Annotated in this window: 96 protein-coding genes, 1 tRNA gene and 3 riboswitches; of the genes, 42 read left to right on the forward strand and 55 right to left on the reverse strand. The window is 72.6% G+C overall.

Features of this window, described 5'->3' with window-relative positions:
- Positions 1–258: 258 nt before the first annotated feature.
- The 3 genes from ACIQOW_RS22990 to ACIQOW_RS23000 are packed head-to-tail and all read right to left on the reverse strand — an operon-like array spanning position 259 to position 3487.
- Complete coding sequence (locus ACIQOW_RS22990; RefSeq protein ID WP_401088165.1) at positions 259–1335, reverse strand: threonine aldolase family protein; 1077 nt, start codon at positions 1333–1335, stop codon at positions 259–261.
- Positions 1332–2090: an SDR family NAD(P)-dependent oxidoreductase gene (locus ACIQOW_RS22995; protein WP_401087774.1), complete on the reverse strand. Its 759-nt coding sequence runs from the start codon at positions 2088–2090 to the stop codon at positions 1332–1334. The genes ACIQOW_RS22990 and ACIQOW_RS22995 overlap by 4 nt, the downstream gene beginning before the upstream one ends.
- A complete protein-coding gene (locus tag ACIQOW_RS23000) occupies positions 2087–3487 on the reverse strand; it encodes a DUF6421 family protein (RefSeq protein ID WP_401087776.1) in 1401 nt (466 codons plus the stop codon). Before ACIQOW_RS23000 ends, ACIQOW_RS22995 begins: the two co-directional genes overlap by 4 nt.
- 523 nt (positions 3488–4010) lie before the next feature.
- Here ACIQOW_RS23000 and ACIQOW_RS23005 point away from each other — a divergent pair.
- The 5 genes from ACIQOW_RS23005 (at position 4011) to ACIQOW_RS23025 (ending at position 8731) form a co-directional block, all read left to right on the forward strand.
- Positions 4011–4898 carry an ABC transporter substrate-binding protein gene (locus ACIQOW_RS23005; RefSeq protein ID WP_401087777.1) on the forward strand — a complete coding sequence of 296 codons (888 nt, stop codon included), beginning with the start codon at positions 4011–4013 and terminating at the stop codon, positions 4896–4898.
- A gap of 170 nt (positions 4899–5068) precedes the next feature.
- Positions 5069–5890 (forward strand): amino acid ABC transporter permease, encoded by an 822-nt coding sequence (locus ACIQOW_RS23010; protein ID WP_401088167.1) that lies wholly within the window; start codon positions 5069–5071, stop codon positions 5888–5890.
- Positions 5887–6645: an amino acid ABC transporter ATP-binding protein gene (locus ACIQOW_RS23015; RefSeq protein ID WP_401087779.1), complete on the forward strand. Its 759-nt coding sequence runs from the start codon at positions 5887–5889 to the stop codon at positions 6643–6645. The genes ACIQOW_RS23010 and ACIQOW_RS23015 overlap by 4 nt, the downstream gene beginning before the upstream one ends.
- 374 nt (positions 6646–7019) lie before the next feature.
- Positions 7020–7577, forward strand: coding sequence for a DUF5134 domain-containing protein (locus tag ACIQOW_RS23020; RefSeq protein ID WP_401087781.1), 558 nt, complete (start codon positions 7020–7022; stop codon positions 7575–7577).
- Between the two features lie 206 nt (positions 7578–7783).
- The gene (locus tag ACIQOW_RS23025; protein ID WP_401087782.1) at positions 7784–8731 is read left to right on the forward strand and encodes a M56 family metallopeptidase; all 948 of its coding nucleotides are present in this window, start codon (positions 7784–7786) and stop codon (positions 8729–8731) included.
- Positions 8732–8789: 58 nt separating this feature from the next.
- Here ACIQOW_RS23025 and ACIQOW_RS23030 read toward each other — a convergent pair whose 3' ends face one another.
- The gene (locus ACIQOW_RS23030) at positions 8790–9224 is read right to left on the reverse strand and encodes a MarR family winged helix-turn-helix transcriptional regulator (RefSeq protein WP_401087784.1); all 435 of its coding nucleotides are present in this window, start codon (positions 9222–9224) and stop codon (positions 8790–8792) included.
- An 87-nt stretch (positions 9225–9311) separates the two neighbouring features.
- Between ACIQOW_RS23030 and ACIQOW_RS23035 the strand changes: the two genes are divergently transcribed.
- Together ACIQOW_RS23035 and ACIQOW_RS23040 are read left to right on the forward strand one after the other, a co-directional pair.
- Positions 9312–10826, forward strand: coding sequence for an MFS transporter (locus ACIQOW_RS23035; RefSeq protein ID WP_401087786.1), 1515 nt, complete (start codon positions 9312–9314; stop codon positions 10824–10826).
- Positions 10827–11055: 229 nt separating this feature from the next.
- Positions 11056–11661, forward strand: coding sequence for a TetR/AcrR family transcriptional regulator (locus tag ACIQOW_RS23040; RefSeq protein WP_401087788.1), 606 nt, complete (start codon positions 11056–11058; stop codon positions 11659–11661).
- A 79-nt stretch (positions 11662–11740) separates the two neighbouring features.
- Here the strand turns inward: ACIQOW_RS23040 and ACIQOW_RS23045 are convergent, their stop codons facing one another.
- Positions 11741–12607: a helix-turn-helix transcriptional regulator gene (locus ACIQOW_RS23045; protein ID WP_188297256.1), complete on the reverse strand. Its 867-nt coding sequence runs from the start codon at positions 12605–12607 to the stop codon at positions 11741–11743.
- Between the two features lie 418 nt (positions 12608–13025).
- On the opposite strand from ACIQOW_RS23045, the gene ACIQOW_RS23050 reads away from it, so the two are divergent.
- The gene (locus ACIQOW_RS23050; RefSeq protein WP_401087789.1) at positions 13026–13601 is read left to right on the forward strand and encodes an ATP-binding protein; all 576 of its coding nucleotides are present in this window, start codon (positions 13026–13028) and stop codon (positions 13599–13601) included.
- Positions 13602–14026: 425 nt separating this feature from the next.
- On the opposite strand, the gene ACIQOW_RS23055 is transcribed toward ACIQOW_RS23050, so the two are convergent.
- Positions 14027–14290, reverse strand: a complete 264-nt coding sequence (locus tag ACIQOW_RS23055) for a DUF397 domain-containing protein (protein ID WP_380699987.1) — start codon at positions 14288–14290, stop codon at positions 14027–14029.
- Positions 14291–14855: 565 nt separating this feature from the next.
- On the opposite strand from ACIQOW_RS23055, the gene ACIQOW_RS23060 reads away from it, so the two are divergent.
- The 3 genes from ACIQOW_RS23060 to ACIQOW_RS23070 all read left to right on the forward strand — a co-directional run bounded on the left by ACIQOW_RS23060 (position 14856) and on the right by ACIQOW_RS23070 (position 18310).
- Positions 14856–15821 carry a hypothetical protein gene (locus ACIQOW_RS23060; protein WP_401087791.1) on the forward strand — a complete coding sequence of 322 codons (966 nt, stop codon included), beginning with the start codon at positions 14856–14858 and terminating at the stop codon, positions 15819–15821.
- Positions 15822–16296: 475 nt separating this feature from the next.
- A riboswitch (cyclic di-AMP (ydaO/yuaA leader) is annotated at positions 16297–16457 on the forward strand.
- Positions 16444–17820: a transglycosylase family protein gene (locus ACIQOW_RS23065; RefSeq protein ID WP_401087792.1), complete on the forward strand. Its 1377-nt coding sequence runs from the start codon at positions 16444–16446 to the stop codon at positions 17818–17820. Its footprint overlaps the riboswitch before it by 14 nt.
- Before the next feature lie 289 nt (positions 17821–18109).
- The gene (locus ACIQOW_RS23070; protein WP_401087793.1) at positions 18110–18310 is read left to right on the forward strand and encodes a hypothetical protein; all 201 of its coding nucleotides are present in this window, start codon (positions 18110–18112) and stop codon (positions 18308–18310) included.
- A gap of 99 nt (positions 18311–18409) precedes the next feature.
- On the opposite strand, the gene ACIQOW_RS23075 is transcribed toward ACIQOW_RS23070, so the two are convergent.
- The 5 genes from ACIQOW_RS23075 to ACIQOW_RS23095 form a co-directional block, all read right to left on the reverse strand.
- Positions 18410–19429, reverse strand: a complete 1020-nt coding sequence (locus ACIQOW_RS23075) for a LacI family DNA-binding transcriptional regulator (RefSeq protein ID WP_188297252.1) — start codon at positions 19427–19429, stop codon at positions 18410–18412.
- A 25-nt stretch (positions 19430–19454) separates the two neighbouring features.
- Positions 19455–21152: a glycoside hydrolase family 13 protein gene (locus tag ACIQOW_RS23080; protein ID WP_188297251.1), complete on the reverse strand. Its 1698-nt coding sequence runs from the start codon at positions 21150–21152 to the stop codon at positions 19455–19457.
- A gap of 65 nt (positions 21153–21217) precedes the next feature.
- Positions 21218–22123, reverse strand: coding sequence for a sugar ABC transporter permease (locus tag ACIQOW_RS23085; protein ID WP_401087796.1), 906 nt, complete (start codon positions 22121–22123; stop codon positions 21218–21220).
- A 40-nt stretch (positions 22124–22163) separates the two neighbouring features.
- Positions 22164–23165: a carbohydrate ABC transporter permease gene (locus ACIQOW_RS23090; protein WP_401087798.1), complete on the reverse strand. Its 1002-nt coding sequence runs from the start codon at positions 23163–23165 to the stop codon at positions 22164–22166.
- Between the two features lie 197 nt (positions 23166–23362).
- Positions 23363–24640, reverse strand: coding sequence for an extracellular solute-binding protein (locus tag ACIQOW_RS23095; protein WP_401087800.1), 1278 nt, complete (start codon positions 24638–24640; stop codon positions 23363–23365).
- A gap of 308 nt (positions 24641–24948) precedes the next feature.
- Between ACIQOW_RS23095 and ACIQOW_RS23100 the strand changes: the two genes are divergently transcribed.
- Positions 24949–25470: a GNAT family N-acetyltransferase gene (locus tag ACIQOW_RS23100; RefSeq protein WP_401087802.1), complete on the forward strand. Its 522-nt coding sequence runs from the start codon at positions 24949–24951 to the stop codon at positions 25468–25470.
- A gap of 11 nt (positions 25471–25481) precedes the next feature.
- Here ACIQOW_RS23100 and ACIQOW_RS23105 read toward each other — a convergent pair whose 3' ends face one another.
- Together ACIQOW_RS23105 and ACIQOW_RS23110 are read right to left on the reverse strand one after the other, a co-directional pair.
- Positions 25482–26546 carry an aldose epimerase family protein gene (locus ACIQOW_RS23105; protein WP_401087804.1) on the reverse strand — a complete coding sequence of 355 codons (1065 nt, stop codon included), beginning with the start codon at positions 26544–26546 and terminating at the stop codon, positions 25482–25484.
- Positions 26547–26804: 258 nt separating this feature from the next.
- Positions 26805–29819 (reverse strand): ATP-binding protein, encoded by a 3015-nt coding sequence (locus tag ACIQOW_RS23110; protein ID WP_401087806.1) that lies wholly within the window; start codon positions 29817–29819, stop codon positions 26805–26807.
- A gap of 310 nt (positions 29820–30129) precedes the next feature.
- On the opposite strand from ACIQOW_RS23110, the gene ACIQOW_RS23115 reads away from it, so the two are divergent.
- The 3 genes from ACIQOW_RS23115 (at position 30130) to ACIQOW_RS23125 (ending at position 33685) form a co-directional block, all read left to right on the forward strand.
- Positions 30130–31077, forward strand: a complete 948-nt coding sequence (locus tag ACIQOW_RS23115) for a terpene cyclase (protein ID WP_401087808.1) — start codon at positions 30130–30132, stop codon at positions 31075–31077.
- Positions 31078–31584: 507 nt separating this feature from the next.
- Positions 31585–33108: an aldehyde dehydrogenase family protein gene (locus ACIQOW_RS23120; RefSeq protein ID WP_401087810.1), complete on the forward strand. Its 1524-nt coding sequence runs from the start codon at positions 31585–31587 to the stop codon at positions 33106–33108.
- Positions 33109–33361: 253 nt separating this feature from the next.
- Positions 33362–33685, forward strand: coding sequence for a nuclear transport factor 2 family protein (locus ACIQOW_RS23125; RefSeq protein ID WP_401087812.1), 324 nt, complete (start codon positions 33362–33364; stop codon positions 33683–33685).
- Positions 33686–33687: 2 nt separating this feature from the next.
- Here the strand turns inward: ACIQOW_RS23125 and ACIQOW_RS23130 are convergent, their stop codons facing one another.
- The gene (locus ACIQOW_RS23130; protein ID WP_401088169.1) at positions 33688–34911 is read right to left on the reverse strand and encodes a serine hydrolase domain-containing protein; all 1224 of its coding nucleotides are present in this window, start codon (positions 34909–34911) and stop codon (positions 33688–33690) included.
- 122 nt (positions 34912–35033) lie between these two features.
- On the opposite strand from ACIQOW_RS23130, the gene ACIQOW_RS23135 reads away from it, so the two are divergent.
- The 3 genes from ACIQOW_RS23135 to ACIQOW_RS23145 all read left to right on the forward strand — a co-directional run bounded on the left by ACIQOW_RS23135 (position 35034) and on the right by ACIQOW_RS23145 (position 38508).
- A complete protein-coding gene (locus ACIQOW_RS23135; RefSeq protein ID WP_401087814.1) occupies positions 35034–35543 on the forward strand; it encodes an NUDIX hydrolase in 510 nt (169 codons plus the stop codon).
- A gap of 109 nt (positions 35544–35652) precedes the next feature.
- Entirely contained in the window at positions 35653–36498 is an 846-nt protein-coding gene (locus ACIQOW_RS23140) for a TetR/AcrR family transcriptional regulator (RefSeq protein ID WP_401087816.1), read from the forward strand.
- Between the two features lie 162 nt (positions 36499–36660).
- Positions 36661–38508: a hypothetical protein gene (locus ACIQOW_RS23145; RefSeq protein WP_401087818.1), complete on the forward strand. Its 1848-nt coding sequence runs from the start codon at positions 36661–36663 to the stop codon at positions 38506–38508.
- Between the two features lie 144 nt (positions 38509–38652).
- Here the strand turns inward: ACIQOW_RS23145 and ACIQOW_RS23150 are convergent, their stop codons facing one another.
- From ACIQOW_RS23150 to ACIQOW_RS23205, 12 genes are all read right to left on the reverse strand, one after another.
- Positions 38653–39690, reverse strand: coding sequence for a TetR/AcrR family transcriptional regulator C-terminal domain-containing protein (locus ACIQOW_RS23150; RefSeq protein ID WP_401087820.1), 1038 nt, complete (start codon positions 39688–39690; stop codon positions 38653–38655).
- A 176-nt stretch (positions 39691–39866) separates the two neighbouring features.
- On the reverse strand, positions 39867–40589 hold the full coding sequence (locus ACIQOW_RS23155; RefSeq protein WP_401087822.1) for a spermidine synthase: 723 nt from the start codon (positions 40587–40589) through the stop codon (positions 39867–39869).
- Positions 40590–40734: 145 nt separating this feature from the next.
- On the reverse strand, positions 40735–41856 hold the full coding sequence (locus ACIQOW_RS23160; RefSeq protein WP_401088171.1) for a YeiH family protein: 1122 nt from the start codon (positions 41854–41856) through the stop codon (positions 40735–40737).
- 13 nt (positions 41857–41869) lie between these two features.
- Positions 41870–42451, reverse strand: a complete 582-nt coding sequence (locus ACIQOW_RS23165; protein ID WP_401087824.1) for a cysteine dioxygenase — start codon at positions 42449–42451, stop codon at positions 41870–41872.
- A 76-nt stretch (positions 42452–42527) separates the two neighbouring features.
- Entirely contained in the window at positions 42528–43433 is a 906-nt protein-coding gene (locus ACIQOW_RS23170) for a LysR family transcriptional regulator (RefSeq protein WP_401088173.1), read from the reverse strand.
- A 145-nt stretch (positions 43434–43578) separates the two neighbouring features.
- Complete coding sequence (locus ACIQOW_RS23175) at positions 43579–44448, reverse strand: amino acid ABC transporter permease (protein ID WP_401087825.1); 870 nt, start codon at positions 44446–44448, stop codon at positions 43579–43581.
- Positions 44445–45089 carry an amino acid ABC transporter permease gene (locus ACIQOW_RS23180; RefSeq protein ID WP_188297898.1) on the reverse strand — a complete coding sequence of 215 codons (645 nt, stop codon included), beginning with the start codon at positions 45087–45089 and terminating at the stop codon, positions 44445–44447. The genes ACIQOW_RS23175 and ACIQOW_RS23180 overlap by 4 nt, the downstream gene beginning before the upstream one ends.
- Before the next feature lie 12 nt (positions 45090–45101).
- Positions 45102–45983 carry a glutamate ABC transporter substrate-binding protein gene (locus ACIQOW_RS23185; protein WP_401088175.1) on the reverse strand — a complete coding sequence of 294 codons (882 nt, stop codon included), beginning with the start codon at positions 45981–45983 and terminating at the stop codon, positions 45102–45104.
- A gap of 81 nt (positions 45984–46064) precedes the next feature.
- Entirely contained in the window at positions 46065–46793 is a 729-nt protein-coding gene (locus ACIQOW_RS23190) for an amino acid ABC transporter ATP-binding protein (RefSeq protein ID WP_401088177.1), read from the reverse strand.
- Positions 46794–46840: 47 nt separating this feature from the next.
- Positions 46841–47086 (reverse strand): LapA family protein, encoded by a 246-nt coding sequence (locus tag ACIQOW_RS23195; protein WP_188297899.1) that lies wholly within the window; start codon positions 47084–47086, stop codon positions 46841–46843.
- A 162-nt stretch (positions 47087–47248) separates the two neighbouring features.
- The gene (locus tag ACIQOW_RS23200) at positions 47249–49021 is read right to left on the reverse strand and encodes an ABC transporter ATP-binding protein (RefSeq protein WP_401087827.1); all 1773 of its coding nucleotides are present in this window, start codon (positions 49019–49021) and stop codon (positions 47249–47251) included.
- Positions 49022–49067: 46 nt separating this feature from the next.
- The gene (locus ACIQOW_RS23205; protein WP_401087829.1) at positions 49068–50879 is read right to left on the reverse strand and encodes an ABC transporter transmembrane domain-containing protein; all 1812 of its coding nucleotides are present in this window, start codon (positions 50877–50879) and stop codon (positions 49068–49070) included.
- Positions 50880–51399: 520 nt separating this feature from the next.
- Between ACIQOW_RS23205 and ACIQOW_RS23210 the strand changes: the two genes are divergently transcribed.
- Positions 51400–52263 carry an aldo/keto reductase gene (locus ACIQOW_RS23210; protein ID WP_401087830.1) on the forward strand — a complete coding sequence of 288 codons (864 nt, stop codon included), beginning with the start codon at positions 51400–51402 and terminating at the stop codon, positions 52261–52263.
- A 181-nt stretch (positions 52264–52444) separates the two neighbouring features.
- Here the strand turns inward: ACIQOW_RS23210 and ACIQOW_RS23215 are convergent, their stop codons facing one another.
- The gene (locus tag ACIQOW_RS23215) at positions 52445–53269 is read right to left on the reverse strand and encodes a MarR family transcriptional regulator (RefSeq protein WP_317620182.1); all 825 of its coding nucleotides are present in this window, start codon (positions 53267–53269) and stop codon (positions 52445–52447) included.
- A gap of 445 nt (positions 53270–53714) precedes the next feature.
- Here ACIQOW_RS23215 and fabG point away from each other — a divergent pair, with 445 nt between their 5' ends.
- Together fabG and ACIQOW_RS23225 are read left to right on the forward strand one after the other, a co-directional pair.
- Positions 53715–54482, forward strand: coding sequence for a 3-oxoacyl-ACP reductase FabG (gene fabG, locus ACIQOW_RS23220; RefSeq protein ID WP_401087832.1), 768 nt, complete (start codon positions 53715–53717; stop codon positions 54480–54482).
- A 231-nt stretch (positions 54483–54713) separates the two neighbouring features.
- A complete protein-coding gene (locus tag ACIQOW_RS23225) occupies positions 54714–55616 on the forward strand; it encodes a phosphatase PAP2 family protein (RefSeq protein ID WP_401087834.1) in 903 nt (300 codons plus the stop codon).
- Here ACIQOW_RS23225 and ACIQOW_RS23230 read toward each other — a convergent pair.
- The gene (locus ACIQOW_RS23230) at positions 55567–55794 is read right to left on the reverse strand and encodes an I78 family peptidase inhibitor (RefSeq protein ID WP_188297904.1); all 228 of its coding nucleotides are present in this window, start codon (positions 55792–55794) and stop codon (positions 55567–55569) included. The genes ACIQOW_RS23225 and ACIQOW_RS23230 overlap by 50 nt on opposite strands.
- A 76-nt stretch (positions 55795–55870) precedes the next feature.
- Between ACIQOW_RS23230 and ACIQOW_RS23235 the strand changes: the two genes are divergently transcribed.
- Positions 55871–56143, forward strand: coding sequence for a DUF6343 family protein (locus ACIQOW_RS23235; RefSeq protein ID WP_401087836.1), 273 nt, complete (start codon positions 55871–55873; stop codon positions 56141–56143).
- 67 nt (positions 56144–56210) lie between these two features.
- Here the strand turns inward: ACIQOW_RS23235 and ACIQOW_RS23240 are convergent, their stop codons facing one another.
- The 15 genes from ACIQOW_RS23240 to ACIQOW_RS23310 all read right to left on the reverse strand — a co-directional run bounded on the left by ACIQOW_RS23240 (position 56211) and on the right by ACIQOW_RS23310 (position 73942).
- The gene (locus ACIQOW_RS23240) at positions 56211–57611 is read right to left on the reverse strand and encodes an aspartate aminotransferase family protein (protein ID WP_401087838.1); all 1401 of its coding nucleotides are present in this window, start codon (positions 57609–57611) and stop codon (positions 56211–56213) included.
- Entirely contained in the window at positions 57601–59511 is a 1911-nt protein-coding gene (dxs, locus tag ACIQOW_RS23245) for a 1-deoxy-D-xylulose-5-phosphate synthase (RefSeq protein ID WP_401087839.1), read from the reverse strand. Before dxs ends, ACIQOW_RS23240 begins: the two co-directional genes overlap by 11 nt.
- 151 nt (positions 59512–59662) lie before the next feature.
- Complete coding sequence (gene hpnH / locus ACIQOW_RS23250) at positions 59663–60691, reverse strand: adenosyl-hopene transferase HpnH (protein WP_401087841.1); 1029 nt, start codon at positions 60689–60691, stop codon at positions 59663–59665.
- A gap of 2 nt (positions 60692–60693) precedes the next feature.
- The gene (locus ACIQOW_RS23255) at positions 60694–61374 is read right to left on the reverse strand and encodes a 1-hydroxy-2-methyl-2-butenyl 4-diphosphate reductase (RefSeq protein WP_401087843.1); all 681 of its coding nucleotides are present in this window, start codon (positions 61372–61374) and stop codon (positions 60694–60696) included.
- On the reverse strand, positions 61371–63452 hold the full coding sequence (gene shc / locus ACIQOW_RS23260) for a squalene--hopene cyclase (RefSeq protein WP_401087845.1): 2082 nt from the start codon (positions 63450–63452) through the stop codon (positions 61371–61373). Before shc ends, ACIQOW_RS23255 begins: the two co-directional genes overlap by 4 nt.
- Positions 63453–63459: 7 nt before the next feature.
- Complete coding sequence (locus ACIQOW_RS23265) at positions 63460–64548, reverse strand: polyprenyl synthetase family protein (RefSeq protein ID WP_188297522.1); 1089 nt, start codon at positions 64546–64548, stop codon at positions 63460–63462.
- 194 nt (positions 64549–64742) lie between these two features.
- Positions 64743–66176: a hydroxysqualene dehydroxylase HpnE gene (hpnE, locus tag ACIQOW_RS23270; RefSeq protein ID WP_401087848.1), complete on the reverse strand. Its 1434-nt coding sequence runs from the start codon at positions 66174–66176 to the stop codon at positions 64743–64745.
- A 127-nt stretch (positions 66177–66303) separates the two neighbouring features.
- Positions 66304–67161, reverse strand: coding sequence for a presqualene diphosphate synthase HpnD (gene hpnD / locus ACIQOW_RS23275; protein WP_401088179.1), 858 nt, complete (start codon positions 67159–67161; stop codon positions 66304–66306).
- 41 nt (positions 67162–67202) lie between these two features.
- Positions 67203–68165, reverse strand: a complete 963-nt coding sequence (gene hpnC, locus ACIQOW_RS23280) for a squalene synthase HpnC (protein ID WP_401087849.1) — start codon at positions 68163–68165, stop codon at positions 67203–67205.
- 281 nt (positions 68166–68446) lie between these two features.
- Positions 68447–69256, reverse strand: coding sequence for an ABC transporter ATP-binding protein (locus ACIQOW_RS23285; RefSeq protein WP_401087851.1), 810 nt, complete (start codon positions 69254–69256; stop codon positions 68447–68449).
- A complete protein-coding gene (locus tag ACIQOW_RS23290) occupies positions 69249–70190 on the reverse strand; it encodes an ABC transporter permease (protein WP_401087852.1) in 942 nt (313 codons plus the stop codon). Before ACIQOW_RS23290 ends, ACIQOW_RS23285 begins: the two co-directional genes overlap by 8 nt.
- Positions 70191–70335: 145 nt before the next feature.
- Positions 70336–71235 carry a glycosyltransferase family 2 protein gene (locus tag ACIQOW_RS23295; protein ID WP_401087854.1) on the reverse strand — a complete coding sequence of 300 codons (900 nt, stop codon included), beginning with the start codon at positions 71233–71235 and terminating at the stop codon, positions 70336–70338.
- A 73-nt stretch (positions 71236–71308) separates the two neighbouring features.
- On the reverse strand, positions 71309–72046 hold the full coding sequence (locus tag ACIQOW_RS23300; RefSeq protein ID WP_401088180.1) for a CDP-alcohol phosphatidyltransferase family protein: 738 nt from the start codon (positions 72044–72046) through the stop codon (positions 71309–71311).
- Positions 72047–72137: 91 nt separating this feature from the next.
- Positions 72138–73199, reverse strand: a complete 1062-nt coding sequence (locus ACIQOW_RS23305) for an iron-containing alcohol dehydrogenase family protein (protein ID WP_401087856.1) — start codon at positions 73197–73199, stop codon at positions 72138–72140.
- The gene (locus ACIQOW_RS23310; protein ID WP_401087858.1) at positions 73187–73942 is read right to left on the reverse strand and encodes a sugar phosphate nucleotidyltransferase; all 756 of its coding nucleotides are present in this window, start codon (positions 73940–73942) and stop codon (positions 73187–73189) included. The genes ACIQOW_RS23305 and ACIQOW_RS23310 overlap by 13 nt, the downstream gene beginning before the upstream one ends.
- A 576-nt stretch (positions 73943–74518) precedes the next feature.
- Between ACIQOW_RS23310 and idi the strand changes: the two genes are divergently transcribed.
- Positions 74519–75172 carry an isopentenyl-diphosphate Delta-isomerase gene (idi, locus tag ACIQOW_RS23315; protein ID WP_401087860.1) on the forward strand — a complete coding sequence of 218 codons (654 nt, stop codon included), beginning with the start codon at positions 74519–74521 and terminating at the stop codon, positions 75170–75172.
- 50 nt (positions 75173–75222) lie between these two features.
- On the opposite strand, the gene ACIQOW_RS23320 is transcribed toward idi, so the two are convergent.
- The gene (locus ACIQOW_RS23320; protein ID WP_401088181.1) at positions 75223–75732 is read right to left on the reverse strand and encodes an ATP-binding protein; all 510 of its coding nucleotides are present in this window, start codon (positions 75730–75732) and stop codon (positions 75223–75225) included.
- A gap of 413 nt (positions 75733–76145) precedes the next feature.
- Here ACIQOW_RS23320 and ACIQOW_RS23325 point away from each other — a divergent pair.
- From ACIQOW_RS23325 to ACIQOW_RS23340, 4 genes are all read left to right on the forward strand, one after another.
- Positions 76146–76230 (forward strand) — tRNA-Leu (locus ACIQOW_RS23325).
- Between the two features lie 348 nt (positions 76231–76578).
- Positions 76579–78222, forward strand: a complete 1644-nt coding sequence (locus ACIQOW_RS23330) for an APC family permease (protein ID WP_401087862.1) — start codon at positions 76579–76581, stop codon at positions 78220–78222.
- A gap of 228 nt (positions 78223–78450) precedes the next feature.
- Complete coding sequence (locus ACIQOW_RS23335; RefSeq protein ID WP_401087864.1) at positions 78451–78981, forward strand: DUF6624 domain-containing protein; 531 nt, start codon at positions 78451–78453, stop codon at positions 78979–78981.
- Between the two features lie 99 nt (positions 78982–79080).
- Complete coding sequence (locus tag ACIQOW_RS23340; RefSeq protein ID WP_401087866.1) at positions 79081–80523, forward strand: aldehyde dehydrogenase family protein; 1443 nt, start codon at positions 79081–79083, stop codon at positions 80521–80523.
- Between the two features lie 184 nt (positions 80524–80707).
- On the opposite strand, the gene ACIQOW_RS23345 is transcribed toward ACIQOW_RS23340, so the two are convergent.
- Positions 80708–82168 carry a glycine hydroxymethyltransferase gene (locus ACIQOW_RS23345; RefSeq protein ID WP_401087868.1) on the reverse strand — a complete coding sequence of 487 codons (1461 nt, stop codon included), beginning with the start codon at positions 82166–82168 and terminating at the stop codon, positions 80708–80710.
- 20 nt (positions 82169–82188) lie between these two features.
- Positions 82189–82286: riboswitch (ZMP/ZTP riboswitch) on the reverse strand.
- Positions 82287–82590: 304 nt separating this feature from the next.
- On the opposite strand from ACIQOW_RS23345, the gene ACIQOW_RS23350 reads away from it, so the two are divergent.
- The 5 genes from ACIQOW_RS23350 (at position 82591) to ACIQOW_RS23370 (ending at position 89037) form a co-directional block, all read left to right on the forward strand.
- Complete coding sequence (locus ACIQOW_RS23350) at positions 82591–83565, forward strand: ABC transporter permease (protein ID WP_401087870.1); 975 nt, start codon at positions 82591–82593, stop codon at positions 83563–83565.
- Between the two features lie 155 nt (positions 83566–83720).
- A complete protein-coding gene (locus tag ACIQOW_RS23355; RefSeq protein ID WP_401087872.1) occupies positions 83721–85478 on the forward strand; it encodes an ABC transporter substrate-binding protein in 1758 nt (585 codons plus the stop codon).
- A 117-nt stretch (positions 85479–85595) separates the two neighbouring features.
- Complete coding sequence (locus ACIQOW_RS23360) at positions 85596–86588, forward strand: ABC transporter permease (RefSeq protein WP_401087873.1); 993 nt, start codon at positions 85596–85598, stop codon at positions 86586–86588.
- A gap of 14 nt (positions 86589–86602) precedes the next feature.
- Positions 86603–88312, forward strand: a complete 1710-nt coding sequence (locus ACIQOW_RS23365) for a dipeptide ABC transporter ATP-binding protein (RefSeq protein ID WP_401087874.1) — start codon at positions 86603–86605, stop codon at positions 88310–88312.
- A gap of 161 nt (positions 88313–88473) precedes the next feature.
- Positions 88474–89037, forward strand: a complete 564-nt coding sequence (locus ACIQOW_RS23370; RefSeq protein ID WP_401087876.1) for an EF-hand domain-containing protein — start codon at positions 88474–88476, stop codon at positions 89035–89037.
- A 302-nt stretch (positions 89038–89339) separates the two neighbouring features.
- Here the strand turns inward: ACIQOW_RS23370 and ACIQOW_RS23375 are convergent, their stop codons facing one another.
- Positions 89340–89915: a TetR/AcrR family transcriptional regulator gene (locus ACIQOW_RS23375; protein ID WP_401087877.1), complete on the reverse strand. Its 576-nt coding sequence runs from the start codon at positions 89913–89915 to the stop codon at positions 89340–89342.
- Between the two features lie 145 nt (positions 89916–90060).
- Here ACIQOW_RS23375 and ACIQOW_RS23380 point away from each other — a divergent pair, with 145 nt between their 5' ends.
- Positions 90061–90666 carry a dihydrofolate reductase family protein gene (locus ACIQOW_RS23380; RefSeq protein WP_401087879.1) on the forward strand — a complete coding sequence of 202 codons (606 nt, stop codon included), beginning with the start codon at positions 90061–90063 and terminating at the stop codon, positions 90664–90666.
- Here ACIQOW_RS23380 and ACIQOW_RS23385 read toward each other — a convergent pair.
- Entirely contained in the window at positions 90620–91765 is a 1146-nt protein-coding gene (locus ACIQOW_RS23385) for an EamA family transporter (protein WP_401087881.1), read from the reverse strand. The two genes, ACIQOW_RS23380 and ACIQOW_RS23385, sit on opposite strands and share 47 nt — an antisense overlap.
- A 132-nt stretch (positions 91766–91897) precedes the next feature.
- Here ACIQOW_RS23385 and ACIQOW_RS23390 point away from each other — a divergent pair, with 132 nt between their 5' ends.
- The 5 genes from ACIQOW_RS23390 to ACIQOW_RS23410 all read left to right on the forward strand — a co-directional run bounded on the left by ACIQOW_RS23390 (position 91898) and on the right by ACIQOW_RS23410 (position 95898).
- Positions 91898–92323 carry a gamma-glutamylcyclotransferase family protein gene (locus ACIQOW_RS23390; RefSeq protein WP_401087883.1) on the forward strand — a complete coding sequence of 142 codons (426 nt, stop codon included), beginning with the start codon at positions 91898–91900 and terminating at the stop codon, positions 92321–92323.
- A 213-nt stretch (positions 92324–92536) separates the two neighbouring features.
- Complete coding sequence (cbiE, locus tag ACIQOW_RS23395) at positions 92537–93820, forward strand: precorrin-6y C5,15-methyltransferase (decarboxylating) subunit CbiE (RefSeq protein ID WP_401087885.1); 1284 nt, start codon at positions 92537–92539, stop codon at positions 93818–93820.
- Positions 93817–94578, forward strand: coding sequence for a precorrin-4 C(11)-methyltransferase (gene cobM / locus ACIQOW_RS23400; RefSeq protein ID WP_380692874.1), 762 nt, complete (start codon positions 93817–93819; stop codon positions 94576–94578). The genes cbiE and cobM overlap by 4 nt, the downstream gene beginning before the upstream one ends.
- Positions 94578–95315: a cobalt-precorrin-6A reductase gene (locus ACIQOW_RS23405; RefSeq protein WP_401087888.1), complete on the forward strand. Its 738-nt coding sequence runs from the start codon at positions 94578–94580 to the stop codon at positions 95313–95315. Before cobM ends, ACIQOW_RS23405 begins: the two co-directional genes overlap by 1 nt.
- A gap of 79 nt (positions 95316–95394) precedes the next feature.
- Positions 95395–95898, forward strand: a complete 504-nt coding sequence (locus ACIQOW_RS23410) for a DinB family protein (protein WP_401087890.1) — start codon at positions 95395–95397, stop codon at positions 95896–95898.
- Between the two features lie 161 nt (positions 95899–96059).
- Here ACIQOW_RS23410 and ACIQOW_RS23415 read toward each other — a convergent pair whose 3' ends face one another.
- Both ACIQOW_RS23415 and ACIQOW_RS23420 read right to left on the reverse strand, forming a co-directional pair.
- Entirely contained in the window at positions 96060–97589 is a 1530-nt protein-coding gene (locus ACIQOW_RS23415) for a UDP-N-acetylglucosamine 1-carboxyvinyltransferase (protein WP_188297505.1), read from the reverse strand.
- Positions 97590–97735: 146 nt separating this feature from the next.
- A complete protein-coding gene (locus tag ACIQOW_RS23420; RefSeq protein ID WP_401087892.1) occupies positions 97736–98995 on the reverse strand; it encodes a cobalt-precorrin-5B (C(1))-methyltransferase in 1260 nt (419 codons plus the stop codon).
- A gap of 386 nt (positions 98996–99381) precedes the next feature.
- Here ACIQOW_RS23420 and ACIQOW_RS23425 point away from each other — a divergent pair, with 386 nt between their 5' ends.
- Positions 99382–101121 (forward strand): TIGR03767 family metallophosphoesterase, encoded by a 1740-nt coding sequence (locus ACIQOW_RS23425; protein WP_401087894.1) that lies wholly within the window; start codon positions 99382–99384, stop codon positions 101119–101121.
- 142 nt (positions 101122–101263) lie between these two features.
- On the opposite strand, the gene ACIQOW_RS23430 is transcribed toward ACIQOW_RS23425, so the two are convergent.
- The 3 genes from ACIQOW_RS23430 to ACIQOW_RS23440 are packed head-to-tail and all read right to left on the reverse strand — an operon-like array spanning position 101264 to position 104825.
- Positions 101264–102781 carry a precorrin-2 C(20)-methyltransferase gene (locus ACIQOW_RS23430; protein WP_401087896.1) on the reverse strand — a complete coding sequence of 506 codons (1518 nt, stop codon included), beginning with the start codon at positions 102779–102781 and terminating at the stop codon, positions 101264–101266.
- Positions 102778–103404, reverse strand: a complete 627-nt coding sequence (locus ACIQOW_RS23435; protein ID WP_401087898.1) for a precorrin-8X methylmutase — start codon at positions 103402–103404, stop codon at positions 102778–102780. Before ACIQOW_RS23435 ends, ACIQOW_RS23430 begins: the two co-directional genes overlap by 4 nt.
- The gene (locus tag ACIQOW_RS23440; RefSeq protein WP_401087900.1) at positions 103401–104825 is read right to left on the reverse strand and encodes a hypothetical protein; all 1425 of its coding nucleotides are present in this window, start codon (positions 104823–104825) and stop codon (positions 103401–103403) included. Before ACIQOW_RS23440 ends, ACIQOW_RS23435 begins: the two co-directional genes overlap by 4 nt.
- Before the next feature lie 179 nt (positions 104826–105004).
- A riboswitch (cobalamin riboswitch) is annotated at positions 105005–105091 on the forward strand.
- A 48-nt stretch (positions 105092–105139) separates the two neighbouring features.
- Between ACIQOW_RS23440 and ACIQOW_RS23445 the strand changes: the two genes are divergently transcribed.
- The 3 genes from ACIQOW_RS23445 (at position 105140) to lnt (ending at position 110781) form a co-directional block, all read left to right on the forward strand.
- Positions 105140–105316: a hypothetical protein gene (locus ACIQOW_RS23445; protein ID WP_401087902.1), complete on the forward strand. Its 177-nt coding sequence runs from the start codon at positions 105140–105142 to the stop codon at positions 105314–105316.
- Positions 105313–108945: a cobaltochelatase subunit CobN gene (gene cobN / locus ACIQOW_RS23450; RefSeq protein WP_401087904.1), complete on the forward strand. Its 3633-nt coding sequence runs from the start codon at positions 105313–105315 to the stop codon at positions 108943–108945. Before ACIQOW_RS23445 ends, cobN begins: the two co-directional genes overlap by 4 nt.
- A gap of 222 nt (positions 108946–109167) precedes the next feature.
- Positions 109168–110781 (forward strand): apolipoprotein N-acyltransferase, encoded by a 1614-nt coding sequence (lnt, locus tag ACIQOW_RS23455; RefSeq protein ID WP_401087906.1) that lies wholly within the window; start codon positions 109168–109170, stop codon positions 110779–110781.
- A gap of 17 nt (positions 110782–110798) precedes the next feature.
- Here lnt and ACIQOW_RS23460 read toward each other — a convergent pair whose 3' ends face one another.
- The 3 genes from ACIQOW_RS23460 to gdhA form a co-directional block, all read right to left on the reverse strand.
- A complete protein-coding gene (locus tag ACIQOW_RS23460) occupies positions 110799–111563 on the reverse strand; it encodes a VOC family protein (protein ID WP_401087908.1) in 765 nt (254 codons plus the stop codon).
- A gap of 297 nt (positions 111564–111860) precedes the next feature.
- Positions 111861–112736 carry a GyrI-like domain-containing protein gene (locus tag ACIQOW_RS23465; RefSeq protein WP_401087909.1) on the reverse strand — a complete coding sequence of 292 codons (876 nt, stop codon included), beginning with the start codon at positions 112734–112736 and terminating at the stop codon, positions 111861–111863.
- A gap of 117 nt (positions 112737–112853) precedes the next feature.
- Positions 112854–114245, reverse strand: coding sequence for an NADP-specific glutamate dehydrogenase (gene gdhA, locus ACIQOW_RS23470; RefSeq protein WP_401087911.1), 1392 nt, complete (start codon positions 114243–114245; stop codon positions 112854–112856).
- Between the last annotated feature and the right edge of the window lie 232 nt (positions 114246–114477).

Raw genomic sequence — 114477 nt, forward strand, 5'->3', positions numbered from 1 at the left:
CGCTGTTGAGTTCTCAAGGAACGGACGCTTCCTTCGGACTGCCTTCCAGCAGGCCCTCCGGGCTTCGTTCTTTCGTGTTTCCAGCTTATCAGATGGTTTCCGCCCCCGTTTTCCGGAGTTTCATTCATCGGATTCGCTTTCCGCTTTGCCGCCCCGGTCTCCCGCGGCGACTCCGGAACTGTACGGGGACCGGCCCGCCACATGCAAATCGTCCCGCCCTGCTGTCGCAGGACGGGACGATCCGTCGTCGGGGCACCGTCAGGCGCGGCCCATCTCCTCGGCGATGGCCTCCGCGAAGGCGTCGATGTCGGCCTCCGTGGTGTCGAAGGCGCACATCCAGCGGACCTCACCGGTGTGCTCGTTCCAGAAGTAGAAGCGGTAGCGCTTCTGGAGCCGCTCGCTCACCTCGCGCGGGAGGATCGCGAACACCGCGTTCGCCTGGACCGGGCGGACCACCTCAACGCCGTCGATCTTCCGGACCGCGGCCTCCAGGCGGCTGGCCATCGCGTTGGCGTGGCCGGCGTTGCGCAGGTAGAGGTCACCGGAGAGCAGCGCCTCGAACTGGACCGAGACGAAGCGCATCTTCGAGGCGAGCTGCATCGAGGTCTTGCGCAGGTACTTGATGTTGCGCACCCGCTCCGGGTTGAGCACCACCACGACCTCGCCGAACAGCAGGCCGTTCTTCGTGCCGCCGAAGGACAGCACGTCGACGCCCACGTCGGTGGTGAAGGCGCGCAGCGGCTGGCCGAGCGAGGCCGCGGCGTTGGCCAGGCGGGAGCCGTCCACGTGGACGAGCATCCCCAGCTGGTGGGCGTGCTCGGTGATCGCGCGGATCTCGTCGGCGGTGTAGAGGGTGCCGAGCTCGGTGCTCTGGGTGATGGAGACCGCGAGCGGCTGCGCGCGGTGCTCGTCACCGAAGCCCCAGGCCTGCTGGTCGAGCAGCTCGGGGGTGAGCTTGCCGTCCGGGGTGGGGACGGTGAGCAGCTTGATGCCGCCCATCTTCTCCGGGGCGCCGCCCTCGTCCACGTGGATGTGGGCCGACTCGGCGCAGACCACCGCGCCCCAGCGCGGGAGCAGCGACTGGAGGGCGACCACGTTGGCGCCGGTGCCGTTGAAGACGGGGTAGGCCTCGGCCTTCTCGCCGAAGTGGCGGCGGAAGACGTCCTGGAGGTGGGCCGTGTAGTCGTCCTCGCCGTAGGCGATCTGGTGACCGCCGTTGGCCAGGGCTATCGCGGCGAGTACCTCCGGGTGCACGCCGGCGTAGTTGTCGCTGGCGAAGCCGCGGACGGCGGGGTCGTGCCGCCGTACCGCGTCCGTACGGGTGAGGTCGGTCATCGGGCTGTCAGCCACAGGTGCTGTCCGTTCAGTTCTGCTGCGGGGCGGTCCCAGAGGCCCGCCAGGTGGTCGGCGAGGTCAGCGGTGTCGGTGAAGCCGGCGAACTTCGCCTCCGGCTTCTCGGCCCGCATCTCGGGGCTGACCAGCGCCTTGATGACCAGGATCGCAGCCGCCGCGGTGGGCTCGCCGTCGGGGGCCGTGGTCTCCTTCTTGAAGGAGTCGGCCATGGCGAGGGTCCACGCCTCGGTGGCGGCCTTGGCGGCCGCGTAGGCGGCGCCGCCGGCGGTGGGCTTGTGCGCGGCCGCGGCGGAGATCATCGCGTAGCGGCCGGCGGTGCTGCGCAGCAGCGCGGGTTGGAAGGCCAGCGAGGTGTGCTGGAGGGTGCGCACGACGGTGTCGTGCAGGAAGTCCCAGTCGTCCAGCCGGGTGTCGAAGAAGGACTTGCCGCCGCGCCAGCCGCCGACCAGGTGGAACAGGCCGTCCACGTGGCCGTGCTCGGACTCCAGGTGGTCGGCCCAGTCGTGGACCTCCTGCGGGTCGAGCAGGTCGATCACCTGGCCGCTGACCTTCGCTCCGCGGACGGCCACCCGCGTGGCGTCCAGGGCGGACTCCAGGCGCTGGGCGTCGATGTCGGCGCCGATCACGGTGGCGCCGCCGGCGGTGAGGCGGCGCAGCACGGCGCGGCCGGCCGGGCCGCTGGCTCCGGCGACGGCGATGACCTTGCCGGCCAGCGGGGCGTTGGTGGAGGTGGTCACGCGGCAGCTCCCTGGGTGCTGGTACCGGTGATACCGGCGGTGGAGGCGATGACGCCGCTCAGCTTCTTGTTGAGGGCCTCGTAGAACATGCTCAGCGGGAACTCGTCCGGGAGCACGGCGTCGCACAGGGCCTTGTTGAGGGCCTTGCCGTCGGTGATGTCGAGCGGGAGGGCCTCGGAACCCTTCGCCCAGGTGGAGGCGGGGTGCGGGGTGAGGTACCGGGAGACCAGCTCGTAGGCGGCGATCCAGTGGGCCGGCTTGGGCCGGTCGATGCCGTCGCGGTACAGCTTCTCGATGTCGCCGCAGAGCGCGTTGGTGACCTGCTGGGCGCGCTCCCAGTCGATGCTGAGGCGGTTGTCGCGCCAGCTCAGGGCCTCGTGCTTGTGCAGGTAGGCGAAGAGCAGCTGGCCGCCGAGGCCGTCGTAGTTGCGCACCCGGTCGCCGGAGACAGGGAAGCGGAACAGGCGGTCGAAGAGGACCGCGTACTGGACGTCGCGGGCGTGCGGGTTGCCCTCGGACTCCAGCTGCACCGCCTCCTTGAAGGTGGTGAGGTCGCAGCGGAGCTCCTCCAGGCCGTACATCCAGAACGGGCTGCGCTGCTTGATCATGAAGGGGTCGAACGGCAGGTCGCCGTGGCTGTGGGTACGGTCGTGGATCAGGTCCCACAGGACGAAGGTCTCCTGCGCGCGCTGCTGGTCCTGGAGCAGGCCCTCGGCGTCGGCCGGGATCTCCAGGCCCAGCTGCCGGACGGCGCTGGTGGAGACGGCGCGGAAGCGGGCGGCCTCGCGGTCACAGAAGATGCCACCCCAGGTGAAACGTTCCGGCGCCTTGCGCACGGCGACCGTCTCGGGGAAGAGCACGGCGGAGTTGGTGTCGTAGCCGGCGGTGAAGTCCGTGAAGGTGATCGGCACGAACATCGGGTTGTCGAAGCGGGTGCGCTCCAGCTCGGCCAGCCAGTCGGGCCACACGACGCTCAGCAGGACGGCTTCCAGGTTGCGGTCCGGGTTGCCGTTCTGGGTGTACATCGGGAAGACGACGAGGTGCTCCAGGCCGTCCTCGCGCTGGTCGGCGGGCTGGAAGGCGAGCAGCGAGTCCAGGAAGTCGGGCTCGCGGTAGCCGGTGTCGGCCCACTTGGCGAGGTCCGCGTCGACGGCGTCCAGGTAGGCGGCGTCGTGCGGGAAGTTCGGGGCGAGTTCCTTGACCGCGGTGCGGACGCTGGCGACCAGCGGGTCGACGGTGTGCCGCTGGACGGCGGCCAGGTCGATCGAGCCGTCCTTGGACTGCAGCGGGCGCAGCGTCTCGACGGCCTCCTTCAGGCGCAGCCAGGCCGGGTGGCCGGCGAGGGTCGAGACCGGGGCGTCGGCCGCCGCAGCGAGCCTTGGCGAAAGATTCTGCATCGTGGACTCACTTCGACAGGAGTTATTTCAACGAGGCCACCATAAGTACGAAAGGTTCTCCTGTTCAAGGGGGTCAGGACCGGCAAAGTTCCGGCGCGCCGCCGCTCCGGGGACGAAACCTCCGGCGGGAGGCGGGTCGTCCGACATGTGGACACTGATCTGGATGATCTGGACAGATGCGCCGCTCTGATGCGAACCTCCCCGCATGCTCCCGGCGGTGATCACGGTGGCCGAACGCCACGACAGCCCGTTCCGGGCGCCCTCCCGTCGGCACGTCCGCCGTCGCGCGCGCGGCCTCTGTTGCCGCTGTCGCCGCTGTTGTTGACCGGTTGCCGCCGACCCGGCTGCCGCCGGTCCGGCTCGGGGGGGCGCCGCGGACGCGGGCCCGTACGCCGACCATGCCGTGTGTGTTCCGGCGCCGCCACCGGGGGAAGTGACCCGCCGGGATCCGGCCCGCCTCGCCGCGCCCTCCCGTGCCGCCGCCCTTTCCCCGTCCCGCCCGGTCCTTCCCCTGGAGCCCGCCATGACCCTCCGCAAGCCGTCCGCCGTACTGCCCATCGCCGCGCTGGTCGCCGCCGCCGCGGTGCTGACCGCCTGCGCTCCGCAGGACTCCAAGTCCGACGCCGCCTCCGGTTCCTCGGGCGCGGCCGGGACGGCGGCGGGCTGCGCGCCGGGGGCGCTGGCGACGCGCACGGGCGGGACGCTGACCGTCGGCACCGACAAGCCCGCGTACGACCCGTGGTTCTCCGAGGACAAGCCGGAGAACGGCAAGGGCTTCGAGTCCGCCGTGGCCTACGCGGTCGCCGAGAAGCTGGGCTATCCCAAGGAGAAGGTCAGCTGGGTGGTGGCACCGTTCAACAAGGCGACCGCGCCGGGCGCCAAGGACTTCGACTTCGACATCAACCAGGTGTCCGTCAGCGACGAGCGCAAGCAGGCGGTCGACTTCTCCTCCGGCTACTACGACGTGCGCCAGACCGTCATCGCGCTGAAGAACTCCAAGGCGGCGGGCGCCAAGAGCATCGCCGACCTCAAGACCACCAAGCTCGGCGCGCAGGTCGGCACCACCAGCCTGGACACCATCACCGACACCATCAAGCCGAGCACCCAGCCCGCCGTCTTCGACTCCAACGACCTGGCCAAGGCCGCGCTGAAGAACGGCCAGATCGAGGCCCTGGTCGTCGACCTGCCGACCGCCTTCTACATCACCGGCGCCGAGGTTCCCGAGGCCCAGGTGGTCGGCCAGTTCGAGGCGGGCGCGCGGGCCGAGCAGTTCGGCCTGGTGCTGGACAAGGGCTCCAAGCTGACCGGCTGCGTCTCCCAGGCGGTGGACGCGCTGCGCGCCGACGGCACGCTGGCGAAGCTGGAGAAGCAGTGGCTCTCCGACGCCGTCTCGGCGCCGGTGCTGAAGTGAGCGCTGACCTGGGCCCCGAGCTGAGCGGGGAGACACCGGACACCGCGCCGGCGGAACTCACCAAGACCTCGGCGGCGCGGGCCGGGGCGCCCACTGCACGGACCGGGAAGCAGGCTGCACGGGCCGGGGCCCCGGAGGCGGAGGGCGGCTACCGCCCCTCCGAGCGGCGGCTGGCACACGAGGCGTACCGGCGGTCCCGGGCCCGCCGTTCGGCGCTGATCGCCACCGCGTCGACCCTGGCGACGGCCGTCGTGCTCTACCTACTGGTCGTCAACTCCCCCGGTTGGGAGGTGACTCGGCGCACCTTCTTCAACCTCGACTACGCCCGTCAGGCGCTGCCCGAGGTGTTGAAGGGGCTGCGGCTCAACCTGGAGCTGATGCTCGGCTGCGGGGCGCTGATCCTGGTGTTCGGGCTGCTGCTGGCGGTGTTGCGGACGCTGCGCGGGCCGGTCTTCCTGCCGGTGCGGCTGCTGGCCACCGCGTACGTGGACTTCTTCCTCGGACTGCCGATGATCATCTGCCTGCTGGTGATGATCACCGGGGTGCCGGCGCTGCGGCTGACCGGAGTCACCACCGATCCGCTGCTGCTGGGCGGGGCCGCGCTGGTGCTGACGTACTCGGCGTACGTGTCGGAGGTGTTCCGATCCGGCATCGAGTCGGTGCACCCGAGCCAGCGCGCCGCGGCCCGCTCGCTGGGGCTGACCAACGCGCAGGCGATGCGGTACGTGGTGCTGCCGCAGGCCGTCCGAAGGGTCGTACCGCCGCTGCTCAACAACCTGGTGAGCCTTCAGAAGGACACCGGGCTGGTCTCGATCGGCGGCGCGATCGACGCGGTGTACGCGGCGAAGATCATCGCGGCCCGGTCCTTCAACTTCACGCCGTACCTGATCGCTGGGCTGGTGTTCATCGTGCTGACCATTCCGCTCACCCGGTTCGCCGACTGGCTGACCGCCCGGACGAACCGCCGCCGGCTCCAGGGCGGTGCGGTGTGACGGCGAGCGAGGTGCTCCGGCTGGAGTCGGTGCGCAAGACCTTCGGCGGCCAGGTGGTGCTGCGCGGCGTGGACCTCGCCGTGGCCGAGCACTCGGTGACGGCACTGATCGGGGCGTCCGGCTCCGGCAAGTCCACCCTGATGCGGTGCGTCAACCTGCTGGAGGGGATCGACGACGGGGCGATCTTCCTGGACGGCGAGGAGATCACCGATCCGCGTGCCGACGAGGACGCCGTGCGGCGGCGGATCGGTGTGGTGTTCCAGTCGTACAACCTGTTCCCGCACCTGACGGTGCTGGAGAACATCACGCTCGCGCCGCGCCGGGTGCACCGGGTCGCCCGGGCCGAGGCGGAGGCACGGGCGCTGGAACTGCTCGACCGGCTCGGGCTGGCGGCCAAGGCGAAGGAGTACCCGGACCGGCTCTCCGGCGGGCAGCAGCAGCGGGTCGCCATCGTGCGCGCGCTGGCCACCGGGCCCCGGCTGCTGCTCCTGGACGAGATCACCGCGGCGCTCGACCCGGTGCTGGTCGGCGAGGTGCTGTCGGTGGTGCGGGACCTCAAGGAGCAGGGGATGACGATGGTCATCTCCACCCATGAGATGGGCTTCGCCCGCGAGGTGGCCGACCGGGTCTGCTTCCTGGACGACGGAGTGGTGCTCGAACAGGGGGCGCCGGAGCAGGTGTTCGGCGATCCGCAGGAGGAGCGGACCCGGCAGTTCCTCAGCCGGGTGGTCGCCTCGGGGCGGCTCCAGGGCTGAGGCCTCCGCGACGGTCGGGCGGGCGCGGACGGGGCCGGCCACGGGTGGGCCGGGGCGAGGTGGGCGCGGCGAGGTGGGCCCGGCGAAGTGGGCCGGGGCGGGCTGGGGTGCGGGCCGGTGCGCGGTCGGGGCTTTCGCAACGGTGGCACCACTGTGCGCCCCTGTGTGCGCCCTGGCAGCGCCCGGCCGGGTGCGGTGATCGTGGACCGGACGACCGTCGCCGCGCGCGGAGGATCGGCGGACGGATGGCAGTCGGCAATAACAGATGACAGATGACAGATGACAGATGACAGATTTCATCATCTGTCACCTGTCAGTTGTCTGCCGTCCGCTGTTCGCCGCCCTCCGTCGCCCATCGCCCCGGGAGGCCGCCGTTGCACGGACCCACCCTGGTCAACTGGCTCCTCGCCCTCCTCACCGCAGGCGCCGGCGCCTCCTGTCTGGTCAGGCTCGGCCACTCCCCCTGCGCCCCGGGCGGCGCGCACCGGCCGCTCGCCCGCGAGTCCGACGCCGCCGAGGCCCTGATGGGGCTCGGCATGGCCGCGATGGCCGTCACCGGCGCCATCGTCCCCGCCCCCGTCTGGGCCGCACTGTTCGGCCTCCCCGCCGCCGCCTTCCTGTTCGCCGCCGCACACGCCCCCACAGGCCGGGCCCACCGGCTGCACCACGCCGTCGGCGCGCTCGCCATGACGTACATGGCCCTCGCGATGGCGGCCACCTCCGGCCACACTCACCACCACCACGACGCCACCCTGGGCCTCCCGGCACTGACCGGCATCCTCCTCCTCTACTTCGGCGGCTACACCCTCTGGGCCGGCAGCCGACTGCTGCGCACCCCGGCGGGCACCCTCGCGATCGGCACCGCCGGGCTGCCCCAGGCCTGCCGACTCACCATGGGCATCGGCATGTTCGCCATGCTCCTGACCATGTGACGGCCCCACCGGCCCCACCGCCCCACCCGGCACCCCGCCGGTCCGGCCCCGCCCGCCCCCGGCCCGCCCCCGTCGGGCCCCAAAAACCCGGCTCGGGCGTGGCGTTGGTCACTGGCCGGTCGAAAGCCGTTCCACCGGGCGTCGCCAGCGCATAGGTTGACGGGGAGCGCGTTGTCGCGTTCCGTGCGTACTCGGGGAGCCCATCGATGCCCGCCCTGATCGGCCTGTTGCTGCTCGGACTGCTGCTCTCGACCCTCGCGCCCAGGCTGCTGGCCCGGGCCCGCTGGGCGGAGCGCGAACCGGTGCTGGCCCTGCTGGTGTGGCAGTGCCTGGTGGTGGCCGTGCTGCTCTGCTGCGCACTGGGCCTGGTGCTGGCCGCCTCCGCCGCCCTGCCGGAGCTGCGCTCACTGGTGTTCGCGGGCGCGCCGCGCGGCGTGGAGGCCGCGTACGGCCTCCAGGACGCCGAGGGCTGGGGTCGGCTGTGTGCCGCGGTACTGGCGGCGGGCGGGGTGCAGACGGTGCTGGCGCTCACCAGGGAGGTCCGTACGGCCAAGGCGCTGCGCACCCGCCGGCACGCCCAACTGGCGACCCGCGCGCCCGAGTTGCCCGACACGATCGAGACCGCCCGGAGTCGCGGGGAGCGGCTGGTGGTGCTGGAGAACGTCCGCCCCGAGGCCTGGTCGCTGCCCGGCCCCGACTCCCGCCTGGTGGTCACCACCGGCGCCCTCCAGCAGCTGACCGACCGGGAGCTGGCGGCCGTGCTGAGCCATGAGCGCGGCCACGTCAGGGCCCGGCACCACTGGCTCCAGCAGTTCGCCCAGGCACTCGCCTCCGGCTTCCCCGGGGTCCGGGTGTTCAGCGCCTTCCGCGGCCAGGTGGCGGAGCTGGTCGAGCTGGCCGCCGACGACCGGGCCGCACGTCGGCACGGCCGGCACACCACCGCCCTGGCGCTGGCCGAACTCAACCTGGACCGCGGTGTGTTCGGCTCCTGCCCACCCGGCCTGGCACAGTCCCCGAAGCGGGTGGACCGGCTGCTCGTGGGCCGCCCGCGGCTCACCGTGCCGAACCGGCTGCGGCTCACCGTCGCGGCCCTCGCGGCGCCCGTCGTGGTCGTCCTTCTGGCCGCCGCGCCCGGGCTGCACTCACTGCTCTGAGACCGCTCCCACGCCGACGCGTGACCCCCGACGATCCGCCGGGCGGCCGGCCTGCCCGTCAGTCCGTGGGCGATCCGCAGGCCTGGCCTGGCTCGTCGCCGAGGGTCCGCCCCAGCACCTCGCGGTGGAGCGGCCTGGCCTGCTCGTAGCGCTCCCGACCGGCGTCGGTCAGGGTGAGCAGGACGCCCCTGCGGTCGCTCTCGCACATCGCGCGAGCGACCAGCCCGGCCTTCTCCAGCCGGGCGATCAGCCGGGACAGCGCGCTCTGGCTCAGGTGGACGGTATGGGCCAGCTCGCTCACCCGCACCGCGCGCCCGCCACCGCCCCCGCACTCCTCGACGAGGCGCTCCAGCACCTCGAACTCGCTCATGCCCAGCTCGTACCGGTCGCCCAGCTCACGGTCGAGCGTGCAGGCCGCGGCGGCGTGCCGGGCCAGCAGCTCGCGCCACTGCGCGACGAGACCTGCCTCCGCCGGGGAGTCGAGTTCAGCCACGCCGCCACCCTAGCACGTGCATCGTCAATTATTGCGTTCACATCTAATTCATTTGCATTGAATGCATGTGCATGTACTGTCCTCTCCATGACCACCGCGACCGTCACGTCACCCGACGCCCCGTCAACCAGCGGGCCGCACTGGACTCCCCGCCTCTGGGGCACCCTGATCGTGCTCTGCGCCGCCATGTTCCTGGACGCCCTGGACGTCTCCATGGTGGGCGTCGCCCTCCCGTCCATCGGCTCCGACCTGCATCTCTCCACCTCCACCCTCCAGTGGGTGGTCTCCGGCTACGTGCTCGGGTACGGCGGCCTGCTGCTGCTCGGCGGGCGCGCCGCCGACCTGCTCGGCCGCCGCCGGGTGTTCCTGGTCGCCCTGGGCGTCTTCGCCGCCGCCTCGCTGCTCGGCGGCCTGGTCGACGACGGCGCACTGCTGATCGCCGCCCGCTTCCTCAAGGGCGTCAGCGCCGCCTTCACCGCGCCGGCCGGCCTGTCGATCATCACCACGACCTTCGCGGAGGGCCCGGCCCGCAACCGCGCGCTGTCGATCTACACCACCTGCGGCGCCAGCGGCTTCTCGCTCGGTCTGGTCCTCAGCGGCCTGCTGACCTCGGTCGGCTGGCGCTGGACCTTCCTGATGCCCGTCCCGGTCGCGCTGATCGCCCTGGTCTTCGCCGTCCGACTGCTCCCCCGCCCGACCGAGGAGCCCGCCAAGGGCGGCTACGACGTGCTGGGCGCGATCACCGGCACCACGACCGTCCTGCTGCTGGTCTTCACCGTCACCGAGGCCCAGGGCGCCGGCTGGCTGAGCCTGCGCACCCTCGGCTCGCTGCTCGTCGTCGCCGTCCTGGCCGCCGCCTTCCTGCTGGTGGAGAGCCGCACCGCGCACCCGCTGGTCCGGCTCGGCATCTTCCGCAACGGCTCGGTCGCCCGGGCCAACGTCGTCGCCTTCGCGATGACCGGCGCGTACGGCGGGTTCCAGTTCGTGGTCACCCTCTACCTCCAGCACCTGCTCGGCTGGTCGGCCCTGGAGATGGCCCTCGGACTGCTCCCCGCCGCGGCCCTCATCGCACTCTCGGCACCCTTCATGGGCCCGATCGTGGACCGCTTCGGCACCGGGCGGCTGCTGCCGATCGGCCTGCTCTCGCTGGTCGCCGCCTTCGCCCTGTTCCTGCGGCTGGACGAGCACAGCTCCTACCCGGGCCTGGTGCTGCCCTCGATGCTGCTGCTCGGCGTGGGCTTCGCGTTCGCCTTCCCCTCGGTGAACATCGCCGCCACCGACGGCGTGGCCAACGAGGAGCAGGGCCTGGCCTCGGGCCTGGTGAACACCGCGATCCAGGTCGGCACCGCAGTGGTGCTGGCCGGGTCGACCGCGATGATCACGGCCGGCAGCGCGGGCGGCGACAGCCCGCAGGCCCAGCTGGACGGCTACCGGCCGGCCCTGATGTTCGTCACGGCGATCGCGCTGGTCGGCCTGGCGGTCGCCGCGGCGGGCGCCCTGGTGGACCGGCGCGGGAACTCAACTCCCCTACCGGTACCGGATCATGACGCCCCGCCGGCCGGATCGCCTACGGCCCGGACCGAAGTCCTGGCCCAGCGCTGACCCGCGGGCCGGCCCACGGCCGGCCTCCGGACCGTCGGGCAATGGCGCCGGCTCCACCAAACCCCCGTGTTGGTGGAGCCGGCCGTCTTCGTGGCCGCCGCCCGGGCAGCGCCCTCCGGGGGCGCGGTTCCACGGTGCGGCTGTCGGCTCCGCAAGTATATTGGCTCGAAGCCAACGAACGTTCGGAGCAGACACGATGGCACCTCGCGGGGATTCGGTCAATGAGGAGATGCGGCAACGCTCCCGCCGACGCATCATGCGGGCCACCGTCGAGCTGGTTGACCAGCGCGGTTACGCGGGCACCACGCTGACGGACATCGCCGAACGGGCCGGACTCGCCCGTGGACTGCTCTCGTACTACTTCGACGGCAAACGGCTGCTGATGCAGTCCGCGACCCACCGGATGATGCACCAGTCCCTGGCCGACGCGCTGGCGGGACTGCCCTCCGGCTCCTCCCCCGACACCCGGCTGGCCCGGGCGATCGACACCGTCCTCGGGCTGGCGCTGGACCACCCCCGGGTGATGCGCTCGCACCTGGCGCTGATCCTCGACCCGGACACCGGCGCCTTCGTCCAGGACCCGGAGCAGCAGCAGCTCGGCGCCATCCTCCAGAGGCTCCTGCACGACTGGGGCGCACCCGATCCGATCGCCGAGCACGCGGTGCTGCGCAGCGCGCTGATGGGCGGCTGCATCGGGGTGCTGCTGCCGGGCGCCGAGATCTCGCTGGCGCCGATCCGGGCCGACCTCTTCCGCCGCTACGACCTGGCCTGGGAACTGGGCCGCCCGCCGCAGCCGTCCCCGCCGGAACGCGAACGGCCGCCGGCCCGCGACTGACGGCGGGTGGGCGGCCTGGTGACCGGCTGCCGGGGGGCCTCGCGAGCGAGGGAGCTCACAGGCCCCGGGCGGCAGCGGCTCAGCGTTCCTTCAGGATCGAGGCGAGCAGGTCGATGGTGCGCTCCGGCGTGAGACTGTCCACGCAGAGCCGCTCCATGACCTGGATGTAGGCGTCGACGTCGTCCCGCTTGTCCAGGTAGAGCGCGCTGGTGAGCTGCTCCAGGTAGACCACGTCGGCGAGGTCCTGCTCGGGGAACCGGAGGATCGTGAACGCCCCGGACTCGCCCGCGTGAGCTCCGAACCGGAACGGCATCACCTGGATCACCACGTTGGCCTGCTCGGCGACGTCGATCAGGTACTGCACCTGACCGCGCATCACCTTGGGCCCGCCGACCGGCCGGCGCAGCGCGGCCTCGTCGATGACCGCCCACAGGCGCGGACTCGCGCCCTCGGCCAGCAGCTTCTGCCGACGCAGACGGAGGCTGACCCGTCGCTCCACCTCCTCCTCGCTGATGACCGGCCGACTCTGGCCGAAGACCGCCCGTGCGTACTCCTCGGACTGGAGCAGCCCGGGGATGAACTGCACCTCGTAGGTGCGGATCAGCTGGGCCGCCTCCTCCAGCCCGACGTAGGTCTGGAACCAGCCCGGCAGCACGTCGTTGAAGCTGTGCCACCAGCCGGACTTGTTGGCCTCGCGCACCAGGCCGAGCAGGGCTTCCCGCTCGATGCCGTCGTCGACGCCGTACAGGCTGAGCAGGTCGGCGACGTCGCGTTCCTTGAAGCTGACGCGGCCGAGTTCCATCCGGCTGATCTTGGACTCGGAGGCCCGGATCGCGTAGCCCGCGTCCTCTCGGGTGATGCCGCGCGCCTCACGGAGGCGGCGCAGCTGCGAACCGAGGAGGATCCGGCGGACCATCGAGCCGCCGCCCGGCTGAACTGTGGTCATGCGGTCGAAACCTCCACCTAGGGCAAACAGCGCACAGTCTGCCATCAGTTGAGCGCTCACGGTGCCGATACTGACGGATGTTCCTATCAGTTCCACACTCCACGCACCAGGATGCACGTGCATTCGGCGCTTGCATATGCCAATAGTGCGACTGCACGTGAATCGACTCTTGCATCTGCAGTGAGCGCACACCACCATGGTGCACGTGCACCTGCACATCCCTGGCAATCCCGCGGGCTCCGCGTCGACCCCACGCGCGACTCCGCGCACCGACCCGACGGCGTCCCCCGCGCCATCGGGCGTTCGAGTGCGCGCGCGCCTGGTCGAAGGGGCGGCCGAGCGGCCGAGCGAGTCGGAGGTGACCGGCATGACCCCGGCGGGTCCAGCCGTGTCCGCCCCCTTATGGGAGGAGCTCTTCATGAGCACCGGTACGGCTTTGGCGGTTGACCCCCATGTGGTCACCTGTACGCTCGCTCCTCGCTTTGAAGCCGTCAGAACCGCGCGCGACTTCGCCCGGATCACGCTCAAGCGCTGGGGCCTGACGGAACTGTTCGACGATGTCGCGCTGGTGGCCTCGGAACTCGTGACCAACGCGCTCCGGCACGCGGTCGGCGCACGGCCCGACCATGCGGGCGGCGTCCAGGGCGAGTACGACTTTCCCGTACAGCCGACCGCGGACGGCCGGCTGCCGATCCGAATAAGCCTGGTGCACCGCGCACCCCAGGTGGTCTGCGCGGTGAGCGATCCGAGCAGCATCGGCCCGGTCGCCCGGGAGGCGGACTTCGTCGCCGAATCGGGCCGCGGGCTTCACCTGGTGGAGTCGTTCAGCCGCTCGTGGGGCTGGCACCCGCTGGGCAGCGGCAAGGTGGTCTGGGCGCTGTTCGAGGCGGAGGCGACCGGCGGTTCCCCGCTGGACGGACATCCGGAACTCGGCGGCCGCTCACCGCTCGACGGTCCCGTCGAGGTCGGCGGCCGGCATCGGCGCTCGGCCTAGCCCGGGTGTCGCGCCCGAACCGGCACCGCGACTGGGACCGGCAGTGCGACCGGTACTGCACCCGGGACGGGCACTGCGGCTGGAACCGGGGATCGCGACCGGGGCCGGGGATCGCGACCGGGGCCGGCACCGCGCCCCGAGCGGGCCCCGCACCCGGGACGGGTGCCACGCCCGAAGCGGGCCCTGCGCCCAGGCACGGACTCGCGCCGGACCTGCGCGTGGCCGGCCGGGGGAAGCCCCGGGAGGACCACACTCCGGCCCCTTTCCCCAGGTCCCGCCGAGGCGTTCCGGCTCCCCCGGTCCGCGAGCGGTCACGCCCGCCGGACGAATCCGGGAAGGACGCCAGGAAGGGTGCCGGAAAAGACAAAGGCCGTCGTGGTGTCGGCACCCACGACGGCCCTCCGATGACGGAGCACGACGGTCGGTCAGACCGCCAGGTGGTCGAACTCCCCGTCCTTCGCCCCCAGCAGCAGGGCGGCGATCTCGGCCCGGGTGTAGATGAGCGCCGGACCGTCCGGGAATCGCGAGTTGCGCATCGCCACATCGCCGCCCGGCAGGGCCGCGAACTCGACGCAGTTGCCCTGGGAATTGCTGTGCAGGCTCTTCTGCCAGACCACCCCCCGGAGATCGGCGGCGGCCATCCCGTTGTAGGTGTCGTACGAGCCGTGCGTGTCCTGCGAGTCGTGCATAGAAGTCTCCCGAAGAGCTCCGGAGTTGTCGTCCAGCGCGGCGCCCCGGCACCGCCGAACGAACGGACCGGCCCCGTACCGGTCCGGCACAACGCCTCACTTGACGCGATGATAGCCGCAGTGCACGTGCATCAGCACGGGACGGTGCAGGTGCACGAGGCCTTTCATCCGCGGCCCCGAACTCTTCACGGGCCCTTCTCCTGACGGTACGTAAACGGACATAGCCGATGGAATCACCGGGCGCGCGATAACCGGCCGTGAGCACCTCCCCGCTGAATGTTGATCTTCGAATGCCGGGAGTCGCATCTCCGTGACCCTCTGTCAAGCCACCCGCGCACTGTGAGACATCTCACGCGCCACGGGCGCAACGCCCGCCCCCTCGGATCGCGTCGAGCAATGGCGAGCAATGCTGACGCCCACTCGGGGATCGGGCGAGGAATGTCCGGATTGTAGGCAAAGCGTCAGGACCGGCGCCGGAGACTCACCGGCTCCGCACCGCGGCCGCGCGAAACCCGTACGGCAGCCGACTGCAAGCCGGACGGGCCGATGTCCTACGATCTCCGGCATGAGCACCGCAGCCATCCCGGGCGCGCCACTGCCCGTCCGTACTCCAGGCTCCCGTGCGCGGGGGCGCCATCGTCGTCCTGAGCGCCCCGAGATTCCGGCCGGCGCCCCGGCCCTGGTGCTCGCCGTACCCGCGACCGCCGGGCCCGAGTCCCGCTCGGTCGTCGAGGAGCTCCTCTCGATCGTCCGCACCGAGCAGAACGGCGTCCGGACCGCGGTCGGCTACCTGCCCGGCAACGGCAATGGCACCGAGGGCGTGGGCGGCGAGGACCGCACCGTGGCGGAGCTGCTGAGCCTGGCCGCCGAGGCCGGACAGCCGATGCCCGTCCTGGTGCCGCTGGTACCCGGCCCGCACACCTTCCTGACCGGGCTTCACGCGCTCGCCGCCGAGTACGGCGCACCCGTCACCGACCCGCTGGGCCCGCACCCGCTGCTGGCCGAGGGTGTGCACGTCCGGCTGTCCGAGGCCGGACTGGCCCGGGCCGACCGCGCCCGGCTGTTCGCCATCGCGACCGCCGCGGACGGCGTGGTCCTGACCACCGTCGGCGGCGAGGACGCGGCCGCCGCGGCCGGCATCACCGGTGTGCTGCTGGCCGCCCGACTGGCCGTTCCGGTCGTCGCCGCCGCGCTCGACGTTCCCGGTTCGGTGGCCGCGGCCGTCAACCACCTCCGTGACACCGGCTCACAGCGCCCCGCGCTGGCCCCGCTGGTGATCGGCCCCGAGGCGGACTCCGAGCTGCTCGCCACGGCCGCCGAGGAGTCCGGCTGCCCGTCGGCCGCGCCGCTGGGCGCGTACCCGTCGGTGGGCCAGCTGATCGCCTCCACCTACCTGGCCGCGCTGCCCACGCCGTCCCCGGAGGACCTGGCGCGGGCCGAGGCGGAGGCGGCGGCCGCCGCCGAGGCCGAGGGGGTCGTGGAGGGCGCTCGTGGCGCCCACGCGGCCGTCGAGGGACGCGCCGGACGGTAGTCGACGCCGCGCGCCGCTCCGCGCGCACCGAGGGGCCCAGAACGCTCGTGCGTTCCGGGCCCCTCGTGCTGTTTCCCCATCCTGTTCGGGAGGCGGTCGGGAGGAAGTCGGCAACGGGGTGTCAATGAAGTGGAATGTCCGATCTGGCGCTATTTGAAAGGAAATAGGCAGCGCGCGCGGGGGCGCTCGAATTCGCGGCCGCTCCGCCGCTTCCCAGGGGGCGCGATTCCTCGCCTCGACGCCCCGTCACACCCCTTCTGAAGCGGAGCCAGTTGTCGCCTTCCGCAACAGCATTGCCCGAAAACGATCATTTACGATCATGGCGGACGGCAATTTTGGCGGTTTCCACTAAACCGTGATGCGCGTCACAGGAGTTTGCGGTTTGAACTTCAGTCTGATTAACGTGCTCCCGTTCGTGACCACACGAACCCGGTTCATCCGCGACGCCGAGTCCTGCCGTCGGATGTCCTGGCAGCGCGAAAACGCACCACGGCAGGAGCGGGGGACCCACAGGTAAGTCGCCCCGGACCGATCCCAGGAACGGTCCAGGGCTAGGGGTGAAGCCGCGCCCATGGCGCGGCCGGGCAACTCCAGCCCGAATCCGACAGCTCACCTCGCAGGCGTGGGAGAGGAACGCGTCTTCATGCTGCCCACCAACGGCAACCGTCTGTCCAGCCGCACCCGTCGCGTGATCGCCGCCCTCGGCGTCGCGGGTGTCGGCCTCACCGTTCCCTGCCTCACCACCGGCACCGCCTCCGCCGCGTCCGTCTCCACCTGGGACGCCGTCGCCCAGTGCGAGAGCGGCGGCAACTGGGCCATCAACACCGGCAACGGTTTCTACGGCGGTCTCCAGTTCACCTCCAGCACCTGGGCCGCCTTCGGTGGCACCGCCTACGCCCAGCAGGCCAACCAGGCCACCAAGGCGCAACAGATCGCCGTCGCCGAGAAGGTCCTCGCCTCGCAGGGCCCGGGCGCCTGGCCCGTCTGCTCCGTCAAGGCCGGCCTGACCAAGGGCGGCACCCCGGCCGCCGTCGACACCTCGGCGGGCTCCACCACCGGTGCCGGCACCGGTTCGACCGCCGCCAAGCCCGCGCAGACCCCGAAGCCCGCCGCCCCGGCCGCGAAGCCGGCCGCCAAGCCCGTGCAGCCCCAGGCCCCCGCCGCGAAGCCCGCCGCACCCGCCCAGGACGGCGCGCAGGCCGCCACCGGCTCCGCCGACTCCGACAACCGGAGCGCGTGGGCCCAGAAGCGCCAGCAGCAGGCCCAGAGCGGCGACTACACCGTGGTCGAGGGCGACTGGCTGTCCTCGATCGCCGACGAGCACAGCGTGCAGGGCGGCTGGCAGCGGCTGTACGAGCTCAACCGCGGCACCCTGACCGAGGGTCCGGACGCCATCTACCCGGGCCAGCAGCTGTCCTTCGGCGGCAACGGGCGGGCCCAGGCCGGCCAGTCCTCCGCCACCAAGTCCGGCTCGGACTCCACCTGGTTCGACCGCTCGCAGAAGTCCGGCCAGTCCGCGAACGGCGGTGCCGTGAACGCCCAGCCGACCGCGCAGCCCCAGGCCCCGGCCGCCAAGCCGGCCGCCAAGCCCGCCCCGCAGACCCAGACCCAGACCCAGACCCAGGCTCCGGCCGCCACCGGCAGCATGGCCGCCGCGGTCTCCTTCGCCGAGTCGAAGGTCGGTCAGGCGTACGTCTACGGCGGCACCGGCAACGGCGGCTGGGACTGCTCCGGCCTGACCCAGGCCGCGCTGCGGGCCGCGGGCGTCTCCGTCCCGCGCGTCGCCGCCGACCAGGCCGCCGCCAGCACCCACGTCTCGCTGGACAGCCTCCAGCCGGGCGACCTGCTGTTCTGGTCCAACAACGGCAAGGACTCCGGCGTCTACCACGTCGCGATCTACGTCGGCAACGGCAAGTACGTCGAGGCCGCCAACCCGAGCTCGGGCGTCCGCGAGCAGAACATCGCCAACTGGGCCCCGGACTTCGCCGGCCGGGTCTGAGGACGGCACACGGCCGACGGACGACGGTGACAGCCGGCAGGGAACCTCTGACGGATGACAGATAACAGGTAACAGATGTCAGATGACAGATTTCAACATCTGTCATCTGACATCTGTCCTCCGTCAGCCGTCAGCCGTCGTCCGAACGCTGACCACCCGCCGCCCCCGGGGAGAGTCTGGTCGCTCCTCCCCGGGGGCTCCGGCGTCCCCTCCCCCGGTTCCGCCGATTCCCGTGGTGGATCGCCGCCCCAACGGGCATGCTGCTGCTCTGCACCCGAGGAGGAGTCACATGGCCCAGGTCACCGTCACCCTCGACGCGAACCTCGCGATCGACGCGATGATGCTCTCCGGCACCAAGAACCCGCAGGACGCCGTCGAACTGGTCCTGCGCGACTACCTGGCCCGCGGCCGCCGCACCGAGACCCGCACCGGCGAAGCGGCCGACGGAAACCGCCTCACCGTCGGCCGCCAGGACGCCCAGGAGGGCTGACCGCCGGCGGCCCGCACGGGCCGGTCCCGCGCACACCGAAGGGGTCCCGGAGAGCAACCCGCCCTCCGGGACCCCTTCGTCGGCCGTGACGGCCGGAGCTCAGCGCGCGCAGGCCCCGGTGGACCCGCGCATCACCAGCTCCGGCTGGAACATGAACTCGCCGCGCTGGGCCGCGTTCCCGCCGACCTCCTCCAGCAATGCGTCCACCGCCGCCGTGGCCATCGCCTCGACCGGCTGCCGGATCGTGGTCAACGGCGGCTCGGTGAAGGCGATCAGCGGCGAGTCGTCGAAGCCGACCACCGACACGTCCTGCGGCACCGACAGTCCCCGCTGCCGCACCGCCCGGATCGCCCCGAGCGCCATCATGTCGCTCCCGCAGACGATCGCCGTGCAGCCCTTGTCGAGCAGCGCGCCGGCCGCCGCGTGCCCGCCCTCCACGCTGAACAGCGTGTGGTGGACGAGGTCCTCCGCCTCCGCCTGGCTGCGCCCGAGCACCTCGCGCATCGCCGCCGTGAAGCCCTCGATCTTGCGCAGCACCGGCACGTACCGGCGCTGCCCGACGGCCAACCCGATCCGCTCGTGCCCGAGTTCGGCCAGGTACTGGACGGCCATCCACATAGCCGCCCGGTCGTCCGGCGAGATGAACGGCGCGTCGATCTTCTCGCTGAAGCCGTTGATCAGCACGAACGGCACCCCGCGCCCGGCCAGCCTGGAGTAGCGGTCGTGGGCGGCGGTGGTGTCGGCGTGCAGCCCGGAGACGAAGACGATGCCCGCCACTCCCCGGTCCACCAGCATCTCCACCAGTTCGTCCTCGGTGGAGCCGCCCGGAGTCTGGGTGCAGAGAACCGGGGTGAAGCCGTGCCGGCTGAGCACCTGCTCGATCACCTGGGCCAGCGCGGGGAAGATCGGGTTGCTCAGCTCCGGGGTGATCAGACCGATCAGTCCGGCGCTGCGCTGCCGCAGCCTGGTCGGCCGCTCGTACCCGAGCACGTCGAGTGCGGCCAGCACGTTCTGCCTGGTGGTGGCGGAAACGTTCGCCTTGCCGTTGAGCACGCGGGAGACGGTGGCTTCGCTGACCCCCGCCTGTGCCGCGATGTCTGAGAGTCGCGCCGTAGTCACGGTCCCGAAGCCTATTCCAACCACGTCAGACCGCCCACCAGCCGGTGCTGTCCGGAGCGAGCACGGTCTCGCCGCCGTCCACCACGAGGTCGGCCGAGGCCAGCAGCAGGGCGCCCGGAGCCGCGATCCGTACCGGTCGGCCGGTGGTGTTCGTGGTGCAGACGAAGGAGCCGCGGCGGAACATCAGGGTGCCCTCGGGGCTCTCCAGCCACTCGACACCGGTGCCGGCGCCGAGGTCCGGCTGCGCCCGGCGGACGGCCAGCGCACTGCGGTAGAGCTCCAGGGTGGAGGTCGGGTCGCCGGTCTGCGCCTCGACGCTCAGAGCGGCCCACTCGGCCGGCTGCGGCAGCCAGGACGGCCCGCCGGCCACCGGTCCGAAGCCGTACGGGGCCTCGGTGCCGGACCACGGGATCGGGACGCGGCAGCCGTCGCGGTAGCCGTCCTGGCCCGCCTGACGGAAGAAGGACGGGTCCTGGCGGACCTCGTCGGGCAGGTCGGTGACGTCCGGCAGGCCGAGCTCCTCGCCCTGGTAGACATACGCCGAACCGGGCAGCGCGAGCATCAGCAGGGTGGCGGCGCGGGCGCGGCGCAGGCCGAGTTCGCGGTCACCGGGGGTGCGGATCTGGGTGCCGAGGCCGGACTCGTTGGCGAACCGGGTGGCGTGCCGGGTGACGTCGTGGTTGGACAGCACCCAGGTGGTGGGGGCGTCGACCGGGCGCATCGAGTCGAGCGAGAGGTCGATCACCTCACGCAGCGCGTCGGCCTCCCAACCTGTGCCCAGGTACTGGAAGTTGAAGGCCTGGTGCAGCTCGTCGGGGCGGACGTAGTTGGCGGTGCGCTGGACGGTCGGGGTCCAGGCCTCGGCCACGCCGATCCGCCGGCCCGGGTACTCGTCGAGGATCTTCCGCCAGCTGCGGTAGATCTCGTGCACGCCGTCCTGGTCGAAGAACGGCATGACCTCGTTGCCGAGCAGCCTCAGCTGGTCGGCGCCGCCGAGGTCGGGCAGGCCGGGGGCCTTGACCAGGCCGTGGGCGACGTCGATGCGGAAGCCGTCCACGCCCATGTCGAGCCAGAACCGCAGGATCGAGCGGAACTCGTCGGCGACGGCCGCGTTCTCCCAGTTGAAGTCGGGCTGCTCCGGGGCGAACAGGTGCAGGTACCAGTCACCGGGGGTGCCGTCCGGGTTCGCGGTGCGCGTCCAGGCCGGGCCGCCGAAGATGGACTCCCAGTCGTTGGGCGGCAGTTCGCCCTGCTCGCCCTTGCCGGGGCGGAAGTGGTAGCGGTCGCGCAGCGCCGAGCCGGGGCCCTCGCGCAGGGCGCGCTGGAACCACTCGTGCTGGTCCGAGGAGTGGTTGGGGACGAGGTCGACGATGATCCGCAGGCCCAGTTCGTGGGCGTCCCTGATGAGGGCGTCGGCGTCCAGCAGGGTGCCGAACATCGGGTCCACCGCGCGGTAGTCGGCGACGTCGTAGCCGGCGTCCGCCTGCGGCGAGGCGTAGAACGGCGAGAGCCAGACCGCGTCCACGCCGAGGTCGCGCAGGTAGGGCAGACGGCTGCGGATGCCGGGCAGGTCCCCCATGCCGTCGCCGTTGGAGTCGGCGAAGCTGCGCGGGTACACCTGGTAGATGACCGCGTCCCGCCACCAGCCTCTGGACGCACTGACGTTCGCCTCGTGAGCGGTGTCGGCGGCAGGCCGGGAGGTGTCGGCCAGGTTCTGGGTCATGGACGGTATCCCTCGGGGATCGGAGGAGCGGGGGGCCGTGGGCGCCGGGTGTGCGGCGCCGGGCGTCACGACTTGGAGGCACCGGCGGTCAGGCCGGTGACCAGGTTGCGCTGCACCAGGTAGAAGAAGCCCGCGGACGGGATCGCGATCAGCACGGCGGTCGCGGCCATCAGGTTCCACTGGGCGTCGTGCTCGCTGACGAAGGTCTGGAGGCCGACGGCCAGCGTGTACTTGTCGGAGCTGAGCATGAAGGTGGAGGCGAACGGCACCTCGGCCCAGTAGGTGAGGAAGGAGTAGAAGGCCGCCACCGCCAGGCCCGGGCGGGCGAGCGGCAGCACCAGCCGCCAGAAGGTGCCGAACGGGGAGAGCCCGTCGACCCGGCCGGCCTCGTCGATCTCCACCGGGATGGTGTCGAAGTAGCCCTTCAGCAGCCAGGCGCAGTACGGCACGGTGGTGGTCGAGTAGACCAGGATCAGGCCGAGGTAGCTGTCCAGCAGGTCGAGTTCGGAGAGCATCGTGTACATCGGCACGATCAGCACCGCGATCGGGAACATCTGGGTCACCAGCAGCGACCACATCAGCGGCCTGTGACCGGGGAACTTCATCCGGGAGACGGCGTACCCCGTGGTGGCGGCCACCAGCACGCCGAACACGGTGGTGATGCCGGAGACCAGCACGGCGTTGCCGAACCAGGTGAAGAAGTCGGTGTCGGACAGCACGTGCCGGTAGTTCGCGAACGTGAGCTTGCCGAGGATCTCACCGGGGTGGAGGTAGTCGGTCTTGTCCGGGCCGAGCGAGACGAACAGGATCCAGGCGACCGGGAACAGCGCGATCAGTCCGGCCACGGCCAGGGTGCCGTGGGACAGCGCCCGGGCCAGCGGGCTCCGCTCGCCGCGGAGACGGACCTTGGCGGGCCGGGCGGCCGGGGCCGCGGTCGCCGGGCCGGCCGGGAGTTCGGTGGTGGTGCTCATCGGGGTTACCTGCCTTCGTGGGTCAACTGGGTCCGGGGCCTCAGCCGTTGGCCTGCTCGTTGCGGGCGAGCCAGCGCCGGTAGAAGGCGGTGAAGACGATCAGGATGGACAGCAGGATCACGCCGTAGGCGGCGGACTGCGCGTAGTCCCGGGGGATCTGGCCGAAACCGAGCCGGTACGCCCAGGTGACCAGCAGCTGGGCGTCGGGGGCGCCGCTGCCGAACAGCAGGAAGATCACGTTGAACTGGTTGAACGTCCAGATCACGCCGAGCAGCACGACCGTGGAGGAGACGGCGCGCAGCCCGGGCAGGGTGACGTACCGGAAGCGCTGCCAGGCGGTGGCGCCGTCCATCTCGGCGGCCTCGTACAGCTCGGCCGGGATCGCCTGGAGGCCACCGAGCAGCGAGATCATCATGAACGGCACGCCGGCCCAGGTGTTCACCATGATCGCGGCCGCCTTCTGCGCCCACGGGTCGGTGAGCCAGCCGGGCTCGGGCAGGTGCAGGAGGGCCAGGGCACTGTTGACGACGCCGCCGTCGGCGAGCATCAGGCGCCAGGAGAAGACGGTGACGAAGGCCGGCACGGCCCACGGCAGGATGAGCAGCATCCGGTAGGCGGCGCGGCCGCGCAGCTTCTGGTTGAGCAGCAGGGCGAGGCCGAGGCCGAGGGTGTAGTGCAGGGAAACGCAGATGGCCGTCCAGGCGATGGTCCAGACGAAGTGCGACCAGAAGCGGTCGTACGAGCCGGGGCCCCACAGGATGTCGGCGTAGTTGTCGAAGCCGACGAACCGGTAGCTCGCCGGGATCTCGTTGACGCCGATCTTGCGGGCGGCGTTGAGGCTGTTGGCATCGGTGAGGGTGAGCCAGACGCCCTCGACGAGCGGGTAGAGCACCAGCACGCCGAGCACCAGCACGACCGGGGCGATCATCGCGTAGGCGTACCAGTGCTTGGCGTAGGAGCGCTTGACGCGTTCCAGCAGGCCCGGACGCTGCTCGCGCTCCCGGCTGCCCTTGCCGGTGGCGCCCTGCACGGCGACTGACATCGTTTGCACCTTCTCGGGGGGAATTCTCGGAGGGAGCCGACGGCCGCGGCCCGCCGGGAGGCGGCGGGTGGCAGATGGCGGGTGACAGGCCGACGGCGGACAACTGACAGATGATGAAATCTGTCACCTGTCATCTGTTATCCGTCTGCTGTCATTCATTCGCTGTCACCCGCCGGTCGGCGGGCCTGGCACGGGGACTACTTGGCGAAGCCCGGGAGGAGCTTGGCGTAGTCGGTGGCGATGGTGTTCAGCGCGTCCTGGGTGCTCGTGCCCTGGACGGCCTTGCCCAGGTTGGTGTTCAGCGAGGCGAGCAGCGAGCTGTACTCGGGCAGCTCGGGGCGCGGCTTGGCGCTGCTCAGCACGGCCTGGAAGCCGGCGATGCCCGGGTCGGCCTTGACGTCGGCGGTGAAGGCGTCGGAGCGGGTCGGCAGGGTGGCGTTCTTCTGCGCGATGAACGCCTGGCTCTCGGCCGAGGTCATGAAGGCGGCGAACTTCTCGGCCGCGGCCTTGTGGCCCTTGTCGGCACCGGCGTAGACGGAGATGTTGTGGCCGCCGGTGGGGGCGCCTGCCCTGCCCGCGGAGCCACCGGGGACGGCCGCGATGCCGAGGTTCGTCTTGTCGGCGAAGGCGGAGCCCTTGTAGATGTTGGTGATCTCCCAGGGACCCTGGATGATCGCCGCGACCTTGCCACTGGTGAAGGCGTCCATCATGTGCGCGTAGGCGTCGGTGGTGACGTCGGCCTTGGCGGTGCCGGGCGAGGTGAACATCGTCTTGTAGGTCTCGACGGCCTTGACGGCCTCCGGCGAGGTGATGGTGATCTTCTTGCCGGCGGCGTCGACGGTGTCGGTGCCCTCACCGAACAGGAACGGCAGCGCGTAGTAGCCGTCCGCGGCCTTCAGCCAGAAGCCGTCCACGCCGGCCTTCTCCTTGACGGCGGCGGCGTCGGCCTTCAGCTCGTCCCAGGTCTTCGGCGCCTCGGTGATGCCGGCCTTGGTGAAGAGCTCCTTGTTGTAGAGCAGGCCGAGCGTGTCGGTCACCAGCGGCACGCCGTACAGCTTGCCCTGGTACGTGGCCTGCTGGATCAGACTCGGCTGGAAGGCGGAGGTGTCGGCGGCGGCCGGGGTGCCGTCCAGCGGCTCCAGGTAGCCGGCCTTGGCGAAGGCGGCGGTCCACCCGACCTCGGAGCGGAAGACATCCGGAGCGCCCTTGGCCCCCATCGCGGTCTGGAGCTTGTTCTGCGCCTGGTCGAACGGCACGTTGACGAAGTCGACCTTGACGTTCGGGTTGGCGGCCTCGAACTTCTTGACGAGCTCCTGGTAGCCCGGCGCCTCGTTGGTGGCGTTCGACGTGTCCCAGTACGTGAGGGTGACCGGCCCGTCGGCCTTGCCGTCGGAGCTGGAGCCGCTGCTGCCACAGGCAGCCATCGAGACCGCGAGGGCCACAACGAGGGCAGAGGCCGCGATGCCACGCCGCATGAGAACTCCTTGGGAGGGTGGGGGTGCCCGAGATGTTCGGAGGCAGGCGCATAATGGCTGCCTCCTGCCGACCGCACCGTTGCTGCCGTCGGGCTCGGAAGGAAGTTAACAGCGGCGCAAGAGTGACGGAAAGTTCTTGCAGCAAATTTCTGCAAGAAAAGCCGATCGTTACACCCACGTGTCCTGGGCGTTGCCGCACGGTAGTTGACAGTGGACCGATTTGATCAGCTTCGCCCGATTCACCCTCGCCGGATTGGCCGACGAGACCACCGTGCGTGGCCGAAAGCGCTCTCCAGCAGACTGGACGCATGCGCATCAGAACCGTCACCAGGGACGAACTTCCGCTGCTCGCCGAGCTGGAGCGGGCCGCCGGAGCCCCCTTCGCCGCGATCGGCATGCCCGAGATCGCCGAGGACGAACCCCCCGCGCCGGAGGAGCTGGCCCACTACCTGGAGCAGGGCGTCGCCCTGGTCGCCGAGGCCCCCGACGGAAGCGTCGCCGCCTACCTGCTGGCCGAGCCGGTGGACGGCGCGCTGCACATCGAACAGGTCTCCGTGCACCCCGACCACGCCCGCCGCGGCATCGGCCGGGCGCTGATCGAACACCTCGCAGCGACCGCCGGCGCCCCCGCGCTCACCCTCACCACCTTCGCGGACGTCCCCTGGAACGCCCCCTACTACGCCCGCTGCGGCTTCCGCCCGCTGGCCGCGGAGGAACTCACCCCGGGCCTGCGCGAGATCCGGCGCAAGGAGGCCGAGCACGGCCTCGACCGCTGGCCCCGGCTCTGCATGCGCCGCGACCTGGCGCAGGCACGGCCGGCGAAGCCCTGACCGGAGAAGCCCTAGTTGGTCCCCAGCCGGAGCACCGTCGTCGAACGGAACTCCTCCCCCGGCCGCAGCTCCGTGCTGGGGAACGCCGGGTGGTGCGGGGAGTCGGGGAAGTGCTGGGTCTCCAGCGCGATCCCGGCGAACGGCCCGTACGGGACGCCGCTCGCGCCGGTGACCGCGCCCCCGAACTTGTTCGCCGTGTAGACCTGGATGCCCGGTTCGGTGGTCAGCACCTCCAGGGTGCGGCCGCTGACCGGGTCCTCCAGCAGCGCCGCCCGCGCCGGGCCGCCGTCCGCCGGGCGGGCCCGCAGCGCCCAGTTGTGGTCGTAGCCGCCGGGCCCGGTCAGCTGCGGGTGCTCGTCGTGCACCGACTTGCCGATCGGCGTGGCCACCGTGAAGTCGAACGGCGTGCCGGCCACCGGCTCGGTCCTGCCGTACGGGATCTGCCGCTCGTCGGTCGGGGTGTACGCGTCGGCGTCCAGGGTGAGCAGGTGCCCCAGGATGTCGCCGGCGCCTTCACCCGCGAGGTTGAAGTACGCGTGGTTGGTCAGGTTGACGACGGTCGGTTTGCCGGTGACGGCGCGGTAGTCGATCACCAGCTCGCCGGACGCGTCCAGGGTGTACGCGACGGTGACGTCCAGCGCGCCGGGGAAGCCCTGGTCCCCGTCCGGGCTGTGCAGCGTCAGCCGGACCCCGCCTTCGACCGGCTCGGCCGCCCACATCCGGTGCGCGAAGCCGTCCGGGCCGCCGTGAAGGGTCATCCCACCGCCGGTCGGGGCGAGCCGGTGCTCCTCGCCGTCGATGGTGACCGACGAGCGGTCGATCCGGTTGGCGTACCGGCCCACCACTGTGCCGTAGTGCCTGGCCGGGCCGAGGATCTCGGACAGCCGGTCGGTGGACAGCAGCAGTTGGGCGGAGCGGCCGGAGCGGTCCGGCGCGCTCAGGGTGTGCAGGGTGGCGCCGAGGGTGAGCACGCTCGCCTCGTACGGGCCGGCCGTGAGCGTCCAGCGCTCGATCGCGGCGCCCGCGCCCGAGGGGTCGAGGGGTTCGTGCCGCACGCTGGTGGCCTCGCTCGCCATGGCCTGCTCCTCACTGGCGGCCACGTCGCACCGCGGCCGCCCCGGTTCCGGGTCCGTCGAGGGGTCGCCGCGGCAGCCCCGTGCCCGTCAGCCTAGCGACGGCGGCGGCAGCGGGGGCGCTTCCACGCGCCCACACGCCGCCTGTCGCGCCGGGCGCGCGCCACCACCATCGGGCGCCCGTACGACCACCCGGCGCCGTACCGGAACCCCGCCGGGGGCAGTACCCGCGCCCCGGACGCGGGCCGTGTCCAGGCCCCGCTAGTCGTCCAGGTTCTCCAGCCGCCCCGCGTCCCGCTGCTGCTGCGGCAGCCCGAGCGCCGAGGCCAGACCGTCCGGCCCGCTGCCCGCCTTGCGGTAGACCGCCGCCAGCCGTCGGTTGACCAGGCCGATCGGCACCCCCAGCTCGTCGGCGATCCGCTGCGGCGGCACGCCCTGCACGGCCCGCTTGGCGACCTCCCACTCCGCGTTGCTGAGCGTCTCGATGGTTTCCCTGAAGTCGCGCAGCCCCAGCCGGTTGGGCCGCAGGCCGTAGTTGGCGAGCTCCCGCCTGGCCCGGTCGACCAGCCCCTCCGCGGAGCAGTGCTGGGCCAGCTCGATGCCCTGGTACAGGTACTCCTGGGCGTCGTCCAGCCGTCCGACCCGGCGCAGCGCGGCGCCGAGGTCGACCAGCGCGACGGCGTGCTCGTAACCGGCCGGCGACTGCCCGAGGTACGCCACCGCGTCCTCCAGCAGCTCGACCGCCGCCTGGCCGTCCTCGATCCTGGCGTGGAGGCGCAGCGCGGTGCCGATCGCCGAGGCGGTGCCGAAGGCGCGCGCGTCCCTGACCGCCTTCTGGGCGTAGTCGCGGGCGCGCTCGGGTTCGTCGTCCGCGATCGCGATGGCGAGGTGGCCGGCCCAGGGCGCCCAGACGGTGTTGTGCCAGCCGCGGACCTCCAGCTGGGCGCCGGCCTCGGTGAGCGCGGCGGCCGCGCCCGCGTACCGGTCCTTGGCGACCAGCAGCTTGCCGTACAGCGAGGCGGCGTCCGGCAGCACCATGGCCGTCGGGTGGTACGGCGGGTGGAAGCCGAAGTCGTTGGCCGTGGTCCAGGCCTCGTCGACCCGGCCGCGGGCGATCAGGGTGTCGACCAGCACGCCGATCGCGTCCCAGGCCAGCGGCAGCCTCTCCCCGATCCGCTCGGAGATCCGGTACGCCCGGCGAAGGAAGTCCTCGGCCTCGGCGAGCAGGCCGCGGCGGAACCGGGCCAGGCCCATCAGGAAGTACGCGAAGCCCCGGTGGGCGCCGCTCCAACCGGCGATCTCGAACTGGATGATGGCGTCCGCGGCCAGCCGTTCGGCCTGGGCGATGCGGTCGTTGTAGATGTACGTCAGGCCGAGCATCGAGGGCAGTTCGAAGCCCCAGGTGGTGTCGGTCCAGCCGAGGCCCTTGGGCAGCCGACCGCCCTCGAGGACCTCGTCGGCGAGCGCGAGAGCGTCCGCGGACGGGGCGCCGCGCAGGGTGAGGTCCCAGGCGCGCATGGCGAGCACGGCCCGGTCGGCCGCCTCCCGGCCGCTCAGGCTCAGGCACATCTCTTCGAGGCGGGCGGAGCGGCCCGGGCCGTCCTCCTCCGACCTGCGGAAGGCGTGCCACATGAACGAGGCTGCCTGGAGCCGCTGGCGCCCGGCCGGATCGATGGTCAGCCGGGCCGCGTCCTGGCAGACCAGGGCCGCCTGGCCCAGCTCGCCGCTGTGGGCGAGCACTTCGGACAGCCGGAAGTTGGCGTCCACGCGCAGTTCGGGGCGCAGCGGCACCTCGTCGGGGTCGAGGGCCAGCTTGAGCTGGTTGACGGTGGCGACGGGGTCGGTGAGCAGTGCGGAGCAGCCGAGTTCGTACAGCACCTCGGCCTTGATCTCGTCGGCGGGCGGCTCGTTGAGCGCGCGGTTCAGACAGCGCTGGGCGGCCTCCGGGGCACCGATCAGCTGGTGCTCGACGGCGGCGCGGCGCAGCTTCCTGACGATCCGGTCGTCGCCCTCGCCGGAGTGGGTCTCGACGAGGTGACGGGAGGCGGCGAGCAGGCCGAGTCCGGCGTTCTCGATCTCGGCGGCGGCGATGCCGTGCATGCCGAGGCGGGTGGCGTCCGGCATGGTGTTGTAGATGGAGCTGGCGATCAGCGGGTGGACGAACTCCAGGTTCCCGTTGGGGGTCTGGGTCAGCACGCGTTGCTTGCGCAGCTGCTTGATGGACTCGCGGGCGCCCTCGGTGCTCTGGGTGGAGATCCGGGTGGCGAGGTCGACCCGGATGTCGGTGCCGAGCATCGCGCAGGCCCAGGCGAAGCGTAGGGTGCTGGCGCCGAGCCGGTCCAGCCAGCTCTTGAGGGTCATCCCGGTGACGTCGACGGCGAGTTCGCGCAGCTGCCGGGAGTTCTCCTCGACCGGTTCGAGCTCCTGGTCGCGGACCTGGTCGAGCAGGGCGTTGGCCTCGAACGGGTTGCCGTTGACGACGTTCCAGAACTCGTAGCAGAAGGCGTCCTCGGCCCTGTCGCCGAGTTCGGCCCGGATCATGTCGGTGACGGAGCTGAGGGTGAGCCGGTTGAGTTCGTGCTTGCGGCCCTTGAGCAGGAGGACGTCCCGGCGGAATTCCTGGGTCTCGGCGGGCCAGTCGTTGTCGTCCTCCCGGAAGGCGAAGACCAGCAGGACGGGAAGTTCACTCGATCGGATGGCGAACTTGGTCAGCCAGGAGAGCGACTCCCCGTCCGCCCAGTGCAGGTCGTCGACGATCATCACCATCGGCGCGCGGCGCGGCGCGAGTTGGGTGAGGACGTAGTCGAGACCGTCGCGCACGCCCTGCGGGTCGAGGCGGCGGGCGCCGGCCTTGGGCTGCTTGAGGCCCATGGCCGGTCCGACGACCTCCTCCCAGGTGCCCATGACCTGGCGGAACACGTCGGGCTTCAGGTCCGAGAGCACGGGCTGGAGCAGCTGGCGCAGCACGTGGTACGGCTCCTTGAACTGCCGTTCGCCGCCCCGGGCGAACAGCACGGTGGCGCCGTCGCGGAGCTTGGCGAGGCGCCGGACCTCGTGCAGCAGGCTGGTCTTCCCGATGCCGGGGCGGCCGGAGAAGGTGAGCAGGTCACCGATCTCGGTGCCGCCGGCGGCGAAATCGCGGCAGAGCCGGTCGACGGCGGCCTCCACCGAACGCAGTTCGGCGTCGCGGTCGCGCAGCCGGACCCGGGGCGCGGCGCCTTCACCGTCGTGGGCGGAACCAGCACCCGCCCGAATTGCGTTCTCCTGCTCGGTCACCGTCGTGCCTCCGCCTCGCCCGCTTGCGTCACAGCTCCATCACTGCGTGGAGCCGAGGTTAGCGCCGTACGGGCCGCCTCGTGGGGCGTTCGTGCAGGCTGGGGCTGACGGTGAGGGTTCGGACGGCTTACCAAGGGCAATTGCCCTATATCCCTAACGTCCGATCATTACATCAGATACCCTACGGCCTTCGAGGCGCAGATGATCTTGCCCGACCCGCCCCCGCCATCCGCTCCCCGCCGCGTCAACTCCCCCCACGCTCAGTGCTCGAACAAAAAGCGCCCCCACCCTCCGCTGCACCGGGAGTCCGATGTCTGACGACACATCACTTCAGATCCCGTTCCCGCACCGCCGCAGTCCGCACGGCCTGCGCGCCACCGCGCTGCACAGGGACTGGCTGACCCGCCACCCGCTGCTGCCCGACGCCGACCATCCCGGCTACGCGCACTGGGAGGTGGTGGACCTCGCCGCGCTCGGCTATCCGGACGCGGGACCGGACGAACTCGCCCTGGCCGCCGACCTGATGGGGTTCTACTTCCTCTTCGACGACCAGTTCGACGGCCCGCTCGGCCGCCGCCCGGCCGAGGTGGCCCCGATCTGCGAACGGCTGATCGCCGTCCTGCACGGCGCCCGCCCCGACCAGGGCTCCGCGGTCGAGACGGCCTTCGCCGACCTGTGGAACCGCAGCGTGCAGGGCATGCCGGCCCGCTGGCAGGCCCGCGCGGCCTACAACTGGGAGTACTACCTGGCCAGTCACCCGGCCGAGGCGGCCGGCCGGATCTCCAGCCGGCCACCGGACCGGGACGGCTACCTGGAACTGCGACGGGGCACCGCGGCGATGGAGACCATCTTCGACATGGTCGAACGCCTCGGTCAGTTCGAGGTGCCCGCCGCCGTCCTGCACCACCCGGTGCTACGTCAACTCCGTCAGCTGGCAGCCGACATACCGTCACTCAGCAACGACGTGCGGTCCTACCCGCTGGAGGCGCCGCGCGGGGACGTGAACAACCTGGTCATGATCGTCCAGCGGGAGCGGCGCTGCTCGGCCGAGGAGGCCTGCGCGGCGGTCATCGCCGAGGCCCAGCTGATGGTCGACCGCTGCGCCGAGCTGAGCGACCGGCTGCCGGACGTCTACCGCGAGTTGGGCCTCTCCCGGATCGAACGCACGATCGCCCGACGGTACGCGGACGGGCTGCTCACCTGGCTGGCCGGCTACCTCAGCTGGGAGGCCCGCACCGGCCGGTACCACGCGGTCTGACCTGCGCGGGCCCGGAACCGCCCGACGGGCGTGCGGCGGCACGCCCCGGGATCGCCGGCCACTCCAGGCGGCGGCGCGCGGCGGCGCGCCCCGAGAGCGGCCCCACCGGCACAAGGCGGCGTGCGGCGGCACGGCGCGGGAACACGGCCGGAGCGCACGCCCCCCGGTGATCCGGTCCTGACAGCGTCAGCGATCCGGTCCGGGACACCCTCGGTGATCCGCGGCGATCCGCGCCGGGACACCTGGGCGCTCCACGACGGCGCACCCCGCGGCACACCCCCGAGAACGGCCCGCGGGCCCACCCTCCGTACGGGACCGCCGTACGGACCGTAGCCGCGCCGGGCACCCGGCGGCTATCGTGCTCGACGGCGGGCGCCCCTGCGGGACGCCGCTCCGATTGCGTGTCCACACCCTCCCGCCGGACCACCCCCCGACCGGGCGGTCCGGCGCGCCGCCCTTGGCCCGAGCCGTGCCCGGCGGCCCCGACGCAGCGAGGAGACACCGAGCATGACCGTCTACCAGCCCCCCGGCACCCCCGGCAGCATCGTCGCCTACCGCTCCCGGTACGAGCACTGGATCGGCGGCGGATGGACGCCCCCGGTGCGCGGCGAGTACTTCGGCAACCCGACCCCGGTCACCGGTGAGGTGTTCACCGAGGTCGCCCGCGGCTCCGCCGAGGACGTCGAGGCCGCCCTGGACGCGGCCCACGCCGCCGCCCCCGCCTGGGGCCGCACCCCGGCCGCCGAGCGGGCGCAGGTGCTGCTGCGGCTCGCCGACCGGATCGAGGCCAACCTGGAGCAGCTGGCCGTCGCGGAGAGCTGGGAGAACGGCAAGCCGGTGCGCGAGACGCTGGCCGCCGACCTCCCGCTCGCCGTCGACCACCTGCGCTACTTCGCCGGTGCGCTGCGCGCCCAGGAGGGCAGCCTCTCCCAGCTGGACGAGGACACCGTGGCGTACCACTTCCACGAGCCGCTGGGCGTGGTCGGCCAGATCATCCCGTGGAACTTCCCGATCCTGATGGCGATCTGGAAGCTCGCCCCGGCGCTCGCGGCCGGCAACGCGGTGGTACTCAAGCCCGCCGAGCAGACCCCGGCCTCGGTGCTGCTGCTCGCCGAGCTGACCGCCGACCTGCTGCCGCCCGGCCTGCTCAACATCGTCACCGGCTTCGGAGAGGAGGCCGGCGCCCCGCTGGCCGCCAGCCCCCGGATCCGCAAGCTCGCCTTCACCGGCGAGACCACCACCGGCCGACTGATCGCCCGCTCGGCGGCCGACAACCTGATCCCGGTCACGCTGGAACTCGGCGGCAAGAGCCCCAACCTGTTCTTCGCGGACGTCGCCGCCGACTCGGACGCCTTCTACGACAAGGCCGTCGAGGGCTTCGCGATGTTCGCGCTCAACCAGGGGGAGGTCTGCACCTGTCCCAGCCGCGCGCTGATCGAATCGTCGATCTACGAGCGGCTGCTGGCCGACGGCCTGGACCGGGTGCGGGCGATGCGCCAGGGCGACCCGCTGGACACCGAGACCCAGGTCGGCGCGCAGGCCAGCGTGGAGCAGCTGAAGAAGATCCTCTCGTACTTCGAGATCGGCCGGGACGAGGGCGCCAAGATCCTGGTGGGCGGCGAGCGGGCCGAGCTCGACGGCGCGCTGGCCGGCGGGTACTACGTGACACCGACGGTCTTCGAGGGCGACAACGCGATGCGGGTCTTCCAGGAGGAGATCTTCGGCCCGGTCGTCTCGGTCACCCGCTTCGACGGCTTCGACCAGGCCGTCACCCTCGCCAACGACACCCAGTACGGGCTCGGCGCGGGCGTCTGGACCCGCAGCCTCAACACCGCCCACCGGGCCGGACGCGCCATCCAGGCCGGACGGGTCTGGACGAACTGCTACCACGCCTACCCGGCCCACGCGGCCTTCGGCGGCTACAAGAACTCCGGCATCGGTCGGGAGAACCACAAGGCGCTGCTGGAGCACTACCAGCAGACCAAGAACCTGCTGGTCAGCTACTCCCCCGACGCGGTCGGCTTCTTCTAGGCCCGCCCCGCCCGGGCGGTCCCGCCGGGGGCTCCTGGTGCGAATGCGGAGCGGGAGGCCCGAGGACCTCCCGCTCCTTCGCCACTCCCCGTGGCGGGCTCCGGGGGCGAACCGCCTGTTCCGGGGATCAAAGCACATGAATGCGGCCGATTCGCCGACGCGCCGCCGACATGCCGCCGACATGCCCGGACGGCCCGCGCGAACGCCGTAGAACAGGACTCCCCCAACCCGTCGCCCTCTCCGGGAGTCCCCCGTGACCATCGCCGCCGCCAACCTCAGCGACCCCGTCGTCCGCGCCGTCGTCACCGCGATCAACGCGGGCGACCGAGCCGCCTTCGTCGGGCTGCTCACCGAGGACGCGACCATGTCCGACGACGGCTCCGACCGGAACCTGCCCGACTGGATCGACCGTGAGATCTTCACCGCCCACGGCCGGATGAACGTCCAGACCGAATCGGACGGCGGCCGCGCGCTGGTCGCCACCTTCACCAACGACACCTGGGGCGAGATGCGCACCGCCTGGCGCTTCACCGTCGACGCCGGGAAGGTCACCCGCTTCGAGACCGGCCAGGCCTGAGGCTACCGGTCGAGCCCCAGGCACCCCCGCACCGCGCGGATCAGGTTCCGCGAGCGGACGTCCCCGGTGACGCCCGGCTGCATGCCGTTGGTGACGTAGCCGAAGCCCAGCCCCAGCTCCGGGTCGGCGAAACCCAGCGAACCGCCCCGCCCCGGGTGGCCGAAGCTCGCCGGGGAGGCCATCGGCGCGGTCGGACCGTGCCGCCAGAAGCCGAGGCCGAAGGTCGAGTTGACGATCAGCACCCGGTCCGGGCCGCTCACCACGGGACCGACCGCGCGGGCCAGCACCTCGGGGCCGAGCAGCGGCGGCAGCAGCGCACCGGAGCCGTCCGTACGGTCGGCCGCGCCGATCAGCGCCGCGTAGAACCGGGCCAGCGACCGGGCGGTGCCGATGCCTCCGGCGCCGGGGATCTCGGCGGCCTGCACCGCCGGGTCGTTGAGGTCCACCCCGGGGCGCACCGAGGCGAAGGAGCGGGCGGTCAGCGAGGCCGGGTCCTGGTAGGCGTCCCGGACGGACTGCTTGGGCCGCAGCCGCAGCCCGCTCGGGCCGGTCCTGGCCGCCTCCGGAGCCGGCAGGTCGACCAGCCTGCCGACCCTGGGGGCCACGCCGGATGGCAGCCCGATCCACAGGTCCAGCCCGAGCGGCCCGGCGACCTCCTCCGCGAAGTACCGGCCTGCCGTCCGGCCGCTCACCCGCCGCACCACCTCGCCGACCAGCCAGCCGAAGGTGTAGGGGTGGTAGCCGTGCGCGGTGCCCGGCTCCCAGGCGGGCGCCTGCGCGGCGACGGCGGCAGCCGCGCGCTCCCAGGTGAGCACGTCCTCCAGCCGCAGCGGCACGTCCAGCGCGGGCACCCCGGCCTGGTGCGAGAGCAGCCAGCGCACCGGCACCGCGCCCTTGCCCGCCGCCGCGAACTCCGGCCAGTACGAGGCCGCGGGGGCGTCCAGGTCGAGCAGACCGCGCTCGGCGAGCAGCAGCGCGGTGGTCGCGGTCAGACCCTTGGTGACCGAGCGCAGCACCTGCGCGGTGTCCGCCGTCCACGGCACCGCGGGGGCCGGCCGGCCGCCTACCTCGGGACGGGCGTCGCCGCCCCACAGGTCGACCACCTTGCGACCGCGCACGTACAGCGCGAAGGCCGCGCCCAGTTCGCCGTAGTCGGCGAAGTTCCGTACGAAGGCCGCCCGTACGGACTCGAACCCTTCGGCCGTCTCGCCCCAGACCTCCACCACGCGCCCCGCCCTCGACCAGTTCCGCTGCTTCTCGTGCCATTCACGTTCGACCACGATTCCCTTCGACCGAAATCGGACCGGAATTCGATCGAACCGAGCGCCGAAACCCTAACCTGTCCACCATGACCAACCCTGCCGAAGAACTCCTGGACGTCGTCGACGAGCACGACCGCGTGATCGGGACCGCCCTGCGCGGCGAGGTGTACCGGCGCGGGCTCACCCACCGCTGCGTCTTCATCCTGGTCCGCGACCCGGCCGGGCGGATCTTCGTCCACCGCCGTACCGACACCAAGCTGTTCGCCCCCGGCGCGTACGACATGTTCGTCGGCGGAGTGGTCGGCTCCGGCGAGACCTACGTCGAAGCCGCCGTCCGCGAGGCCGAGGAGGAACTCGGCGTCCAGGGCATCGCCCCTCGCCCGCTCTTCAAGTTCCTCTTCGAGCAGGACCGGCTCTCCTGGTGGTGCGACATGTACGAGGCCGAGTGGGACGGCCCGGTCTCCCCCCAGCAGTCCGAGGTCGCCTGGCACGCCTGGCTCACCGCCGCCGAACTCGACGACCGCCTCGCCCGTGACGCCTTCGTCCCCGACGGTCTGGAGGCCTACCGCCGCTACCTGGACCTCCGGGCGGCATAGGCCCACCCCGACCTCGGCGTTCGAGCCGGGTCCTGCGGGCGGGGGCCTGCCGGGGAGCGGTGGCCCCCTGGCTCCACCGGAACGCCATCGACGAACTAGGGTGACGCGCATGGCCTCCCGTACGCCGTCGCCGACGGCCGACCGCGCAGCACGGACCTCCGCATCCGCCCGGGCGGCGGCGGGCGAACGGCCGCGTCGGCGGCTGAGCGTGGACGAGCGGCGGGAACAGCTGATCGCCGTGGCGCTGGAACTGTTCAGCCGGCGCCCGCCGGAGGAGGTGTCGATCGACGACATCGCCGCCGCGGCTGGTGCCTCCCGGCCGCTGGTGTACCACTACTTCCCCGGCAAGCAGGCGCTGTACGAGGAGTCGCTGCGGCGAGCCGGGCAGGAGCTGTCGGCCCGGTTCGAGGAGCGCATGGAGGGGCCGCTGTCGGAGCGGCTGTACCGGGTGATGGGCCGCTACCTGGACTTCGTGCAGAGCCACGGGCCCGGCTTCGCCGCACTGCTGCGCGGCGGCTCGGTGGCGGCCAGCGCGGGCACCTCGGCGGTGATCGACGACGTGCGGCGGGCCGCGCAGGAGCAGATCCTGGCCCATCTGGCCATCCCCGCGCCGAGCGTCGGACTGCGGCTGACCGTCCGGGCCTGGATCGCCAACGCCGAGATCACCTCGCTGGAGTGGCTGGCCGAGCGCACCGTGCCGCTGGAGGAGCTCCAGCTGCACCTGGTGCAGGAGTTCGTCGCGGCGCTCGCCCTCACCGCCGCCCGCGAGCCGGTGCTCGCGGCCGAACTGGCCACCTTCTTCGCCGACGAGCGCCGGGACGGCCCGACCGGACGCCTGGTGCGGGACCTCGCCGGGCTGTTCGCGGTGCCGGGGATCGTCGAGGCGGTCACCGCGCTTGCCGCGGACGCCCCGGAGGACGGGTCCGCGCAGGCCACCGGCGCCGCCGCCGAGTGACCGGGAGCGGTCGTCCGATTTGATCATCGGGTCATCCTGCGGTTCGGTCAGGACAGTGGGCTCTGATAGGAATGAGCCGGGATCTGACGACACGCCGCCGCGGCGGGCCCGGTCCCACCCGAACCACCGGCGGCAGACGGAGCAGAGCGGGGGGCTCACCAGGTGACCCAGGACGTCCAGTTCAGCGCGGAGACCAATCCCTTCGCGGCAGCGGAGCAGGTCTGCGCGACCCTCGGCACCCTCACCGACGCCCTCTTCGACGAGCAGACCTCCCGCCATCCGGCGGCCTCGCTGAGCGCCCCGCGGACGGTCGGACACCCCGCCGCCGAGGCGCTGTTCGGCCTGCCGCTGGCCCCCAACGGCCCGGTGCACAGCGCCCTCGGCCGGCTCGGCACGGTCACCACCGCGGGCACCGCCCGTCCTGGCACCGGCGCGCGGCTCACCGACCGGGTGGTCGCCGCGCTCCAGACCCGCTACGGCGGCGGCGCGGTGCGCGGTGCCATCGCCGACCGGGGCACCACCTCGGCCGCGCTCTTCCAGCTGCCGGTCACCGGCGAGTTCGCCGACGCCAAGCTGCGCCCGCCGTTCGCCCCGGCGCTGGCCGCGCTGGCAGCCGGGCAGCAGACCCGGCAGCCGGTCGAACTGCCCACCGGCGCGGGCACCGAGGTCCGGCTCGTCGTGCCGCCCGGCTTCCACGCCCTGACCTCCCCCGGCGGCCCGCCCGGCGTCTCCGTCCGCACCGTGCCGCCGCTGCCCGACGACGCGGGGCGGACCGACGGTGCCGCCCCGGCCACCGTGGCGGCCGCCGAGGAACTGGCCCGGCACCTGGCCGAGGTCTCCGAGGAACTGTTCAGCGCCACCGGCCCGGAACCCCGGCGGGACTTCGCGGTGATCTCCGCCACCCTCGCCGACCTGGTCCGCGACGCGGGCGTCGTGTACGCCGGCGTCTGCGCCCTGGAGCTGGACGACCGTGCCTCGGACGCCTCCCTCGTCGTCTCGCTCGCCCGGCACCCGCTGCCGATCACCGCGCTCGCCACCGAACTGGCCACCGTCCGGCGGCACGCCGAGGTGTGGACCGTCCTGCTGCCGGCCGGGCCGGCCGCCGTCCTGGTCGAGGGCCGGACCGTCCCGGTGCCGGGGCCGCTGACCGCCGACGGGCAGCGGCGCTGGGTGGTCACCTCTGCCGTCCAGGCCTTCGTACCGCTGCCGGACGGCGGGACGGTGCTGTGCGCCCAGCTGTCCACGGCGCGGCCGGAGGACTGGGAGCTGTACACGGAGGCGTTCGCGGAGCTGCTGAAGAGCATCCAGTTCGGCTGGGACGGCGTACCCGCGCCGACCGCTGTGGCCGGCCACGTTCCGGCGCCTGCGCCCGCTCCGGCGTCGACACGGGATTCCGCTCCGGCCGTCGAGGAGGTGCCGGAGACGGAGGAGGTGCCGGTGCACCTGCGCGGCACGCCGGTACGGGTGCCTCCGGCGGACTTCAACCCCTTCGCGCCGGTCGCGGAGGTCTCAGCCGCCACCGAGGGCGGCGCGGGGCCGGGCGCCGGGGGCCGGCCGAAGGGCACGCCGGTGATGATCCCGCCGCCGGACTTCAACCCCTTCGCCTTCGGCGACCTCCCGGAGCTGTCGGGCGACGCGCCCGCCGCCCGTCCCGACGAGGCCGCTCCGGTCACCGCGGTCGCCGACCCGTTCGGCACCACGGTCGCGGGCGAGCAGAAGGCCGACCCGTTCGGCACCACCGTCTCCGCTCAGGGGCCGGCCGTCCCGCCGCCGCCCTCGATCCCGCCGGTCGTCCCGGCCCCGGCTCTGCCCGCCGCCGAAGCGGCGGAGCGGGGTCCGGAGCAGAGCGAGAGCGAGGAAGAGCCGGCCCCGCGCAAGGGCACTCCGGTGATGATCCCGCCGCCGGACTTCAATCCCTTCGCCTTCGGAAGCCTTCCGGACCTGTCCGCGGCCGAACCGGAGCCGGCGGACGAGGCGGACGCCGAGCCGGAGAACCGCCCGTTCGGCTGAGCCAGGGCCGGAGCCGGGGTATCGCTGTGCAGGGACGCGACGAACAGGCCGCAACGAACAGGTGACAGCCGACAGATTTCAGCGAACGAAAGCTGAAATCTGTTATCTGTTATCTGTCGGCTGTCGGCTGTTCGCCGCCACCCGCTACCCGTCACCCCGCCGCTCGATCACCGAACCGACCCCGTCCAGCATCCGCGCCATCCCGAACTCGAACAGCGCCTCCAGGCTCATGTCGATCTCCGGCCCCCGGTTGAGCGCGTCGAACATCGGGAACTGCTCCGGATTCGCCATCAGCCGTTCGTGGTCCTCGTCGTCCACGCGCTCCATCCACTCGTCCGCGGACAATCCGCTGTCCTGCTCGGCCTGGGCCTCCCGCTCGAAGTGGACGGCCAGCCCGCACACGAACGCCGCCAGGGCCACAGCCGTCTGGGCCATCTCCTCCCAGCTCAGCCCCCGCCCCGCCAGGACGGCCATCGACCGCTCGGTGTGCAGTGCGGCGTCCGGCGCCAGGACCGGCCGGGTGAAGGACATCGTGGAGGCCAGCCACGGGTGCCGGCGGTAGATCCGCCACTGCAACCGGGCGACCGTCTCCAGCCCCTCCCGCCAGTCCGACGCCGGCGGCTCGGACAGCGGCTGCTCGCCGAACGCCATGTCCATCATGAACCGCAACAGCTCGTCCTTGCTGGGCACATGGCGGTAGAGCGACATCGTCGCGACCCCCAGCTCGGTCGCCACCCGGCGCATCGACAGCGCCGCCAGCCCCTCCTCGTCCGCCACCCGGACCGCCGTCACCACGATCCGCTCCCGGGTGAGGTCGCGCTCGCCGCCGGCCCCGACCCGCCGCGCCCCGGCGGGCTCGGCCAACGAGCGCCCGTCCCCGTGCGCTGTCTGCTGCGGCATCTCACGCGACGGCCGTTGCGGCGCCGGCTGGGACTGCCTCGCCCGGCCCACCGCCGGCTCCGGCTTCCCGGCCACCACCGTGCCCACCCCCGGGACGGCCCGGACGAGCCCTTCCTCCCGCAGACGGTTCAGCACCTTGGTCGCCGTGGCCATCGCGACACCCCACTCCCGGGTGATCCGCCGGGTGGAGGGCAGTCGAGCCCCCGGCGTCAACTCCCCCACCACGATGCGCCGTCGAAGCTCGGCCGCGATCCGCTCCGAGGGACTCCCGCTCTCAGTCACCCAATCCCCCCACCCACCGACCGATCAACTGCCGCGGCACCGAACCTGGTTGAAACACGAGGCATCAACCACCGTCCACCACCGCCAAGTTCACCAACGACCCGTAACCCGCAACCCGCGACCCAGTCCGGCCGAGCCAACCGCTCCCGACCCCGCCCCCGGCCGCGCCCCCGGCCTCAGCCCGCCCGCCGAGCCAGGTGCACCACGTCCGGCACCCCTCGGGCCACCGGAATCTCGTGCGTCACCACGTCCGAGAACCCCGCCGCCCGCAGCACCTCCTCGAAACCCGCCGAAGGCCGCGCACTCCACACTGCCAGCACCCCGCCCACCTCCAACCGATGCCACAACACCGCGAGCCCGTCCGCGCCGTACAGCCCGTCGTTGGACTCGGTGACGGTCCAGTCCGGCCCGTTGTCGATGTCCAGGCACAGCGCGTCGTAGCGCGCGCCGTCCGCCGCCGCGAGGTACTCCAGCAGGTCGGTGTGGAGCACCTCGACCCGCTCGTCGTCCAGCGCACCACCCGAGAAGGCTCCGAGCGGGCCGGTCCGGTGCCAGTCGATGATCGCGGTCTCCCGCTCGACGATGGCGATCCGTCCCCAGCGCGGCTCGGCCGCCGCGTACGCCAGCGAGAAGCCGACCCCGAGGCCCCCGATCAGCACCGACGGCCGCTCTGCCCGGTCACCGGCACGAGCGCCGGTACGGTCCAGCTCGTCGAGGGCGGCCTGCACCAGCAGCCGCTCCGAGCGCCCGTCGGCGGTGTCCATCAGGAAGCAGCCGTTGGCGATGATCTCGAAGTCCCGACCGCGTTGCCGGAGCACCACCTCGCCGTACGGGCCCTCCCGCCGGTCGAGCGTGACGACGGCCTCCTGGCCGTCGCGTCCGGGCAGTGCGGTGGTCATCCGTCCTCCTTGGCGAACCCGGGCGACCGCAGGCAGGTGCAGGCAAACACCGGCGGACTCGGGCGAATTCGAATGCGGGGCCGCCCTGCCCGTACGGGCAGGGCGGGCACCCGCCCGACAATAGCCGAGTCCGCACCCCGGCCCGTCAGGTCGTGACCAGCACTCCCGCGTACGAGACTCCCGCGACGACCACCCAGGAGCCGAGCCCGAGCAGGGCGATCCGCCCGCCGGTGCGCGCCATGGTCGGCAGGTGCACCGCACTGCCGAGGCCGAACAGCGCGGCGGCCAGCAGCAGGTTCTGGGCGTCCGCGGCGAGGCCGAGCGCCCGCTCGGGCAGCACCCCGGTGGTCCGCAGGGCGATCATCGCCAGGAACCCCGCCACGAACAGCGGCACGATCGGCGGACGGCGGCCGGTCCTCGCCGACTTCTCACCCGCCCCGCCACCGAGCGCGCCCCCCGCAGCCCCCGCCCCCGTACCCACACCCACGGCAACCGCCGAGGCCATCGCGGCCGCCCGCAACCGCCGCCGCACCGCCACGGCCACCCCCGCGACCAGCGGCGCCAGCAGCACCACGCGCATCAGCTTCACCAGCACCGCCTCCCGCAGCGCCCCGGCCCCGCCGGTCTGCCCGGTGGCGACCACCTGCCCCACGTCGTGCACGCTCGCCCCGACCCAGCGCCCGAACTCCACCTCGCCGAGCCCGAGCGGGTGCTGGAGCAGTGGCAGCACGGCGATCGCCAGCGTCCCGCACAGGGTGACCAGCGCCACCGAGGCCGCGACGTCCTCCTCCTCACTGCCCGCCGCCTGGCTGACCGCGCCGATCGCCGAGGCCCCGCAGATCGAGTACCCGGTGGCGACCAGCAGCGGCTGGTCCCCGGGCAGGCCGAGCCGCCGGCCCAGCCAGAGCGTGCCCGCGAAGGTGGCCGCGACCACGGTGAGCACCATGGCGACGGTGGCCCAGCCGAGGCCGAGCACGTCGCCCAGGCTGAGCTTCAGCCCGAGCAGGACGATCCCGAGCCGCATCAGCCGCTTCCCGGCCGTCGACAGCCCCGGCCTGGCGATCCCGCGGACCACCGGGCGCAGCCCGGGCAGGTGGGCCGCCAGCATGCCGAGCAGCACGGCGGCGGTGAGCTCGGGCACGGCCGGAACCAGTGCGTGGACCCCGAGGGCGGCGGCCACCCCGAGGGCCGCGAGCAGCAGGCCGGGAACGTCCCCGCGCAGCGGGGGCAGCGAGCCGGTGCGCACGGCGCGCTGGCGGAGGGTCAGTGCCACGCCGCGCTCACTGCTCCCGGTCGGCGGGCAGCCGGTAGACCCGCCGGATGCTGGTGCCGAGCCGCGAGACGTCCGCCCCGTACACGTGGATGGAGATCGCCGTGCTGCTACAGGAGTTGCGCACCAGGTGGATGTCGCCGGGCGGGGCGAAGGCGGCCACGGTGCCGGCCGGGCCGGCCACGTGCTCGGTCTCGACCAGTCGGGCGGTGGGGCCTTCGGAGACCAGCCGGTAGCGAGTCTCGCTCTCCTGCCCCTGGTGGACACCGGCCACGCACCAGGAGACGTGGTCGTGGATCGGGGTCTGCTGCCCGGGCAGCCACACCAGGGCGACGACGGAGAAGCCGCCGTCCTGCTCGGCGTGCAGGACGTGCTGGCGGTAGCGCTGCGGGTCGCCCTCGCGCTGGGCGGCGGTGAGCAGCGCGTCGGACCCGTCCGGGGCGGCGAGCAGGTGCGGGGCGAGGCGCTCGCCGACCAGGTAGGCGGTGAGCTCCGGCGGGAGTCCGCGGTCCACGACGGCGCGGATCTCACTGATCAGCGCGGTCATCCGCTCGGTGAGCCGGTCGCTGCCGACCGTGATTGAGGGTGTCATGCCAACAGGTTCGAACCCATCGACCCATCACGTCCAAGGAGGGTTCCTAAGCAATCCCCCCATCAATGCTTATGGGTCAGCAGCCGACCCGGCTCGCCGCCGCCTGCCGGAGGTGGTCCAGTACCAGCCCGGTGGCGGGGAGCCGACGGTGCTCGCGCAGCACGTACGCGCTCACCTGCCGCCGCAGGTGCGGTTCGACGGCCCGCCCGGTGACCTTGCGGTGGCACATGAAGGAGAGCACCAGCGCCGGCATCAGCGCGATCCCGACCCCGGCGGCGACGAGCGACTGCACCGCGAGGTTGTCGTCGGTGGAGAACACGATGTCCGGTGCGAAGCCCTCCTCGGCGCAGACGTGCAGCAGGTTGGCCCGGCAGCGCGGACAGCCGGCGATCCAGCGCTCGCCGTCGAGGTCGGCCAGCCGTACGGCGTGCCGGCGGCCGAGCGGGTGCCCGACCGGCAGCAGCACGGTGAGCAGGTCCTCCATCAGCGGGATCTCGTCCAGCCCGTCCGGCACCTCGGTGGCCCCGCCCGGGTAGCGGAAGGCCAGTGCGATGTCGCACTCCCCGCGCAGCAGCCGCTGGACGGAGTCCGGCGGCTCGGCCTCCAGCAGCTCGACCCGCACGCCGGGGTGCTCGGCCAGCAGCCGGGCCATCGTCTCGGGTATCAGGGTGGCGTTGGCGCTGGGGAAGGCGCAGACCCGTACCCGGCCGGCGCGCAGCCGGGCCAGCGCGGCGAGCTGCTGCTGGGCGGCGGACATGCTGCCGAGGATCAGCTCGGCGTGCCGGGAGAGCGCTTCGCCCGCCTCGGTGAGCCGCAGTCCGCGTCCGGCACGGGTGAACAGCGGGACGCCGACCGCGCGTTCGAGTGCCTTCATCTGCTGGGTGATGGCGGGCTGGGTATAGCCGAGCTCACGGGCGGCGGCCGAGTACGAGCCGGCCCGGACCACCTCGTGGAACGTCCTGATGTGCCGCGAATCGAACACCGGCTCCATGATCCCTCCTACCCGACCCACCGACTCCGGTCAGCGCCCCGCGGGCACCCTTCGGCGTCCGAGAATCATAAGAGGAATTTGGAGGTACCGGCCCCGACCCCACCCGCACCTTTGATTCAGCCCCGAACCAGGCTGCTCACTGCTGCGCCGACGGCGGCAGCCCCATCGACACCCCGGCCTTCACCACCGGCGCCCCGCCGCGCATGCTCGGACTGCGCCGGCTGCGCCGCTCCACGAAGCGGGCGAGCCAGGAGAGCAGCAGACACATGCCGATGTAGATCGGCGCGATCACCATCACCACCGGGATGAACGGCAGGTCGTAGTCCAGGTTGGTGGCGATCAGCTTGCCCGCGTGCAGGAACTCCTCGTAGGTGATCAGGAAGCCCAGCGAGGTGTCCTTCAGCGCGACCACCAGCTGGCTGATGATGGCCGGCAGCATCGCCCGGACGGCCTGCGGCACCAGCACGTAGGTCATCACCTGGGTCTTGCGCATCCCCAGCGCGAACGCCGCCTCCCGCTGCCCCCTGGGCACCGCGAGCACACCGGCCCGGAACACCTCGGCCAGCACCGAGCCGTTGTAGAGCACGAGCCCGGAGACCAGTGCCCAGAGCGGCTGCACCTTGAGCGCGACGAAGACGAAGAAGATCATCACCAGCACCGGCATCGCCCGGAAGAACTCCACCACCAGCGTGGCGAACCAGCGCACCACGCGGTGGTCGGAGAGCCTCCCGGCGGCGAGCAGCGCGCCGAAGGGCAGCGCGAACAGCACCGTCCAGCCGAAGGCCTTCAGGGTGTTGCCGAGCCCGCGCAGCAGCAGGTCCTGCACGCCCCGGTACTCGAAGGGCTGCCACTTGGCGGACGTGAACTGGTGGGTGTGGAACAGCATGTAGACCACCCAGCCGATCACCGCCGCGATCAGCAGCAGCGCGATCCCGCCGTACAGCCGGTGCCGGGCGAGCGCCTTCGGTCCCGGGACGTCGTACAGCGCGGAGGATTCGACCGTCATCGGGACACCGCCACTCGTCGTTCCAGCAGGTTGAAGACGGCGCTGACGGCCAGGGTGATGATCAGGTAGCCGACGGCGATCCAGACGAAGGTCCAGATGATGCTGTAACCCAGTTCGTTGATGGTCCGGTAGGTGCCCAGCAGTTCGGTGACGCTGAACGAACCGGCGATCGCGGTGTTCTTCGCCAGCGCGATCATCACACTGCCGATCGGCGCCACCACCGAGCGGTACGCCTGCGGCAGCACCACCAGGCTCATCGTCTGCCCGAAGCTCATGCCGAGGCTGCGGGCCGCCTCACCCTGCCCGGTCGGCACCGTGTTGATGCCCGAGCGCATCGACTCGCAGACGAAGGCCGAGGTGTAGCAGCCGAGCGCAAGCACCGCGAAGGTGTAGAAGGGCATCGTGATGTCGAACCGGGGCAGACCCAGCACCACGATGAAGAACAGCAGGGTCAGCGGCGTGTTGCGCAGCAGCGTCACCCACAGCGTGCCGAACACCCGCAGCGGCTTGACCGGCGAGACCCGGAAGCCCGCGATCAGCACGCCCAGCACCAGCGCCAGCACGGCGCTCACCACGAACAGCGAGAGCGTGCCGAGGAACCCGTCCCAGTAGGTCGACCAGTTGTCGGTCAGCGTTTTCACGGCGCGGCCCTCTCAGTACCGGTCGATCTGCGGCGGGGTCGGCGCCGGCTCCCCGGAGAGGCCGAGCGTCGCCTCGAAGGCCCTCTGCCAGTCGCCGTTCCGCATGTGGTGCTCCAGCGCGTCGTTGATCGCGCCGCGCAGCACGGTGTCGTTCTTCGGCACCCCGATCCCGTACGGCTCGGTCGAGAACAGCGGGCCGACCACCTTGAGCTCGTCCGGCACCTTGGCCGCGTAGCCGAGCAGGATCGCGTTGTCCGTGGTCACCGCGTCGACCTGGTTGGTGATCAGGTTGTCCACGCAGGCCGAGTAGGTGTCGTAGCCGATCAGCCTGGCCTTGGGGAACTTCGTCTGGATGCGCTGGTACGGCGTCGAGCCGGCCGCCGAGCAGACCTTCTTGCCGTCCAGGTCCTCCGGGCCGTGGATGGTGGTGTTGTTCTTGCGCACCAGCAGCGACTGCCCGGCGATGAAGTACGGGCCGGAGAAACCGACCAGCTTCTTCCGGTTGTCGTTGATGGTGTAGGTGCCGACGTAGTAGTCCACCTGGCCGTTCTGCAGCGCGGTCTCGCGGTTGGCCGAGGCGATGGTCTTGAACTGGATCCGGTCCGGCGGGAAGCCCAGCGAGGCGCCGACCATCTTGGCGATCTCGATGTCGAAGCCGGAGTACACCCCGGTGGCCGGGTTCTTCTGCCCCAGGTACGGCTGGTCCTCCTTGGCGCCGACCACCAGGTGGCCCCGGCTGCGGGCGGCGTCCAGGGTCGGGGAACCGGTGATCGCGGAGGCGTCCTGCACCTGGTAGCTGGGCAGGGCGCTGGGCTGCGGGCCCTTGGGCGGCGGGGTGCCAGGCTTGCCGCAGCCCGCCGCCAGCGCGGTGAGCAGCAGGACGGCGGCGAGCACGCGCCCGCCCGCCCGCGCCCGCGCCGCCGGCCTCCTCGCGGGCCCCGGCACGGGCGTCGTCTGACGGTTCACGGCGCCGCCTCAGTGCTTCAGGATCTTGGACAGGAAGTCCCGGGCGCGCTCGCTCTCGGGGGCGCCGAAGAAGTCCTCCGGGGCTCGGTCCTCGAGGATCCGGCCGTCGGCCATGAACACCACCCGGTTGGCGGAGGCCCGGGCGAAGCCCATCTCGTGGGTGACCACGACCATCGTCATGCCCTCGCTCGCGAGCTGGCGCATGACGTCCAGCACCTCGTTGATCATCTCGGGGTCGAGTGCCGAGGTGGGCTCGTCGAACAGCAGCGCCTTGGGATCCATCGCCAGCGCGCGGGCGATCGCGACCCGCTGCTGCTGCCCGCCGGACAGCTGGGCCGGGTACTTGTCGGCGTGCGCGGCGAGGTCCACCCGCTCCAGTAACGCCCGGGACTTGGCCTCCGCCTCCGCCTTGGACCGGCCGCGGACCTTGATCTGGGCGAGCGAGACGTTCTGCAGCACGGTCCTGTGCCCGAACAGGTTGAAGGACTGGAACACCATGCCGACCTCGGCGCGCAGCCTGGCGAGGCCCCTGCCCTCCGCGGGCAGTGGCTGGCCGTCGATCAGGATGGTGCCGTTCTCGATCGGCTCCAGCCGGTTGATCGCCCGGCAGAGCGTGGACTTGCCGGAGCCGGACGGGCCGATGACCACGACGACCTCGCCGCGCCCCACCGTCAGTTCGATGTCCTGCAGCACGTGCAGGTCCCCGAAGTGCTTGTTGACCCCGCGCAGCTCGATCAGTGGGGTGAAGCCGGAGGAACCGGCCGGGGCCGGCCCGGGAGCTGCGGTCACTTGTTGCGCCGTCCCTTGAGCAGCCAGCCCAGGGCGACGCCCGCGATCAGGGTGGCCAGCAGCGCGATCCAGAGCGGCGCGGTGACGGTGAAGACCCAGAACTGGATCTTGACCTTGTCGAGGTTGGCGAACAGGAACCACACGGCGAGGACGACGATGACGCCGATCCCGATGTAGCGCGTGGGAATTCCGCCGATCTCACCGCGCGAGGATCGGGACGAGCTGTCTGAAATCTTGGTCACCGGAGCAGTCTGCGGGCCGGAGCACCGATTTGCCCGGCTACGCGCCCTTACGGGCCAGGGAGTAACCCGTACGGGTCAATCCGACCCGTACGGGTTTGACAACACTCCGACCCGCCGATCAAGATCACCTGTCCGACCGGCCGCGACCTCTCGTCCCGCCCACTACCGCTCGTCCCGCCAGGACCGCCAGAGCGCCGCGTACGGTCCGCCGGCCGCGACCAGCTCCGGGTGGCTGCCGTACTCGCTGATCCGCCCGCCCTCGACCACGGCGATCACGTCCGCGTCGTGCGCGGTGTGCAGCCGGTGGGCGATCGCGATGACCGTCCGGCCCTCCAGCACCCTGGAGAGCGAGCGCTCCAGGTGGCGCGCGGCCCTCGGGTCGAGCAGCGAGGTGGCCTCGTCCAGCACCAGGGTGTGCGGATCGGCCAGCACCAGCCGGGCCAGCGCCAGTTGCTGGGCCTGCGGCGGGGTGAGCGAGGTGCCGCCGGAGCCGACCTCGGTGTCCAGGCCCTCCGACAGCGCGTCCACCCAGCCCCCGGCGTCCACCGCGTCCAGCGCGGACCGCAGCTCGGTGTCGTCCGCGTCGGGTGCGGCCAGCCGCAGGTTGTCCCGCAGGGTGCCGACGAAGACGTGGTGCTCCTGGTTCACCAGGGCGACCTCCGCACGCACCCGCTCGGCCGGCATCCGCGCCAGCGCCGCCCCGCCGAGGGTCACGCTGCCGCGGCCTGGCGCGTAGATCCCGGCCAGCAGCCGGCCGAGGGTGGACTTGCCCGCCCCGGACGGTCCGACCAGCGCGACCCGGCTGCCCGGGGCGACGTCCAGGCTGATCCCGTGCAGGACGTCGGCTCCCTCGCGGTAGCCGAACCGGACGTCCTTCGCCTCCACCCGGCGACCGTCGGGCCGGACGGACTCGTCCCCCTCGTGCTCCGGCACCTCGCGCACGCCGACCAGCCGGGCCAGCGAGGCCTGGCCGATCTGGAGCTCGTCGTACCAGCGCAGGATCAGGTCCACCGGGCCGGTCAGCATCTGCGCGTAGAGCACGCCGGTGGTCAACTGGCCCACGGTGATCCAGCCTCGGATGGCGAACAGCCCGCCGAGCACCATGGTGGCGAGCACCGCCGAGGTGTAGACCGCGTCGATGGTCGGGAACCAGACCGAGCGCAGCCACAGCGTGTAGCGCTCCCACGCCAGCCACTCGCGCAGCTTGCGGTCGGTCAGCCGGACCCGCTGGTCCCCCAGCCGCAGCGCCTCGACCGTCCGCCCGGCGTCCACCGTCTCGGCCAGCACGTTGCTCACCGCCGCGTACCCGGCCGACTCGCTGCGGTAGGACTGCGGCGCACGCCGGAAGTACCAGCGCGAGCTGACCAGCAGCAGCGGCAGCCCGACCAGCGAGGTCAGCGCGAGCAGCGGCGAGGTGACCAGCAGTGCGCCGAACACCAGCAGCAACGACACCAAGGCGACGGCGAGTTCGGGAACCGCCTCGCGCACCGACTTGTCGAGCCGGTCGACGTCGGTGGTGCCCCGCGAGACCAGGTCCCCGGTGCCGGCCCGCTCCAGCACTCCCGTCGGCAGGGCCACCGAGCGGACCAGGAAGTCCTCGCGCAGGTCGGCCAGCACCCGCTCACCGAGCACCGCGCCGCGCATCCGCGACCATCCGGTGAACGCGGCCTGTGCCACCAGCGCCAGCAGGTACCAGGCGACCGCCACCGTGACGGTGGACCCGACGGTGCCGGTGGCCGGCGACTCGACCAGCCTGCCGAGCACCCAGGGCCCGACCAGCCCCGCCACCGTGGCGACCGAGTGCAGCCCCACCACCGTGGAGAACCCGGCGCGATGCCGCCGCGCGAGCAGCATCAGATAGCCGCGCACGGCGGCCGGGGAGCCGACCGGCAGGGTGGCGGCCGGCCCCTGCTCCTCGTGGACGGGGGGCTTCATGACGTACTCCTCGCTTGCTGCCTGGAAGGGAAGTCGACGACGGTCCTCATACGGCCCCACCCACCGGCTGAACCGCCTCCTCCTCGCGGGTGACCACGACCCGGTAGGCCGGCTCGCTGCGCATCAGCTCGCGGTGCCGCCCGGCCGCCGCGACCCGGCCCTCGTGCAGCAGCACCACCCGGTCCGCCTGGTCGAGCAGCAGCGGGCTGGTCGCGAAGACCACGGTGGTGCGGCCGGCCCGGACGCCCCGCAAGCCGGTGGCGATCATCGACTCGGTGTGCGCGTCCACCGCACTGGTGGGCTCGTCGAGCACCAGCACCGGCGGGTCCGCCAGCAGCGCTCGGGCCAGGGCGAGCCGCTGGCGCTGGCCGCCGGAGAGCGAGCGCCCGCGCTCGGTGATCCGGGCGAGCATCGGGTCTCCCCCGCACTCCGGGGAGCCCTCCACCAGGGCCGCCAGCACGTCCTCGGACCTGGCCGCCGCCAAGGCCTCGGCGGCCGGGACCCGCCCCGAGGACGGGATGTCGAACAGCTCGGCCAACGTGCCGGAGAGCAGCACCGGCTCCTTGTCGTGGACCAGCACCGCCGCCCTGGCCTCGGCCAGCGGCACCGCGTCCAGGTCCGTGCCGCCGAGCCGCACGGAGACCCGGGCCCGTTCGCCCTCGGCCCGCGGGACGTGGCCACCGAGCCGCTCGGCCAGCGTCCCGGCGAAGTCCGGGTCACCGCAGACCACCGCGGTCAGCTCTCCCGCCCGCGCGGTCAGGCCGCTCTCCCGGTCGTACAGGTCGGCCTTCTCCGGCCTGGCCGGCGTGACCCGCCCGGCCGACCCGGTCGGCGGGACCGGCTGGGCCTCGGCCGCTCCACCGGTCCGGTCGAGCGAGAGCACCCGGACCGTCCGCCCCGCGGAGACCCGGGCGACGCTCCAGGCGTGCGCGGCCTCGCCCAGGATCCGCAGCGGCGCGGCCAGGAACGCCGTCGCGCCGTACACGGCGATCAGGGTACCGACGGCCAGCTCGCCGGAGGCCACCAAACGGGCGCCGTACCAGGTGACGCCGACCACGAACAGGCCGGGCAGCAACACCTGCTGCGCCTGCATCAGCGACCAGATCCGGGCCGAACGGACCGCCGCCACCCGGACCTTCTGGGAAGCGGCCCGGTACCGGTCCAGGAACAGCTCCTCGCCGCCGATGCCGCGCAGCACCCGCAGCCCCGCGACCGTGTCGGCCGCCAGCTCGGTGGCCTTGCCCCCGAGGGCCCGCTGCTCCTCGTAGCGCCGCTCGAACGGCCCGATCAGCGGCCAGACGGAGGCCGCCAGCACCGGAACACCGAGCAGCACCCCGGCTCCGAGCACCGGATCGACCACCAGCACCGCGACGCTGACGGCCAGCCAGACGGCCACCGCGGACCTCACCCGGGCGACCAGCTCGACGTACCAGCCGATCCGCTCGACGTCCCCGCTGCCCACCGCGACGACCTCGCCGGTGGCGATCCGGCGGGACAGCCCGGCCCCGAGATCCGAGGCCTGACGTGCCACCAACTGCCGCACGTGGGTGGCCGCGTGGATCCAGTTCCAGACCGCCTGACGGTGCGCCAGCACGGCGCCGAGCGCGGCGCCCGCGCCCAGCAGCAGGAGGAGGGCGCCGGCTCGCCAGATTCCGCCGGAATCACCGTCCACCGCGGCCTGCACACCGAACCCGAGCGGCACCGGCAGGGCGGCCTGACACCCCATCTCGATCAGCGTCCAGCAGGTGGCGAGCAGTTGCCCGCGGCGCTGGCTGCGCTGCAACCACCGCAGGAAGGCGAGGGGCGAGGAGAGGTCGGGACTGCCGGGATCGGCCAGCGGCAGGGGGGTGAGCAGCATGACACTCCGATACGAGCGGTGCGAGGGTGCGAGGGCGCGGGAGCACGAGGAAGCAGGGTGCCGGGGCACACGGCGTGCGTGACGGCCAGGCGACGCAGCGGCCCGCCGGCGCGGCAGCACGGCGACGTCGACGACGCGTCCGGCGGAGACACCGGACGGAAACGGGATGGGCACGAAAGGCCGGGAAGTCAGGAGGTCATGGCCGCGAGCCTGCCAAGCCCCGCGCGATCCGCGCAACGGGTTTTCCGCCGCGGCCGCCCGGCACCCCCGCACTCCCCCACCCGTCAGGACCCGCACGCCCCCCGCGCGCCGGCTCCGCACGCCCTGCGCACACCCCCCTCACACTCCCGCGCCCGGGCTCCCACCAGGGCATTCTCCGTCCCTCCTTCGTCCGGTAGCCGCCCCGGGCAAACCCCCGCAAAGCTTCACCCAAGATTCGCCCGTTCGGCGGGAACAATCACACCCGGGCACCAGTTGCCCCCACTGGAACAACTGGACGACCAGGAGGGCACCCCTTCCCGTGAGCATCATCCCCACCGTCACCCTCAACGACGGCGCGCAGATCCCGCAGCTCGGCTTCGGCGTGTGGCAGGTCCCGGACGCCGAGGCCACCCCCGCCGTCCGCGCCGCGATCGAGGCGGGCTACCGCTCGATCGACACCGCCGCGATCTACGAGAACGAGACCGGCACCGGCGCGGCGATCACCGAGGCACTGGCGGGCGGCGTGGCCCGCGAGGACCTCTACGTCACCACCAAGCTGTGGAACTCGGGCACCCGCGACTGGTCCGGCGAGCAGGGCCGCGACGCGGTGCTGCGCGAGTTCGACGCCTCGCTGGCCAAGCTCGGCCTCGACTACATCGACCTGTACCTGATCCACTGGCCGCGCCCGATGCACGGCAGCTACCCGAACGTGTGGAAGGCCTTCGAGCAGCTGAAGGCGGACGGCCGGGTCAAGTCGATCGGCGTCTCCAACTTCGGCACCGAGCAGCTGACCCGCCTGCTGGACGAGGCCTCCGTCGCCCCGGCCCTGAACCAGGTGGAGCTGCACCCGTACTTCCCCCAGACGGAGCTGCGCGCCTTCCACGCGGAGCACGGCATCGCCACCGAGGCGTGGAGCCCGCTGGGCCAGGGCAAGGACCTGCTCGCCGAGCCCGCACTGGTGAAGGTCGCCGAGAAGCACGGCCGTACGGTCGCCCAGGTGGTGCTGCGCTGGCACCTCCAGAGCGGTGTGATCGCCATCCCGAAGTCGGTCACCCCGTCCCGGATCCGCGAGAACCTGGACGTCACCGGCTTCGAGCTGGACGCCGAGGACCTCGCGGCGATCGCCGCCGTGGCCACCGGCAAGCGGATCGGTCCGGACCCGCAGGAGTTCGACTGGAACTGACACCAGGTCCGGGGGCCCGGCCCCCGGGCCCTCCGCCGGTCTGACGTCCGGTCATGCGAAGACCGCCCGCACCCTCTTCCGGAGCGGGCGGCCTTTGGCGTACCCCGATCCGCCGGAGCCGACGGCCGTGGGACCCCGGTGTTTTGGCGAATCGTTTTGGCTACTGCGGCGAAAGTTTGACCTAGAGCCTGGCCGCCTTCGCGATGAGCGCGAGTGCAGCCTCGTGCTCCTCCACTTCCAGCGGTGCCAGCAGCAGTCGCTGGACCTCGGCCACCCCAGCGGCCGAGCGGTGCAGCAGGTCCTGTCCCGCCGGTGAGAGCGAGAGCAGGTTGCGCCGTCCGTCCGAGGGGTCGCGCCGGCGCTGCACCAGACCACGGCGCACCAGCCGGCTCACCATCTCGGCCATCGTGGCCTTGTCCAGCGAGGCCAGCTCGCCGACCGTGCGCTGGTCGGCGCCCGGTTCCAGCTCCAGCGCGTCCAGCACCGCGTACTGCGGAGCCGTCAGCTCGGCGCCCACGTGCTCCGACCAGAGCTTGGTGTGCACCTGCTGGCTCACCCTGATCAGGTAGCCGATCGCCCGCTGGGCGTCCAAGATCGGCCGCGCGTCGGTGATGACGGCGACCGCCGCGGGTTCCAGCCTGGCTATCTTGGCCATCACCCGGACGATCTCGACCTGCTCCTCCGCCACGAGCGGTTCGAACAGGACGCGCTGCACGCGGACCACACCACCGGTGGCCTCGCGCACCGCCTGGGCGCCGCTCTGCGAGAGCGCCAGCAGCTTGCGCCGGCCGTCGGCCGGGTCTCGCCTGCGCAGCACCAGGCCGCGGCGGACGAGCCGCGCGACCATCTCCGCCATCGTGGCCTTGTCCAGCGAGGCGCGCTCGCCCACCGTCCGCTGGTCCGCACCCGGTTCGAGGGCCAGGACCAGCAGCACGGCGAACTGCGGAGCCGTGAGATCGGCTCCGACGTGTTCGGACCACAAGCGGGTGTGAACCTGCTGTGCCACGCGAATGAGGTGTCCGGGCGACTGCTGCAGTCGCGCAGACACGCGGGTTGTCGGGATCTCCCCCAGCACCATGTATCCGTCCCGATGTCACACCCGGTGTGTGTGGGACACCCGGGTGGGGCAGTAACGGCGAGTGGGCGTCCAGCTATGAGGGAGGGCGCTCCAGCCGTGCAGCCGGTGGCTGCTGGCGGACACTATACAAACGGCGGGCCCTTGCTGGCAGGCAGGGGCGGATAGTAGACGCAGGTTCGGCAACATTGGCATATTTACGAGCTGCGAAGGCCTTGCAGTAACCCGTTCTCAGCAGAAAGCCGACCGGTCGGTCCTTACCCACCGTCACCTGCGTCTCTCGTCCCTGGCCGCCCTCCCTACCCGCCGGTAGGGTGTGGCCACCCTCACCGGGGGTTCTCCCCGGAAGGCAATCCAGAGAGAGACGAGAGCGAGCATGACCGAGCAGAGCACCGCCCCCCGGGTCGCCGTCGTCACCGGCGCGGCCCGCGGCCTGGGCGCCGCCACCGCCGCCCGACTGGCCGCCGACGGCTACGCGGTCGCCGTCCTGGACCTGGACGAGGCGGCCGGCCAGGAGACCGTCGACCGGATCACCGCCGCCGGCGGCCGGGCCCTGGCGGTCGGCGCCGACGTCTCGGACGCCGAGCAGGTCCAGACCGCCGTCGACCGCGTGGCCGCCGAACTCGGCGCCCCGGTCGTGCTGGTCAACAACGCGGGCGTGCTCCGCGACAACCTGCTCTTCAAGATGTCGGAGTCCGACTGGGACACGGTCATGAACGTTCACCTCCGCGGCGCGTTCCTGATGACCCGCGCGGTGCAGAAGCACATGGTCGACGCCGGTTTCGGCCGCATCGTCAACCTGTCCTCCTCCTCGGCCCAGGGCAACCGCGGCCAGGCCAACTACTCGGCCGCCAAGGCCGGTCTCCAAGGCTTCACCAAGACTTTGGCCATCGAGCTGGGCAAGTTCGGGATCACCGCCAACGCGGTCGCCCCCGGCTTCATCGCGACCGACATGACGGCCGCCACCGCGGCCCGGGTCGGCATGGACTTCGAAGACTTCAAGCGGGCCGCGGCCTCTCAGATCCCGGTCCAGCGGGTCGGTCGGCCTGAGGACGTCGCCCACACCATCTCGTTCCTCGCGAGCGAGGGCGCAGGCTTCGTCTCCGGCCAGGTGATCTACGTCGCGGGCGGCCCCCTCGACTGAGCACGGAACCTACACAGGGTTACCACGGAGTGGGAAGCCGGTCGCACCGGCCTCCCACTCCGTTTCCTTTACCGGGGCTTTTGCAGAATCATTCGACCACCACACTGACATTCGATACCGGAATAGGGGAAATCACCCAGCGGACCGTCCGGGGTCGACCCGATTGTCGATTTCCCGGGAAAATGACAATTACCACCGGAATAGCCCTGTCCGGATGGGTAAGGTCACCCCGTGCAATCCAGAAGTACCCCCGTTCCCTTTCCGCGCCAGGGGCCGGAGCGCCGCACCGCCCAGACCGGCAGCCGGGTGCGCCCCGCACCCCCCGGCACCCTCACCCCGATCGGCCCCGACCACCGCGAACCCGGCTGGCCCCCGATGAGCCGACGGCAGACGGCCCTGCTCGCCGTCACCCTCGGCGGGTACCTGCTCGTCCTGGCCGGAGTCCTGCTGAACACCGCCCTGGTCGACCTCGACTGGTCGGTCCGCCTGCTGCGCCCCTACGAGCGGTGGCCCCGGCTGGAGCCGCTGCTCGACACCTGGGTGGTCGCCGGACAGCGCGGCCCGTCGGCGATCGCGGCCTTCGCCTGGCTCGGCTGGCGGGCCCACAGGATCGGCAGACTGCGCCCGCTGCTGGTCATGGGCATCGCACTGCTGTTGCTCAACGTCACCGTCGGCGCGGTCAAGATCGTCACCGGCCGGCTCGGCCCGCACTACGCCCAGTACGTCGGCTCGCCCGAGCTGTTCTCCGGCGGCACCATCTTCCCCTCCGGCCACACCGCCAACGCGGTGGTCACCTGGGGCGTGCTCGCCTACCTGGCCGTCCGCTGGCGGCGCACCGGCGCGCTGATCGCCGCCGCCACCGCCTGCTCGATCGGCCTGACCACGGTCTACCTGGGCACCCACTGGGTCACCGACGTGCTGGCCGGCTGGGCCGCAGGACTGCTCGTCCTGCTCTCCCTGCCGCTGCTGGAACCCCTGGTCGCCGCGGCCGAACGGCGCCTTCACCGGCACTTCGTCCACCGCCACCCGCCGTACCGGTCCCGGGCCGCACGGGTACCCGCGCAGCGCGACACGAGCCCCGCGGCTACCCCTCCCAGCTGCGCTCGACCACACCGTTGCGCACCGCGAGGTTGAGCCGTCCCTGCCGGTACTCCATGGTCATCAGCTCCCCCGGCTCCAGCACCCGGACCGAGGCCCAGCCGTGCCGCCGGGCCAGCTCCCTGGCCCGCTCGATCCGCAGCCCCGCGTAGCCCTCGGCGTCCTCGCCGGCCGCACCCGACCCCGCCGAACCCCTCGCGTCCGGACCCGACATCGCGCCTCCCCCGGCTCTCGTCCTCGGACGTACGCTGGAATCGTAGCCCGACCCGCGCGGTCCGGAGGTGAACGGCATGCGCACCACCACCCCGCGACGGTGGCGCAGCGGCACCGAGCCCGCCACCGCCCGCAGCGCCCTCAGGCTCCGCTACCTGCTCTCGCTCACCTTCACCCCGCTGTTCGCGCTGGCCACGGTGGGCTTCGCCGTCTGGGCTGCCGCCGCTCCCGCCCACGGCGCACCCGGCCGGGGCACCCTCACCGGCTTCGCGGTGGCCTGCGGCCTGCTCACCCTGTTCGCCGCCGTCGACCTGGTGGTGGTCATCCGGCGCCGCCGGACCGAACTCTGACGCGGTGTCTCCCACGGAGTGGGAAGCCGGGCCGGCTTCCCACTCCACGCCGACCGCGTCCCCGGCCTCAGCGGTTTCCGACCGCCTGCTTGACCAGCGTCCGCCCGAAGTCCCACATCAGGCCGCTCCCCCGGTGGGCCTCGTCCATGATCCCGGTGAAGGCGTCCACGAACCGGTCCACGTCGCGCTCGGTGATGATCAGCGGTGGAATCAGCTTGATCACTTCCAGGTGGTCTCCGGACACCTGGGTCAGGATCCGGTGCCGTTGCAGCAGCGGCACCACGACCATCTGCGCGAAGAGCCCCTTGCGCGCCGCCTGGAGCGCGGCCCAACCGGTGCGCAGCTTGAGCGACTTGGGCCGGCCGAACTCGATCCCGATCATCAGTCCGCGCCCGCGCACCTCGGCGAGCAGTTCGTACCTGTCGACCAGCGCGGCCAGCCGCTCGCGGAGGTGATCGCCCACCTTGCGCGCGTTCTCCACCACCTGCTCGTCGTGCATCACCTCCAGGGTCGCCAGCCCGGCCGCCATGGCCTGGGCGTTGGACCCGAAGCTGGCCGAGTGCACCAGCACCCGGTCCATCGAGGAGTACACCTTCTCGAAGATCCAGCTCTTGCCGAGCGTGGCCCCGACCGGCACGTACCCGCCGGACAGCGCCTTGGCCGCACAGACCAGGTCGGGCAGCACTCCGTCCTCGTGCTGGTAGGCGAAGAACTCGCCGGTGCGGCCGAGACCGGTCTGCACCTCGTCGCAGATCAGCAGCGCCCGGTGCTCGTGCAGCAGGGCCTGGGCGGCGCGCAGCCAGCCGGGCGGCGGCGCCTGGACGCCCTTGCCCTGGATCGGCTCGACGATCAGCCCGGCGACGTCGCCGCGCTTCAACTCCTTGGCCAGCGCGCCGATGTCGCCGAGCGGGATGGCGGTGTCCGGCAGCAGCGGGTCGAAGCCCTTGCGGAAGCCGCTCTCCCCGTTGACCGAGAGCGAGCCGGTGGTCAGGCCGTGGAAGGCGTGGTCGGCGTAGAGGATCCGCCGGCGCCCGGTGGCGTACCGGGCGAACTTCAGCGCGGTCTCCACCGCCTCGGTGCCGCTGTTGCCGAAGAACACCCGGTCCAGCCCGGGGGTGCGGGAGAGCAGCCGCTCGGCCAGCAGCCCGGGCAGCGGCGAACAGTCGAAGCGGACCAGGTCCGGCAGGTCGAGGTCCATCACCTGCCGGACCGCCGAGCGCACCACCGGGTGGTGGCGGCCGAGCGCGAAGATCCCGAAGCCGGCCAGCATGTCGAGGTACTCGTTGCCCTCGGCGTCGTAGAAGTACTGGCCCCGGGCGCGCTCGTAGTACTTGTCGAAGCCGATCGTGTGCAGCATCCGCGGCAGCTGCGGGTTGAGGTAGCGACTGTGCAACTCGTAGCGCTCGCCGCCTCGTTCGGCGATCAGCGCGGCGAGGTCGAAGGCGGGGCGGTCTGGGTCAGCCGGCATGGCGCGGGTTCGCTCCTCGGGTCGGTAGCAGGTTCTTGGCGACGACGGCGGTCTGCGCGGCGACCCCGGTCCCGGTCAGCCCGGCCTCCTCCAGGATCTCCCCGCGCGAGGCGTGGCCGAGGAACTCCTGCGGCAGGCCGAGCACCCGCACCGGCACGTCCACGTCGGCGTCGCGCAGCGCCTGGGCGACGGCCGAACCGACGCCTCCGGTACGGCCGTTGTCCTCGACGGTGACCACCAGCCGGTGAGCGGCGGCCAGTTCGGACAGCACCGGGTCGACCGGCTTGACCCAGCGCGGGTCGACCACAGTCGCGGTGAAGCCCTCGGCGAGCAGCAGCCGGGCCGCGTCCAGACAGGCGGAGGCGGTGGTACCGACCGCGACCAGCAGGATCTCCGGTTCCCGCCCGGTGCGCAGCAGCACGTCCACCCCGCCGATCCGCTCGACGGCCGGCACCGCGGGCCCGACGTTGCCCTTCGGGAAGCGCACGACGGTCGGCGCGTCCCCGACCTCGACGGCCTCCCGCAGCTGGGCCCGCAGCTGCTCGGCGTCGCGCGGCGCGGCGAGCCGCAGGCCTGGCACGACCTGGAGGATCGACATGTCCCACATGCCGTTGTGCGAGGCCCCGTCCGGCCCGGTCACCCCGGAGCGGTCGAGCACGAAGGTGACGCCCAGCCGGTGCAGGGCGACGTCCATCAGCACCTGGTCGAAGGCCCGGTTGAGGAAGGTCGCGTACACCGCGACCACCGGGTGCAGCCCGGCGGTGGCCAGGCCCGCCGCGCTGGTGACGGCGTGCTGCTCGGCGATGCCGACGTCGAAGGTGCGGTCCGGGAAGGCCTTGGCGAACGGGGCCAGGCCCACCGGCTGGAGCATCGCCGCGGTGATCGCCACCAGGTCGGGCCGCTCGGCCCCGAGCGTGACCAGCTCGTCCCCGAACACCGACGTCCAGGAGACCCCGCCGCTGGGCGAGATCGGCAGACAGGTGTACGGGTCGATCGGGTTGACGGCGTGGAAGCGGTCGGCCTCGTCCTGCTCGGCCGGGCGGTAGCCGCGCCCCTTGACGGTGAGGCAGTGCACGATCACCGGACCGCCGAAGTTGCGGGCCTGGCGAAGGGCCTGCTCGACCGCGCCCAGGTCGTGGCCGTCGATCGGCCCGAGGTACTTGAGGCCGAGGTCCTCGAACATGCCCTGCGGGGCGAAGGCGTCCTTGAACCCCTTCTTGGCGCCGTGCAGCGCGTCGAAGATCGGCTGGCCGACCAGCGGGGTCCGCTGCAGGGCCTCCTTGCCGAGCGCGAGGAAGCGCTCGTAGCCCTGGGTGGTGCGCAGGGTGGCCAGGTGGTTGGCGAGGCCGCCGACGGTCCTGGCGTAGGAGCGCTCGTTGTCGTTGACGACGATGACCAGCGGCCGGTCGCGGGCCTCGGCGATGTTGTTGAGCGCCTCCCAGGCGAGCCCGCCGGTGAGCGCGCCGTCGCCGATCACCGCGACGGTGTGCCGGTCGTGCTGGCCGAGCAGCCGGGCGGCCTTGGCCAGGCCGTCGGCGTAGGAGAGCGCGGTGGAGGCGTGCGAGTTCTCCACCAGGTCGTGTTCGGACTCGCCCCGCGAGGGGTACCCGGAAAGGCCGCCGCGCATCCGCAGCCGGGTGAAGTCCTGCCGGCCGGTGAGCAGTTTGTGGACGTAGCTCTGGTGGCCGGTGTCGAAGACGATCCGGTCGTACGGCGAGTCGAAGACCCGGTGCAGCGCGATGGTCAGCTCCACCACGCCGAGGTTGGGCCCGAGGTGGCCGCCGGTGCGGGTGACGGCGTCGATCAGGAAGTCGCGGATCTCGTCGGCGAGCAACGGGAGTTCGACCGCCGGGAGCTTGCGCAGCTCGGCCGGGGACGTGACGCGGGAGAGCAGTGACATGGGTACACCTCACGACTCGAAGCGGTGCGGTGATGCCTCCGCCCCGGGGGGGGGGGAGAGACGGGCTTGGTGCCCATCCCCCTCGGGGGCGGAGCCGGCCCGGGCGCGTGGGGCCCGGGCCGGGGTGCCGACCTGGAGGTCAACTCCCGTTTCAGCGGCCGCGGTTGCCGCTTACGGTCTCGGTGATCGCGCGCAGCGACTGCTGCAACGACCCCATGGTCGCGAGGACGGCGGTCGGCTCGTAGCCGCAGTGCGCCATGCAGTTCTCGCAGCGCGGGTCCCTGCCGCGGCCGTACTTGCTCCAGTCGGTCTGTTCGACCAGCTCGCGGTAGGTCGGCACGTAGCCGTCCGCCATCAGGTAGCAGGGCCGCTGCCAGCCGAACAGCGAGTAGTTGGGGATGCCCCAGGGAGTGCACTCGAAGTCGGCCTTGCCCTCCAGGAAGTCCAGGAAGAGCGGGCTGTGGTTGAGCCGCCAGCGCCGGCGGTTGCCGTCGGCGAAGGCCTTGCGGAAGAGCTCCCTGGTCTGCTCCACACCGAGGAAGTGTTCCTGGTCGGGGGCCTTCTCGTAGGCGTAGGCGGGCGAGATCATCATCTCGTCCACCTTGAGCTCGTCGTTGAGGTAGTCCAGGACGTCGATGACGGTCTGCGCGGTGTCGGTGTTGAAGAAGGTGCTGTTGGTGGTGACCCGGAAGCCGCGCCGCTTGGCCTCCTTGATCGCCGCCACCGCCTCGTCGAAGGTGCCCTCCTTGGCCACCGACTCGTCGTGCCGCTCGCGCAGGCCGTCGATGTGCACCGCGAAGGTGAAGTACGGCGAGGGCGTGAACTTGTCCATCTTCTTGCGCATCAGCAGCGCGTTGGTGCAGAGGAACACGTACTTGCGGCGCTCGACCAGCTGCCGGACGATCTCGTCGATCTGCGGGTGCATCAGCGGCTCGCCACCGGCGATCGAGACCATCGGCGCACCCGACTCCAGGACCGCGCCGACCGCCTGGGCCACGGGCATCCGCTGCTTCAGCACGCCCGCCGGGTGCTGGATCTTGCCGCAGCCCTCGCAGGCGAGGTTGCACGCGAAGAGCGGTTCCAGCTCCACGATCAGCGGGAACTTGTCCCGTCGCTTGAGCAGCTTCTGCTGCATGAGGTAGGTGCCGACCCGCAACGTCTGGCGCAACGGCATGGCCATGGCTAGCTCGCCTCCTGAGGGAGCGTCGAGGATGTGGGGTGGTTCAGGTCTGCGGAGCCCGGCGCGCGCTCCTGCCGGTACCAGTCGACCAGGGCGGGCACCGTCGCCCGCAGGGTCCGCCAGGCGCGCACCCCGGCGGGGAGGGTGCCGGGCCGCAGCAGCTCGTGCTCGGGAGTGTCCACCACCACCCGCAGGACGGCCACCGGCAGCGCGGGCCGCACCTCGCGCAGCGCGGCCAGGACGGCGGCGGCCTCCATGTCGACGGCGAGCGCGCCCTGGAGGTGCAGGGCCCGCCGTTCGATGCCGCGCACCACGTGGTCGGCGGTGTGGTGCGCCCCGGTGTGGACGCTCAGGCCGCGCGCCTTCAGCGCCCCGGTCAGCGCCTCCCCGGAGTCCAGCGGATACAGGTGGCCCTCGGCGTTGCGCACGCCGTCGGCGGCGACCACGTCGCCCGGCAGCACACCGGGGCCGAGCGCGGCGCCGAACCCGGCCACCACCACGGCGCCGTAGCCGTCGGGCGCGGAGCCGAGCAGCCGCCGCACGGCCAGCCCGGCGCGCCGCCGGCCGACCCCGGTGCGCACCAGCACCGGGGACCCTCCGGCGGAGCCGCGCCAGTCACCGCCGCGCAGGGCCCACACCTCGGGGCCCAGGGCGCAGAGCACCAGCAGGGGGGCGGTGGTCACCGCGCCGCCCCGATCTGCGGAGTGCCGTCGGTCCGGATCGTGCCCGGCTCGCCGTTGAGGTAGCGGCCGAGCGCGGTGATCGGGAAGACCAGCCGGTACAGGTGGTAGTTGATGGAGAAGTCCCACGGGAACCCGGTGCCGGTGAACTGCGGTTCGTCCCAGGTGCCCTCGGGTAGCTGGGTGCGCACCAGCCACTCCACGCCGCCTTCCACCGCCGGGTTGGCCCGGCCCCTCGGCCCCTCGCCGGCCGCGAGCAGCGCCATCAGCGCCCACGCGGTCTGCGAGGCGGTGGAGTCGCCGCGCCCGGCCCAGCGCGCCGGGTCGTCGTAGGAGCGCATGTCCTCGCCCCAGCCGCCGTCGGCGTTCTGCCGGTCCTCCAGCCAGCGCACCGCCCGGCGGATCGCCGGGTGCTCGTCCGGGACCCCGGCCGCCACCAGGGCGGGCAGCACCGAGCCGGTGCCGTAGATGTAGTTGGTGCCCCAGCGGCCGAACCAGGAGCCGTCCGCCTCCTGGTTGCGCAGCAGCCACTCGATGCCGCGCCGGGTCCTGGGGTCGCGGGAGCGGCCGGTCTCCGCGAGCATCTCCACCACGTGCGCGGTGACGTCGGCGGACGGCGGGTCGACCACCTCGCCGAAGTCGCAGAACGGCAGCTTGTTGGGCAGGGTGCTGGTGTTGTCCACGTCGAAGGCACCCCAGGCGCCGTTCTTGGACTGCATGCCGAGGTTCCACAGCACGCCCCGGTCCATCGCCGCGTCCACCTTGGCCTGGTCGGGGTGGGCGACCCTGCGCAGCGCCAGCACCACCTCGGCGGTGTCGTCGATGTCGGGGTAGGTCTCGTTCTCGAACTCGAAGGCCCAGCCGCCGGCGGGGAGCCCGGGCCGCTGGACGGCCCAGTCGCCGCGCTTGCGGATCTCCTCGCCGAGCATCCAGTCGACGGAGGAGACCAGGGCCGGGTGGTCGGCCGGCACCCCGCCGTCGACCAGCGCGATGGTGGCCAGGCAGGTGTCCCAGACGGGCGACTGGCAGGCCTCCAGCCAGCGCTTGCCGTCCTCGGTGTGCACGGTGAAGCGGTCGAAGGAGGAGAGGCCGGCCTTCATCACCGGGTGCTCCAGCTCGTAGCCCTCCAGGTGCAGGGCGATCAGCGAGTAGACGGCCGGGGGCTGGATGCCGCCCCAGCAGCCGTCGGCCTCCTGCCGTTCGACGATCCAGCGGCAGGCCTGCGCCACGGCGAGCCGGCGCAGCGGGCGGAAGGCCCGGCGGTGGTAGGCGTGCAGCGCCTTGTCGAGGCGCTCGAAGAGGCCGTCCCAGGTGTTGGCGGGGGCGAGCGGCCGGCGGGGGTACGGGTCGTCCGGGTCGGTGTGCAGCTCGGTGAGCGCGAAGGGGGCCGGACGGACCGGGCGGTGCGCCGAGACGACGGTCAGCGGGACGATGGTCTGGCGGGCCCAGCAGCCGAAGGCGTAGATGTTCAGCGGCAGCCACCTGGGCAGGAAGATGATCTCCGGCGGCATCTCGGGCAGCCGCTCCCAGGGCCACCAGCCGAACAGGGCGAGCCAGATCCGGGTGAACACCCGGGCGGCCGCGATGCCCCCTGCGGAGCGGACGTAGCGCGCGGCGGCCAGCATGTGCGGGGCGTTCGGGTCGTCTCCGGCCAGCTTGAGCGCGACGTACGCCTCGACGGTGGTGGACAGTTCGGGCGGCCCGCCGTGGAAGGTGCCCCAGGTGCCGTCCTCGCGCTGCTGGGAGCGGATCCACTCGGCGGTGGCCCTGGTCTGCTCCTCGGTGCGGATTCCCAGGAACTGGCGGAGCAGTAAGTCCTCGGCGTCCATGGTGACGTTGGTCTCCAGGTCGCCCTTCCACCAGCCTTCGGAGGACTGCAGCGAGAGCAGGTGGGTGGTGGCGCGGGCCAGGGCCTCCCGCGCGTCGGCCGGTCTGAGGTCAGCCTCACCGGCCGGCCGCAGCTGGTCGGTGTCCTCGGGCTGCCACCGCCCCGTACCCAGCAGGGCCGGGGGGCGGTCGCCCACCGCGACCGGCTCGGAATCGTACTCAGGGTCGAGCCGGCCGTCCGCGGTTGCTGTCAACGTAACGTCACCTCTCTCGTACCACCACGAATTCGGCGAGTGCGACGAAGTGCTCGCGCACCTCGTCGGTCATGGGCACCTCGTCCAGGGCGGCGAGGGCAGTCGTGTGCCGGCGGCGGGCCTCCTCCTGGGTCCAGGCACGGCCGCCGGCCTCCTCGATCAGCGCGGCCCGGGCGGCGAGCTCGGGCTCGCTCTCCTCTCCGCGTCCCTTGGGGTCGGCCAGTTGCTCGGCGAGCCGGCGCGAGGCGGCTCCGCCCTCGGCCAGTGCGGCGGCCACCGGAAGGGACTTCTTGCGCTGGCGCAGGTCCCCCCAGTGCGGCTTGCCGGTGACCTCGGTGGCACCCCAGATGCCGAGCAGGTCGTCCACCGCCTGGAAGGCCAGGCCCAGGTGGTGGCCGTAGCGCTGGAGCGCGTCGGAGACCTTGTCGTCGGCGCCGGCCAGGACCGCGCCGATCGCCGAGGCGGCGGCCAGCAGGGCCGCCGTCTTGCCGCCCTCCATCTCCAGGCACTCCGCGACGGTGACGCTGTCGCGCTGTTCGAAGGCGACGTCCATGGCCTGGCCGTCGATCAGCCGGCGGGTCGCCGTGGTGAGCAGCCGGACGGCCCGCGCGGCGTCGGTGGCGCTCGTGCCGCCGGTCACCGCGGCGTCGAGCAGCACCTCGGTGCCGAGCGTCGCCAGGGCGTCGCCGACCAGGATCGCCTGGGCCGGCCCGAAGACCGTCCAGGCGGTGGCCCGGTGCCGTCGGGTCTCGTCACCGTCCATCAGATCATCATGGAGGAGGGAGAAGTTGTGCACCAGTTCAACCGCGACCCCGCCCGGCACCCCCACCTCGGCCGCCGCGCCGGTGGCCCGGGCGGACAGCAGCGCCAGCGCCGGGCGCACGGCCTTGCCGCCGTCGCCGGTCACCGGGGTGCCGTCCCGGTCGATCCAGCCGAAGTGGTACGCGGCGACGGTGTCCATGGGTGCGGCCAAACGGGCGACGGCGGCCCGTAGCGGCGGAGTGCACAGCGTGCGGCTGCGGGCGAGCAGCTCCGGCACCGAGACCGGTTCGGCGTGCGCCGTGCCTCCGACGGCGAAGCCGGTGCGTGACTCCACGTGCGTTCCCTCTCCCTCGTGGTGCCGGACCGCACGGGGCGGCCGGGTGCCGTCGGTGCGGCTGGTGTCGAATCCTGTGGTGCCGGTGCGAGTGGCGCCGGTGCGGCCGCTCGGGTCGCTCCCGGTGGTTGCCCCGGTGCGCACGACGGTACGCCCGTCGGCTCTGGCGGGCTCTCCGGCAGCGGGGCCCGCCGTCACCTGGGCCACCTCCCGTCGCCGCGGTCCACCGGCACCCGGGTGCCGCCCACGGCGAGCGCGGCGTCGGCCGCGGCGTGGCCACTGCGCACGGCCCCTTCCATGGTCGCGGGCCAGCCGGTGGCCGTCCACGAGCCGGCCAGCAGCAGGCCGGGGACCTCGGTGCGGGCGGACGGCCGCAGCGCCCCGTTGCCCGGGGCCGGGTCGAAGGTCGCGGTGCGCTCCCGGGTGACGAAGAAGTCCAGCACCTCGGCCCCGGCCGCGGCCGGCAGCAGCCGGCCCAGCTCGGGCAGGTAGCGGCGGCGCAGCTCGGCGACCGGCAGGTCGATCTCGTCCTGCGCGTCGGACTGCGACAGCGCCAGGTACTGGGCACCCGGATGGGCCCGGCCCAACGGGGTGGCGGCCAGCCCGGAGTGCGCGGTCCGGTCGAAGACCCACTGGACCGGGGAGCCGAGCGCGGCGAAGAACGGCCGGCGCAGCACCTTGCGGTCGTAGATCACGTGCACGTTGAGGATCGGCGCGGTGCCGAAGCCCGCCAGCCGGTCCTGTCCCGGGATCGCGTTCGGCGGCAGCAGCGCGGCCGCGCTGTCCTGGGCGCCCGCCAGGACGACGGTGTCGGCGGTGAGCAGTTCCCCGCTCTCCAGCCGGACGGCGTGCTGCGGCGCGGCCGGCTTGAGCTCGGCCACCCGGGCCCGCAGCAGCACCCGGACGCCGGCCCGCTCCAGCTCGGCGAGCGCCCGGTCGTGGTGGATGGTGCCGAGCGGGACGGCGGCGACGCCGATGTCGGAGGCGCCGGGGTCGGAGAGCAGGCCGGTCTTGAACACCATCCCGGCGAGCGCCATCGACACCTGGTCAGCCCTGGCGTTCAGAGTGGCGACGCCGACCAGGTCCCACAGCGCGGCCAGGGTGGCGGCGTTCTGCCCGTTGCGGCGCAGCCACTCGCCGAAGGAGATCCCGTCCAGCGCCGGGTCGGCGAGGTCCAGGCCCTTCAGGGCGAGCGCGCCGCGGACGACCCGGGCGCGGTCGGCCGGGGCCAGGTGCGGGTAGCGGGCCAGGCTGCCGGCCAGGTGCAGCGGGACGGGCAGGCCGGCCCGGCGCAGCCGCCCGAGGGTGCGCACCGGCGCGGCCTCGGGCCCGGTGACGGAGAGTACCGGGACGTCGAGGCGGTCCTGGAGGTGGACCAGCCGGGTGGCGCCGAGGCGCTCCAGCAGGCCGCGGTAGGCGGTGCAGCAGCGCAGGTAGACGTGCTGGCCGTTGTCGACGGTCAGCTCGCCGCGCTGGAAGGAGAAGGCCAGGCCGCCCAGCCGGGGCCGGCCCTCGGCGAGGGTGACCCGGTGGCCCGCCTCGGCGAGGCGCAACGCGGTGGTGATCCCGGCCAGACCGCCGCCGACCACGACGGCGGCCGGGCGCGCGGCATCGGCTCGCCCGGTCATCGGCCCTCCCCCTCGCAGTCGGTGGACCGCCCGCAGGCGGTCGCTGAAGCCGGTACTCGTTCGGTCAACACGGAACTACCCACACGTGATTCCCCGCTGACACAGCGTGACAGAAGTGCGGTGAGAATCAAGAACGCCCCCCGGCGAGCCCGGAAAGCGCCACGTACGCCTTCTCCCAGCCCGGCAGCGAGACCCGGCCGCGCAGCACCGACTCCGGGTCGGCGGCGATCCGGCCGAGCAGCCGGTGGTAGATCCCGGCCATCGCGGCCGTGCAGGCGCGGCTGCGGCGGTCGAGCATCGGCAGCAGCCGCAAGCCCTCCTCGAAGGCGGCCTGGGCGCGGGCGGCCTCGAAGGCCACCAGGCCGGTGAAGTCCGCGCCGAGCGGCGGTCTGGGGAGGGCGAAGCCCTGCTCGCAGCCGAACCGGGCCAGGTCCTCGGTGGGCAGGTAGGTGCGGCCGTTCAGGGCGTCCTCGCGCAGGTCGCGCAGGATGTTGGTGAGCTGCAGGGCGAGGCCCAGGGTGTCCGCGTACTCCGCCCCGCGCTCGGGGTCGTCGCAGCCGTAGACGCCCAGCGAGAGCCGGCCGATCGCGCCGGCCACGCAGCGGCAGTAGACCTTCAGTTCCTCGTAGCTCTGGTACTCGGCGCCCTTGAGGTCCATCTCGACGCCGTCGATCAGTTCGTCGAAGCCGCCGAGCGGGATCGGGAAGCGCCGGGCCGCGTCGGCCAGGGCGACCTTGATCGGGTCGGTGTCGTCCTCGGCGACCACCCCGGAGCGGACCTCGTCCACCAGTTCCCGGGTGCGCAGCAGCGCCTCGGCCTTGCGGTCGTCCGGGAGGTCGCCGTCGCCGATGTCGTCCACCCGGCGGGCCAGGGCGTACAGGGCCGACATGGCCAGCCGCTTGGGTTCGGGCAGCAGCCTGATGCCGTAGCTGAAGTTGCGCGCCTGTAGCCCGGTGACTGCCTCGCAGTACCGGTACGCCGCCATGACCTGGGCCGACGCCAGTGGTGATGCCGCCACTCGGGCGTTCACCTTCCCTTCGCGAAGATGGCCGCCGCCTTCGCTGCGAGGCGGCGTCTGTCCGGCTTCGCCTGCTGTGCGAGTACGTCGTACCCGGCGTCCTCGACGGCCGCCAGGGCCGCGTAGCCGCCTGCGGTGAATCCCGCCAGGAGCAGTCGGAGCCTCCCCCGAACCGTACCTACCAATGGTGCGCCGCGATCGAGCAGGGTGCGGGCCCGCTCGACCTCGAAGGCGATCAGCTCGCGTACGGCGCCGCTCGCGGAGGGCGCGGCGAGGTCGGCCTCGGTGACGCCGAAGCGGGCGAGGTCCTCGGCGGGCAGGTAGATCCGGCCGTGGGAGAGGTCCTCGGCCACGTCCTGGAGGTGTTCGACCACCTGGAGGCCGCTGCACACGGCGTCGGAGAGCTCGATCCGCTCGGGGGTGGAGACGCCGGCGATGGCCAGCACCAGGCGGCCGACCGGGTCGGCCGAGAGCGTGCAGTAGCCGATCAGGTCGTCGTAGGTGGCGTAGCGGGCGGTGGTCTGGTCCACCCGGTTGGCCTCGATCAGTCGGCGGAACGGCTCGGGGGTGAGGCCGTGGCGGTCGACCAGCGGGACGAGGGCGCTCAGCAGCGGGTGGCGGGGGCGGTCGGCATCGGCTCCGGAACCGCCGGCGTTGCGCAGTGCGGTCTCGAACACCCGGTCGAGGTCCCGCTCCAGCCCGTCGAGCAGCGCGAGCCGGAAGGCGGTCTCCTGCGCGGTGGGCGGCCCCGACTGGTCCGAAGGGGTGGCGGGGGGCGTCCGCTCGACCCCGAGCAGGCGGGCGGTGGCGGCCGGGTCGGCCAGGTCGCCGTCGCCGGCGTCGTCGACCAGGCGGGCGAAGCCGTACACCGCCATCAGGTCGTCGCGCCAGGCCGCGGGCAGGAAGAACGGGGCGACCGGGAAGTTCTCCACACCCGCCTTCTCCAGGGTCTGTCCCGCGGAAGGGTTCACCGGCGTATCACTGGGCTGGGCCGAAGCCGACACTGCTCTCACTCCCCCGTTCTACACCGCTTGGCACGACCGGCCCGACTCGGACACGCGTCCGAGCGCGGGCGCGGCGCACGGCACAGCGCCCCCGCGCCCACCAGCCTGGCACCACCGGGCGCGCCGGAGAAGAGCGCCCCGCCAGGGGGCCGCGGACGCTCACCCCGGCGGCGGGGCCGGCCGGGGCCGCGGGCAGCACCAGGGGCCGGTCCCGGAGATCCGGGACCGGCCCCTGTGCGGCACCGAGGCTACGGGCGCTCGCCGCGCTCGTAACGGCCGACGACCTCGTCGGTCGGGCCGTCCATGATCAGCTCGCCGGCCTCGATCCAGATCGTCCGCTCGCAGACCTCGCGGACCGAGTTGTTGTCGTGGCTGACCAGGAAGACCGTACCGGCGGACCCGCGCAGTTCCTCGATCCGCCGCTTGCTGCGCTGCTGGAAGGCCTGGTCGCCGGTGGCGAGGGCCTCGTCGATCAGCAGCACGTCGTGGGTCTTCGCGGCCGCGATCGAGAAGCGCAGCCGGGCGCCCATGCCGGAGGAGTAGGTGCGCATCGGCAGGGAGATGAAGTCGCCCTTGTCGTTGATGCCGGAGAAGTCGACGATCTCCTGGTAGCGCGCCCGGACCTGGGCCGGGCTCATGCCCATCGCCAGGCAGCCGAGGATGACGTTGCGCTCACCGGTGAGCTCGTTCATCAGTGCGGCGTTGACGCCCAGCAGCGAGGGCTGGCCGTTGGTGTAGATGCCGCCCTTCTCGGTCGGCAGCAGGCCCGCGATGGCCGCCAGCATGGTCGACTTGCCGGAGCCGTTGGAGCCGATCAGACCGATCGCCTCACCCTTGTACGCGGTGAAGCTGATGCCCTTGACCGCGTGCACCTCGCGCACACCGGCCGAGCGCTTGCGCTTGATGATGCGGCTCAGCGCCGAGGTGGCGCTGCCCTTGCCGGAGCCGGCGCCGTGCACCCGGTAGACGATGTGCACGTCGTCGACGACGACGGTGGGCTCGCGGGCCACGTCCGCGTCCCGCGGGGTGTCGCTCTTGCTCAGATCGAGGTCAGCCACGGCCGTACTCCTCCTCGGCCTTCCAGAAGAAGACGTATCCGACGACGAACATGCCGACGCCCCAGACGAGGCCGTACGCCCACTGGTGCGGCGGGAAGTTCTGGTGCACCGGCTGGTGCGGGTTGTAGATGACCGGCGCGAAGGCGTGCCGCAGCAGGTCCATGTAGATCGTGGCCGGGTTGAGCGACATCAGCGTCTGGATGTAGTGCGGCCAGGTCTGGATCTTGTCCTGGATGCTGAACATCACACCGGAGAGGAACATCCAGGCGCGCATCACGAACGGGATCAGCTGGGAGATGTCGCTGGTCTTGGCGCCGATCCGGGCCATCACCAGGGAGACGCCGGTGTTGAAGAGCGTCTGGAGGAGCAGCGCCGGGATGATCAGCAGCCAGGTCCGGCCCGGGGCGACGCCGGCGGCGAGCACGGTGACGACCAGCACGACCATCGAGATCATCAGCTGCTGGAGCTGGATCACGGTGAAGGCGATCGGGAGGCTGGCCCGGGGGAAGTGCAGCGCCCGGATCAGCCCGAGGTTGTCGGAGATCGCCCGGGTGCCGGACTGCACGGCGTTCTGGGTGAACTGGAAGACGAAGACGCCGATGCACAGCCACGCGATGTACGTGTTGTCCGGGAAGCCCTGCTTGCTCGCCAGGATCACGCCGAAGACCAGGTAGAACACGGCGCAGTTGAGCAGCGGGGTCACGACCTGCCAGAGCTGGCCGAGCTTGGCGTCGGTGTACTGGGCCACCAGGCGGGCGGTGGCGAAGGCCCAGATGAAGTGGCGTCGGGCCCAGAGCTGCTTGGTGTAGGCGACCAGGCCGGGACGGGCACCGCTCACCGCCAGACCGTACTTCTCCGCAAGCTGCTTGGGGGTCAGGCCCGCGTCCACCCCCCTGGGGGTCGAGAGGCTGACGGGTTCACTCACTGTCGACACATTCGTCCTTCACGCGGGATCGGTCGGGGCGGCCGGTCGGCGGGGGTCCGCCGGCCGTGCGCCGATGGGGATCCACTGGGGTCTCGGGGAAGCCGGCCGGTGTGTGGTCACCGGCCGAGGCGATCGATCATTCGACCTGATGCGATCAGATGATCGGTGGTCGGCCCAGCCTGGTCAGTCGCCAGACGGTACGCCACCGCATGGGCCGCCGCGGACCGCAGGGTTCGCGCCAGCCCGCCCGGAATCCGCCCCACCAGGCCTTCAGCGCCTCGGGGGAGGGGCGTCGGGCCAGGGTCAGCAGGAACCAGGTTCCCAGATAGAGAGGCACCAACAGGGCCGGAAGGTTCCGCCTCGCGAGCCAGACCCGGTTCCGGGCCACGTTGTGGAAGTAGCTGGCGTGGCGGGCGGGCGACGTCGTGGGGTGGTGCAGCACCACGTCCGCCCGGTAGTCGATGGCCCAGCCGGCGTCCAGCGCGCGCCACGCGAGGTCGGTCTCCTCGTGGGCGTAGAAGAACTCGGCGGGCAGCTGCCCGGCCTGCTCGAACACCTTGCAGCGCACCGCGCTCGCGCCGCCCAGGAAGGTGGTCACCCTGGAGGAGTGCAGCGGGTCGCTGGCGCGCAGCCGGGGGACGTGCCGGCGCTGGGTGACCCCGGTGTCCGGGTCCGCGATCCGGAAGGAGACGATGCCCAGTTCCGGGTCGGCGGTGAAGGCCTCGCGCAGCAGCCTGGCCGAGTCGGTGCGCGGCAGGTTGCCGTCGTCGTCCAGGAAGAGGACGGCGTCGACCTCCCGGCCGTCCGGGCCGAACAGCTCGATGCCGACGTTGCGGCCGCCCGGGATGCCGAGGTTCTCCGGCAACTCGACGGCGCGCACGCCCTCCGCCAGCGGGGGCAGCGGGGCTCCGTTGCCGACCACGGCCAGCTCGACCGCGGGGCCCTCCTGGGCGCGGACGGCCTCGATCAGGGCGTTGAGCTCGGCGGGCCGGTTGCCCATGGTGATGATCACGGCGCCGAGGCGGAAGTCCTCCGCAGTGCCCGCCGCGTTCATGCGCCCACCTCGCTCCGCTCGGCGGGGGCGTTCACCCACGCGTGCCTGTCGGTCATTCGCTCGCTCCGCCCACTCATCGCAGCCTGCTGGAGAGGACGATGCTCAGCAGGTGCAGCACGGTCTGGAGCATCGCGATCGCCGCCAGGACGACCACCGCGAGCCGGGTGAAGAGCAGCCCGCCGTGCACGGCGTCGGCGACCCCGGCGGCCAGGATGAACAGCGAGGCCTCGACCGCGCCGACCAGGCGGTGGAACTTCAGGAGGGAGGCCGCCTTGCGGGCCTTGGCGACGGAGGAGGACCGGGGCACCGAGGCGCTGTCCTCGACGGCCGTCAGGCCGCTGCGGGCCCTGGCCACGTCCACCAGGTCGGTCTCGGACTTGATCAGGATGGCGCCGAGCGCGGCCAGCGTGCCGAGGAAGGCCCACTCCCAGTGCGAGCCGCTGCCCTCGCGGTGCGGCAGGTCGGTGGCGCGCAGGCCGAGACCGGTCAGCAGGGCCGCCTCGGACATGTAGTGGCCGACCCGGTCCAGGTAGACGCCGGTGAGCGAGGTCTGCCGACGCCAGCGGGCCACCTCGCCGTCCACGCAGTCCAGCAGCAGGTAGACCTGGATCAGCACGGCGCCCAGGACCGCGCCCGCGATGCCCGGCACGACCAGCGCGGCACCGGCCAGGATGCCGGTGAACATCATCAGGTACGTCAGGCCGTTGGGCGTGATCGCCGTCATGGTGGAGAGCACGCGGGTGATCCGCAGCGAGATCTTCCGCATGTACAGGCGTCCGGCCCAGTGCTCGGCGCTGCGGCGCTGGAGCATCCCCTCCGGGTGGATCACCGCGCGCAGCTCCTCTGTCGAGGGCCGGCGGGTCAGGTCCACCGGGGGCCGTTGGGCGCCCGCGGTGGAGGGGTCAGCTGTTGACGGCTTGGACATAGTCGGCGTACGCGTCCCTGATTGCGGAAGGGGAGAGGTCGAGGTGTTCGAGGATGGTGAAGCGCCCCGGTCGGGTGTTCGGAGCGTAGTGCACCGCTTCGGTGAACTCCGCCTCCGTGAAGCCGATCTGAGCCGCGGTCACCGGCAGTCCGTGGCTCGCCAGGCGCTCCACGATCAGACCGGTCAGCTCACGCTCGCCCCGCAGGAAGCTGGCGAAGGCGGCGCCGAGGCCGACCTGTTCGCCGTGCTGGGCGGACCGCTTGGGGTACAGCACGTCCAGGGCATGCGAGATCTCGTGGCAGGCGCCCGACGAGGGCCGGGTGCTGCCGGCGATGTTCATCGCGATGCCGGACAGTACCAGGGCCTCCGCCAGCGCCGTCAGGAGGTCCTGGTCCTGCGTGCTTCCCGGGTGCCGCAGCAGGTTCTCGCCCGCCGAGCGGGCCATCGCGACGGCCAGCCCGTCCACCGGCTCACCGGTCACCGCGTGCGACAACTCCCAGTCCGCGCAGGCGGAGATGTTGGAGACGACGTCGCCCACGCCGGCCGCCACGAAGCGCTGCGGGGCCTGCCGGATCACGTCCAGGTCGACCACGATGCCGATCGGGCTGGGCACCCCGTACGAGCCGCGGCCGGCGTCGTTGTCCAGGGTGGAGACCGGGGAGCAGATGCCGTCGTGGGCCAGGTTGGTGGCGACCGCGACCAGCGGCAGGCCGACCCGGGCCGCGGCGTACTTGGCGGCGTCGATGATCTTGCCGCCGCCGAGGCCGACGATCGCGTCGTAGTGCCCGCCGCGCATCGCCTCGGCCAGCCGCACCGCGCTGTCCAGGCTGCCGTCGTCCACGTTGTACCAGTCGGCGCCGGGCAGGGCCGGCTCCAGGCGGAGGCGCATGGCCGCGCCGGAGCCGTTGCTGATCGCCACCGCGATCCGGCCCGAGGCCGACAGCCGCTGGTCCGCGAGGATGCCGCCGAGCGCGTCCAGCGCGCCCGGGCGGATCTCGACGAACAGCGGCGACGGGACCAGTCGGGTCAGTACCGGCACGCGATCTCCCGCGCCTTCTCCAGGTCGTCGTGGTTGTCGACCTCGACCCAGGAGACCTCGCCGATCGGCTGCACGTCGATCCGCAGGCCCCGGTTCACCATCTCCTGGTAGCCGTCCTCGTAGTACAGCTGCGGGTCGCGCTCGTAGGTGGCGCGCAGCGCGTCCGTCAGGTCGGCGGCCGCGGACGGGTTGATCACGGTGACGCCGATGTACTCGCCGCTCGCCTCGGCCGGGTCCATCAGCTTGGTGATGCGGCGCATGCCGGCGGCCGGGTCGACGACGACCTTCATCTCCTCGTCGGCGAGCTTCTTCACCGTGTCGAGGGCGAGCAGGATGCCGGGGGCGGTGCCGTTCTCGGTCAGGCGCCGGTTGCCCTCCAGCATGGTGCGCTGCACGGAGGCCGGGTGGACGGTGTCGCCGTTGGCGAGCAGCAGGCCCTCGGTGAACAGCTCACGGGCGCACCAGAGCGAGTAGGCGTTGTTCCACTCCTCGGCCTTGTCGTTCTCGACCAGGTGGAGCTTGACGCCGTACTTGCTCTCCAGGGCGTCCTTGCGGTCGTACACCGCCTCCTTGCGGTAGCCGACGACTATCGCGGCGTCGCGCAGTCCGACCTCGGCGAAGTTGCCGAGGGTGAGGTCCAGGACGGTCCGCTCCCCGTCGACCGGCACCAGCGCCTTGGGCAGGGTGTCGGTGTACGGGCGCAGCCGGCGGCCGGCGCCGGCTGCCAGAACGAGGCCGATCATGCGGGTCTCCTGATCCGTCGTGCTGTGCGCGGCGACCGTGCCGATGGCGGCGCCGCGGTTAGTCCGGAACGGTGTTCGACCGGGCCGGGCGGCGACGCGCCGGTGCCGGCACGGATCCGGGCACCGTGTCGTATGTGATGGTAGGCGACCGGGACGACCGGCCAGAACGCACCCGGAGCACCCGGGCCGACGACGGGCGGGCCCGGAGCCCGCCCACGGCCCGCCGGGGAGCCGCCCGGAGGGCGGACCCGGGGCGGGCTCGGGGCGGTCCGTGCGCGGACCCGGACTCCGTGGGGAGGGGGCACCGAGTCGGTCGAACAGAATTCGAACGCACCCCGAACGATTCTGCGAATCCGGTGACCCTTACGAAGGCTTTCCGGACCTTTCCCTGCCCGGTTTCCGACTTCTCCAGGTCATGATCCGCCCGGTTGTGCGTGGGACCCCTGCCGAGTGCCACCCATACGGCAGACTGGAGCCCGACGCCGGCGCCGGTGCCCCAGCTGTGTCCGCCGCACTCCACCCGGTGTGTCGGAGACGCCCGATGCTCCCGTTGCTCCCGCTCCCGAAAGAGGCCCCATGCCCCAGAGTCTGCCGACCGACCCGACGCACTTCGCCGCCGAGATCGACACCGGTCTCGACGTGGAGACCGATGTGTCGGTCGACCCCCGGGCCACCGGGTCCGCCCAGGCCGGGGCCGAGATCCTGCTGGAACTGGTCGACGACGAGGGCGTCACCATCGGCACCGCGGAGAAGCTCTGGGCCCACCAGCAGCCGGGCCGGCTGCACCGGGCGTTCTCGGTCTTCCTGTTCGACCGCCAGGGCCGGCTGCTGCTCCAGCGCCGGGCCCTCGGGAAGTACCACTCCCCCGGCGTCTGGTCGAACACCTGCTGCGGCCACCCGTACCCGGACGAGCCGCCGTTCGTCGCCGCCGCCCGGCGCACCGCCGAGGAGCTGGGCGTCGCACCGGCGTTGCTGTGTGAGGCGGGAACCGTCCGCTACGACCTGCCGGACGAGGCCTCCGGGCTGATCGAGCGGGAGTGGAACCACCTGTTCGTGGGCCTGGTCACCGCACCGGTCGAGCCGGACCCCGAGGAGGTCGACGACTTCGCCTTCGTGACCTCGCAGGAGCTGCGGGAGCTGCGGGCGGAGCGGCCGTTCTCGGTCTGGTTCGAGACGGTCTTCGAGGCCGCGCTGCCGGGCATCCGGGAGATCGCCGGGCGGGACTGGTAGTCCGGCCGCTCCGGCTGCCGACCGGCCGCTCCCGGGCCCGGCCCGGCCGGTCAGCGGCCGGGCTCCGGGGGGACGGGCAATGAGGCCCAGATGACCTTGCCGCCCTCCCCCGTGCGTTCGACGTCGCACACCCCGCCGGCCTGCAGGGTGACGCTCTTCACCAGCAGCAGCCCTCGCCCGCCGGTGCTCCCGGTGTCGTTCTCCAGCGCCTTCGGCCGGTACGGGTCCCCGTCCTCGACCGACACCCGCACCCAGGACCGGCCCACCGACAGCTCGGTGACCACCTGGGGCGACAGCTCGGCGGCGTGCGTCACCGCGTTGCTCACCAGCTCCGAGACGATCAGCAGCAGGTCGTCCACCAGCTCCTGGAAGCGCTCCCCGGTCATGCCCTGCTCCAGCAGGCGGTCGCGCACCGCGTGCCGGGTGAGCGGCACCGACGCCTCGGTGGCGGGCACCGGGAAGCGCCACGCGCCCTCGGCCGGGCCTGCGGGGGCCACGGCGTCGCCCGGCCCCCCGCCCCGCCTGCCGCGTCTCGGTTCGGCCTTCGCCGCACCGCTGATCTGCTCCACGTCCAGCCGCCCTTCGTCCGCGACCCGGGAATCAGGCGATCCGCTTCATGGCGCCCTCGGTCCACAGAGGCTAGGAGAGCCGTCGCGACGGCCGTGGCACCGTCGACAAGTTGCCCGTGTCGGACCGGTTCCGGCCGGAACCGACCGCGGGCGGCGCCGGAGTCGACCGGTTCCTTCGCGGACACCACCGCTTGGGGCGGGATTCGAGCGCGTTCCCAGGCCGTACCAACCTGTACGGACGGGGCGCGGCTGCCCCTGCGGGCGCGGTGGTCCCGTCGGCCCCGGACACAGGATGTCCGGTCGCGCGGCCCCGTGGAAGCGCAGGTGAGAAGCACTCGAGAACCCTGGTAATGTTCTCTCTGTCGCCGAGGGGGCGAGCAAAAAACCCCCGAAGCACACACCCGGTCCGGGTGGCGGAATGGCAGACGCGCTAGCTTGAGGTGCTAGTGCCCTTTATCGGGCGTGGGGGTTCAAGTCCCCCCTCGGACACAGCCGAATTCCCCGTGGAAGCCGAAAGGCGACCACGGGGAATTTGCTTTTCCGGGCCGCCCCTTTTCCCCGGGCCGAACCCGGCCGCCATCCCCGGGCACCGCCCCGCGCGGGCACCGCTCCGTCCGGACACTGCCCCGTCCGGACACTGTGCCGTCCGTCTCAACATCGGGCCGAATCCACCCGAATGGCGGACACGAGATGGCAACAATCGGACGGTTTGAGCTTCCCCTGAGGTTTTCGCCCGTTTTCGGACCATAGGCTGCTCTCCGTTTGTCCGAAATACCGACCCAAAATCGCAAAAACACCGACACCACCCGATGAACCACGAGCGAGAGGACCGATACGTTGAGTGAGCCCGAATCGTCGACGGCATCACACCAGAACTACCGGCGATCGCTCGGCACCATCAGCCTGACCGCGGTCGGGCTGGGGTCGATCATCGGTTCCGGCTGGTTGTTCGGTGCCGAGCGGGCCGCCAAGCTCGCCGGCCCCGCCTCGATCCTCGCCTGGGTGATCGGTGCCGCGGTGGCGCTGACCATCGCCCTCACCTACAGCGAGCTGGGCTCGATGTTCCCCAAGGCCGGCGGCATGGTCCGGTACGGCCAGTACTCGCACGGCTCGCTGGCCGGCTACCTGGCCGCCTGGGCCAACTGGATCGCCATCGTCTCGGTCATCCCGGGTGAGGCCACCGCCTCCGTCCAGTACATGAGCTCCTGGCACTTCGGCTGGGCACAGGGGCTGTACGACGGCAAGGAGCTGACCCTCAGCGGCGTGGCGCTCGCCAGTGTGCTGCTGCTCGTCTACTTCGCCCTCAACTGGTTCGCGATCACGCTGTTCGCCAAGACCAACACGGCGATCACCGTCTTCAAGGTCGTCGTCCCGACGCTGACGGCCGGTGCGCTGCTCTTCGCGCACTTCGACACCGCCCACTTCACCGACCACGGCGGCTTCGCGCCGAACGGCTGGAGCGCGGTGTTCACCGCCGTCGCGGTCTCCGGGATCGTCTGGGCCTTCAACGGCTTCCAGTCCCCGCTCAACCTGGCCGGCGAGGCCAGGAACCCCGGCAAGTCGCTGCCGAAGGCCGTCATCGGCTCGATCCTGATCGCCCTGGTGATCTACGTCGCGCTGCAGATCGCGTTCCTCGGCGCCATCCCCGCCGGCGACCTGGCGAACGGCTGGAGCAACCTCTCCTACACCTCGCCGCTGGCCGACCTGGCCATCGCCTGGGGCCTCAACTGGCTGGCGATCACGCTGTACGCGGACGCCTTCATCTCGCCGTCCGGCACCGGCATGATCTACGCCGCCACCACCTCGCGCATGATCCACGGCGTGCAGGAGAACGGCCACCTGCCGAAGATCTTCGGCAGGGTCGACGCCAAGACCGGCATCCCGCGCCCGGCGCTGGTGCTCAACCTGGTCGTCGCCTTCCTGTTCCTCGCGGTCTTCCGCGGCTGGGGCTCGCTGGCCGAGATCGTCTCGGTGGCCACCGTGATCTCGTACGTCACAGGACCGGTCGCCGTGATGGCGCTGCGCCGCCTGGCCCCGGACCTCCCCCGGCCGGTCCGGCTGCGCGCCATGCCGGTGATCGCCCCGGTCGCGATGGTCTTCGGCTCGCTGGTGCTCTACTGGGCCCGCTGGCCGCTCACCGGCAAGGTCATCCTGCTGATGGCCGCCGGTCTGCCGATCTGGGCCTGGTACGAGCTGCGCAAGTCGTTCGCCGAGCTCAAGCCGCACCTGAAGGCGGGCGCCTGGATGGTCGCCTACCTGTTCGTGATGGCCGGGGTCTCCTGGGCGGGCAGTTCCGACTTCGGCGGGCACGGGTACCTGCCGGGGGGCTGGGACCTGCTGATCGTCGCCGCGATCGGGCTCGCGTTCTACCGCTGGGGCGTCGCCAGCGCCTGGGCCAACCCCTCGCTGGCCGCGGTCCGCGAGGAGCTGGAGGCCGAGGCCGCCACGACGGCCTCCGCCACGGAGCCCTCGCGGGTCTGAGCGTCGCGCCGCACTGCATGGTGAAGGGCCGGTCGGAATCCTCCGACCGGCCCTTCGGCGTCCGCGGCGGGCACGAACCTCGCTCCGTTCCCGCCGTGCGTCCATTCTGCCGTGGAGGTCGCCCCCTGGTCACCGTCCCCGGGGATGATCTTCGTCGTGGGCTCCGCGCCTACCGTGGTGGCGGGCGGTCCTCGGCAGGGAGGGCCCGGACGCGAGGAGTGGCTCGGCATGGCGCGAGGAGCGGATCGGCAGGACGGCGGGCCCGGGTCGGCGTTGGCCGAGGAGCTGGTCGGGATGATGGCCGAGGACGGCGCGGCCGCCCTGCTGGCGAACAGCCCCGACCTGGCCGAACAGGCGGCCTGGCGGCGGCTCACCGCCCGGCACGGAGACCGGCTCGCGGAGATCATGGCGGAGCACGGCTGGCCGACCGAGCGCACGCTCGGCGCCGAGGCCGCCCGGGCGGCGTGGCTGGTCGCGCAGCACGCGGACCGGCAGCTCGACGTCCAGCGGCGAGCGGCGGCGCTGCTGGGCGAGGCGGTCGCCCGGGGTGAGGCGAGCGCCCGTGACCTGGCGTTCCTCCGGGACCGGCTGGCGGTCAACGAGGGCCGGGAGCAGCGCTACGGGACGCAGATCGGCGCGGTGGCGGACGGCCGCCCGGTGCCGTGGCCGTGCGAGGACCCGGAGCGGCTGGACGAGCGGCGCGCGGAGGTGGGCATCGAGCCGTTCGACGAGTACACCGCGCGGTTCGCTCCGAAGTAACCGTCAGGTCCGCCGGTCGGGATTGACTCTTGCGCGCGGCCGCCCGCGCCGCATTGACTGACCTTCGACTAGCGCTGCTAGTTAAAGGCGGCTGAGCGGATGAGAGGACGATCGGTGCGGCAGTACGCGGAGTACAGCGACCAGTACATCGACGGCGAATGGCGGCCTTCCGGGGACACCGGGTCGGTACCCGTGCTGAACCCGGCGACCGAGCAGGTGCTGGCCACGGTGCCGGCCGGCGGCCCGGCCGACGTCGACGCCGCGGTGACGGCGGCCCGCCGGGCGGCCCGCGACTGGGGCGCGACCACCCGCGAGGAGCGGCTCGCGCTGCTGACCCGGCTCCGGGACGGGATCGCCGCCGCCCAGGGCGAGATCATCGAGACGGTCGTCGCCGAGCTGGGCGCTCCGGTCGGCTTCGCCGGGGCCGTGCACGCCGGGCTGCCGCTCGCCGTGGCGACCTCCTGCCTGGCCCTGCTCGCCGACCACCCGTTCGAGGAGCGGATCGGCAACTCGGTGGTGCACGCCGAGCCGGCCGGCGTGGTCGCGGCGGTCACACCGTGGAACTACCCGCTGCACCAGATCGTGGCCAAGGCCGTCCCCGCGCTGGCGGCCGGCTGCCCGGTGGTCCTCAAGCCGGCCGAGGACACCCCGCTGGTGGCCCGGCTGTTCGCCCGGCTGGTGCACGAGGCCGGGTTCCCCGCGGGCGTGTTCAACCTGGTGACCGGCACCGGAGCGGTGGCGGGCGCGGCGCTCGTCGGGCACCCGGAGGTGGACGTGGTCTCGTTCACCGGCTCCACCGCCGTCGGGCGGCAGGTCGCCGAGACGGCGGGCCGGGGGCTGAAGCGGGTCTCCCTGGAACTCGGCGGCAAGTCGGCCAACGTGGTGCTGCCGGGCGCCGACCTGGCCCGCGCGGTCAAGGTGAACGTCGCCAACGTCTTCGCCAACTCGGGCCAGACCTGTAGCGCGCTGACCCGGCTGCTGGTGCACGAGGACCAGTACGAGGAGGCGGTCGCCAGGGCCGAGGAGGCGGCCGCCCGGTACCGCCCCGGCGACCCGGCCGACCCGCAGACCCGGATCGGCCCGCTGGTCAACGCCAGGCAGCTGGCCCGGGTGCGCGGCTACATCGACGGCGCGCTGGCCGAGGGCGCCCGGCTGGTCGTCGGCGGCTCGGAGCCGGTCGCCGAGCTGCCCACCGGCTACTACGTCCGCCCGACCGTGCTCGCCGACGTGACCCCGGAGATGACGGTCGCCCAGGAGGAGGTGTTCGGCCCGGTCCTGGCGATCCTCCGCTACCGGGACGAGGACCACGCCGCCGAGCTGGCCAACGGCACCCCGTACGGCCTGTCCGGTGGCGTCTGGGCCCGTGACACCGACACCGCCGCCGCCTTCGCGCGCCGCCTCGACACCGGCCAGGTCGACCTCAACGGCGGCCGCTTCAACCCGCTCGCGCCCTTCGGCGGCTACAAGAGCTCGGGGCTCGGCCGGGAGCTGGGCCGCCACGGGCTGGAGGAGTTCCTCCAGTACAAGTCCCTGCAGTACTAGCGGAATCGGGCCGGGTGAGGGGGCGGCGGGAAGGACCGCCGGCCCGGCACCCGGGGCCGTCGAGCGGAGGTTCGACGGCCCCGGGCGGTCTGTGCGCCGCCGTGCCGGCCGCGGGCGGCGGTGGCCGGGCCCCGGCGGTCCGCGTGCCGCCTGCGTGCGGGCCCCGGCGGCTTCCGGCGGGCCGTCAGACCAGGTCGACGCCCGGGTAGAGCGGGTACGGGGCGAGCAGGTCGGCGGCCCGCTTGGCGGTGGCGTCACGGAGGGCCGCGTCCAGGGAGTAGGCCGCCTTGGAGGGGGCGCCCTTCGCGGTGGTGGCGGGGGTGGTGGCGCGCAGGACGGTGTGGATCAGGTCGGCGATCTCGTCCATCTCGGCGGTGCCGAGGCCGCGGGTGGTGAGGGCCGGGGTGCCGAGACGGACGCCCGAGGTGTACCAGGCGCCGTTCGGGTCCTGCGGGACGGAGTTGCGGTTGGTGACGATGCCCGAGTCGAGCAGCGCCGCCTCGGCCTGGCGGCCGGTCAGGCCGTAGCCGGAGACGTCGGCGAGGACCAGGTGGTTGTCGGTGCCGCCGGTGACCAGCTTGCCGCCGCGGCGCAGCAGTCCCTCGGCGAGCGCCCTGGCGTTGTCGACGACGGCGCGGGCGTAGACCTGGAACTCGGGGCGGCGGGCCTCCGCGAGGGCGACCGCCTTGGCGGCCATGACGTGCGAGAGCGGGCCGCCGAGCACCAGCGGGCAGCCGCGGTCGACGTGCTCGGCCAGCTCGGAACGGCACAGCACCATGCCGCCGCGCGGGCCGCGCAGGGACTTGTGGGTGGTGGTGGTGACGATGTGGGCGTGCGGGACCGGGTCGTGGTCACCGGTGAGCACCTTGCCCGCGACCAGGCCGGCGAAGTGCGCCATGTCGACCATGAGGGTGGCGCCGACCTCGTCCGCGATCTCGCGCATCCGGCGGAAGTCGACGAGCCGCGGGTAGGCGGAGTAGCCGGCCACGATGATCAGCGGGCGGAACTCGCGGGCGGTCTCGCGCAGCGCGTCGTAGTCGATCAGGCCGGTGGCCGGGTCGGTGCCGTAGCTGCGCTGCTCGAACATCTTGCCCGAGATGTTGGGCCGGAAGCCGTGGGTGAGGTGGCCGCCGGTGTCCAGGGACATGCCGAGCATGCGCTGGTTGCCGAGCTCCTGGCGCAGCCGCGCCCAGTCCTGCTCGGTGAGGTCGTTGACGTTGCGCACCGCAGCGCGCTCCAGGGCCGGGCTCTCGACCCGCTGGGAGAGGACGGCCCAGAAGGCGGTGAGGTTGGCGTCGATGCCGGAGTGCGGCTGGACGTAGGCGTGGTCGGCGCCGAACAGCTCGCGGGCGTGCTCGGCGGCGATGCCCTCGACGGTGTCGACGTTGCGGCAGCCCGCGTAGAAGCGGCGTCCGACGGTGCCCTCGGCGTACTTGTCGCTGAGCCAGTTGCCCATGGTGAGCAGGACTGCCGGGGAGGCGTAGTTCTCGCTGGCGATCAGCTTGAGCGAGGCGCGCTGGTCGGTCAGTTCGCGGCCGATGGCGGCGGCGATCCGCGGTTCGACGCCGGCGACCACGTCGAGGGCGCTGCGGAAGGCGGTGTCGGCGGCGACGGAGGCGGCGGTGTGGGGCTGCTGCTGGGCCAAGGCGGTCTCCTGGTGGGGATACGGGGGGCCCAGGCGCTCGGCAACGTGCACGTGAGGATTCACGGGGCCGCTTCCCGATGGTTGATTCCATCCCTGCGCGCCAGTTGCGGCCCACCCGGATCGTACCAACCCGGGACGGACTGTGGCGGAGGTCTCAGAATGCGGAACACCCCGTCCGGTTTGCTCTGGTATGCCCGTTGTTTTGCAACGCCAGTGTTTCAGCGAAATGAAGCCGCCACATTTCCCGAAACGATTCGGCGGGAAATACCCGAACGTCCTCCGCGGGTGATTTGCGGAACCTCGGAAGCATCCGATCCAATGTCGCTCGAACGGCCGCCGGGAAACCCCCGGAGGCCGTACCGGAAATGCACACCAGCGCACCCTCACCCATGGGGCGGCGGAGAATTCGGGGGTTACGCCTCATGGCAGTGGTCGACACGGTCCCAGCACCCGCGGCCGGGCCCGCGCCCGCCGCCCACGGCCTGCTCCGCCGGATCCTGCGGGACCGGGTCGGCGCCACCGCCCTGGCCGTGGTGGTGCTGTTCCTGCTGCTCGCCCTCGGCGCCCCGCTGGTCGCCGCGCTGTACGGGAAGAACCCGGTCGACCACTACGGCCAGGACGTCCCCGGCCTGCTCAGCGACGGCGGCCTGCCGATGCTGCCGAACGGCGGGATCTCCGGCGACTTCTGGTTCGGCCTGGAGCCCGGCCTCGGCCGGGACGTGTTCACCCAGCTGCTGTACGGCATCCGCACCTCGCTGCTGATCGCCTTCGCGTCCGCCGCGGTGACCACCACGCTGGGCGTGCTGGCCGGCGTGGCGGTCGGCTACCTCGGCGGGATCACGGACCGGCTGTTCGGATTCCTCGCCAATGTGCTGCTGGCCTTTCCGACCCTGCTCCTGCTGCTCGCGCTCAGCCCGGTGATCCAGTCCCGGCTGGTCGACCCGGGCACCGCGGAACCGGAGTGGATGCAGTTCCTGGTGCTGATCCTGGTTTTCTCGGCGTTCGGCTGGATTCCGCTCGCACTTTCCCTGCGGGCCACCGTCCGATCGCTCCGGGAAAGGGATTTCGTGCAGTCCGCCCGGGCCCAGGGTGCGAGCCGGTTCCATGTCGTCGTCCACGAACTCCTGCCGAATGTTCGCTCGCAGCTGCTGGTGCACGCCACCATGGCGGTGCCGACCTTCGTCGCCTCCGAGGCCGCGCTGTCCTTCCTCGGCGTCGGCATCACCGAACCCGTCCCCGACTGGGGGCGGATGATCGCGCGCGGCTCCGAGGTCTTCCAGGCCGACCCCACCTACATGGTGTTCCCCGGGGTGGCACTGCTGCTGTTCGTCGTCGCCTTCAACCTGCTCGGCGACGCCGTCCGGGACGCGCTCGACCCGCGCACCGGAGCGCGCTGAGCCCGCTCGGCGCCCGCTGAGCCGACGCGGCCCGCGCACCGGAGCACCGGTGCCTGCCGGGCCCCATCGACCACCCCCTCACATCCGTCAACCCGAGACATCCGTCAACCCGAGCCCGTCCCGGCACGATCCGCCGGGGCAAGGAGAGATTCGCCATGCGCTGGACCAGACCGTCCCTCGCCGTCATCGCCACCGCCCTGCTGGCGACCTCCTGCTCGGCCGGCGCGGGCAGCACCACCGGCTCCGGCACCGCCGGGGCCTCCGCCAAGGAGACCTCCCCGCTGACCGCCGTGCTCGGCAGCGAGCAGGAGAGCGCCGGACCGGCCCCGGCCGTGCCCGGCGCCCGGGCGGGCGGCACCGTGAACGTGTACAACAGCGTCGAGTTCCGCCACCTGGACCCGCAGAAGGTCTACGCGGGCGCCACCTACAACGCCTCGCTGCTCTGGGGCCGCCAGCTGACCCAGTACCAGGTCGTGGACGGCAAGGCCAGGCTGGTCGGCGACCTGGCCACCGACACCGGCACCCCCGCCGACGGCGGACGCACCTGGACGTACCGGCTCAAGCAGGGCGTCGCCTGGGAGGACGGGCAGCCGATCACCTCCCAGGACGTCAAGTACGGCATCGAGCGCACCTTCGGCAAGGGCTACGAGGTCGGCCCGCCGTACTGGCCGCAGTGGCTCACCGGCGAGGCCGGCTACGAGGCGGCGCGCGCCAAGTACGCGGGCCCGCAGGCCGGCGACCTGGACGCGATCGAGACGCCGGACGAGCGCACCATCGTCTTCCACTTCCCGCAGCCGCAGGCCGACGTCCCGTACATGGCCGCGCAGTCCTCCTCCTCGCCGGTGCGCCGGGACAAGGACACCGGGACGGACTACGACCGGCTGCCGTTCGCGACCGGCCCGTACCGGATCGCCGAGCACGTCCAGAACACCCGGATGGTGCTGGAGCGCAATCCGGCCTGGAAGCCCGAGACCGACCCGATCCGCAGCCAGTACCCGGAGAAGTTCGTCTTCACGTACGGCAAGGAGGCGCTCAACCTCAACCAGGAGATCCTCTCCGGCCGGGACGGCGGCGCCAACGCCACCACCGCCTCCGACACCCTCTCCGCCGAGCTGTACCAGACCGCCGACACCGACCCGAAGGCCAGGGAGCTGGTGGTCTCCGGCCGGCAGGGCGCCTTCGTCACCCAGCTGATGATCAACAACGAGCGGGTGCCGGACGTCGAGGTCCGCAGGGCGCTCCACCTGGCCTACCCGCGCCAGCAGGCCCGCCAGGTCCAGGGCGGCGCCAGGACCGGCGAGCTGGCGACCACGCTCAGCTCGCCCGCGCTGATCGACTGGCAGAAGTACGACCTCGACCCGGTCAGGCCCGAGGGCGACCCGGAGGCCGCCAAGGCCGCGCTCGGCAAGGCCAAGCAGGCGCCCGGGAGCCTGACCTACGCGTACCGGAACACCCCGACCGGGCAGCGCGTCGCCCAGGTGCTGGTCGAGGGCTTCGGCAAGGCCGGCATCACCGTCGTGCCCAAGCCGGTCGACCCCAAGGCCTTCCTGGACGAGGTGCACCGCCCCGACTCCCCGTACGACCTGTTCGAGGAGACCAGCTCGGTCGACTGGCCGACCCCGTCCACGCTGATCCCGTTCTCCTTCGACGGCCGGGCCGGCAGCGACATCAACTCCGCCCGCTACCGCAACCCCGCGGTCGACAAGGAGATCGACCGGATCAACCAGATCGGCGAACCGCGCGCCAAGGCCAAGGAGCTGTACGCGCTGGAGCAGACCGTGATGAAGGACCTGCCGGTGCTGCCGTACGCCTACCCGACGGTCAACCAGCTGCGCGGCGGCAACGTCGGCGGGGCGTTCATCCACCCGATCTACGGGACCGTCTCGCTGGCCTGGCTGTACCTGAAGTCCTGAGGCCGGGTGGCCCGCCTCGCCGCACCGGCGGGGCGGGCCGTCCCCGCCTCCCGTCCCCTCCCTCCCCGTCCTCTCCCCGTCCCTTCCCTCCCCCGTCACGTCGACCCCGGATCGGCCATGCTCTCCTTCGTCCTGCGGCGGACCGCCCAGGCCCTCGCGGTCCTGGTCGCGGTCTCCGCCGCCGCCTTCGCCCTCTTCTACGCCGCGCCCGCCGACCCGGCCCGCGCCGCCTGCGGCCCGCGCTGCGACAGCGGGCAGGTCGCGGCGGTGCGCCAGAGCATGGGCCTCGACCAACCGCTGCTCACCCAGTACACCGACTACCTGGCCGGGGTGGTCGCCGGGCGGGACATCGGCGACGTGGACGGCTCGACCATCCACTGCGACGCCCCCTGCCTCGGCTACTCCTACCGGCTGCACCAGCCGGTCAGCGAGGCGCTGGCCGACCACCTGCCGGTCACCCTCTCGCTGACCGCGGGGGCGCTCGCCGTCCTGCTGGTGTTCGGCCTCGGCACCGGGTTCGTCTCCGCGCTGCGGCACGGACGGCGGACCGACCGGCTGCTGTCCGGCTTCACCCTGGTCGGCGCCAGCGTGCAGATCTACTTCCTCGGGTACGTCGCGCAGTGGCTGCTGGTGTACTCCACCGGGCTGCTGCCGCTGCCCTCCTACACCCCGCCGGCCGATGACCCGCTCGCCTGGGCCGGCGGGATGCTGCTCCCCTGGGTCGTCCTCGGCTTCGTCAACTCGGCGGTGTTCGCCCGGCTTTCGCGCTCGCAGCTGCTGGAGACGATGAACGAGGAGTATGTCCGCACGGCTCGCGGCAAGGGCCTCGGGCGGCTGCGCGCCCACCTCAAGTACACCTCGCGCGGCGCCGCCGGGCCGCTGGTGCAGCTGATCGGGCTGGAGGCCGGGGTGCTGCTCGGCGGGGCCGTGATCACCGAGTCGGTGTTCGGGCTGAACGGGGTCGGGCGCTTCGCCGTGGAGGCCGTCGCCGGGCAGGACCTGCCCGCGGTGGTCGGCGCGGTGCTGCTGGCCGCCTGCTTCATGGTGCTGTTCGTCGCGCTGGCCGACCTCGCGGTGGCCTGGCTCGACCCGCGTGTCCGGCTGAGCTGATGGGGAGCCCTTCGATGAATTCCACTGTTCCGGGGACCCTCAAGGCCACCGACGCCGGCGCCGTCCGGCGGGGCACCGAGCCGGTGCTGAGCGTCCGCGACCTCACCGTCACCTTCGCCGACCCGCGCGGCGGCGCTCCGGTGACCGCCGTCCGCGGCCTCTCCTTCGACCTCGCCCCCGGTGAAGTCCTGGGCCTGGTCGGCGAGTCGGGCTCCGGCAAGTCCACCGTCGGACTCGCCGTCCTCGGCCTGCACGACCCGCGCACCACCACCGTGACCGGCTCGATCCGACTGGACGGACAGGAGTTGGCCGGCGCCGAGGAGTCCGCGCTGCGCGGGGTGCGGGGCGGAAAGGCCGCGCTGGTCTTCCAGGACGCGCTCACCTCGCTCAGCCCCTTCCACGGCGTGGGCTCCCAACTCGCCGAGATGTACCGGCTGCACCACCCGGGGGCGGGCCGTGCCGAGGCGGGCCGGCGGGCGGGCGAGATGCTCGACCGGGTCGGCATCCCTGCGGCCAGGACGCGCGACTACCCGCACCAGTTCTCCGGCGGCATGCGCCAGCGGGTGATGATCGCGATGGCCCTGATGAACGACCCTCAGGTGCTGATCGCGGACGAGCCGACCACCGCCCTGGACGCCCGCGTCCAGCGGCAGGTCCTCGACCTGCTCGGCGAGTTGCAGCGCGAGCACGGGACCGCGGTGCTGCTGGTCAGCCACGACCTGGGCGTGGTCGCCGGGACGACGGATCGCACGCTGGTGCTGCGCGGCGGAGTCGGGATCGAGTCCGCGCCGACGGCCGAACTGCTGTCCGCCCCGCGCGAGCCGTACACCCGGGCCCTGGTGGGAGCGGCGCTCCGGCTGGACTCGGCACCCGGCACCGCCCTGCCGACGGTGGACGACCCGTCGCCGTCGCGGACGTTCCGGCCCCGGGCCGTCGACCGTCCCGAGCGGTGGCTGGTCGAGGTGGACGACCTCTCCGTGCACTTCCCCGGGCGCCGGCGCTTCCCCGGCCCGCGCGCCGAGCCGCTCCGGGCGGTCGAGGGCCTCGGCCTGCGGATCGCCCCCGGCGAGACGCTCGGGCTGGTCGGCGAGTCCGGCTCCGGCAAGTCCACCACCGCGCGGGTCCTGGCCGGGCTGCAACAGCCCACCGGCGGACGGGTGCTGTACGACGGGCAGGACGTCACCCGGCCGGACCGGGAACTGCGGAAGCGGCTCAGCCGGGAGATCCAGCTGGTCTTCCAGGACCCGTACGCCTCGCTCAACCCGCGCCGCACCATCGCCAGGACCCTGGACACCCCGCTGCGCCTGCACACCGGGCTGGACCCGGCCGAACGGCGGGAGCGCTCCGCGGAGTTGCTGGAGCAGGTCGGGCTGGAGGCCGGGCACCTGGACCGCTACCCGCACGAGTTCTCCGGCGGGCAGCGCCAGCGGATCGGCATCGCCAGGGCGCTGGCCCCGCAGCCGCGTCTGATCATCGCGGACGAGCCGGTCTCCGCGCTCGACGTGTCGGTGCAGGCCCAGGTGCTCAACCTGCTGATGGAGCTGCGCGAACGGCTCGGCGTCGCCTTCCTGTTCGTCTCGCACGACCTGGCGGTGGTGCGGCACTTCTGCGACCGGGTGGCGGTGATGCACCGGGGCCGGCTGGTCGAGTCCACCGACCGGGACCGGCTGTTCGAGGCGCCGCACACCGATTACACCAGGGAACTGCTGGCGGCGGTCCACTGAGGCACGGGCGGTGCGTCGGGCCCGCCGGACGGACGGTGGTGGCAGGGAACAAGCAGGTCGTTCGCCGTTCGTTCGGCTGCGCCGGTCCGGCTCAAGGCGCTAGCGTGCTGGCGAAGTGACGTAGGAGACCGGGCAAGGAATCACCAGCCGAGGGGGCGCATGTGTCGGACGACCTGCTCATCGCAAAGATCAACCACGGGTTCGATCACCTCGACGCCGACGGCGACGGCCTGCTCACCGAACGGGACCACGTCCTGATGGGCCTGTCGGTGGCCCGCTCGCTCGGCCACCAGGAGGGCTCGGAGGCCGAGGCCCTGATAGTCCGCGCCTACCTGACGGTCTGGCACGACCTGCATCTCGCCCGGCTGCCCGCCGGTACCGAGGCGATCACCCGCGAGCAGTTCCGGTCCTCGACCGGACCGCTCGCCGACGCCCCGGAGGAGGCGCGGGAGATCTACGGCGCGCTCGCCGGAGCCTTCCTCGCCGTCGCCGACGCCGACCGCAGCGGAACGGTGGACGCCGGGGAGTTCTTCGTCTTCCAGCGCGGCCACTTCGCCGGCCTCTCCCGCGACGACGCCGACGAGGCCTTCCGTCACCTCGACACCGACGGCGACGGTGTGCTCTCGGCGGCCGAGTTCACCAGCGCGATCATCGAGTACTGGACCAGCCGCGACCCGGAGGCACCAGGCAACTGGTGGACGGGGAAGCCGCCGTACTCGCTCTGAACCCGTGGGTGCCCGACGGGCCGGGTGAGCCTGACGGGCCGAGCGCGTTTCGTGGTTCGAGTGAGCCTGACGGGCCGAGCGAGCCCGGCCGGCGGAGTGAGCCCGGCCGGCCCGATGCCGTCCCCGCGAGCCGGAAGCGTGGGGACGGCCCGCCCAGGAGGCGGCGGGGAGGGACCTGACGGGCTGAGCGATCCGGTGGGCGACGTCGGCGACCGGTTCGGACCGGCGGAGGCCTTCGTGTTCGCCTCCGCCTGACCGGCCGACCGGCCGACCGAGCGGCACTCCCCCGCGGCTCGCCGCGGTCAGGCGGCCGGGACGATCCGCTCGACGACGGTGTCGACCAGCGCCGCGAGGCCGTCGACGCCCAACACCTCGGGCAGGGTGAGGTGTTCGAGGATCAGGCCGGTCATGGCGAGGTAGAGCACGACGACGGTATCCCGGCCGCCGGGGAAGCCCTCGTCCAGGTGGTAGGCGATGTTGGCCTCCAGCTGCTCCCGGACGGTGGCGGTGAGCTGGGCCCGCAGTTCGGGGCGGCGGGTGGCCTCCAGGCGCAGTTCGAGCAGCGCGAGGTAACCGGCCCGGTCGGCGGTGATGCGGCGGAGCAGGTCGTGCATCAGGGCGGTGACCAGCGCGCGGTCACGGGGGGCGCGCAGCAGCTCGGCGAGGACCGCCGGGTCCGGGGTGAGCCGGTGGTGGATGTGCCGGGCGGTCTGGTGCAGCAGGTGGTCCCGGTTGGCGAAGTAGTTGGAGGCCGTGCCGTTGGGGACGCCGGCCTGGACGTCGACCGCGCGGAAGGTGAGGCCGCGGGCGCCCTCGCGGGCGAGGACCTCGATGACGGCGTCGGCGAGCGCGGTGCGGCGAGCGGGGTTCTGGACCATGGATCGATTCTCTCCTTCGCCATCACCCTGCCAACCACTACGCCTGAAGTACTATGATTGGAGTTGTTCGCGGGGGGTGCCGAACCGGCCCTCCCCGTCACCCGGACCTGCCGTCCGGCCCCCGTTCCCGACCCCGAGGACCTGCATGCGCAAGCTCAGCTACTTCGTCGGCGCCAGCATCGACGGCTTCATCGCGGCGCCGGACGGCGACCCCGACTTCCTGATGCCGTTCGTCACCGAGGACTACGCCCCGACGCTCTTCACCGAGTACCCCGAGACCATCCCCACCCCCGGCCGCGCGGCGGTCGGCATCGCGGAGGCCCCGAACAAGCGGTTCGACACCGCGCTGATGGGCCGCCGCACCTACGAACCGGGGCTGGCGATCGGTCTCACCAGCCCCTACGCTCACCTGCGGCAGATCGTCTTCTCCCGCACGCTCGGCACCAGCCCGGACCCGGCGGTCGAGGTCACCGCCGAGGACCCGCTGGGCGTCGTCCGGCGCCTGAAGCAGGAGGACGGGCTCGGCCTCTGGCTCTGCGGCGGCGCCGACCTGGCCGGCCGGCTGCTGCCCGAGATCGACGAGCTGATCGTCAAGCAGTACCCGGTGGTGGCCGGGTCGGGCGTTCCACTGTTCTCCGCGGACTTCGCGCCCCACTCCTTCACCCTCACCGACAGCCGGATCTTCGAGCGCGGGAACGTCGTGCTCACCTACGAGCGGACTGCCCCTTCGCCGGCCGGGTCGGCTTCGTAGTCCGGGGCGGCTTCGTGGTCCGAGTCGGCTTCGCAGTCCGGGACGGGCGGCTCCGGCTCCGGCTGCCGCTCACCACCAGGCAGACGCCCACCACCACGATCGCGCCGCCGGCGAGGGTCGGACCGGTCAGCGGCTCGGACAGGATCAGCCAGCCCAGCAGCACCGCCACCACCGGGTTCACGTACGCGTAGGTGCCCACCAGGGTCAGCGGGGCGTCGCGCAGCAGCCGGGAGTACGCGGTGAAGGCGAGCAGCGAGCCGAACAGCACCAGGTAGGCGAGGGCCAGCCAGGACCGGCCGGAGATCGCCCCGAGATCGAGCCCCCGCTGCTCGCCGCGGACCAGGCCGATCAGCAGGTCGCAGAAGCCGCCGGCCAGCATCTGGTAGACGCTCGCGGCGAGCACGTTGCCCGGCATCGGGATCTTCTTGCTCGCGAAGGAACCGGTCGCCCAGAGCATCGCGGCGCAGAGGATCAGGACCACGCCGACCGGCTTGACCGACCCACCGATCGCGGGGGCCGACAGGACGCCGAGGCCGACCAAGCCGAGCAGCACTCCGGCGAGTTCGGCGGGCCTCGGGCGGTCACCGCCGAGCGCCGTCAGCACGACCATCCAGAGCGGGACGGCGGCCACCAGCAGGGCGGCCAGGCCGGACGGGACGGAGGTCTCGCCGAGGACCACCAGCCCGTTGCCGCCGGTCAGCAGGAGCACGCCGACCAGCGCGGAGGAGGCGAGCTGACGCGGACCCACCTTCAGGCCCGCCGGGCCCTGCCGCACCAGGAGGTAGCCGGCCAGCAGCAGGCCGGCGGTGATGAACCGGGCGGCGGCGGAGAGGAAGGAGGGCATCGTCTCCACGGTGATCCGGATCGCCAGGTAGGTGGAGCCCCAGACGATGTAGACCACCAGGAGGGCCAGCCAGACCGCGCCGCCGAGCCGGGGGGTGGGGTGGGTGTCGGCGGGCGGGAGCGGGGCGGGGGCGCCGGGGTCGGCCGGGTCGGCGGGGTCCGCCGAGGCCGGGCCGGGGTCGGCGGTGGCCGGGCCGGGGGTGGCCGAGGCGGGGCCGGGAGTCGCGGCCGGTTGGGAGGAAGCGGAGGGTGTCATGTGTGTCCCCCTTGGACGGTGCTGGCTGAACAGTCGCCATGACAGCGCATGGAGGGCCCGGAGCGCCAGCCGGTATCAGGAATCGGACCACAGGACGTACCGTGGGCGCTCCCCGGCGAGGAGGCCGAACCCGTGTCCGCATCCGAGGAGGCCCTGCCGTTCTTCGTGTACGGCACTCTGCGCAGCGACGGCCGCAACCACGCCGTCCATCTCGCCGGGCGCTGCGCCGACGTCCGGCCAGCGGTGCTGGAGGGCGCCGCGCTGCACGACGGCCCCGGCTTCCCGTACGCGGTGCCGGACCCGGCGCCCGGGCGCCGGATCACGGGCGAGCTGGTCACCGTGCGCCCGGGCGCGTACGCCGGGGCCCTGGAGAGCCTGGACCGGCTGGAGGAGTGCCGGGCGGACGGGACCGGGCTGTACGTGCGACGGCGGATGACGGTGCGGACGGCGGCAGGTGAGCTTCGGGAGGCCTGGGTCTACCTCGCCGGGCCGGCCGCGGCGGCTCGGCTGCGGGCACGTCCGGCGCTGATCGAGTCGGGGGACTGGGCGGAGCGGTGAGCGGGTGGCGGCGAACACGGAACAGAGTTTGAAATCTGTTATCTGTTATCTGAAATCTGTCGGCTGTCGGCTGTCGGCTGAAATCTGTCAGCCGTTTTCCATCGCCCGCGTGATCCCGGCACCGAAGCGCCCGCATACCGCCAGGTAGGCTGCCCCGGCCGGCAGGATCGCCGGCCCGCACCATCGCAGGACCGAACGACGAGGAGCCATCCGGTGCCCGAGCTGCCACCCCCGATCACCGTCGTCGGGATCGGGGCCGACGGCTGGCCCGGCCTCGCCGCCGGTTCCCGGGCCGCGCTGCGGGAGGCCGAAGCCGTCATCGGCGGCCCCCGCCAGCTGGACCTGCTCCCCCGCGACGAGGTCACCGCCGAGCGCGTCCCGTGGCCGTCCCCGCTGCGCCCGGCCGTCCCCGGGCTGCTCGCCGCCCACGCCGACCGCCGCGTCGCCGTCCTGGCCAGCGGCGATCCGATGTTCTACGGCATCGGCCGCACTCTCGCCGAGACCGTCGGCGCCGAGCGCCTGCGCGTCCTGCCGCACCCCTCCTCCGTCTCCTACGCCTGTTCCCGGCTCGGCTGGCCGCTGGAGGCCACCGAGGTGGTCAGCCTGGTCGGCCGCCCGCTGGACACCCTCTCGCTCGTCCTCCACCCCGGCCGCCGCCTGCTGGTGCTCAGCGCCGACGCCGCCACCCCGGCCGCCGTCGCCGAGCTGCTCACCGCCCGCGGCTACGGCACCGCCCGCCTGCGGGTGCTCGAACAGCTCGGCGCCCCCGCCGAACGCCACCTGGACGGTCCCGCCGACGGCTGGCCGCACCCGCCCGGCGACCCGCTGAACGTCATCGCCGTCGACCTCGGCGACGGCCCCCGCACCTCACTCGTCCCCGGCCTGCCCGACGCCGCGTACGAGAGCGACGGGCAGCTCACCAAGCGCCACGTCCGCGCCGCGACCCTCGCCACCCTGGCCCCCTCCCCCGGCGAACTGCTCTGGGACGTCGGCGGCGGCTCCGGCTCGATCGCCATCGAGTGGCTGCGCGCCCACCGCGACTGCCGTGCCGTCAGCATCGAGCGCGACCCGGCACGGGCCGAGCGGATCGCCCGCAACGCCGCCGCCCTCGGCGTGCCCCGGCTCCGGGTGGTGACCGGGCCTGCCCCCGCGGCGCTCGCCGAACTCCCCGCCCCGGACGCCGTGTTCATCGGCGGCGGCCTCACCGCGCCCGGCCTGCTGGACGGTTGCTGGGCCGCGCTGCGCCCGGGCGGCCGGATCGTCGCCAACACCGTGACGCTGGAGTCCGAGGCGCTGCTCGCCGAGTGGTACCGGCGCCACGGCGGGGAGCTCGTCAAACTCTCCGTCGCCCACGCCGTCCCGGTGGGCGGCTTCACCGGGTGGCGCCAGGCCATGCCGGTCACCCAGTGGTCCGCCGTCAAGCCCGACGCCCGCGAGCCCGACGCCCACAAGCCCGACCCCGTCAGGCCCGACACCCCTCAGGAGAACGCCTCGTGACCGTCCACTTCATCGGAGCAGGCCCGGGCGCCGCCGACCTGATCACCCTGCGCGGCCAGCGCATCCTGGCCCGCGCCGAGGTCTGCCTGTACGCCGGCAGCCTCGTCCCGCGCGAGCTGCTGGACGAGTGCCCGCCCGGCGCCCGGCTGATCGACACCGCGCAGCTCAACCTGGACCAGATCACCGCCGAGCTGGTCGCCGCCCACGAGGCCGGCCAGGACGTGGCCCGGCTGCACTCCGGGGACCCGTCCGTCTTCTCCGCCGTCGCCGAGCAGATGCGCCGCCTGGACGCGGCCGGCGTGCCGTACGAGGTGGTCCCCGGCGTGCCCGCCTTCGCCGCCGCCGCGGCCGCGCTGAAGCGGGAGTTGACCGTCCCGACCGTCGGCCAGACCGTCATCCTCACCCGGATCGCCAAGCGCGCCACCCCGATGCCCGAGGGCGAGGACCTCGCCACCCTCGGCCGCAGCGGCGCCCTGCTGGTGCTGCACCTGGCCGCCGGCTACGTGGACGACGTGGTCGAGCAGTTGCTCCCGCACTACGGCGCCGACTGCCCGGCCGCCGTGGTCGCGATGGCCAGCCGCCCCGACGAACTGGTGCTGCGCGGCACCGTCGGCGACATCGCCGAGCAGGTCAAGGCGGCGGGCGTGGTCCGCACCGCCGTCATCATCGTCGGCCGCACCCTGGCCGCCGGGCAGTTCCGCGACAGCCACCTCTACTCGGCGGACCGCGAGCGCCCGCACGAGCCCTGCGGGGCGTGATGCGCCACCTGCTCATCCTCGGCGGGACCACCGAAGGGCGGACGCTGGCCGCCGAACTCGCCCCGATCGCACACCGGGTCACCAGCTCGCTGGCCGGCCGGGTCGCCCAACCCCGGCTGCCCGTCGGGGAGGTGCGGATCGGCGGCTTCGGCGGGCCCGAGGGCCTGGCCGACTGGCTGCGCGCGGAGCACGTGGACGCGGTGGTCGACGCCACCCACCCGTTCGCCGCCGGCATCTCGCGGAACGCCGCCCTCGCGGCCGCCGCCACCGGCGTCCCCCTGCTGGTGCTGCGCCGTCCCGGCTTCACCAGGGCGGACGGGGACCGCTGGCTCCCCGCCCCCTCGCTCGCCGCGGCGGCCGACCTGCTGCCCCGTCGCGGGGAGCGGGTCTTCCTGACCATCGGCCGGCAGGGCGTCGCCGCCTTCTCCCATCTCGACGGGCTCCACTTCCTCGCCCGCTCGGTGGACCCACCCGAGCCCCCGGTGCCGCCCTCGTTCGAAGTCCTGCTGGACCGCGGGCCGTTCACGCTGGAGGGCGAACTGTCGCTGCTGCGCGAACACCGGATCGACCTGCTGGTCACCAAGGACAGCGGCGGCGCCGCGACCGCCCCCAAGCTCACCGCCGCCCGCCGGCTCCGGCTGCCCGTCGTCATCGTGGAGCGCCCGCCGGTCCCCGCCGGCGTACCGGTCGTCCCGGACGTCCCGGGCGCGGTCCGCTGGCTGGAGCAACTGCGGTAGAACCAGCACGACCACGGCCCCCGCCGTGGTCGCCGTGAAATTCCGGGCGGGCTCGTCGCGCGCGGGGCAGGATGGCCCGATGACCGATGATCAGCGCACCCGGACTCCCCGCACCGCCGACGAACGCGCCACGCTGGCAGGCTTCCTGGACTACCAGCGCGACACCCTCGCGATGAAGTGCGCGGGCCTCACCACGGAACAGCTCCGCGCCCGCGCACTGGAACCCTCGGGGCTCTCCCTGCTCGGCCTGGTCCGCCACCTCGCCGAGGTGGAGCGCAGCTGGTTCCGCAACGTCCTCAACGACGAAGGCCAGCCCGGCTTCTGGAAGCATCCGGACGGGTCCTTCGCCGAGTTCGACACCGACACCGCCGACCCGGACGAGGCCTTCGCCGTCTGGCGCCGCGAGTGCGACCACGCCAGGGAACTCGTCGCCGCCGCGGAGTCGTTGGACGTCCTGGGCCACTACGGCGAGGAGGTCTTCTCGCTCCGCTGGATCCTCACCCACATGATCGAGGAGTACGCCCGCCACAACGGCCACGCCGACCTCCTCCGCGAACACCTCGACGGCACCACCGGCGAGTAGCGCCGGACGGCCGGCACCGGGAATTGGGCTGGTCCGGGAGCGGCGCTCGGTCCGGGCGTTGAACAACCCGGTGTTCGTGGAGTACCTGAACACCGGGCTGGAGGTTGCCTTGTTGCTGACCGGCCTCGAAGGGTGAGGCCGGTCAGCGACATGACGGACTGTCAGATGTCGCGGAAGGTCTCGATCTGGGCGCCGATGGAGTTGAGGCGCTCGGCGAGGTCCTCGTAGCCGCGGTTGATGACGTAGACGTTGCGCAGGACGGAGGTGCCCTGGGCGGCGAGCATCGCGAGCAGGATCACCACGGCGGGGCGCAGGGCCGGCGGGCACATCATCTCGGCGGCGCGCCAGCGGGTCGGGCCCTGGACCAGCACGCGGTGCGGGTCGAGGAGCTTGACATCCGCGCCCAGGCGGGTCAGCTCGGTCAGGTAGATCGCGCGGTTGTCGTACACCCAGTCGTGGATCATCGTGGTGCCGTGCGCGGCCGCGGCGATGGCGGCGAAGAACGGCACGTTGTCGATGTTGATGCCGGGGAACGGCATCGGGTGGATGGTGTCGATCGGCGCGGTCAGCTTGGAGGGGCGCACGGTGAGGTCGACCAGGCGGGTGTGGCCGTTGTGGGCCCGGTACTCGGGGGTGCGATCGTAGTCGAGACCCATGCCCTCCAGCACCGCGAGCTCGATCTCCAGGAACTCGATCGGCACCCGTCGGATGGTCAGCTCGGAGGAGGTGACGACGGCGGCGGCGAGCAGGCTCATCGCCTCCACCGGGTCCTCGGCCGGGGTGTAGTCGACGTCGCAGGTGATCTCGGGGACGCCGTGCACGGTGAGGGTGGTGGTGCCGATGCCCTCGATCTTCACGCCCAGCTTCTCCAGGAAGAAGCAGAGGTCCTGGACCATGTAGTTGGGCGAGGCGTTGCGGATGACGCTGACGCCGTCGTGCCGCGCGGCGGCCAGCAGGGCGTTCTCGGTGACGGTGTCCCCGCGCTCGGTCAGCACGATCGGGCGGTCCATCGGGGCACCCGGCTCGACCGAGGCGTGGTAGGCGCCGCCGGTGGTGGCGACCTCCAGGCCGAAGCGGCGCAGCGCCGTCAGGTGCGGCTGCACGGTGCGGGTGCCGAGGTCGCAGCCGCCCGCGTACGGGATGGCGAAGGACTGGGCGCGGTGCATCAGCGGGCCGAGGAACATCAGCACGCTGCGGGTGCGGCGGGCCGCCTCGACGTCCATCGCCGCGAGGTCCAGCTCGGCGGGCGGGGTGAGTTCGAGGTCGCGGCCGTCGTTGATCCAGCGGCTCCTGACGCCGATGCTGGTGAGCACCTCGAGGATGCGGTAGACCTCCTCGATCCTCGCGACGCTGCGGATCGTGGTGCGGCCGGTGGTCAGCAGCGAGGCGCAGAGGATCGCCACGCAGGCGTTCTTGCTGCTGCGGACGTCGATCGCGCCGGAGAGCCGGGTGCCGCCTGCGACGCGCAGGTGCATCGGGCCGGAGTAGCCGAGGGAGACGATCTCGCTGTCGAGGGCTTCGCCGATGCGGGCGATCATCTCAAGGCTGACGTTCTGCTTGCCCTGTTCGATGCGGTTGACCGCGCTCTGGCTGGTTCCGAGCGCCTCGCCGAGCTGCGCCTGAGACCAGCCACGGTGCTGGCGCGCGGTGCGGATGAGGGTGCCGATACGGGTGAGGTAGTCGCCTGTCACTCGCCAGACGATATCTCATGGTTGAGATGACGACAGAATCGGGGATCGGCGCGCTGCTCCATTTGCCCGATTCTCGCCCCGTATGGACGTCAGTTCTTCACATCACCAGGTGATGTTGTCGCGCCATCGTGACACTCGTGACATTGTCACGCCCCGAGCGGCTCCGCCCGGCCGACGACGGTGCCCGCCCGGTCGATGCAGATGACGTCCACCGCGACCGGCGAGCCCAGCAGCACGCCGAGCGCCGTCGCCCGGGCCGCCTCGGCGACCAGATCCCCGAGCGGCACCCCCGCCGCACCGCACAACTGCACCGCCTCCAGTGCGGTGTTGGCGCCCGCGACCGCTGTGGCCAGCGCCTCGTCCGCCCCGCCCCGACGGGCCAGTTCGGCCAGGTACCCCTTGTCCACCTGGGAGCGCGCCGAGTGCAGGTCGAGGTGGCCGGCCGCGAGCTTGGACAGCTTGGCGAAGCCGCCCGCGATGGTCAGCCGGGGCACCGGGTGGCGCTTGAGGTACTTGAGCACGGCACCCGCGAAGTCGCCCATGTCCAGCAGCGCGTCCTCGGGCAGCCCGTGCTCCGCGACCGCGACCTTCTCCGAGGTCGAACCGGTGCAACCCGCCACGTGGGTGCGCCCGGCCGCCCGGGCCACGTCCACGCCGCGGCGGATGGAGTCGATCCAGGCCGAGCAGGAGTAGGGGACGACCACCCCGGTCGTCCCGAGGATGGACAGGCCGCCGAGGATGCCGAGCCGGGGGTTCCAGGTGGAGCGGGCGATCTCCGCACCGTGGTCGACGGAGATCTCGACCACCACGTCCCCGCTGCCGCCGTGCACGGCTGCCACCTGGGCGACGGCGTCCCGGATCATCTGCCGGGGCACCGGGTTGATCGCGGGCTCGCCGACGGGCAGCGGAAGACCGGCCTTGGTGACCGTCCCCACCCCTGGACCGGCCCGGAACACCACCCCGGTGCCGGGCTCGCCGGACCGTACGGTCGAACGGACCAGTGCGCCGTGGGTGACGTCGGGGTCGTCGCCCGCGTCCTTGACCACTCCGGCCATGGCGGCGGTCCGCTTCTCGACGCCCGGCTCTTCGGTTGCGGCCGGCTCCCCGGCGACGGTTCGCTCATTGTCGACGGGCCGCTCATCGTCGACGGCTGACGGCTTGCCGCCCGTCAACGGCTCGCGGACGGTCAGCTCCTCGGCGGCGAGGGCGAAGGCGGGCTGCTGCCCCTTGGGCAGGGTGATGACCACCGGGTCCGGGAACTCGCCGGTGAGCAGCGCGGTGTAGGCGGCCTTGGTGGCGGCGGTGGCGCAGGCGCCCGTCGTCCAGCCGGGCCGCAGGCCGCTGCTCTTCAGCTGGCCTGCCCGGCCGCCCGCTCCGGATTCCGCCCCGGCTCCCGCTGCGGCCACCTGCGCCCCGTTTCCGACGGCGCCCGCGCCGTCCTGCTCCGTCCCGGCGTCCGCACCGGCCGCCGTCGCCGATTTTCCCCCACCCGGCCGGGCCGGACCCGACCGGGGTGGCGGTCGCCGGGTCGGGCGCGAGCTGCGGGGATGCCGCTCCGCACCCCGGCGGGCGAGCCCCGAGCAGCCGGGCGAGCCGGGGCTGCACCCGTGCGCGAGACGCGGAGGAGGCGCCGCTCCGCGTTCCCCAAGAGTTCGCTGCACGACTCTCGCCGCCACGCCTACCAGTGAGTAATCTGGCGGTCCGCCAGAAGCGGGTTCATGACAGACGTGGGCCCGGACGAGGGCTCACCTCCTCGCCGGGCCATCAGCATGTGGGGGTTTTTGTGGCAGGGATGAGTCGGCGCACGTTCCTCACCGGTACGTCGGTGGCCGCCGCCTGGTCGGCCTTGTCGCTGGGCGGCGCGCAGTTCGCCTCGGCCGCGGCGCGCGACCGGGCGCTGGCGACGACCGCCGCACGGGCGGTCAAGGTCACCGGGACGACGCTGGAGCAGGTGGCCACGCCGGTCGGCACCGGCGGCTACAAGCGGCTGACGGCGGGACCGGGCTGGCCGCTGGTGGTGCGCGGAGACCTCGCGGCGGCGGCCACCGGACGGGACGACCGCAGAACCGGCCTGGCCAGCTTCGTCCAGTTCAGCGACCTGCACCTGGTGGACACCGAGTCCCCGGTGCGCTTCGAGTACCTGGCCAAGCTCAACGGCAGCGCGTACCGGCCGCAGGAGGCCCTGAACGCCCGCGGTGTCTCGGCGCTCGTCGAGCGCGTCAACTCGCTCGCCGGCGGCCCGTACACCGGGATGCCGTTCAGCATGGTGATGACCACCGGTGACAACACCGACAACCACGAGGTCGCCGAACTCGACTGGTACCTCAAGGTCATGTGCGGCGGCCGGCTGGCTCAGAGCACCGGCGACCCCGGCCGCTACGAGGGCGTCCAGAACTCCGGCAACGCCGCCTACTGGAACCCCGAACTCGCCTACAGCGACGGCTACAAGGCGAAGGGCTTCCCGCAGATACCCGGCTTCCTGTCCGCCGCCGGCCGGCCCTTCGACGCGCCGGGACTGCGCACGCCCTGGTACACCACGGTCGGCAACCACGACGACAGCATCGAGGGCTCGCTGCCCGACCTCGGGCTGCTGAACGACCTCTACACCGGCCAGTACAAGCTGGAGGGCTGCGACGACGCCACGGCCGCCCAGCTGATGGACTCGCTGCGCCGCGACCCGGCGGGCGCCGTGCTGCTGCTGGCGAAGCTGATCGCCAACGGCGAGGCGGTGCGCCGGATCACCCCGGACGAGCGCCGGAAGCCGTTCACGCTCAAGGAGTTCGCCAAGGCCCACCTGAACCCGGCGGTCACCGGCGCCGGTCCGTACGGGCACGGCTTCACCTCGGACATGGCGAACAGCGGCAAGCTCTACTACACCTTCCGCATCTCGGAGAAGGTGGTCGGCATCAGCCTGGACACCACCAACCAGGCCGGGTTCGCCGACGGTTCGCTGGGCACCGCGCAACTGCGCTGGCTGGAGCAGCAGTTGCAGGCGCACAGCGGGCACTGGTACGACGCCGACGGGCGCAAGGTGACCGGTGGGAGCACGGACGAGCTGGTCCTCGTCTTCAGCCACCACACCAGCGGCACGATGGGCAACCTGCTGCCGGACCCGCGCAACGTCTTCGAGAAGCGGCACGACGGCAACGAACTGGTGGCGCTGCTCCAGCGCTACCCGAACGTGGTCGCGTGGGTGAACGGGCACACCCACATGAACAAGATCACGCCGCACGGCCACGCGGTGCCGGAGCGGGCGTTCTGGGAGGTCAACACCGCCTCGCACATCGACTACCCGCAGCACGGACGGATCATCGAGATCGCGGACAACGGGGACGGCACGCTCTCGCTGTTCACCACGCTGATCGAGTCCTCCGCGCCGTACGGGACGGACTTCGGCGGCACCTCGGACGCCAACCTCGCCGCGCTCTACCGCGAGCTGTCGTACAACGACCCGAACGGCCGCCCGACGGCGCTGCTCGGCGCGGGCCAGGACCACAACACCGAGCTGCTGATCGCCAAGCCGACCCGGTAGCGGTCGGGGGGCGGGGGGCGGGGTTCGGGGCGCGGGACGTGGGCGGGGCCGACCGGCTGAGGACAGCTGACAGCTGACAGAAAACGGATGACAGATGACAGCGAACAGATTTCATCATCTGTTCGCTGTCATCTGTCGCCCGTCACTCCTCCGGGTAGCGCCGAGGGGTCCAGACGACCTCCACGCCGCCGCCCCGTTCGACCGCCCGGGTCTGCGAGGAGCCGATCAGCAGGATGGTCCGCATGTCGACCAGCGCCGGGTCCAGCTCGCCCAGCCGGACGATCCGCACCCGCTCGGTCGGGCCGCCGACGTCGCGGGCCATCACCACCGGCGTCTCCGGCGCCCGGTACTCCAGCAGGAGGTCCCTGGCGAGCCCGACCTGGGTGGTCCTGGACCTCGACCCCGGGTTGTACAGCGCGAGCACCAGGTCCGCCTCGGCGGCGGCGCGCAGCCGCTTCGCCACCACGTCCCACGGCTTGAGCCGGTCCGAGAGCGACACCGTCGCGTAGTCGTGCCCGAGCGGGGCGCCCGCCCGGGAGGCGGCCGCGTGGGCGGCGGTCATGCCGGGGAGCACCCGTACCGGGATGTCCCGGTACGCCTCCTCACAGGCGACCTCCAGTACCGCGGTGGCCATCGCGAACACCCCGGGGTCCCCCGAGGAGACCACCGCGACGCGGTGCCCGCGCCGGGCCAGGTCGAGGGCGAACTCGGCGCGCTCCGACTCCACCTTGTTGTCCGAGCCGTGCCGCTGCTGCCCCGGCCGCTCCGGCACCCGGTCCAGATAGGTGGTGTAGCCGACCAGGTCGGTCGCCTGGGCCAGCGCCCCGCGCGCCTCGGCGGTCAGCCAGAGCGGACCGGCCGGCCCGGTGCCGACCACGGTCACACTGCCGACGCCGTCCGACAGCCGGACCTCCGGCTCCAGCGGCGCGACCCTGCTCGGCAGCACCGCGACCGAGAAGTACGGCACCGTCTCGTCGTCGACCTCCGTGAGCGGCAGGACCCGCTCCCCCGCCATGAAGGCCCGTTCCACGTACTGCGCGTCGGCCAGTCGCCCGGCCCGCTCCAGGGCCCGGCGGACGGTCGGGAAGGTGCGTCCCAGCTTCATGATCACGGCCGAGTCGGCGGCCGCGATCCGCGCCGTCAGCTCCTCCTCGGGCAGCGTGCCCGGGATGACGGTGAGCGTCTCCTCGGCCTCGGTCAGCGGCTGCCCGAGCCGGGCGGCTGCCGCGCTGAGCGAGGTCACGCCGGGCACCACCTCGGTCGGGTAGCGGTGCGCGAGCCGCTTGTGCATGTGCTGGTAGGAGCCGTAGAAGAGCGGATCGCCCTCGGCGAGGACCACCACGTCGCGCCCGGCGTCCAGGTGGGCGGCCAGCCGGGCGGCGGCCTCCTCGTAGAAGTCGTCCAGCGCGCCCCGGTAGCCGCCCGGGTGGTCGGTGCTCTCGACGGTGAGCGGGTAGACCAGCTTCTCCTCGATCTGGCCGCCCGCCAGGTACCGTTCGGCGATCGAGCGCGCGATGGACCGGCCGTGCCGGGCACTGTGGTAGGCCACCACGTCGGCCTTGCCGATGAGTTCGGCGGCGCGGACGGTCACCAGCGACGGATCGCCCGGGCCGAGCCCGACGCCGTACAGCCGACCCGTGGGATTCTGACGCTCCGTCATTCTTCTTCGCTCGCAATCGCGTTGACGGCGGCGGCGGCCATCGCGCTGCCGCCGCGCCGACCGCGCACCACCAGGTGCTCCAGGCCGGAGGGGTGCTCGGCCAGGGCCTGCTTGGACTCGGCGGCACCGATGAAGCCGACCGGGACGCCGATCACCGCGGCCGGTCGCGGCGCGCCCGCCTCGATCATCTCCAGCAACCGGAACAGCGAGGTCGGCGCGTTGCCGACGGCCACCACCGCGCCCTCCAGCCGGGGCAGCCACAGCTCCATGGCCGCGGCGCTGCGGGTGTTGCCCATCACCCGGGCGAGATCGGGCACCGACGGGTCGGCGAGGGTGCAGATCACCTCGTTGTCGGCGGGCAGCCGCTTGCGGGTGACACCGCTCGCGACCATGTTGACGTCGCAGAGGATCGGCGCACCGGCGCGCAGCGCGGCGCGCGCGGAGGCGACCACGCCGGGCGAGTACACCAGGTCCCCGACCAGGTCGACCATCCCGCAGGCGTGGATCATCCGCACCGCGACCTGGGAGACGTCCGCCGGGAGGGCGGCCAGATCGGCCTCCGCGCGGATGGTGGCAAAGGACTGGCGGTAGATGGACGCGCCGTCCTTCTCGTACTCGATCACTTCGTGGTCCTCCTGGCCGCGGCAACAGCCTCGGCCATCTCCTCGTTCGTCACATCGACGCCCGTCACGTGGACGTTCGTCGCATCGGTGCTCGTCACATCAATGCTCATCGGATCAGTGCTCGTCGGATCGGCGCTCACCTGATCAGCGCTCGTCGGATCGGCGACGGTCGCGGTCGCCGTCGCGCCCACGCGCGCCCCGTTCACCGTCACCCGGTAGCCGCGCCCGGTCGCGAGCACGTCCACCCACCGCCCGGCCGGGTGGCCGCAGCGCCGTTCACAGCCCGACCAGTGGACGGGCAGCCCCGCACCGGCCCGCACGGCAGTACCGGCGTCCAGCGCCCGGGCCGCGTCCGTGCGGACGTCGGCCAGCGACTTGGCGCAGCCAGGCAGCCCGGTGCACGCGGTGGCCCGTTCCCAGGCCGAGCCCGGCTCGGTACGGAACCCGGCCGCGGCGAGCGCGGGCAGCCGGTCGGCCGTCGCGCCGGGCAGCACCGCCCCGCGCCAGGGCGTCAGCCGCAGTTCGCCCGCCGAGGCGGCAACCAGCGCCCGCCACTGCCCGGCGCTCGCCCGGCCGAAGCGCAGCCCCACCGAGAGCCCGCCGGGCAGCGCGCCGACGGCGGGCACCGAGCCGGCGAAGGCCGGCAGCGGCACCGAGCCGGCCGGCCGCAGTTCGGGCACCTCGCGCAGGTGCCAGGCCTTGCGTCCGTTCGTCCGCAGCGCCTCCAGGAAGGAGCGGGCCGCGTCCAGCACGGCCGTGACCTCCTGCCCGGCCTCGACCGGGTGCCCGTGACCGTCGCGTCCGAGGCGCAGCAGCCGGGTGCCGTCCGGGCCTGCGATCAATGTCACATCGGCGTCGAGCGCGGCGACGTCGCCCCGCCCGTCGTCCAGCGCGAACAGGAACTTGCCGGAGAGCCCGGCCGCCCAGCCGCTCGCGCACAGTCGCGCGTCCAGTTCCCGCACCCAGGCCTGCACATCGGCGCCTCCCGAGGCGCCTGCGGAAGCGGTGCCCGAGGCGGTTCCCGAGGCGATCCCGGCGGCGTCCTCGACCGCGCCCAGTCCGGCCAGCGGCGAGGCGACGATGTTGCGGACCCGCTCGTGGGTGTCCGAGGGCAGCAGGGCGACGGCGCGCAGCCGCTCGGCGAGTTCGGCCGCACAGTGCGAAGCCAGGCCGCGCAGCTGGACGTTGCCGCGCGAGGTGGTCTCCAGTTCGCCGTCGCCGAGGACCTCGGACGCCTCGGCCAGCGCGAACGCCTGACGGTCCGTCAACAGGCCGCCGGGCAGGCGGATCCGGGCCAGGGCGCCGTCGTCGGCCGCATGCAGACGAAGCGCCCCGGGGCAGGCGTCCGCACGCCCCCGGTCGGGCACCTCCCGGTCGGGTCCTGCGGCGCCCGGCGCGATGGCGTCGGGTGTCGGTGGCATGGCGGCGAGCATACAGATGATCCGATCGCTTGCCTCCGTCCGCTGCATCACACCCCGGCCTCGCGGCCCGCCCCTCGCGTCGGCGTCCGAAAGCTCACCCTCCCCCAGGTCAGCCGCACCCCGTACGATGCTGGCGGGCGGCCCCCGCGGGCCGTCCGTACGCCAGCGACGGCGCAGGGGAGGAAACCGGTGCGAACCCGGTGCGGTCCCGCCACTGTGACCGCGGTTCACCGGTAGACCGGTCGGCCCGCGGAAGCCAGGAACTCCTGCCGTCCTCTCACCGGCCCGGGGCGCGGACCCCGAGGAAGGCAGAAATGTCCCAGCGCTGTCGCATGCCCGCGCTCGCGTCCCCGGCCGCCACCACGGCCGTTCCGGCCACCGTCACGACCGCTCCGGTCGACGCCCCGGCCGTCCAGGCCGCCACCGCGGCCGACCCGGCCCAGATCCCGGCCACCCTGGCCACCGAAGAGGCCGGGAGGGCCTTCGCATGATCCTGCTGCTGTCGACGTCCGACACCGACCTGCTCAGCGCCCGCGCGTCCGAGGGCCCGGTGCGCTACCGGCTCGGCAACCCGGCCCGGCTCACCCCGGACGACCTGCCCGCACTGCTGGAGGGCACCGAACTCGTCGTGGTCCGCCTGCTCGGCGGGCGCCGCGCCTGGCAGGAGGGCCTGGACGCGCTGCTGGCCGGCCCCCGCCCGGTGGTGGTGCTGACGGGTGAGCAGGCCCCCGACGCCCAGCTGATGGAGCTGTCCACCGTCCCGGCCGGCATCGCCGCCGAGGCGCACGCCTACCTCGCCCACGGCGGCGCGGCCAACCTGGCCGAGCTGGGCGCGTTCCTCTCCGACACCGTGCTGCTGACCGGCCACGGCTTCGCCCCGCCCGCCTCCGCCCCGGCCTGGGGCCCGCTGGAGCGCGAAGCCCGTACGAGCGAGGGCCCGACCGTCGCGGTGCTCTACTACCGCGCCCACCACATGAGCGGCAACACCGCCTTCGTGGAGACCCTCTGCCGGGCCGTCGAGGACCGGGGCGCCCGGGCCAGGGCCTACTACTGCGCCTCGCTGCGCGGCGCCGAGCCCGAGCTGCTCGCCGCGCTCGGCGAGGCGGACGCGATCGTCACCACCGTGCTCGCGGCCGGCGGCACCCGCCCGGCCGACGCCCAGGCCGGCGGCGACGAGGAGGCCTGGGACGCGGGCGCGCTGGCCGCCCTCGACCGCCCGATCCTCCAGGCGCTCTGCCTCACCTGGTCGCGCGCCCAGTGGGAGGCCAGCGACGACGGCCTGTCCCCTTTGGACACCGCCACCCAGATCGCGGTGCCGGAGTTCGACGGCCGGCTGATCACCGTCCCGTTCTCCTTCAAGGAGCTGGACGAGGACGGCCTCACCGTCTACGCCGCCGACCCGGAGCGCGCCGCCCGGGTGGCCGGCACCGCCGTCAAGCACGCCCGGCTGCGGTACGTCCCGGCCGCCGAGCGCCGGCTCGCCCTGGTGTTGTCCGCGTACCCGACCAAGCACTCCCGGGTCGGCAACGCCGTCGGCCTGGACACCCCGGCCAGCGCGGTGCGGCTGCTGGAGCGGCTGCGCGCGGAGGGCATGGACCTCGGCGACGACCTGCCCGGCTTCCACACCCGCGCCGACGACGAGGGGCACGAGGGCGACGCGCTGATCCACGCCCTGATCGCGGCCGGCGGCTACGACCAGGACTGGCTCACCGAGGACCAGCTGGCCCGCAACCCGGTGCGCATCCCGGCCGCCGACTACCGCCGCTGGTACGCCACCCTCCCGCAGGGCCTGCGCGAGCACGTCGAGGAGCACTGGGGCCCGGCCCCCGGCGAGCTGTACGTCGACCGTTCGCAGAACCCGGACGGCGACATCGTGCTGGCCGCGATCCGCTCCGGGAACCTGCTGGTGCTCATCCAGCCGCCGCGCGGCTTCGGTGAGAACCCGGTCGCCATCTACCACGACCCCGACCTGCCGCCCAGCCACCACTACCTGGCCGCCTACCGCTGGATCGAGGCGGCCCGGGAGGACGGCGGCTTCGGCGCCGACGCCGTGATCCACCTCGGCAAGCACGGCAACCTGGAGTGGCTGCCCGGCAAGACCGCCGCGCTGTCCGCCGAGTGCGGCCCCGACGCCGTCCTCGGCGACCTGCCGCTGGTCTACCCGTTCCTGGTCAACGACCCGGGCGAGGGCACCCAGGCCAAGCGCCGCGCCCACGCCACGCTCGTCGACCACCTCGTCCCGCCGATGGCCCGCGCCGACTCCTACGGCGACATCGCCCGCCTGGAGCAGCTGCTGGACGAGCACTCCAACATCGCCGCGATGGACCCGGCCAAGCTGCCCGCGATCCGCGCCCAGATCTGGACGCTGATCCAGGCCGCCAAGCTCGACCACGACCTCGGCCTGGCCGAGCGGCCCGAGGACGACGGCTTCGACGACTTCCTGCTGCACGTCGACGGCTGGCTCTGCGAGGTCAAGGACGCCCAGATCCGCGACGGCCTGCATGTCCTGGGCCAGGCCCCGGCCGGCACCGACCGGGTCAACATCGTGCTCGCCATCCTGCGCGCCCGGCAGATCTGGGGCGGCGTCAGCGCGCTGCCCGGCCTGCGCGAGGCGCTCGGCCTGGACGAGTCGGCCCCGACCCTGGGCGCCACCGACGCGGCCGAGGCCGAGGCCCGCGCCCTGGTCGAGGCGATGGAGGCGGAGGACTGGGCGCCCGAGGCGGTGGAGAAGGTCATCGTCGCACTGCCGGAGGCCGTCCGGGACGCCGTCCGCGAGGTGCTGGCCTTCGCCGCCACCCAGGTGGTGCCTCGACTGGCCGCCACCACCGACGAGCTGGACGCCGTGCTGCACGCGCTCCAGGGCGGCTTCGTCCCGGCCGGCCCGTCCGGCTCGCCGCTGCGCGGCCTGGTCAACGTGCTGCCGACCGGCCGCAACTTCTACTCGGTCGACCCGAAGGCCGTCCCCAGCAAGCTCGCCTGGGAGACCGGCCAGGCGCTCGCCGCCTCGCTGGTCGAGCGCTACCGCGCGGACAACGACGGCGCCTACCCGCCCTCGGTCGGGCTCTCGCTCTGGGGCACCAGCGCGATGCGCACCGCCGGCGACGACATCGCCGAGGCCTTCGCGCTGCTCGGCGTCCGCCCGGTCTGGGACGACGCCTCCCGCCGGGTCACCGGTCTGGAGCCGATCCCGCAGGCCGAGCTGGGGCGCCCGCGCATCGACGTCACGCTGCGCATCTCCGGCTTCTTCCGGGACGCCTTCCCGCACGTGGTCGCCCTGCTGGACGACGCGGTGCGCCTGGCCGCCGCCCAGGAGGAGGACGACGCGGACAACTTCGTCCGGGCCCACGTCCAGGCCGACCTCGCGGTCCACGGCGACGAGCGCAAGGCCACCGTCCGCGTGTTCGGCTCCCGCCCCGGCACGTACGGGGCCGGGCTGCTCCAGCTGATCGACAGCCGGGACTGGCGCACCGACGCCGACCTGGCCGAGGTGTACACGGTCTGGGGCGGCTACGCGTACGGCCGTGGGCTGGACGGGCGCCCGGCCCGCGAGGAGATGGAGACCGCGTACAAGCGGATCACCGTCGCCGCGAAGAACACCGACACCCGCGAGCACGACATCGCCGACTCGGACGACTACTTCCAGTACCACGGCGGCATGGTGGCCACCGTGCGCGCCCTCACCGGCAAGGCGCCGACCGCCTACATCGGCGACTCGACCCGCCCGGAGACCGTCCGCACCCGCACCCTGACCGAGGAGGCCGCCCGCGTCTTCCGAGCCCGGGTGGTCAACCCGCGCTGGATCGAGGCGATGCGGCGCCACGGGTACAAGGGCGCCTTCGAGATGGCCGCGACGGTGGACTACCTGTTCGGCTACGACGCCACCACGGGCGTGGTCGCGGACTGGATGTACGAGAAGCTGACCCAGGAGTACGTGCTCGACCCGGTCAACCGGGAGTTCCTCGCGGGCGCCAACCCGTGGGCGCTGCACGGGATCAGCGAGCGACTGCTGGAGGCGGCGAGCCGCGGGCTGTGGGAGCAGCCGGACCCGGAGCTGATCGCGCAGTTGCAGGCCGCGTTCCTGGAGACCGAGGGTGACCTGGAGGGCGGCAGCGAGGACTGAGGCCGGGTGAGGCGACCCGGGGCGTGCCCACGGCAGGCCGCCCCGGGTCGATCGCTGCACGACTCGTCGTTTCTGACAGACCGCTCGTTCGACCGGTGCCATGGGTGCCATCAGTTCCATCGGTGCCAGGGGTTCCATCAGTTCCGGAGATGGCGTTCTCTTCACCCGTTCGGCCGATCGGCGTACTGGTGGTACACGCCGTCCAAGCGGACAATACGGGTCATGTCGCGTCGCTCCGCTCCCACCAGCCCGGCCCTGAGCACGCCTGCCGCCGGGGAACGGGAGCCGCACCCGCCGCATCCGTACCGCGCGCGGATCGGCGCGCTGGCCGCCGGGGCGGTGCCGGTGCTCGCCTTCCCCGCCCCCGGGCAGGCCTGGCTGGCCTGGGTCGCGCTCGTCCCCGGACTGCTGCTGATGCAGCGGGCGCCCTCGGGGCGGGAGGCGGCGGTGCGCGGCTGGTGGTTCGGCGCGGGGTTCATCCTGACCGCGATGTACTGGCTGGTCCCGTCCATCGGGCCTGGGCTGCCAGTGCTCGCGGTGCTGTTCGGGGCGCTCCAGGGCGCCGTCGGGTACGCCGTGCACCGGCTGCTGCACCCGCGGCTGACCGCCCGTCGGGCGCTGCTCGCACTGGCGGTCGTGCCGGCGGTCTGGGTGACCACCGAGTACGCGCGTTCCTGGCCAGCGCTCGGCGGGCCGTGGGCGCTGCTCGGAGCGACCCAGTGGCAGCATCCGGCGGTCCTCGCGCTGGCCTCGGCCGGCGGGATCTGGCTGGTCAGCGCGGCGGTGGCGGCCGTGAACACCGGGGTGCTGATCGCGCTGACCGCGGTGCACTGGCGGCCGCGGGCCGTCGCCGCCGGGGCGGCCGTGCTGGTGCTCGCTTCCGGCCCGCTGCTGTTCGCGCTGCGCGAGGCGCCCGCCGGGGACGGGGCGGTGAGCGTGGCGCTGGTCCAGCCCGGCATCGTCGAGGACCCCCGGGCCAGGTTCGAGGCGAGCGCGCGGATCACGGCCGGGCTGGTCGGACAGCCGGTGGACCTGGTCGTGTGGGGCGAGAGCAGCAGCGCCGCCGACCTGGACCGCGACCCGGCCGCGCTGGACGCGCTGCGCGGGCTCGCCGCGACCACCGGCGCCCAGGTGATCGCCGGGGAGGACGCGCGCAAGGCGGACGGACGGATCTCCAAGGACGCGGTGCTGGTCTCCCCCGGCGGTGTGGTGGACCGCTACCGCAAGATCCGGCTGGTGCCGTTCGGCGAGTACATCCCGCTGCGGCCGGTGCTCGGCTGGATCGCCGGGGTCAGCCGGGCGGCGGGCGAGAACCGGGCGCCGGGCACCGCGTTCCACGTGCTGCCGGCCACCGACCGGACGGGCGCGCCGCTGCCGGTCGGGGCGCTGATCTGCTTCGAGTCGGCCTTCCCCGACATGGCCCGCACCGCGGCCCGGGACGGCGCCAGGGTGCTGGTCTACCAGTCGTCGACCTCGACCTTCCAGCGCACCTGGGCACCCGAGCAGCACGTCTCGCTGGCGGCGATCCGGGCCGCCGAGACCGGCCGGCCGGCCGTGCAGGCCTCGCTGACCGGCGTCTCGGCCGCCTTCGACGCCCAGGGCAGGGAACTCGCCCGGCTCGGTACGGACGGCACCGGCGTGCTGACCGTCCGACTGCCGCTCACCGCACCCGGCACGGTGACCTGGTACGACCGGATCGGCGACGTGGTGCCGCTGGGGGCGCTGCTGGTCACGGCGGTGGCGGCGCGGGCGGGGTGGGCGGCGCGCCGGCCGGGCGGGTCGGTGGGGTCGAACCCGCCAGTAGGGCCGGCCCCGCCAGTCCAGCACCGCCGGTAGGGTCGGCCCGGTTCCGGTCAGCCCTCGGTGCCTGCGGTGTAGACGCCGAACGCGGCGCCCTGGGGATCGCGCAGCACCGCGATCCGCCGGCCTCCGGGCACACCGGTGGCGGGCATCAGCACGTCCCCGCCGAGCGCCAGGGCCCGGCTGACGGTGTTGTCGACGTCGGCGACCGCGAAGTACGGCAGCCAGTGCGGCGGCACCTGGGGCGGGAAGCGGTCGTCCATCGTCAGCATGCCGCCGAAGTCCCGGCCGTCCAGGCCCCACTGGGGGTAGTGCTCGGACGGGGCGACGGACCAGCCGAAGACCGCCGGGTAGAAGGCGAGGGCGCCGGCCGGGTCGCGGGTGAGCAGTTCCACCCAGCCGAGCGAGACCGGCTCGTTGAACACCCCGGCGCCGCCGAAGGTGCGGGCCTGCCAGAGGATGAGCACCGCGCCGGACCGGTCGGCGGCCACCGAGAAGCGGCCGAAGTCGGACGCGTCGGTGGGGTCCTTCAGGATCCGGCCGCCGGCCTCCACGACCCTCGCCGCGGTGGCGTCGGTGTCGGCCACCGCGATGCAGACCGTCCAGGCGATCGGCTGCTGCGGCGCGTAGCGCGGGGTGATGGCGGCGGCCGGGGCGTCCCCGACCAGCATCTGGGTGTAGTCGCCGTCCCCGGGGCGTGCCGTGTCGTCCACCCGCCAGCCGAACAGCTCGGTGTAGAAGGCCCGGGCGGCGGCCGGATCGGAGGTGCCCAGCTCGGTCCAGCAGGGGGCGTTGGTGGTCACGGAGGTCTGCTTCATGACGTCTGTCCTCGCAGCTTGCTCGGGAACTCCCGGGTTTTCCCCGCGGTTCTCCCCGCCCCGGCCCCCGCACCGCTGGCCCCAGCATGCGGGGCGGAGACGGAGGGTGGCGGGCGGTGGTGGGCCGAACGGGGGCGGGTGGGGACGGACGGGGACAGGCAGGGGCGAACGGACGAACAGATGACAGCTGACAGATTTCGAAATCTGTCAGCTGTCATCTGTTATCCGTCATCTGTCAGCTGTCATCTGTCAGCCGTCGCCCGCCGGTCCCCGACGGCCGGTCACCGGCGACCGCCGTCAGCCCCGCGCGGCCCTCGCCACCGGGATCCACAGCTCCGCCTCGGCATCGCTCGTCCCCGGGACGGGCCGGGTCCGGAGGATCTCCGGGCCGGGCCGCGCCTCGTACGGGTTGGACGGGAACCACTGGGCGGCCACGTCCCCCCACATCTCCTGCAGGGCCTGCGGGAACGGTCCGGTGTTGGTGAACACCGCCCAGGTTCCGGCCGGCACGTCGAGAACGTCCAGGCCCGCCGGGACGACGACGTCCTCGCGCGCCACCACCGCGTGCCAGTAGTCGAGTTCGGACCCCTCTTCGCGGTTCGGCGAGAAGTCGTCGCTCACCGACACGATGCCGTCCGGCTCGTCCCCGGACAGGGCGGCGATCCGCTGGACCGTCTCCGCTTCGAGCCCCTTGATGAACTCGGCGATCCCCGGGTTGATCCCCAGGTAGATCAGGGTGACCCGGGCCTTCCTGCCGACGATCCGGAAGTCCGGCTTCTCGACGATCCGGTATTCCATGCTGCTGCTTCCCTCCACGATGAGTCGGAAGGACATCCGGGGCTGCGAGACGAGCACCGCACCGTCGCGCCGGGCCTCCCCGGGTCCGACGCCGTGCATGGCCCGGAACGCCCGGGCGAAGGCCTCACCCGAGGAGTAGCCGTACCGGACCGCGATGTCGAGCAACGTCCGCCGGTCGTCCAGGACTTCCGCCCCGGCGACGGTCAGCCTCCGGCGCCGGACGTACTCCGACAACGGCATCCCGGCGAGCATCGAGAACAGCCGCCGGAAGTGGTACTCCGACGTCATCGCGATCCGCGCCAGCCCGGCCACGTCGACCTCACGGTCCAGGTCCTGCTCGATCCGGTCCATCGCCCGGTTCAGGTGCTCCAGCACGTCGACCCCGTCCTTCCCTTACCGACATCCACCGTAGGAAGGACTCACCCTGCCGCACCCGACAATCGGTGCCCGCTCCGGTCGGGCACCGATCGCCGGGTGGCGGCGGTCAACGGCTCAGATCACGCCCTGGGCCAGCATCGCGTCCGCGACCAGCTCGAAGCCGGCGATGTTCGCGCCGACCACGTAGTTGCCCGGGTGGCCGTAGCGCTCGGCGGTGGTGAAGCAGGAGTCGTGGACGTGCTTCATGATCCCGGCCAGCCGCTCCTCGGTGTGCTCGAAGGTCCAGGAGTCGCGCGAGGCGTTCTGCTGCATCTCCAGCGCGCTGGTCGCGACGCCGCCCGCGTTCGCCGCCTTGCCCGGGCCGAAGGCCACACCGGCCTCCTGCAACACCCGCACCGCCTCCGGGGTGGTGGGCATGTTGGCGCCTTCGGCGACCGCCAGCACCCCGTTGCGCACCAGGGCGAGCGCGTCGGCCTCGGTCAGCTCGTTCTGGGTGGCACAGGGCAGCGCGACGTCACAGGGCACGCTCCACACCCCCGGGCCCTCGACGAACCGGACGTGGCTGCCGCGCAGTTCGGCGTACTCGGAGACCCGGCCGCGCCGGACCTCCTTGACCTCCTTGAGCAGCGCGAGGTCGATGCCCTTCTCGTCCACCACGTAGCCGGAGGAGTCGGAGGCGGTCAGCACCGTCGCACCGAACTGCTGCGCCTTCTCGATCGCGTAGATCGCGACGTTGCCGGAGCCGGAGACGACCACCCGGCGCCCGTCCAGGCTCTCGCCGCGGCTGTGCAGCATCTCGGCGGTGAACATGACGCAGCCGTAGCCGGTGGCCTCGGTGCGGACCTGCGCGCCGCCCCAGCCGAGGCCCTTTCCGGTGAGCACGCCGCTCTCGTACCGGTTGGTGATCCGCTTGTACTGGCCGAAGAGGTAGCCGATCTCCCGGCCGCCGACGCCGATGTCACCGGCCGGAACGTCGGTGTACTCGCCGAGGTGGCGGTACAGCTCGGTCATGAAGGACTGGCAGAACCGCATGATCTCGGCGTTCGAACGACCCTTGGGGTCGAAGTCGGAGCCGCCCTTGCCGCCACCGATGGGCAGACCGGTGAGCGCGTTCTTGAAGATCTGCTCGAACCCGAGGAACTTGACGATCCCGAGGTTCACCGACGGGTGGAAGCGCAGCCCACCCTTGTACGGGCCGAGGGCACTGCTGAACTCCACCCGGAAGCCGCGGTTGACGTGGATGTCGCCGGAGTCGTCGGTCCACGGCACCCGGAACATCAGCTGCCGCTCGGGCTCGCAGATCCGCTCGATGATCCGGGCGTCGAGGAGTTCGGGGCGGTGGGCGAGCACCGGGGCCAGGGTCTCCAGCACCTCGTGGACGGCCTGGTGGAACTCGTTCTCGCCCTGGTTGCGGCGGATCACGTCCGCGTAGAGCGCCGCTATCGCGCGCTGCTCGGCGGCGAAGTCTGCGGACGAGGAGGCGGGGGTGGCGGGGGTCGTCGGCATCTGATCAGGACCCTTCCGTGGTCGTCGATGGACTTGCGCAGTGCTCCCGTGGGCCGGGGGGACGTGCCCAGGGAACGGTGGAAGTCTCGCAGTGTCCACACCCCGGTTTCCGCACCATCCACATGCTGGAAGCCCTGGTGGGAACGGACGGGGCTGGTGGGGCCCTGTGGACCTCCGCAGTCGGGCCCGGTCCCACCGGCCCCTAGTTGTTCAAATTGGAACTACCTAGTAC

This window comes from Kitasatospora sp. NPDC091335 (assembly GCF_044757205.1).
Lineage (GTDB): Bacteria > Actinomycetota > Actinomycetes > Streptomycetales > Streptomycetaceae > Kitasatospora.

Excerpts from the sequence above, each read along its gene's own strand:
- ACIQOW_RS22990 (WP_401088165.1), bottom strand. The coding sequence starts at position 1,335 with ATGACCGACCTCACCCGTACGGACGCGGTACGGCGGCACGACCCCGCC.
- ACIQOW_RS23000 (WP_401087776.1), bottom strand. The coding sequence starts at position 3,487 with ATGCAGAATCTTTCGCCAAGGCTCGCTGCGGCGGCCGACGCCCCGGTC.
- ACIQOW_RS23005 (WP_401087777.1), top strand. The coding sequence starts at position 4,011 with ATGACCCTCCGCAAGCCGTCCGCCGTACTGCCCATCGCCGCGCTGGTC.
- ACIQOW_RS23025 (WP_401087782.1), top strand. The coding sequence starts at position 7,784 with ATGCCCGCCCTGATCGGCCTGTTGCTGCTCGGACTGCTGCTCTCGACC.
- ACIQOW_RS23035 (WP_401087786.1), top strand. The coding sequence starts at position 9,312 with ATGACCACCGCGACCGTCACGTCACCCGACGCCCCGTCAACCAGCGGG.
- ACIQOW_RS23040 (WP_401087788.1), top strand. The coding sequence starts at position 11,056 with ATGCGGCAACGCTCCCGCCGACGCATCATGCGGGCCACCGTCGAGCTG.
- ACIQOW_RS23045 (WP_188297256.1), bottom strand. The coding sequence starts at position 12,607 with ATGACCACAGTTCAGCCGGGCGGCGGCTCGATGGTCCGCCGGATCCTC.
- ACIQOW_RS23050 (WP_401087789.1), top strand. The coding sequence starts at position 13,026 with ATGAGCACCGGTACGGCTTTGGCGGTTGACCCCCATGTGGTCACCTGT.
- ACIQOW_RS23055 (WP_380699987.1), bottom strand. The coding sequence starts at position 14,290 with ATGCACGACTCGCAGGACACGCACGGCTCGTACGACACCTACAACGGG.
- ACIQOW_RS23060 (WP_401087791.1), top strand. The coding sequence starts at position 14,856 with ATGAGCACCGCAGCCATCCCGGGCGCGCCACTGCCCGTCCGTACTCCA.
- ACIQOW_RS23070 (WP_401087793.1), top strand. The coding sequence starts at position 18,110 with ATGGCCCAGGTCACCGTCACCCTCGACGCGAACCTCGCGATCGACGCG.
- ACIQOW_RS23080 (WP_188297251.1), bottom strand. The coding sequence starts at position 21,152 with ATGACCCAGAACCTGGCCGACACCTCCCGGCCTGCCGCCGACACCGCT.
- ACIQOW_RS23085 (WP_401087796.1), bottom strand. The coding sequence starts at position 22,123 with ATGAGCACCACCACCGAACTCCCGGCCGGCCCGGCGACCGCGGCCCCG.
- ACIQOW_RS23090 (WP_401087798.1), bottom strand. The coding sequence starts at position 23,165 with ATGTCAGTCGCCGTGCAGGGCGCCACCGGCAAGGGCAGCCGGGAGCGC.
- ACIQOW_RS23095 (WP_401087800.1), bottom strand. The coding sequence starts at position 24,640 with ATGCGGCGTGGCATCGCGGCCTCTGCCCTCGTTGTGGCCCTCGCGGTC.
- ACIQOW_RS23100 (WP_401087802.1), top strand. The coding sequence starts at position 24,949 with ATGCGCATCAGAACCGTCACCAGGGACGAACTTCCGCTGCTCGCCGAG.
- ACIQOW_RS23105 (WP_401087804.1), bottom strand. The coding sequence starts at position 26,546 with ATGGCGAGCGAGGCCACCAGCGTGCGGCACGAACCCCTCGACCCCTCG.
- ACIQOW_RS23115 (WP_401087808.1), top strand. The coding sequence starts at position 30,130 with ATGTCTGACGACACATCACTTCAGATCCCGTTCCCGCACCGCCGCAGT.
- ACIQOW_RS23120 (WP_401087810.1), top strand. The coding sequence starts at position 31,585 with ATGACCGTCTACCAGCCCCCCGGCACCCCCGGCAGCATCGTCGCCTAC.
- ACIQOW_RS23135 (WP_401087814.1), top strand. The coding sequence starts at position 35,034 with ATGACCAACCCTGCCGAAGAACTCCTGGACGTCGTCGACGAGCACGAC.
- ACIQOW_RS23140 (WP_401087816.1), top strand. The coding sequence starts at position 35,653 with ATGGCCTCCCGTACGCCGTCGCCGACGGCCGACCGCGCAGCACGGACC.
- ACIQOW_RS23155 (WP_401087822.1), bottom strand. The coding sequence starts at position 40,589 with ATGACCACCGCACTGCCCGGACGCGACGGCCAGGAGGCCGTCGTCACG.
- ACIQOW_RS23165 (WP_401087824.1), bottom strand. The coding sequence starts at position 42,451 with ATGACACCCTCAATCACGGTCGGCAGCGACCGGCTCACCGAGCGGATG.
- ACIQOW_RS23175 (WP_401087825.1), bottom strand. The coding sequence starts at position 44,448 with ATGACGGTCGAATCCTCCGCGCTGTACGACGTCCCGGGACCGAAGGCG.
- ACIQOW_RS23200 (WP_401087827.1), bottom strand. The coding sequence starts at position 49,021 with ATGAAGCCCCCCGTCCACGAGGAGCAGGGGCCGGCCGCCACCCTGCCG.
- ACIQOW_RS23205 (WP_401087829.1), bottom strand. The coding sequence starts at position 50,879 with ATGCTGCTCACCCCCCTGCCGCTGGCCGATCCCGGCAGTCCCGACCTC.
- fabG (WP_401087832.1), top strand. The coding sequence starts at position 53,715 with ATGACCGAGCAGAGCACCGCCCCCCGGGTCGCCGTCGTCACCGGCGCG.
- ACIQOW_RS23230 (WP_188297904.1), bottom strand. The coding sequence starts at position 55,794 with ATGTCGGGTCCGGACGCGAGGGGTTCGGCGGGGTCGGGTGCGGCCGGC.
- ACIQOW_RS23235 (WP_401087836.1), top strand. The coding sequence starts at position 55,871 with ATGCGCACCACCACCCCGCGACGGTGGCGCAGCGGCACCGAGCCCGCC.
- ACIQOW_RS23240 (WP_401087838.1), bottom strand. The coding sequence starts at position 57,611 with ATGCCGGCTGACCCAGACCGCCCCGCCTTCGACCTCGCCGCGCTGATC.
- dxs (WP_401087839.1), bottom strand. The coding sequence starts at position 59,511 with ATGTCACTGCTCTCCCGCGTCACGTCCCCGGCCGAGCTGCGCAAGCTC.
- hpnH (WP_401087841.1), bottom strand. The coding sequence starts at position 60,691 with ATGGCCATGCCGTTGCGCCAGACGTTGCGGGTCGGCACCTACCTCATG.
- hpnE (WP_401087848.1), bottom strand. The coding sequence starts at position 66,176 with ATGACCGGGCGAGCCGATGCCGCGCGCCCGGCCGCCGTCGTGGTCGGC.
- hpnD (WP_401088179.1), bottom strand. The coding sequence starts at position 67,161 with ATGGCGGCGTACCGGTACTGCGAGGCAGTCACCGGGCTACAGGCGCGC.
- ACIQOW_RS23295 (WP_401087854.1), bottom strand. The coding sequence starts at position 71,235 with ATGAACGCGGCGGGCACTGCGGAGGACTTCCGCCTCGGCGCCGTGATC.
- ACIQOW_RS23300 (WP_401088180.1), bottom strand. The coding sequence starts at position 72,046 with ATGCTCCAGCGCCGCAGCGCCGAGCACTGGGCCGGACGCCTGTACATG.
- ACIQOW_RS23310 (WP_401087858.1), bottom strand. The coding sequence starts at position 73,942 with ATGATCGGCCTCGTTCTGGCAGCCGGCGCCGGCCGCCGGCTGCGCCCG.
- idi (WP_401087860.1), top strand. The coding sequence starts at position 74,519 with ATGCCCCAGAGTCTGCCGACCGACCCGACGCACTTCGCCGCCGAGATC.
- ACIQOW_RS23335 (WP_401087864.1), top strand. The coding sequence starts at position 78,451 with ATGGCGCGAGGAGCGGATCGGCAGGACGGCGGGCCCGGGTCGGCGTTG.
- ACIQOW_RS23340 (WP_401087866.1), top strand. The coding sequence starts at position 79,081 with ATGAGAGGACGATCGGTGCGGCAGTACGCGGAGTACAGCGACCAGTAC.
- ACIQOW_RS23350 (WP_401087870.1), top strand. The coding sequence starts at position 82,591 with ATGGCAGTGGTCGACACGGTCCCAGCACCCGCGGCCGGGCCCGCGCCC.
- ACIQOW_RS23355 (WP_401087872.1), top strand. The coding sequence starts at position 83,721 with ATGCGCTGGACCAGACCGTCCCTCGCCGTCATCGCCACCGCCCTGCTG.
- ACIQOW_RS23360 (WP_401087873.1), top strand. The coding sequence starts at position 85,596 with ATGCTCTCCTTCGTCCTGCGGCGGACCGCCCAGGCCCTCGCGGTCCTG.
- ACIQOW_RS23365 (WP_401087874.1), top strand. The coding sequence starts at position 86,603 with ATGAATTCCACTGTTCCGGGGACCCTCAAGGCCACCGACGCCGGCGCC.
- ACIQOW_RS23375 (WP_401087877.1), bottom strand. The coding sequence starts at position 89,915 with ATGGTCCAGAACCCCGCTCGCCGCACCGCGCTCGCCGACGCCGTCATC.
- ACIQOW_RS23380 (WP_401087879.1), top strand. The coding sequence starts at position 90,061 with ATGCGCAAGCTCAGCTACTTCGTCGGCGCCAGCATCGACGGCTTCATC.
- ACIQOW_RS23385 (WP_401087881.1), bottom strand. The coding sequence starts at position 91,765 with ATGACACCCTCCGCTTCCTCCCAACCGGCCGCGACTCCCGGCCCCGCC.
- ACIQOW_RS23405 (WP_401087888.1), top strand. The coding sequence starts at position 94,578 with ATGCGCCACCTGCTCATCCTCGGCGGGACCACCGAAGGGCGGACGCTG.
- ACIQOW_RS23410 (WP_401087890.1), top strand. The coding sequence starts at position 95,395 with ATGACCGATGATCAGCGCACCCGGACTCCCCGCACCGCCGACGAACGC.
- ACIQOW_RS23425 (WP_401087894.1), top strand. The coding sequence starts at position 99,382 with ATGAGTCGGCGCACGTTCCTCACCGGTACGTCGGTGGCCGCCGCCTGG.
- ACIQOW_RS23430 (WP_401087896.1), bottom strand. The coding sequence starts at position 102,781 with ATGACGGAGCGTCAGAATCCCACGGGTCGGCTGTACGGCGTCGGGCTC.
- ACIQOW_RS23440 (WP_401087900.1), bottom strand. The coding sequence starts at position 104,825 with ATGCCACCGACACCCGACGCCATCGCGCCGGGCGCCGCAGGACCCGAC.
- ACIQOW_RS23445 (WP_401087902.1), top strand. The coding sequence starts at position 105,140 with ATGTCCCAGCGCTGTCGCATGCCCGCGCTCGCGTCCCCGGCCGCCACC.
- cobN (WP_401087904.1), top strand. The coding sequence starts at position 105,313 with ATGATCCTGCTGCTGTCGACGTCCGACACCGACCTGCTCAGCGCCCGC.
- lnt (WP_401087906.1), top strand. The coding sequence starts at position 109,168 with ATGTCGCGTCGCTCCGCTCCCACCAGCCCGGCCCTGAGCACGCCTGCC.
- ACIQOW_RS23460 (WP_401087908.1), bottom strand. The coding sequence starts at position 111,563 with ATGAAGCAGACCTCCGTGACCACCAACGCCCCCTGCTGGACCGAGCTG.
- gdhA (WP_401087911.1), bottom strand. The coding sequence starts at position 114,245 with ATGCCGACGACCCCCGCCACCCCCGCCTCCTCGTCCGCAGACTTCGCC.